Below are 93,847 nucleotides of genomic sequence, written 5' to 3' on the forward strand. Positions count from 1 at the left end.
CATCGCCGTAGGGCACATGTTCGAACCCCTCGACCAGCGGCTCGAACCCGGCCTGGATCTTCGCATTGCCGGTGGCGGACAGGGTCGCCATGGTGCGCCCGTGGAAGCTCCCGTCCATCACGATCACGCGCGGGCGCTCGATGCCCTTCGCCCGTCCGTGCAGCCGCGCCAGCTTGATCGCGGCCTCGTTGGCCTCGGCCCCGGAGTTACAGAAGAACGCGCGCTCCATGCCGGCCAGCGAGCACAGCCGCCGGGCCAGGTTCTCCTGCAGCGGAACCCGGTAGAGGTTGGAGGTGTGCACCAGGGTGGAGGCCTGATCACAGACCGCACTGGCCACCCGCGGATGCGCATGCCCCAGGCCGCAGACCGCAATCCCCGACAGCGCATCCAGATAGCGCCGGCCCTCGGTGTCCCACAACCAGGCACCCTCGCCGCGCTCGAAGGCGACCGGCAGGCGATTGTAGGTCTGCTGCAGGAAATCGTTCATGTTCCGTTCTCCAAACGCGAAAGCCGGCGGTGGTGCCGCCGGCTTCCGGAATGCGGGTCGGACACCCGGCGCGGAACCCTCTTGCGGGAACCCGCCGGGCTCGTCGCCGATCTTACTGCATCTGCCGGGCGACGAAGTCCCAGTTCACCACGCTCCAGAAGTTCTCGAGGTACTTCGGGCGCGCGTTGCGATAATCGATGTAGTAGGCATGCTCCCACACGTCGCAGGTCAGCAGCGGGGTCTGGCCGTCGCGCATCGGGTTGGCGGCGTTCGAGGTATTGACGATCTCCAGCGAGCCGTCGCCGTTCTGCACCAGCCAGGTCCAGCCGGAACCGAAGTTGCCGACCGCCATCTCGTTGAACTTTTCCTTGAAGGCGTCGAACGAACCGAAGGCGCTGTTGATGGCATCCGCCAGCTTGCCGGAGGGCTCGCCACCGGCATTCGGGCCCATGCAGTTGAAGTAGAAGGTGTGGTTCCAGACCTGGGCGCCGTTGTTGAAGATGCCGCCGGCCGGGGCCTTCTTGATGATGTCCTCCAGCGAGGCGTTCTCGAACTCGGAGCCCGGCAGCAGGCCGTTGAGCTTGGTCACGTAGGTCGCGTGGTGCTTGTCGTGATGGTATTCCAGCGTCTCGGCGGAGATGTGGGGCTCCAGTGCGTCCTTCGCGTACGGCAGATCGGGCAGTTCGTAGGTCATGGGACCTCCTTCTTCGCGTTCGTTCGTTATTCGTGGTGATGTCTCGCGGGGACCGCCCCTTCACGGGCGATCCCGAACCCGCTAACGATAGTCACCTTGGGCGGGCGATGCAATTCCCGAGTACAACACTCGACCTTTGGCGGGCCGCGGGTGCGGGCATCGTGATACCTTTTCTTCGTAACGTAACATCGCCGTGCTGGACTGGGCGGATTCCGTGATGTGCCCGTCCCCGATGCAGGATACCGACTTGGAAGCCAACGACCGTTTTCTCAACCGTGAACTCTCGCTGCTGGAATTCAACCGCCGGGTGCTGGAACTCGCGCGGGAACCCGGCTTTCCTCTGCTGGAACGCCTGCGTTATCTCAGCATCTCCTCGACCAATCTCGACGAGTTCTTCGAGGTCCGCGTCGGTTCGCTGCTGCAGCAGGTCGAACTGAACGTCAGCGCGCCCGGACCCGACGGCCTGTCCGCGCAGGAACAGCTGCGCCGCATCAGCCCGGCCGCGCACCAGCTGGTGGACGAGCAGTACGCGATCCTCAACGACGAACTGATCCCGGCGCTGGCCGCCGAGGGCATCCACTTCGTGCGCCGTACCCACTGGACACCGGAGCAGCAGGCATGGGTGCGGGACTACTTCCGCGAGCAGCTGCAGCCGGTGCTCACGCCCATCGGCCTGGACCCGGCCCATCCGTTCCCGCGCATCCTCAACAAGAGCCTCAACTTCATCGTGACCCTGCAGGGCAAGGACGCCTTCGGCCGCGAATCCGGCCGCGCGGTGGTGCAGGCCCCGCGCTCGCTCCCGCGTCTGGTGCGCCTGCCGCCGGAGGTCGCCTCCGGCGACAACGACTTCGTACTGCTCTCCTCCATCCTGCACGCCCATGTCGGCGAGCTGTTCCGCGGCATGCAGGCCACCGGCTGCTACCAGTTCCGGCTCACCCGCAACTCCGACCTGTTCGTGCAGGAAGAAGAGATCGACGACCTGCTCAACGCGCTGGAGGGCGAGCTGCCGCAGCGCAACTACGGCGCCGCGGTGCGCCTGGAGGTCGCGGACAACTGCCCCGAGGAGGTTGCCCGTTTCCTGCTGCAGCAGTTCAACCTGACGGACGAGGCCCTCTACCAGGTCACCGGCCTGGTCAACCTCAATCGCCTGATGGCGGTCCACGATCTGGTCGACCGCCCGGATCTCAAGTTCCCGCCGTTCGTGCCCGCGCTGCCGCGCCCGCACGTGGGCGCCGAACAGATCTTCCACTGCGTGCGCGAACACGACCTGCTGCTGCACCACCCCTACGAGTCGTTCATGCCGGTGGTGGAGTTCCTGCGCCAGGCCGCCAGCGACCCGGACGTGCTGGCGATCAAGCAGACCCTGTACCGCACCGGCACCCGCTCGCCACTGGTCGAGACCCTGATCGAGGCCGCGCGCAACGGCAAGGAAGTCACCGTGGTGATCGAGCTGCGGGCGCGTTTCGACGAGGCCGCCAACATCGAGCTGGCCAACCGCATGCAGGACGAGGGCGTGCACGTGACCTATGGCGTGGTCGGCTACAAGACCCACGCCAAGCTGGCGCTGGTGGTGCGCCGTGACGAGAACGGCATCAACCGCTATGCCCACCTGGGCACCGGCAACTACCACTCCGGCACCGCCAAGGCGTACACCGACTACGGCCTGATGACCGCCGATCCGGTGATCACCGAGGACGTCCACCGGGTGTTCCAGCAGCTGACCGGGCTGGGCCAGGTGTCCCGCCTGCGGCGGCTGATCCAGGCGCCCTTCCGGCTGCACGACGCGATGCTGGAAAAGATCCGCCGCGAGGCCGAACATGCCCGCGCCGGACGCCCGGCACGCATCGTCGCGCGCATGAACTCGCTCAACGAGGCGGCGATCATCGAGGCGCTGTACGAGGCCTCGCAGGCCGGTGTCCGCATCGAGCTGATCGTGCGCGGGATCTGCGCCCTGCGCCCCGGGGTGGAGGGGCTCTCGGAGAACATCGAGGTGCGCTCGGTGCTGGGGCGCTTCCTCGAGCACTCGCGGGTGTTCTGGTTCGGCAACGACGGCGAACCGGAGCTGTACCTGTCCAGCGCCGACTGGATGCCGCGCAACTTCTTCCGCCGCGTCGAGGTCGCGTTCCCGGTGACCGATCCGGCCATGCGCGAGCGGGTGGCGGAGGAGTCGCTGTTCGCCTATCTGCGGGATACCGCCACGGCCTGGCGCCTGCTGCCGGACGGTCGCTACCAGCGCGTGACCCCGGCGGAAGGCGAAGCGCCGTGGTCGGTGCAGCAGTGGCTGCTGGACACGCTCTCGGGGACCCAGACCACCAGCGGGTAACCCCCGGGCGCGCGGCCCGGGCCCGGATCCCGGTCAGGCGAAGGCCAGGCGAACCCCGACCCGTTTGAGTTCCGCCGCCTCGGCCTCCAGATCGGCGCGGGTCAGCGGGTGTGCGTCCAGCCAGCCGTCGGTGAAGGTCAGTTCCAGGCCCGCCGTGCGCGGGCGCACCGTTTCCAGCGGCAGCGGGTCGTCGGTACGCGGGCGGTGCAGCAGCACCGCCAGCCGCAGCAGCACCACGAGATGACGGAAACCTTCGTCGTCCCCGGGACGCGGGTCCTTCAGCAGCGAGGGCTTGAGCTTGCGCCGATGCAGTCGCACCAGGCGCGCCAGTTCCTGTTGTTCCGGCCGCGAGAACCCGGGCAGGTCGGCCCAGTCGAGGATGTATTCCCCGTGCTTGTGGTACTTCGCGTGCGACAGCGCCAGGCCGATCTCGTGCAGCTCCGCCGCCCAGCTGAGGCGATCGCGATCTTCCGCCCCCAGGCCCAGCTCGTCGGCCACCTGCTCTGCCAGCCAGTCGGCGGTGGCCTGCACGCGCCGCGCCTGTTCCGCGTCCACCGCGAAGCGCTCGCGCAGGTGATGGATGGTACGTCCGCGCACGTCCTCGTGGCGGATCCGGCCCAGCAGGTCGTGCACCACGCCCTCGCGCAGCGCACCGTCCGAGGGATGCAGACGCTCGATCCCCAGCGCGCGAAAGGCCCCGATCAGGACCGCCAGCCCGCCGGCAATCACCGGTCGGCGGTCCTCGTTGAGCCCCGGGAGGTCGTCCAGATCCGCGCTGCGCTTCTTGCGGATCATGCGCTCGCGCAGGGCCTCCAGTGAGGCCAGCGTGAGCCCCGGTTCGGGATCCAGCTCCAGTCCCTCGACGATCCGGCTGAGGGCCAGGATGGTCCCGGACGATCCGAGGGCCTGCGCCCAGCCGAGCCGGCGATAGGTCCCGACCAGCGGCTGCAGCTCGCGTCCGGCCTGCAGCTCCGCGGCTTCAAACGCACGCCGGGTCAGGCGCCCGCGCGGGAAAAACCGGCGGGTGAAGCTGACACAGCCCATCTCCAGGCTCTCGGCTCGCTCGGTCTCGAAACGCGCCCCGATGATGAACTCGGTGCTACCGCCGCCGATGTCGATCACCAGACGCCGCTCGCCCTCGTCCGCGAGGGTATGGGCGACCCCGAGGTAGACCAGGCGGGCCTCCTCGCGCCCGCCGATGATCTCCACCGGATGACCCAGCGCCGCCTCGGCGCGCTGCAGGAAACGATCGGCATTGCGCAGCTGGCGCAGGGTATTGGTACCCACCGCACGCACGCTGCCGTGTGGCAGCCCGCGCAGGCGCTGGCCGAAGCGTTCCAGGCAGGCGATCGCCCGTTCCGCCACCGCCGGGTCGAGACCGCCGCGCGAATCCAGTCCGCTGGCCAGCCGCACCATGTCCTTCAGGCGGTCCTGCATCAGGACCTCGCTGCCCTGGCGGCGTGCCACGATCATGTGAAAGCTGTTGGAACCCAGGTCCACCGCCGCGACGGTCTCGACCTCCCCGGGCTGGCCAGCCTGCCCCTCGTTCGTCATGGTCAGGCCCCGCCGAGGCGTTCCAGCACCCCGCGCGGCAGGTGCCACACCAGATGCAGCGGGCCGGGCAGATGGCCGCCCAGGCCGCAGGCATCGCCCTTGCCCATGGCCACCGGTGCCGCGCCGCCGGACAGCCCGAGAAGGCGGCCGGCGAGCCGCGACAGATCCGGCTCGTGCCCGACCAGCACGATGCTGCCGCCATCCTTCTCCGTCTGCAGCCGCTCCTGCAGCTCGGGGCCCACCAGCTGCCCCGGGCGCAGGCAGTCCACGGTTTCCGCCTCGCAGGCCAGGGCCCGCGCCAGCGGCGCGGCTGTCTGCGCCGCGCGGTGCCAGGGGCTGACCCAGACCCGCGCCGGCTCCGCCAGCAGCGGCACCAGTGCACGGGCCATGGCCGCCGCGCTCGCTTCACCCTCACGGGTCAGGGGACGATCGCGGTCGGGGCCGTCGAATGCCGACGGATCCTCGGACTGGGCGTGGCGCAGCAATACCAGATCGGGGCGCTTCACGGGATCAGGCCTCCGGGTCCGGTCGCAGCATCAGCAGCGAATACCAGCCGTCGCCGGCCAGCCACTCGCGATCCCGCAGCAGACCGCTGCCGGCAAGCAGCCGGTCGATCATCGTCGCGTCGAACTTGCGCGAGATCTCGGTGCGGATCACTTCGCCCGCGGTCAGCTCCAGGGTGGTGTCGAACGCGTCCACCCGCACCTGCTGCGGGGCCTGCGCCACCAGATGCATCTCGATGCGCGAGGCCTGATGATTGAACGGCGCGCGGTGCACGAAACCGCGCTCGTCGAAATCGGCCCCCAGCTCGCGGTTGAGCACCGACAGCAGGTTCAGATTGAAGGCCGCGGTGACCCCTGCCGCATCGTCATAGGCCGCCTCCAGCACGTCCACCGGCTTGACCCGGTCCAGGCCCAGCAGCAGGTGATCGTCCGGCCCCATGGTCCGGCGGATCGTCTGCAGCAGCGCGATCGCCTCGGCATCCTCGAAGTTCCCGAGGCTGCTGCCGAGAAAGGTGAACAGCCGGGCCTCGCCGTGACCGCTCTCCGCCTCGTCATCGGTCAGGGCCTCCAGGGCAGCGATGTAATCACCCGCCAGCGCCCGGATGCTCAGCTGCGGGAAGCGCTCCACCAGCCGCGCACCGGCCTCGTCGAGGATCTCCGCACATACGTCGTTGGCGACGTAATGCGCCCGCTCGCCGGCCGCGCGTTCCAGTGGCGCGAGCAGGTATTCGGTCTTGCGCGAGGTGCCGCTGCCCAGCTCCACCAGCGTGGACGCCCCGGCCGCCGCGATGATCGCCTCGGCGTTGCGCTCCAGCAGCGAGGCCTCCAGACGGGTGGGATAGTATTCCGGGGTATCGCAGATGGCGTCGAACAGCGCCGAACCACGGGCATCGTAGAAATACTTGGGCGGCAGGCTGCGCGGGGGGTCCAGCATCCCGGCACGGAAGTCGGCGAGCAGTTCGGCGTGCGCGTCGCGAACCTCGACGGTGCGGCGGGAATAGCGCTCGGGAATGCGCTCGGCGGGAGATGCGGCCATCGGGGGTTCCGTCGTCTTGGGTTTTCCGGCACGCTAGCATGAAAACCGCGACGGCTCCCAGCACCGGAGTGCTTCGCCGGGACTTTCTCCGAACCACCCCGAACCGCCGACTCCCATGTGCCGCCACCTCGCCTATCTCGGTCCTCCCCTGCCCCTGCGGGCCCTGCTTGTGGATCCGCCGCATTCGCTGACCGAGCAGGCGATCGGACCGCAGGAACTGGTCTACGCCCGGGTGAACGCCGACGGCTTCGGCTTCGGCTGGTTCGACGAGCGCGGCGAACCGTTGAACTATCGCCGTGCCGACCCCATCTGGCAGGACCCCAACCTGCAGACCCTCGCCGGACACCTGCACCAGCCCCAGTGGGTGGCGGCCATCCGCAGCGCGACGCCCGGCTTCGGCGGCGACACCGCCAATGCCCAGCCGTTCGCGCGCGACGGACTGCTGTACAGCCATAACGGCCTGATCCGGGGCTTCCTCCCGCGCATCCGCCGCTGTATCCAGCAGCGCCTGGAACCGGCGATCGAGGAGGGCATCCAGGGAACCACGGATTCCGAATACCTGTTCGCGCTGATCCGCCAGCTGCTGGCCGACGACCCGGAAACCACCCTGGAAGGCGCACTGGGCGAGGCCTTCTCGCTGGTGGCCGAATGGCTGGGGGACGAACACGCCCTGCTCAACGTGATCATCGGCGACGGTCGGCGCATCGTGGCCAGTCGCCACGCGGTGAATGCCGACTCGCCCAGCCTTTACTACACCACCGATGACGAGACGTTCCCGGACGGCAGCGTGGTGATCGCCTCGGAACCCCTGACCGACCGCGAGGCCTGGCGGGCGGTGCCGCCGCATCATCTGCTGTGCGTGGAGCCCGAGAGCCCGCCGGAACTTCTCGCCCTGTAACGTGCTCTTGCCGACATGTCCGCGAACCCGCCCCTCAATCTGCGTGACTGCCTGGCCAGCCAGCATGCGCGCCTGAACGACGCCCTCGACGGCACCCCGGCCACGGCGGGCCGCAACCAGTACCATCGCGATCTGAGCCCGGTCGACTGGCACTATGCCCACTGCCATTTCATCGAGGCGGTCTGGCTGGGCGAGCGCCTGCCGCAGCAACCGCCCGAGGCGCAGCGCGACTGGCACGACCTGTACTTCCCCGAACTGAGCCCCAAATGGCGCCGGGGCGGTCGTCTGCCCCCGCGGGGCCGGCTGCGGGCCTGGGGCCACGAGCGCCAGACCCTGCACCGCGAATGGCTGGCGGACCCCGCGATCCAGGACCATCCGCTGATGGTCGGCGACTATCTCGCCGGTTTCCTGGCCCAGCACCATGCGATGCATCTGGAAACCCTGGAACAGGTCCGCTGGTTCGCACGGCTGCATGGCGCCCACCCCGGACGGGCCCCCGCCCCGCCGCGGCCGGGCGCGGACACGGGCACCCGCGTGCCGGACCGCGACTGGATCCCGTTCGACGCCGCCCGCCACACCGTCGGCTACGCCGGCGTCGACGCCTTCGACAACGAACGCGGCGTCCACGAAACCACCACCGGACCCTTCGAGATCGCCGCCCGCCCGGTCAGCAACGCCGATCATGCGGCGTTCATCGAACAGGGCGGCTACCGGCGCCCCGAATTCTGGGATCGCGCCGGCCTGGAGTGGCTCCGGCAATCGGGTACCCGAGGCCCGCTCGGATGGTGGCGGGCGGGAGATGGGCACTGGTGGCAAACCCGTCCGGATGGTGAAGCCCCGCTGGACCCGGATGCCCCGGCGATGGGCCTGTGCTGGTTCGCCGCGCGCGCCCACGCCCGCTGGGCCGGCGCCCGCCTGCCGCACGAACATGAATGGGAACGCGCCGCGCGGGAAGGTGCGTTGCAGGCCACCGGCCAGGTCTGGGAATGGTGCGACAACGCGTTCTTTCCCTATCCGGGATTCCGGGCCTATCCTTATGAAGGGTTCTCGGTGCCGTGGTTCGACGGGGAACACCGGGTCCTGCGCGGCGGCTGCGAATGGAGCGATCCGATCCTGTGCCGGCCCAGCCTGCGCAATTTCTTCACCCCGGAGAAGCGCCACGTGTTCGCCGGACTGCGCCTGGTGCGCGACCGCTAGGGAAACACTGATCAATGTCCGAGAAGGAACCGCCATGCCTGCCCCGACCTCCGTCCCGACCCGTATCACCACCCTGCTCTGCGGCCTGATCCTGGCCGGGGCCGCCGTCACGCCGGCCGCCGCGGGCGGCGACGGGGCCACGGTGTTCAAGCTCTCCGGCACCGCCGAGCGTCAGGTCGAGAACGACCGCATGATCGCCACCCTGGTGGCCGAGGCCCGCGCGCCCGAAGCGCGTGATGCCGCCGCCGAGGTCAATCAGCGAATGGAGGGTGCCCTGGCGCACCTCGAGGCATTCGAACACATCGACACCCGGACCCTCGACTACAGCACCCGCGCGATCCAGGACCGCAATGACCGCAGCCGGATCACCGCCTGGCAGGTGCGCCAGAGTCTGGAACTGCGCGGCGGCGACTTCGACAGCCTCACCGAGCGCGTCGGCGAGCTGCAGCAGGAACACGAGCTCACCGTCAGCGGCATCCGTTTCGGCGTGTCCGCCGAGCGCGAACGGGAGGCACGCCGCGAGATGATCGACGGCGCGGTGGAGGACCTGACGGATCAGGCCCGCGCGATGGCGCGCAGCATCGGCGCCTCGCATCTGCGGCCGCTGGAGATGGAACTCACGCGCCAGCGCGGCCATGGACCGCAGCCGATGATGGCACGCTCCGAAGGAGTTGCCAGCGCCCCCGCGCTGGAAGCCGGCGAGAGCACCCTGACCATCCGTGTGGACGGTCGCATGCAGGCCCTGGGAGCGGACACCCTGCGCGTGACACCCCGATAAGCCGGGCACGACAGCGGAGACCGCATGCGCCAGATGACCGCGCCGGAACTGAACGACTACCTCGCCACGGCGGACCCGCCGCCGCTGCTGCTGGACGTGCGTGAACCCTGGGAGTTCGAGCACTGCCATATCGAGGGCTCACGCCTGCTGCCGATGGGCCAGATCCCGTCGCGCCGGGACGAACTGGATCCGCAGGCCGAGATCGTCGTCATCTGCCACCATGGCGTACGCAGCCAGCAGGTGGCGGGATTTCTCGAACGGGCCGGCTTCCCGCACGTCATCAACCTGCGCGGCGGCGTGGACGCCTGGGCGCGCGAGGTGGACGTGAACATGCCCGTCTACTGATCCCGCCCGACCCGGCCCCGGCCGGTGCGGGGAATACTGGGACGTGCCGGCCTCATTCCGTATACTGACCGGTTTTCCGGCCCACTGCGAGCAAGCGATGAATCCTGACCTCGACCGGCTCCAGCCCTATCCGTTCGAACGCCTGCGGGCGCTGTTCGCCGATCTGGAGCTGCCCGGGGGCGTGGATCCGATCGCGCTGTCCATCGGCGAACCGCGGCACCCGCTGCCCGACTTCGTCGAACCCACGCTGCAGGCAGCGGTCAGCGGCTACAACCACTACCCCACCACGCGTGGTGCGCCCGCCCTGCGCGAGACCATCGCCCTGTGGCTGCAGCAGCGCTTCACCCTGCCCGACGGGGTCGACCCGGAGCGCCAGATCCTGCCGGTCGCGGGCACCCGCGAGGCGCTGTTCGCCATCGCCCAGGCGGTGGTCGATCCGCGCGCCGGGGCCCGCGTGCTGATGCCCAACCCGTTCTACCAGATCTACGAGGGCGCGGCCCTGCTGGCCGGGGCCGAACCGGCGTTCTACGACCTGGATGCCGAGCGCGGCTGCCTTCCGGACTTCTCGCAGGTACCGGAATCGCTATGGAAATCGGTGCAGCTGGTGTATATCTGCAACCCCGGTAATCCCGCAGGCACGGTGATCCCCGAGGACCAGCTGCAGACCCTGATCGAACTCGCCGAGCGCCACGACTTCGTGATCGCCGCCGACGAGTGCTATTCCGAGATCTACCATCCGCGCGGCCATCCGCCGCCGGGGCTGCTGGGCGCCGCCGCGCGCATGGGCAACGACACCTTCCGGCGCTGCATCGCGTTCCACAGCCTGTCCAAGCGCTCCAACCTGCCGGGGCTGCGTTCGGGGTTCGTGGCCGGCGATGCCGGGATCCTCGAACGCTTCGCGCTGTACCGCACCTATCACGGGTGCACCCTGCCGACCCCGACCCAGGCGGTCAGCCGCGCGGCCTGGGCGGACGAGGCCCACGTCGAGGCCAATCGCGACCTCTATGCCGAGAAGTTCGCCCGCGTGGTGCCGAAGCTCCAGGAGGTGATGGAGGTCAGCACGCCGGAAGCCGGGTTCTACCTGTGGCCGCGGGTACCGGACGGCGACGACGAGGCCTTTGCCCGCCGGCTGTACGCGGAGGCCGGGGTCACCGTGCTGCCCGGGCGCTATCTCGGCCGCAGCCACCCCGACAGCGGTTACAACCCGGGCGCCGGCCATGTGCGCATGGCGCTGGTCGCCGAACCCGAGGCCTGTGTCGAGGCCGCCGAGCGCATCGTCGGGCTGTATCGCTGATCAGCTCCGCCGACCCTCCCGCACCCGTTCTTTCGTTTTTTCATCTACGATCGACCACAAGGAAACGTCACCATGTCGGACCTGCAGAACACCATCGAAACCGCCTTCGAGCGCCGCACCGAGATCAGCCCGCGCAACGTCGAGACCAGCGTGCGCGACGCCGTGAACGAGGCGCTGGACATGCTCGACAGCGGCCGCGCCCGCGTCGCCGAGAAGAACGGCGGCGAGTGGGTGGTGAACGAATGGCTGAAGAAGGCCGTGCTGCTGTCCTTCCGTATCTCGGAGAACGAGTTCATCAAGGGCGGCTTCACCAACTACTACGACAAGGTCGCCTCCAAGTACGCCGACACCTCCAGCCGCGACTTCCGTGAAGGCGGCGTACGCGTGGTGCCGCCGGCCACCGCCCGCCACGGCAGCTACATCGGCCCCAACGTGGTGCTGATGCCTTCCTACGTCAACATCGGTGCCTACGTGGACGAAGGCACCATGGTGGACACCTGGGCCACGGTCGGCTCCTGCGCGCAGATCGGCAAGAACGTCCACCTGTCGGGTGGCGTCGGCATCGGCGGCGTGCTGGAGCCACTGCAGGCGAACCCGACCATCATCGAGGACAACTGCTTCATCGGCGCACGCTCCGAGGTAGTCGAAGGCATGATCGTCGAGGAAGGCGCAGTGATCTCCATGGGCGTCTACCTCGGCCAGTCGACCCGCATCTACGACCGCGAGAACGACGAGATCATCCGTGGCCGCGTGCCCGCCGGCGCGGTGGTCGTGCCCGGAACCCTGCCGGCAGAGAACGGGAAGTACTCGCTGTACTGCGCGGTCATCGTCAAGCGCGTCGACGAGCAGACGAAGGCCAAGGTCGGCATCAACGAACTGCTGCGCGATGTCTGAGGTCGTCCTCCACGGCATCGCCAACTGCGACACCGTGCGGCGGGCACGCCGGGCGCTGGAGGCGGCCGGCGTGGACTATCGCTTCGTGGATTTCCGCAAGGACGGCCTGGATCCCGAACGCCTGCGGGAATGGGCCATGGAGCTGGGCTGGGAGGCCCTGATCAACCGCCGCGGCGCGACCTGGCGCCAGCTGCCGAAGGAACAGCGCGAGGCCCTCGACGAGGACAGCGCACTGGCCCTGATGCTGGAGAAACCGACCCTGATACGCCGTCCGGTGATCGAACACGCCGGCCGCGTGAGGCTGGGCTGGGGCCCGGAGAACGCCCGGGCCCTGGGCGCCGAGTAAGCGCCCGGGTTCGCCTCAGTCGCCGGACTTGCGGTAGCCGGCGACCTCCTGCTGCAGCTGTCGGGCGAGGCCCTCCAGGGCCTCCACCGCCTGCTGCATATCGGTCGCGCCGTCGGCACTCTGGGCCGCCAGATCGTTGATATGGTGCACGTTGCGGTTGATCTCCTCGGCGACCTGGCTCTGCTGCTCGGTGGCGCTGGCCACCTGCCGGGTCATGTCGTCGATGGTGCTGACCGACTGGTCGATGGCGTCCAGTGAACTGCGGGCCTCGTCCGCCTTGCCAACGCTGGATTCGGCCTGCTGCTGACTGGCATCCATGGCCTCCACCGCACGGCCGGCCGCGCCCTGCAGCCGCTCGATGATCCCGCGGATCTCCCCGGTGGAGTCGTTGGTGCGCTGCGCCAGGTGCCGGACCTCGTCCGCCACCACCGCAAAGCCGCGTCCGGCCTCCCCGGCACGTGCCGCCTCGATGGCCGCGTTCAGCGCCAGCAGGTTGGTCTTGTCGGCGATCTCCTCGATCACCTGCAGGATCGTACCGATGTTGTCGCTGTCGCCCTTGAGCTCGTCGATCACGTCGCGCGAGCGGTTGATCTCCCCGGCCAGGGCATTGATGGTCTCCTGCGTGGCGGACACCACGTCGCGCCCCCCATGCACCGCCTGAGTCGCCTGATCGGCCTGCTCCGCGGTGCTCTGGGTATTGTTCGCAACCTCCTGCACGGTGGCCGACATCTCGTTCATCGCCGTCACCACCTGCTCCACGTCACTGCGCTGCTCGCCGGTCGCCCGGCTCAGTTCCGCACTGCGCCCTTCCAGCTGACGCGCCGAGGCGGCGATGCCGTCGGCCGCGTCCGCGACCTGGCCTATCAGTCCCGACAGCCGTTCCATCACCTGGTTGAACGCACGGCCGGTGCGGCCGATCTCGTCGCGCGTGGCGATATCCACGCGATACCCCAGATCCGCCGAGCCGCTGCCCACCGCTTCCAGGCCAGTAGCCAGACGCTCCAGCGGCCGGGTCAGAACACCGGCATAGATCCAGCCGATCACAAGCGCGACGAGGAACGCCACGATCCACAGCGCCCACAGAAGCCACCAGAGCATGTTCACCGGCGCGTACAGCTCCGACAGTGTCTGATCCACGATCAGGCCCCAATGGACGTCATACTCCTCCGCCATTTCCGGGAGCATCCGGGTCAGACCCCATTTGCGGTCACCGTCGCCGCTGAGGAATTCGCCGCCCGGGTCCCCTTCGCGATGGCGCAGCGGGGCCTGCATGATGGTGTAGTCGCTCATGTCATAGCCGAAGCGGCCCATGTCGCGGTGCCCGATCAGCCGTCCGTCGCCATTGAACAGCGTGACGCGACCGGTCTCTCCGATCGCCACGCGGTCGGACACCGCCTTGACGGCGTCCATCGGCAGCTGCGCCGCCAGGACCCGGCCGTCATCCAGGGGTTCCAGGTAGGTGATGAAGCGCCCGTCGGCGGAATCCGCCCCGACGTCGACATCCAGCAGGCGGTCACCGGCCTGCGCCGCGCGCACCTTGCCGTCACGGGTGGCGCCCGGGCCCGCCCCGGCGCGTTCGGCCATGCGCCCCGACTCCGCCAGGACTGCCCCGGCGTCGTCCAGCAGGCCGGCCCAGCGGAACCCTTCGTACTCGGCACGCAACCCTTCCAGCGCCGTTTCGGCATCCCGCGGATCGGCGAGATCGGCCCGGGCCACGCTGCGCAGGGCCTGACCGTGTTCCACCACGCGCCGGTCGACCGCGGCCTGCACCTGCTCGCCGACGTTGATCAGCGTCTGTTCCAGGCTCGCGTTCAGCTGGCCCTTCATGCTGTGGAAGGTCACCCCGCCCATGATGGACAGCGGGATGGTGCTGACCGCGATCACCAGCAGGATCAGTTTGAGGCGCAGGCCCTGTATCTTCATCGTCATCCTCCGGTTCCTGATCCCTTTGACGGCCAATCTCCAGCCGCCTTGAGCCCCACGAAAAAACGCACCCCGGGAGGTGCGTTTCGTGTACTGCTTCACATTTCTTCGGGAGCGGATGGAAGACGCTCGCCCCGCATTCCCCGGTGCCGCGCCGCGACACCGGGAAAACCGTGTCAGCGGCGCCCGGAGGCGGCCTGACCGCGGCCCCGGCCTTCGGTGCCGCGGCCCTGCCCCTGACGCGGACCACCGCCGCCGCGTCCGGAACGGTTGCCGGCGCCATTTCCGTTGCCCTTGCCACGGGGAGCACCACTGCCCTTGCCACGGCCGCGGCGGGGGCGGTCATCCGCCACCGGCTGCGGCGCCGCGTAGCCGTCGGTCTCCATCCGCTCGATCGGACGCTGAATCAGCTTCTCGATCCCGGCCAGCAGCTTCAGCTCGTCGCCGCCGACCAGCGACAGCGCCGAACCTTCACAGCCGGCACGACCGGTGCGGCCGATGCGGTGGACGTAGTCCTCCGGCACGTTGGGCAGCTCGAAATTGACCACCTGCGGCAGCTGGTCGATGTCCAGCCCGCGCGCGGCGATGTCGGTGGCCACCAGCACCGGCACGCGGCCGGACTTGAACTGTTCCAGCGCCCGGGTGCGGGCGTTCTGGCTCTTGTTGCCATGGATCGCCGCCGACTGAACGCCGTCCTTGGTGAGCTTGTCCGCCAGGCGGTCGGCGCCGTGCTTGGTGCGGGTAAACACCAGCACCTGTTCCCAGTCGTTGCTGCGGATCAGATGGCTCAGCAGATCCCGCTTCTGATGGCTTTCCACCAGGTGGACCTTCTGCTCCACGCTCTCCGAGGCGGTGTTGCGCGCCGCGACTTCCACGCAGGCCGGGTCGGTCAGCAGGCCATCGGCCAGCTTGCGGATGTCATTGGAGAAGGTGGCCGAGAACATCAGGTTCTGGCGCTTCTTCGGCAGCATCGCGATCAGCTTGCGGATGTCGCGGATGAAGCCCATGTCGAGCATGCGATCCGCCTCGTCCAGCACCAGGATCTCCACCCCGGACAGGTCGATCGTCTTCTGGTTCGCGTGATCCAGCAGGCGCCCGGGCGTGGCCACCACCACGTCCATGCGGCTGCGCAGCGCGCGGATCTGCGGATTCATGCCCACCCCGCCGAAGATGGTCATGGAGCGTTGCTCCAGATGCTGGCCGTAGGTCTTCACCGAATCGTGAACCTGGGAAGCCAGCTCCCGCGTCGGGGTCAGCACCAGGGCGCGCGGACGGCCGTTGCCGGCGCGCGCCGGCGGATTTTCCGCGAGCTTCTGCAGGATCGGCAGGGTGAAGCCGGCGGTCTTGCCGGTGCCGGTCTGGGCTGCGGCCAGCAGGTCGCGACCGGCCAGTACTTCGGGGATCGCCCCGGCCTGGATCGGCGTGGGACGGGTGTAGCCGGCGGCGGAAAGCGCGCGCAGCAGGGGTTCGGCCAGATTCAGGCCGGCAAAAGTCGGTTCGGAAGACATGAGTGCTCCAGCGCAACCCGCCGCTCAACGCTCGGCCAAGGGGCACCCATCGGGGAAGACGACATCGGGGGGATCGAAACGATCAAGTGAACGGACGCTGACGGGCGAGGCGTTCGGTAATCCCCCACCATACGGCCTTCCCGGCCCCATTACAAGCCAGCGCGGGCTGGTTCAGTCACGGCAGGGGCACTGCTCGGCCGGCACCGGAGGGGACCACAGATACCCCTGCCCCTCGCGGCACCCGACCCGCAGCAGGAAATCCCGCTGCGCCTCGGTCTCGATGCCCTCGGCCAGCACCTCCAGATCCAGGGTCCGCGCCAGTGCGATGATGGCGCGGATGATGTCCTCGCTGGAACCGGAACGGCCGATTTCCAGCACCAGCGACTGATCCAGCTTGAGCCGGTCCAGCGGCATCCGGTGGAGCAGCGCCAGGTTGGAATAGCCGGTGCCGAAATCGTCCATCGCCAGCGCCACGCCCAGGGCCTTGAGCCGGCCCAGCTCGGCCATCGCGGCCTCCGGACTGGTCATCAGCATGGTCTCGGTGACCTCCAGCTCCAGCCGATGGGGCTGCAGGCCATGGCGTTCCAGCGCCTCGCGCACCGCCGGCGTCAGCTCGCCGCCCTCCAGCTCCATCACCGACAGGTTGACGGCCATGCGCGGCACGTGGCTTCCCTCGGCATCGCGCGTGGCCAGATGCGCACAGGCCCGGTCCAGTACCCAGCGGTCGATCGCTCCGATCAGCCCGGTCTCTTCGGCCAGAGGGATGAATTCGCCGGGCGAGAGCCTTCCCCGCTCCGGATGTTCCCAGCGCACCAGGGCCTCGACCCCGGTCAGGACGAACGGATCCAGACTGTATTGCGGCTGCAGGAACAGTTCGAACTCCTCGCGCACCAGGGCCTCGCGCAGGTCGTGCTCCAGCAGCGTGCGTCGCGAAGTCCGCTCGCCCAGCCCGGTAGCATAGACCTCCCAGCGATCCCCCCCGCCACGCCGCGCCTCGTCCAGCGCCAGTTCCGCGGCCGTGAACAGCTCCTCGGTGGTCGCGCCATCACGGGGAAATTCGGCGCAGCCCGCGCTGACCGTGATCCGCAGTGCACGCCCGGCCAGCTCGAAGGGCCGGCGCAGCTCGGCCAGCAGACCATTCAGCCATTCTTCCCGCGCCGCGCCCGCGGCCGGGGCTTCCAGCAACAGACCGAATTCGTCGGGCCCGGAGCGCGCCACCGTGTCCTGCGCCGCCACATACTGCGACAGCCGCTGCGCCACGCCGAGCAGCAGCTGATCCCCCAGCGCCGTGCCAAGGGTCTCGTTCAGTCCCTTGAACCGGTCCAGATCCAGCAGCACCAGCAACCGGGTCGCACCGTCCAGGCCCATCGCCAGTTCGATGCTGTGCCCGATACGGTCATGCAGCAGGACCCGGTTGGGCAGACCGGTCCGGGTGTCGTAATGGCTCAGCAGCCGCAACTGCTCGCGCTGCTCGAAGGTCTGGGTCAGATCGGTCCAGCTGCCGATGATCTCCTCACGTGCCTCCCCGCGCCCGTTGTGCACAGGGACCCGCTGCATTTCGTCGCGCACGCGTCGCACCCGCCCCTGTGCATCGAACAAACGGTACTCGACCACTGCATGCCCCTGTTCCCGCGCCTGTTCGCGCGCCCGCCGGGCCAGCGTGCGGTCCTCCGCGTGGACATGCTCGCGCCACCAGTCGGGTTGCAGGGCCTCTTCCGGCGAACACCCGAACAGCGACGCAAGATTGCCGCTGACCCAGGTCAGGTCGCGCGTATCGGGAGGCAGCGAATAGATGACCACCGGGGAGCTGTCCAGCAGGTGCCGGAAACGCCGGCTTGCGCGCTCCAGCTCGCGCGTGCGCCGCTGCACCTGCCAGCGCAGGGTCAGCACCAGCCCCCCGAGGGCCACCGCCACGCCCGCGAAGACACCCAGCACCGGCAGGGCCCAGGCCGGCAACACACCCCGCACCTCGGGGCTCAGCGTTTCCGCCATGGCACGGTGATAGGGCGAATCGGGCGTACCCTTCCAGGTCGCCAGATGGCCGTCCACGGCCTCCAGGACGGCCGGATCCAGCGTGGGCGAGGCGGCGAAATAAAGCCCGGTGTGGTCGAAGGACAGCGGCGTTTCGAACAGACCATGCCGGGCCGCGTGCCGTCCGCCGTGGAAATTGTTGCTCACTGCAAGATCCGCAGCCCCCTCGCCCACCGCTGCCAGCACCCCGTCCAGGGATTCGCGCCGCACCAGACGTGCCCCCTCTGCCGCCGACGACAGCCAGTCCTCGTGCACCGAGTCCTCGAGCACCGCCACCTGCCGCTCCGTCAGATCCTCCAGCGAGCGCACCGACGCCTCGCGCGGGGCGTACACCTGGCTCCATGACTGCGCCACCGGCACCTCGTGGAAACGAAACCGCTGCTCGCGCTCCCCGGTCAGGGCCACATCCGGCATCAGATCCAGTTCGCCCTGCTCCAGCTGCGCCAGGCATTCGGCCCACTGGCAGTCCCGATACTCCAGGCGCCACCCCTCGTGTTCGGCCAGGGCCTCCAGCAGCACCGGGAACAGCCCGGCCGGCTGCCCCCGGGCATCGGTGTAGATCTTGGGCTCGTTCTCGTACAGCCCGACATGCAGCACGGTCCGCTCGTCCTGCGGCACGTCGACGCCGCATCCCGCAAGCACAAAAAGGGCCGCGACCACCCATGCGACCGCGGGCCTTCTCCGGATCCATTCCCTGGCGTCCCCTTCTCTCCCTTCTGTGGGGTGGCTGTCGGCGCGGCCGGTCTCGCGCTCGCGGCGTTCGGCGGCACGCTTTCTGCGGTGCTCGCGCACATGCGTGAACACGTCGATCGCGGTCTTGAGCACCACCAGCAGGGCCAGCGCCGCCATGGGCGACCCCAGATACGTAACCAGTCCGCCGCCGGCGAGGATGGTGACATGCAGGACGACGATCCGCTTGTACGGCGCGACCATCACCTCGTTGGCGGTCACGCTCTCGTACTCGCGCCGGCCGATGAAGTTCAGCACGTAGGACGTGCCGTGGCTCAGCAGCAGCGCCAGAAACGGGATCATCAGGCCGAAGTCGGACGCAGCATGGTCATCGGGCCGGAACATCGTCACCACGAAAATGCCGTGGACCATGGTGAACATGCCGTAATGGAACAGGAAGAACGGCGCCATGAACCATGCGCGGTTCTCGCCCTTGCGGCGTGCGAGGGTCACGAACCGGGTCACGGTGAACAGGCCGATCACCAGGTTCTCTGCCCAGAACAGCAGCAGGACCTCGTAGACCGTCCAGTCAAAGAACACCACGCCGGCCAGTGGAAGGCCGTTCACGGCGACCAGCAGAAGGGAAGTCACCAGTACCCGATCACGCATGCAAGCACTCCGGCAGGAAGTTCGCGGGCCGTCATGGCCCGTCGCCCGGAAGCTTAAACGGTCCCCCGCCCCGGCAACCCCTCCATATGCAGGGGGCCGCGCCGCCACGACCGATCCGGTATCCTGCCCGCATGTTCCGCAGCCTGGTCTACGACAGCCTGATTCTGCGCATGACCGCGCGCTGGTACGCCGCGGTCCTCGAGCGTCTGCCGCCGGGCGCGCACCTGCTGGACGTCGGCATCGGCACCGCCGGCGCGCTGCTGGCCAATACGGACACCGTCAGGCAGAAGAACCTCACCGTGACCGGCATCGACATCGACGCCGACTACATCGACCGTGCCCGCCGGCAGGTCGCGGCAGCGGCACTGTCCGACCGGGTCACGGTGCATTGGCGGTCGGTGTACGACCACAACGGCGAGCCCTGCGACGCGGTGTATTTCTCCGGGAGTTTCATGCTGCTGCCCGACCCGGTCGGGGCCCTGCGCCACTGCATCGGCCTGCTGCGCCCGGGCGGGCGGATCTACTTCACCCAGACCATCCAGCAGCGCCCGTCACCGATGCTGGAGCGGCTCAAGCCCGCCCTGCGCAGGCTTACCAGCATCGACTTCGGCCGCGTCACCTACGAGGAAGACTTTCGCGCCCAGCTGGATGCCGCCGGTCTGTACATCGAGGAATGGACCGTGATCCAACGCCACGGGGCACGCGCCGCCTGCCTGGCCGTCGCATCGCCGAAGTAGTGTTAGCCTGTGTCCATGCTGAACGCACGACTTTTCCGGATCCCGCTTCTGTTGTGCGGGCTGCTGCCCGGTCTGGCCTTCGCCGGGACCCTGCAGTTTGCCCCGCTGCCGATGCAGGATCCGGAAACGGTGATGCGCGAGACGCAGCCGATGCTCGAGTACCTGAGCCAGGAACTGGAGGTCGATTTCGAGATCCGCTACGCCACGGACTACGACGAGATCCTCGAACGTTTCCACAACGGCACGGTGGACCTGGCCTATCTGGGTCCCCTGCCCTATGTCTCGCTGCGCGCCCGCTACCCCGAGGCCACACCGGTGGTGGCCTTCCGCGAACCCGGAGGTGAGGCGCAGTACACCTGCTCGGTGGTGATGTTCGCCGACGAGCGCCGCCCGCTGGACGATCTGACCGACCAGCCGGTGGCACTGACCCAGCCCCTGTCCACCTGCGGCTATCTGGCCACCGCGCACCTGCTGCGCGACGGCGGCACCCGGCTCGCGGCCACCGACTACCGCTACCTCGGCCACCACGACGACGTGGCCCTGGCCGTCGTGCGCGGCGAGGCCCTCGCCGGGGGACTGAAAACACACATCGCGCGCAATTATGCGCACCTGGGCCTGGTGACGGTGGCCGAGAGCGAACCGCTGCCCGGCTTCGCTCTGGTCGCCAATCGCGATACCGTCAGCGACGCACGGCTGCAGGAACTGCGCGAGGCGCTGGTTCGTCTGCGGCCCGCAGAATCGGCCCGGGACGCCGAACGTATGGCCGAATGGGGCGAAAGCCTGCGCTACGGCGCGCAGGCGGTCGACGATGAGGATTACGCGGCGGTACGGCGGCTGCACGGCGAGGTCGCGATTCCCGAGCTCGGACTCCCCGACCTGACGGCCCCCGCACCATGACCCTGGATCGCCGCGTCATCTGGCTGCTGGCCGCGGCGGCCTGGGTGCTCGTCCTGCTGTTTTTGTATCTGAACTGGCAGGACAAGGCAGGCATGCACGAACAGCGCCAGACCGCGACGCTCGACACCGCCTACCAGGCCGCGGTCAACAGTTTTGACCTCGCCGCGCAGGCGTACTTCCGCGAAGCGGTCAATCGCACCGAGGTCGTGGAACTGCTGCGCGCGGGCCAGCAGGCCGAGGACGAGGCGGAGCGCGCCCGCCTGCGCGGGCGGCTGTATCGCACCCTGTGGCCAACCTATGACCGCCTGCGCGAAGGCGAAATGCGGCAACTGCATTTCCACACCGCCGAGGGAATCAGCTTTCTGCGCTTTTTCTCGCCGGAATACCACGGTGATGACCTGTACGCGACGCGACCACTGATCCGCGAAGTTCACCGCACCCGGGAACCGGCGGCCGGGTTCGAGACCGGGCGCTCGCTGTCCGGTTTTCGCTATGTCTATCCGCTGCACGACGGGGACGAATTCGTCGGCAGCGTGGAGTTCAGCATCCCGTTTCGCTACGTCCGCGAGATGATGAACGAGCTGGACGAAACCCGGGAGTTCCAGCTGATCCTGCGGCGCGACGCAGTGGAGGACAAGGTGCCGCCGGGTTTCCTCTCGCTGTACGAGACCTCCTGCCTGCACCCGGATTACGTCATCGAGGACACCAGTCTGGTGTTTCCCGACTCGCCCCGGCCGCCGTCGGAAGAGATCCGTGCGATCAGCCAGCAGCTGGCCGATGACCCGCGCACCGCCGAGGCGATCGATGCGGGGGCGCGAGGGGTGCTCTCCGTCGGGCTGGAGGGCGCGACCTGGGCGGCCAATCTGCTGCCGATCACCGATCCGGCCGGGGACCGCGTGGCCTATGTGGTCGCCTACACCCCGGACCCGTTGACCGGCGTGTTCCGGCGCGAATTCGCCGCCGCCGCGCTGGGCGCCACGCTGCTGATCGGCCTGGCCCTGCTCCTGCTGCTGCGGCTGGTGACTTCCCGTGAACGTCTGCGCAACCAGCGCGCCTACCAGCAGGCCATCACCAACACCATGGCCGAGGGCCTGTACGCCCAGGATGAGGCGGGCCGCATCACCTTCATCAACCCCGCGGCCGGCGAGATCCTGGGCTATCGGCCGGAGGACCTGCTGGGCAAGGACGCCCACACCCGGTTCCATCGTCACGCGGGCAACCTGTACCCCGATGAGCGCGACTGCCCCATCCGCCAGCGCGTGACCACGGGGCAGGTTTTCGAGGGCGAGGAAACCTTCCGCCATCAGGATGGCCGCCTGATCCCGGTGGAGGTCTCCAGCCGGCCGCTGTACCAGGAAGGGGTCCGGACCGGCGCGGTCACCCTGTTCCGCGACATCAGCGAACACAAGCGGGCGCGGGAACGCCAGAAACTCGCCGCCAGCGTGTTCACCAGCGCCAACGAGGCGATCATCATCACCGACCCGCAGTCCCGGATCCTGATGGTCAACGAGGCCTTCACCCGGCTGACCGGGTACACACCGGAAGAGGTCGAGGGTCACAACCCGTCGATCCTCGGTTCCGGACGCCAGGACGCAGCGTTCTATCGCCGGATGTGGCAGGACCTGCGGGAAAACGACTACTGGCACGGCGAACTGTGGAACCGGCGCAAGAACGGCGAGCTCTACCTGCAGCTGGGCACCATCAGCGCGGTACGCGACGAACACGGAGAGCTGCTGCACTACGTGGGCCTGTTCTCCGACATCACCGAACGCCGGGAATACCAGGAGAGGCTCGAATTCCTCGCGCATTACGACCCGCTGACCGAACTCCCGAACCGCGTCCTGCTGCTCGACCGTCTGCGCCAGGCCATGCAGCTCGCCACGCGCCAAAGCCGCCGGGTTTGCGTGGCGTACCTGGACCTGGACGCCTTCAAGGACATCAACGAGCAATGGGGACACGCGACCGGTGACCGGATGCTGCTGGAACTCGCCCGGCGGCTGGAGGCCGGTCGCCGCGAGGGCGACACCGTGGCCCGGCTGGCCGGCGACGAATTCGTCCTGGTCCTGGTCAACCTCGACAGCGACGAGCAGTGTCGCGCCCTGATCGACGAGCTGCTGCGCACGCTGCAGCGGCCGATCCCGATCGACGGGCAGAACCTGAGCTGCAATGCCAGCATCGGCGTGACCACCTATCCGCAGGCCGACGAGGACGTGGACGGCGAACAGTTGCTGCGTCAGGCCGACCAGGCCCTTTACCAGGCCAAGCTGCAGGGCAAGAACCGGCCGTACTTCTTCGACGCCGCCGGGGATCGTCGCCTGCGCGATCGCCACGAGACCCTCGAACGGCTGAAGCTCGCGCTGGAACGCGAGGAGTTCGTGCTGTTCTACCAGCCCAAGGTGAACCTGCGTACCCGCGAGGTCATCGGCGCGGAGGCCCTGATCCGCTGGCAACATCCCGAACGCGGACTGCTGCCCCCGGGCGCCTTCCTCGACGACCTGCTGGAACAGCCGCTGGAAGTGGATGTCAGCCGCTGGGTGATGGAACAGGCCCTCGAGCAGGTCAGTGCCTGGCAGGCAGGCGGCATCCACCTGCCGGTCAGCGTGAACGTCCCCGCGCTGCACCTGCAGGAGCCGGACTTCGCCGAGCAGATCGCCGGGCTGCTCGGAAATTTCCCCGATCTGCCCGCCAACAGCCTGGAACTGGAAATCCTCGAATCCAGCGCCCTCGCCAGCCTCGCCCACGTCTCGCGCGTGATCGAACGCTGCGCCAAGCTGGGCGTGCAGTTCTCGCTGGACGACTTCGGCACCGGCTACTCATCGCTTTCCTACCTCAAGCGCATCCCGGTACAGGTGGTCAAGATCGACCGCAGCTTTGTCGGCGACATGCTTGAGGACCCCGACGACCTCGCCCTGCTGGAAGGCATCATCCAGCTCGCCCAGGTATTCCAGCGCCAGATCATCGCCGAAGGCATGGAAACCCCCGAGCAGGGCGAGCGCCTGCGGGCACTCGGCTGCGAGGTCGTCCAGGGCTACGGCATCGCACGCCCGATGCCCGCCGCAGAGATTCCCCAATGGCTGGCCCAGTGGCAGGCGGGATGAACGCCCTGTTCGCGTTCCTCGCGCCGTTTCGCGGGCTGGCGCGCGTGTTCGACCCGGGCCTGCGCGGCCTGGTCATCGGGCCCTTGCTGATCAACATCGCGGTCATCATCGGGGTCGGTATCGCCGCCGGATTCGGTTTCGAGATCCTGCTGGACACCTGGCTGCCGGCCGGCTGGGACTGGCTCGCCTGGTTGCTCTGGCCGCTGTTCGTGCTGACCCTGCTGGTGGGCTTCGGGGTCTCCGCGGTGGCCCTGGCCGCGATCATCGCCAGTCCTTTCTCCGGACCGCTGGCCTACCGCACCGCCCGGGGCCTCGGCCACGAACCGCGCCAGCCCGCGCGCTCGCTGGCGGGCGAGATGGGCCACGCCACGGCCACCGCCCTGCGCAAGTTCGGCTATTACGCGCTGCTGTTCATCCCGGTGTTGCTGATTACCGTCATTCCCGGCCTCAACCTGCTGGCCTCGCTCGCCTGGTTCGTCTTCGGCAGCTGGGTTCTGGCGGTGGAGTTCCAGGAGCCGCCGCTGGCCAACGACGGCCTGACCTTCGCCGAAATCCGCAAGGGTCTGGGCCGACGGCGTCCGGAGACCCTCGCGTTCGGCGCCGGAACGACCCTCCTGGCGATGGTGCCCGTGGTCAACCTGCTGCTGGTCCCGGCGGCAGTGATCGGCGCCACCCACCTGTGGGTGCGCCAGCAGCCGCGAGGCTGAGGGGACGGGACAGGGTCAGGACGCGTTGCGCGCCGGGGAGGTCTTCCTGCCGTTCACCGTTCCAGCCGTTCGGTCAGACGGCGGAATTCCTCGCGGATCTTGTCGTTGCGGAATTCCGCGGTCTCCGGGACCTGCAGTTCGGACAGGGTCTCGAAGGTGTCCAGGCCATCACGGATCAGATCCGCCACGTTGGCGCTGAGCTGCACGGTCCGGTAGGTATTGACCGCTACCTGCTTCTCGTAACGGCTGATCTCCAGCGCCTCGGCCACCTGTTCGCGCTGGCCGGTCACCACCTCCAGGTACAGGTCGATCGCCTGTCGGGTCAGCTCGTTGGCCGCGATATTGGACTCCAGGCTGTCGCGGTGCCCGCCCTCGCGGATCAGTTCCCGCGACTCGGCGATGATCTCGTCGGCCTCTTCGCGGTAGGCCTCCAGGCGCGGCACGATCTCCTCGTCCACCCGTTCGACAAAGCGCTCCTGCATGGTCACCACCAGCCGATGCAGGATCACCACCATGCCGTAGTAACGACCGGCCACATTGAGGTTTTCTCCGCTCTCGCGGGTGAGCTCCTCGAGACGCTGCGTCAGCGTGCGGATGCTGCGGAACACCACCGCCATGGACACCACGTCGTCGCCGATCGCCGAGCTCATCCACAGTTCCAGCTGGTCCGGCGGCATGGACAGCCCCACGCCTTCCAGCGCCGTGGCCATCTCGCCCTTGAGCGCCTCCAGTTCCTCCTCGTAGGCGGCGATGTTGCGCTCGCGTGCCTCGATCAGGCGGTCGAAGTCACCCCGGGTGCGGGCGGTCATCTCGCGCAGGGTCTCGGTGGGCGTGAACCGAGCGAGCGTGCTGGCATCCGTATCCGGCGCGAACATCCGCTCCTCGCGCAGATCGGCCCGACGTTCCTGCTCGGTCATGATCCGGTCTTCCAGCTCCCGGTACTGGCGGCGCATGGACACGATCTCGGGCACGTCCATGACCTCCAGCGCGTCATCGATCAGGTCGTCGATGTCCTCCCGGGCGCTCTGCTGATCGCGCCTCAGCCAGCGGCTTTCCGGCAGCTCGGTCAGCTCGTCGAAGTGCCGGCTCGCTTCGCCCAGCAGCTCCACCGCCCGACGCTGGTCGAACGACAGCGCGTCCTCCTCGCCGTCATCCTCCTCCACCACCTCCTCGACAGCGACCCCGTCGAGCTCCGCCGGATCCTCGCGGTCCGAGGCCGCCACCGGGGCGCAGACCAGCGCCAGGCCCGCGAACACCGCCAGTACTTTCCACATCATCGCATGCCCTCCAACACTCGGCTGGTTCTGCACTGGAACGAAGACGCCCGGACCGCCCTTCGAGTTCGACGACGACGGGATCGTCGAACACGGACCATACACCCAGCTGGAACTGCCCTAGGTGTTACGCGCCAGCCAGCGGTCCAGGGCATTGCCGAAGGCCTGACGGTCGCGCGGGCCCAGTGCCGCCGGCCCGCCGGTGTCGACCCCGCTGGAGCGCAGGGTGTCCATGAAGTCGCGCATGCTCAGGCGCTCGCGGATATTGTCGCGGGTATAGAGCTCGCCCCGCGGGTTGAGCGCCTCGCCGCCCTTTTCGATCACATCGGACGCCAGCGGGATGTCCGCGGTGATCACCAGATCACCCGCCTCGAGCCGCCGCACGATCTCGTTATCCGCCACGTCGAAGCCACTGCCCACCCGGATCGAGTCGATCAGCTTCGACGGCGGCGTGCGCACCGGCTGATTGGCCACCAGGGTCATCGCCACCCCGGTGCGCTTCGCGGCCCGGAACAGGATCTCCTTGATGACCGCCGGACAGGCGTCCGCGTCCACCCAGATCTTCATGCCGATGCCCTCGCCTGCCCCGACATCCGACGGACGGGCACGCGGGACCCTCGGTCGGTCACTGACCCCTTTATCATGGTTCCCTCGCGGCAGTTCGGACGCCTCAGTCCGGATCGATTCCCAGGTCCGCAGCCACCGCAAGCCAGTAGGGCTCGGCCTCGCAGGAGCAGCAGTCGCACCAGACCTCCACGCCTTCGTGCATGCTCGGACTCCGGGCGGCGGCCGTCGGCGTGCCCTCGGCGCCGGTCTCGCTGTCGCACTCTTCCGGCCGCCCCGTCGGAGTGCCCGGATCCGGGGGAGCACCCGAACCCGACGTTGCGGGAATCCTCTGCATGACCATACCTCCCGTGCCGCCGGCACCCTTCAGTAACTTTTACGTATAGACTATCGCCCCGGCGGGCTGGTGTTCCGGCCCTGCACGTGATATCCGTGCGTTCGACGCGATACACGCCGCTACCGGAGCACCGCATGGGCATTGAAATCACCGGCATTCTGGGCCTTGTCTGGCTGCTGATCATCATCTGGGCGATTGTCCGGACCGCACAGAGTCCCGCCGGCCCGGTGGTGAAGGTCCTGTGGATCCTGATCCTGCTGTTCCTGCCCCTGCTGGGGCTGATCGCCTGGCTGCTGCTCGGACCGAAGTAGGCCTCCGCGCACCGCGGTCCGCTCCGCGGGAGCGTGCTTCAGCCCAGTTCGTGCTCCAGCAGCGAGGCCAGGGCGTGCAGCATGGCCTGGCGACGCACCTCATGACGCTCGCCGTCGAAGTGCCGCGTCTCGGTGCGCACGGCTCCGTGGCGCGCCTGCCAGCCGAAGCACACCATGCCCACCGGCTTGTCCGGTGAACCGCCGGCCGGCCCGGCGACGCCGGTGACCGACAGGGACAGGTCGGCGCCACTGTGCGTCAGGCCGCCCGTGGCCATCGCGGCCGCCACCTCTTCGCTCACGGCGCCATGGGCCTCCAGCAACGCCGGGTCCACGCCCACCAGACGGGTCTTGGCCGCGTTGCTGTAGGTCACCCAGCCACACTCGAACCAGGCGGAACTGCCGGGCACATCGGTCAGTGCCTGGGCAATCCCGCCCCCGGTGCAGGATTCCACCGTGGCCATGACCAGCCCGCGCGCAGTCATCCGCTCGCCCAGGTCATAGACCAGGGCCGACAGACCGGTGACATCCGCCTTGCGCAATTCGGTCATGGTGTCGCGTCTCCCGTGGGTTCTTCTTCAAAGGCCACCGCGAGGCGCCATCGGCGCCGGCCCTCACGGTCGGGATCCGCGCTGTCACAGCGCAGCACCCGACCCCGCCGCTGCAGGTTCTCGATGCGCGGATCGGGGCTCGGCACCGTCACCATCACCCCCACCCCGGCATCCACCTCGAAGCCGGTCATCAGCGCACAGCCGCCGGCGGCCAGGTCATGGATTTCCACCCGCGTGGTCTGCCCCGAACCGGTCCAGTACGCCTCCCCGGTCACGCCCACGGGGATGCGACGATCCCGTCGCCGGTCCTCCTCGCCAAACATGTCTCCATCCTTGCCCCTGGGGATTCGGACTCCGAGTCTGACACATTCCGGTGCGCTTGCAGCAGGGGCTGCCGCGACGGGACGGAATGGCATACCATGGATCAACCACCTCCAGAAACGCGCCCGCCATGCTTGCACGCCTGTTCCAGCCCGATCCGGTCCTTGATGTCGACACCCGCGAGTGGATCCGCGCGGTGTTTGCGTGGGTGGACCGTCAGCCCGCCGCCGACCGGCCCTTCGACCCGCCGACCCTGGTGCAGCCCATCCGTGAACACTTCCCGGGCGAGGCGGACAGCCCGCACGGCATGGCCGAGCAGGTGTTCGCCAGCGTCCGCCGGCATGCGGGCCTGGAGCAGCGCGCGGCCCGCCTGGCCGAACCCGGAGGACTGGCACCGCAGCCGGTCATCGCGCTGGGCGCGGCCAGCACCGGCGGCGAGCGCATCTTCCATTACGACCCGCAGCTGATCGGGAATCGCCAGGCCCTGGTCGGCACCTTCGCGCAGGAACTGGCGGCCTGGTGGGTGGAGGGCATCCGCGAACCCGCCCCGGCCGCCGAGGGCAATGCCGACGCCATTGCCGAGCTGGTGGCCACGCGCATGGGCTTCGGCATCTTTCTGGCCAACACCGCGTTCCGCGTGCGGGTCAACGGCTGCGGGGCGTGCAAGGGCCCGTCGGCCGATCGCGACGCCGACCTCGGCCGCGACGAACTCGCCTGGGCCCTGGCCCTGTTCTGCCGCGACCACGGCATCGCCCCGGCACGCGCCCGCGCGCATCTCGAATCGCCCCTGCGCACCACCTTCCGCAAGGCCTGGCGGTAAACCGGGTCGCGCGAGGGCCGCGAAGAACGCCCCGCCGCCACCGCCTGACCGGACAAAAAAAGGCGGCGCCCGGGAACCCCCGGACACCGCCCGTCAGGCACCGATCGGGCGGCGCGATCACGCCTGCTGCGAGGCGCCCTCGGTCGCCGGTTCCGCCCGCAGCAGCTTGCGGTTCAGCCGGAACAGCGTGGCGATCGTCACCACCTGCAGGTAGACCACCGGCGCCAGCAGGGCGAAATACGCCACGCTGAACGGCTCGACGACCCCGTTGGACACCAGTCCCAGATTGATGAAGAACCAGGAGAAGACCACCAGGGCCACCCCCGGGCAGATCAGCGCGTAGCTGACCGGGCTCTTCTTCTCGCCGTGGATGTAGTCACGGAAGTAGCCCAGCTTCTTCATCACCACATAGCCGATCAGGCCGAACACCAGCTGAGCGCCCAGCACCAGCGAGGTGAACACGAACAGCATCGCCTCGTTCAGTGGCGCCCCAAAGCCGTGGTGCAGCCCCATCTGATGACGGATGAAGGCAATGCCCAGCAGGGTCAGGATCGGGATCGCGATCCACAGGCTCGGGCTGGCCGCCTCCGCGATGCCGTAGCGCAGCGTCGACTTGAAGCCCAGCACGAACATCACCAGCCCCAGCACCAGGGCCAGCGCGGCAAACGTCAGCGAGAAGAAGATCCCCGCGGCGTTGATCGCCAGGTTCTCGCTCATCGCGCCCGGCGCCGCCAGCCCCACGGCGATCATCGCGAACGCGAACACCGCCAGCAGCTGGCTCAGGTTGTTGTTGCCGGTGAAATCGAAATCCCCCTCGGTGAACAGCCGTGCCAGGAAGCGCGAATAGATCACCAGCGCGAAGGCGCCAACCGCCAGGAAGGCCAGCATGGCCAGCGGGAACAGGTACTCGACCACGTTCCACAGCCCCGGCACGAACACCGCGCCGACGATGAAGCCGGCGTTGATGGTCATGGCCAGGGTCAGCGGGATCGCCATCAGGGCCACTTCCTGGTTGGAACGGCGCAGCCGGGTGAAGGCCTCGGTCCGGCGAAACTGCCGGTATTCGCGGATGTTCCACACCAGCAGGCGCAGATGCAGCGCCACGAAGAACAGGATGCCGGCCATGGCCGCACCCACCAGCACGGCGATCAGCGGGCCCTCGCCCGCCATCAGCGCCATCATGGCCTCGTATGTGGGGATCGGGGTGTCATAGGGCGTCATGAACATCAGGAACATGAAAAACGTAACGGCCGTGCCACCGGCCCCCAGTGCGCCCAGGAAATACATCGGGCTGTATTCTTCCCCGAGGTTCTTCCGAATCATGCGGGCTCTCCTTTCCTGTTATTTAGTGTTTCCTAATATAAGAACTCTCTAATTCTTGAGCAAGGGAAGTCCCGCGGCCCCCGGACATTCCGGCGATTGCGTCACATAACCCCCCGCACCCCCCGCCGGACCCGTTACAATCCGGCCACCGACGCCCCGAACAGCAGGAACGGCCAGTGAGCGACGCGGACGCCCTGTCAAAACATACCCCCATGATGCAGCAATACCTGCGGATCAAGGCGGAGTACCCGCAGACCCTGCTGCTCTACCGCATGGGGGACTTCTACGAGCTGTTCTACGACGACGCCGAGCGCGCCGCCGGGCTGCTGGACATCACCCTCACCCGCCGCGGCGAGTCGGCCGGCGAGCCGATCCCCATGGCCGGGATCCCGGTGCACACCCTGGAGAGCTACCTCGCGCGGCTGCTGAAGCTGGGCGAGAGCGCGGCGATCTGCGAGCAGACCGGACAGGTGGGCGAGAACAAGGGCCCGGTACAGCGCGAGGTCGTGCGCATCGTGACCCCGGGCACGGTCACCGAGGACGCCCTGCTGGAGGCCCGCCAGGTCAATCGCATGGTCGCCGTGTGTCCGGCCGCCAGCGCCGCCGTGCGTGGCCGCAACGAAGGCTACGGCATCGCCAGCCTGGAGTTCGCCAGCGGCCGTTTCCGGGTGCTGGAGGTCGCCGACGCGACCGAACTGGAGGCCGAACTGGCGCGTCTCGACCCGGTGGAATGCCTGGTCCCCGACCCGGCCCCGGCGATCCCCGGGATCGAGGCCTGGGCCCCGCGGCATCATGCCGACTGGCATTTCGACGCGATCTCCGCGCAGCGCACCCTGACCCGCCATTTCGGCACCACCGACCTGGCCGGCTTCGGCTGCGACGACCTGGTGCTGGGCCTGGCCGCCGCGGGCGCGCTGCTGGCCTACGTGCAGGCACAGCATCGCGGCAACCTTGCCCATATCACCGGGCTCGGGCGCGAACACCGCGGCCAGATGCTGATGCTGGACCCGGCGACCCGGCGCAACCTGGAGCTGACCCGCACCCTGAGCGGGGAACGCCGCGGCTCGCTGTTCGACCTGCTGGACACCAGCCGCACCCCCATGGGCGCCCGGCTGCTGTCGCAGTGGCTGCACCAGCCGCTGGCCGACCGGGCCCTGCTGCGGGAACGCCAGCAGGGCATCGCCACGCTGCTGGACCACGCGGCCGAACAAGGCCTGCGCGAGGCCCTGACCGGCATGGCCGACGTCGAACGCATCGTCTCGCGTATCAGCCTGGGCTCCGCACGGCCGCGCGATCTGGTCGCGCTGCAGGCGGCGCTGGAACGCCTGCCCGGCCTGCACGCGGCCCTGGAGCCCGCCGCAGACGAGGCCGACACCCTCGCCGCCCTGCGCGACGAACTCGCGCCGGAGACGGAACTGAGCGAAACCCTGGCCCGCGCGCTGGTCGACGAGCCGCCGATCCGGGTCACCGACGGCGGCCTGATCCGTCCCGGCTTCGACCCCGAACTCGACCGCCTGCGCGATCTGGAACACAACGCCGACGGCTTCCTGCGAGACCTGGAGGCGCGCGAACGCGAGGCCACCGGCATCGCCACGCTCAAGGTCGCCTACAACCGGGTGCACGGCTACTACATCGAGGTGGGCCGCTCGCGATCGGAGGAGCTGCCCGGGCGCTTCATGCGCCGCCAGACCCTGAAGAACGCCGAGCGCTACACCACCGAGGAACTCAAGCGCTTCGAGGACGAGATCCTGTCCGCACGGGAACAGGCCCTGGCGCGCGAACGCCAGCTGTTCGACGACCTGCTCGCCGGCCTGCAGGGGCACGCCGACCGCCTGCGGGCGATCGCCGACGCGGTGGCCCGGCTGGACGTGCTGGCCACCCTCGCCGAACGCGCCCGACGGCTCGACTGGAGCCGCCCCGAACTGGTGCCCGAGACCGGCGTCCACATCGAGCAGGGTCGCCACCCGGTGGTGGAGGCCAGCCTGGACACCCCGTTCGTGGCCAACGACACCCGACTGGATCCCGAGAGCCGCCGGCTGCTGGTCATCACCGGGCCCAATATGGGGGGCAAGTCCACCTACATGCGCCAGACCGCGCTGATCGTGCTGCTGGCCTGCATGGGCAGTTTCGTGCCCGCGGACGTGGCCCGCATCGGGCCGGTGGACCGCATCTTCACCCGCATCGGCGCCTCCGACGACCTGACCTCCGGGCGCTCGACCTTCATGGTGGAGATGACCGAGGCCGCCAGCATCCTGCACAACGCCGGCGAGCGCAGCCTGGTGCTGATGGACGAGATCGGGCGCGGCACCTCCACCTTCGACGGCCTGGCGCTGGCGCTGGCCTGTGCCGAACGCCTGGCGCGGGAGAACCGCGCGCTGACCCTGTTCGCCACGCACTACTTCGAGCTGACCGCGCTGGCCGAACGCGAACCGGCGGTGGCCAACATCCACACCGACGCGGTGGAACACGGCCACGACATCGTGTTCCTGCATCAGGTCCGCGAGGGGCCGGCCAACCAGAGCTACGGGCTGCAGGTGGCCTCGCTGGCGGGAGTACCCGCCGACGTGCTGCAGCGCGCCCGCACCCATCTGGCCGATCTGGAAAGCCGTGCCCGGGACAGCGACTCGCCCCAGCTGGGGCTGTTCCCGCCGGAGCCGCCCGCACCCGCGGCGCCGGAAGAACCCGCCCCGCGGGCACCCGAAGTACCCGAGCCGGCGCGGGACGTCGCGCGGGCCCTGGCGGAACTCGATCCGGACGGCCTGACCCCGCGCGAGGCGCTGGACGCGCTCTACCGGCTCAAGGACACGCTGGAACGGGGGGTGGCGGAATAACAGCCGCAGCAGCCGGGATTCCCGGCCGCTCGGGAGGAGCGGTTACAATACGCCGAACGGACCGAGCGGCGGCACACAGGAGCCGTGGCGTCGCAACACGACCAATGGAGAAGCGCAATGGCTTTCATCGTTCTGGAGAACTGCATCCGGTGCAAGTACACCGATTGCGTCGAAGTCTGCCCGGTGGACTGCTTCCACGAGGGGCCCAACTTCCTCACCATCGACCCCGACGAATGCATCGACTGCACCCTGTGCGAGCCGGAGTGCCCGGCCGAGGCGATCGTCCCCGAGGATGACGTGCCCGAGGATCAGGTGCACATGATCGAGCTCAATGCCGAACTGGCGCGCACCTGGCCGGTGATCACCGCGCGCAAGGACCCGCCGGAAGACGCGGAAGAGTGGGACGGCGTCGAGGGCAAGCTGCAGTACCTGGAGCGCTGAGACCCCGCCCGGAGCCCCGCACTACGGGGCTTACCAGAGCCAGGTGGCCGGGTCCTCGATGGCCCGGTCGTCGCTGTTGCGGATCACGCCCTTGATGCACCGCACCAGCACCCACACCAGGAACAGCAGCCCGATGATCAGGCCGATCCCGATCGCCGCGGTCAGGGTCGCCAGCACGGCCATCAGCAGACCGATCCAGAAAGTCCGGATCTGATACTGCAGGTGGGTCTCGCTGATCGCATCCGCATCGCTGCGCTTCACGTGCGCCATGATCACCCCGACCAGGGCCGTGATGGCGATGAAGAAGCCGACGAAATACAGCACGTAGATGATCGTCACGAACGTGCGGTCGGTGCGGGGTTCATTCGCCAGTTCCGTTTCCATGCCTCTCTCCTTCTACGATTGCTGCATTCGCGCGCGAGCGCGCTCCTACGGGTCATGGTCCTCCCGGCTCACCCGGCCCCGCCCAGCACGATCAGCACGATCCCGACCAGCGCAAAGCCGAACCCGGCCAGCTGCAGGCGGCTCATGCGCTCGGCCTGAAAGAACCGCGCCAGCAGTGCGGTGGGCGCCGGCGACAGGGCCCCGGCCACCGCGATCACCGACAACAGCCCGATGCGCACGGCCACCACGAAGGCCAGGGTAGCGAGCCCCTGCAGCAGGCCCGCCAGCGCGACCAGCACCAGCGTGCTGCGGGCCATGTGTCGCTCGGGGCGATGCAGCAGCATCACGCCCAGCAGCACCAGCCCGCCCACGCCGCCGGCCATGACCACCGGCCACAGGGCCGACCCTTCGCTGGCCTCGTCAAGGAACACGAACACCAGGCCGAAGGCGACCCCGGCAAGCACGCCGTCGAACACCCCCAGCAGCGGATGCGGCCCGCGGTGACCGTGGCCATCCGCCCCCCGCACCGGCGCGTCCGGGTCACGCGGACTGGCCTCCCGGGCCCCGCCCGACACCAGCGCGATCGCCACCACGATGGCCACGATCCCGGCCAGCGACAACCATCCCGGGCGTTCGCCAAGAGCCAGCCCCGCCGCCAGCGGCACCAGCGCCGAGAGTACCCCGGTCACCGCCGCGACCAGCCCCATGTAGCCTTCGGCCAGTCCGCGGTAATAGGCCAGCAGGCCCAGCGCCATCGCCACGCCGGAGCCGCCGCCCCACAACAGGGCCGCTTCCCCGGGCAACCCCGCCACCAGCAATGCCAGCACCAGCAACGGCGCGGTGACCAGCAGCTGCGAATAGCAGGCCACCACCAGCGCCGAAACCCGCCGCGAGGCCAGGCCGCCGAGAAAATCCCCCGCGCCGTACCCCAGCGCGGTCAGCAGGCCCAGCAGGAAGGCCATGTCAGTCGCCGGCGCCCTCCAGCATCTGCCGCAGGGCGGCCTCGCTGGCGGCCGCGCCGGTGCCGGTCACCGTTCCCTCGCCATCCAGGAACACCACGCTCACGTGATCGCGCTGATGCGGCATGAAGCCCATGTCATCGGGTCCCTCGGTCACACCGGTGCGATAGGGACGCTCCTGCATACGCGGCATGACCACGTTCTCGAGCACGAACGGCGGCATGCCGTGGGTATCGGCCACGTAGCGGATGCCGGCCTCCTCGATCGCCTCGGGCCCCATGTCCCCGAGGACATCATTGGTGATGTCGGCCGGGGCCATCTCCACGGTCATCAGCACCACGCGCGCATCGCCGGGCAGCTCCAGCGGCTCCCCGTGCTGGTCGTTGAGGGTGACGTCGGGGAAGGCGTCGCCCTCGGACAGGTCGGCGGCCGCCGGCGCGGCGGCCAGCAGCAGGCCCAGGCCGGCGGACAGGACGACGGTTTTCTTCAGGACGGACAGTGCTTGCATGACAGACTCCCGGTGACAGCGGATTGATCGAAGAAACGTCCCGGATGGTAACCGATCGCACCCGCGCACACTGCGAAACCGGGCACGTGCCCATCTTCGCGGGTGCACCGGCCGGCGCATTTGCCTACACTGCCAGCCCGTTCCGCCGGCCTTTCCGCACGCACCGATGCTCCAGCCGATTTTCAAACTGCTGCGCCCGCACCAGTACATCAAGAACGGGTTCGTGTTCCTCGGGCCGGTGTTCGCGCATGCCTGGGAAGGCGAGACCCTGCTGGCGGCCACGCTCGCGTTCCTCGCCTTCTGTGCGATGGCGAGCGCGGTGTACGTGCTCAACGACATCCTCGACGTCGAAGCCGACCGCCGGCACCCGACCAAATGCCGCCGCCCGCTGGCCAGCGGGGCCATCGGCATCCCGGCCGCGCGGATCATCCTGAGCGTGCTGGTGGTGCTGGCGCTGGCTCTGGGCCTGCTGGTCAGCGCCTGGGTCACCGGGCTGCTGGCGGGCTATCTGGTGCTGAACATCGCCTATTCGCTGGCGCTCAAGCATGTCGTGATCCTGGATGTGTTCAGCATCGCCGGCGGCTTCATGCTGCGCATCCTGGCCGGAACCCTGGGGCTGGGCATCGAACCTTCGCAGTGGCTGCTGCTGTGCGGCCTGATGCTGACCCTGTTCCTGGGCTTCGCCAAGCGCCGCTCGGAACTGGCGGAAACCGCCGTGACCGCCGGCCCGGCGCCCGCGGACCCCGCCCCCGAATCCCGGGACGACAGCCGGGGCGACACTCGGGGCGACACCCGGCGCGTGCTGGACGACTATTCCACCGCGCTGCTGGACCAGTTCATCGCGATCAGCGCGGCCTGCACGGTGATCGCCTACGGGCTCTACACCGTCAGCCCGGAGGTCATCGCCCTGCACGGCACCGATGAGCTGATCTACACCCTGCCGTTCGTGATCTACGGGATCTTCCGCTACCTGTACCTGCTGCATTTTCGCGGGCGCGGCGGCGACACCTCGCGCGACCTGTTCACCGATGCCCATCTGCTGGTGACGGTGGTGGCCTGGCTGGGTGTGACCCTCGCGGTGCTGTCGTGAGCGGGAACCCGGTCCTGACCGGCTGGCGCCTCCGCGGGCTGATCCTGTCGGTGATCGTTGCCGCCGCGGCGTATCTGGGCATCGCCATCTGGGCCGGTGCGGAAGAGGTCTGGCACGCGCTGGTGCAGGTCGGCCCGTTCGGCCTGCTGCTGGCCCTGTCGCTGTCGCTGGTCAACTACAGCCTGCGGTTCGCCCGCTGGCAGCTGTATCTGCGGGCGCTGGCCCATCGTGTCGCCGCACCCGCCAGCCTGCATATCTACCTGGCCGGCTTTGCCCTGACCACCACCCCGGGCAAGGCCGGCGAGGCCCTGCGCGGCGTACTGCTCAAGCGCCGGGGTGTCCCCTATCCGGACAGCTTCGCTGCGTTCGTCAGCGAACGGCTGTCGGATCTGGTGGCGGTCGTGCTGCTGTCGCTGCTGGGGCTCACGCTGGTGACTCAAGGGACCTCGCTGATCCTGGCCGGCGTGGCGGCCGTCGCCGCGGGCCTGCTGGTGCTGTCGCAACGGCGACCGCTGGAGGCCCTGCAACGCCATGCGGACCGCCCCGGCCGGCGGCTGTGGCGCGGCCTGCATCACGCCGCCACCATCCTGCTGCAGGCGCGGCGCTGCCACACCCCAAACCTGCTCGCCGGCGCCACCGTCCTGAGCGTGGTGGCCTGGAGCGCCGAGGCGCTGGCATTCTGGTGGATCCTCAACGCGATGGGCTTCGAGGCCGGATTCGCGTTTGCCGCCTTCGTGTTCGCCCTCGCCATGCTGGCCGGCGCCCTGAGCTTCCTGCCCGGCGGGCTGGGCGGCACCGAGGCGGTGATGATCGGCCTGCTCCTGCTGCACGACATGCCGGCGGCGGATGCGGTGGCCGCGACCACGCTGATCCGCCTGACCACCCTGTGGTTCGCGGTGCTGCTGGGCCTGATCGCGCTGAGCACCAATCCCGAAGCCCGTGGCCGCGAACTCCCGGACGAGCACCATGCGTAGGCGTTCCATGCCCGACCCGCACAACAACACGTCACCTGTCACCCCGTCATTGCGAGCGCAGCGAAGCAATCTCGCGACCCAGCCGCACGCTCCGAACCCCGGGCGGCCCTCGGCGATTGCCACGGCCCCTGCGGGGCCTCGCAATGACCAGGACGGAAAGGGCACCGGGGGTCCGGGATGACGACCAGCGGCTGGAACCGCATCCCGCGGGTGGAACACGCCGCGCACAGCGCGCCGGCGTTCCGCCCGGACCGGCTGCCGGACGGGCCGCTGCTGGCCCACGGCATGGGACGTTCCTACGGCGACTGCTGCCTCAACGCCGGCGGCCATCTGCTGCACACCCGCGGGCTGGACCGCTTCGTCGAGTTCGACACCGACACTGGAGTAATCACCGCCGAGGCCGGGGTCACCCTGGACGAACTGCTGGAACTGAGCGTGCCGCGCGGCTGGTTCCCGCCGGTGGTCCCGGGGACCCGCTTCGTGACCCTGGGCGGCGCGGTGGCCAACGACGTGCACGGCAAGAACCATCACGTCGCCGGCAGCTTCGGTGCGCACGTAAAGCGCCTGACCCTGCACCGCAGCGATGCCGGCCGCGTCGAGGTCAGCCCCGAGCACAATCCGCGCTGGTTCGCCGCCACCATCGGCGGGCTGGGTCTGACCGGGTTGATCGAGACCGTGACCCTGCAGCTCGTGCCGGTGTCCTCGGCCTGGATGTCGGTGTGGTCGGCACGCTTCCACAGTCTGGACGATTTCTGGGCCCTGGATGCCCGCGCGCGCCGCGAATGGCCCTACACCGTCGCCTGGATCGACTGCCTGGCGGACGGGAACCGCCAGCCCGCCGGACGCGGGATCTATTCCGCCGGGCGCCACGCGATCGCCCCGCCCCCGCGCGCCCGCTTCCGCGAACCCCGGCGGCGGGTGCCGGTGGACCCGCCGTTCTCGCTGGTCAACGGCCCCGGCCTGCGCGCGTTCAACGAGCTGTATTTCCGCCAGCCGCTGCGCCGCAGCCCGCATACGGCGCATCATCGCGGCTGGCTGTTCCCGCTGGACGGGATCCGCGACTGGAACCGCATCTACGGCCGCCGGGGCTTCTACCAGTACCAGTGCGTGCTCCCCGAACGCACCGCGCGCGACGCCGTCGCCGAGCTGCTGCGCCAGATCGCACGCAGCGGCCAGGGCTCGTTCCTCGCCGTGCTCAAGACCTTCGGCCGCCAGCCGCCGGCCGGGATGCTGTCGTTCCCGCGCCCGGGCACCACCCTGGCGCTGGATTTCCCCGATCGCGGGGCGGCGACCCATGCGCTGTTCGAGCGCCTCGACCGTGTGGTGCGCGAGGCGCACGGGGCGCTCTACCCGGCCAAGGACGCGCGCATGTCCGGCGCGATGTTCCGCGCCGGGTTTCCCGAATGGATCGAGTTCGCTAAGTTGACCGACCCTCAATTCTCCTCCAGCTTCTGGCGCCGGGTGACCGCATGAATCCGCTCAACCACGTCGTGATCTTCGGCGCGACCTCCGCCATCGCCACCGCCGTCGCCCGTCGCCTGGCCGCCGATGGCGCGCACCTGTTCTGCGTGGCGCGCAATGCCGAACGGCTGGAAAGCCTGCTGGCCGACCTGCGGGTGCGCGGCGACGACCCGGCGGGCGAGCGCATCCGCGGCCTGGCCGCCGATCCCGCCGACCCGGCCACCCACGATAACGCCTGGACCGCCGCCCGCGAGCACCTGGGCACGGTGGATGCCGCACTGCTGGCCTGGGGCAGCCTGCCCGATCCCGCCACCTGCCACGACTCGGTGGAGGCCACCCAGGAGGCACTGCGGATCAACGGCACCAGCGCCGTCGCCCTGCTCACCCGCATCGCCCCCGACTTCGAGGCGCAGGGCCATGGCGTGATCGGCGCCATCGGCTCGGTCGCCGGCGACCGCGGCCGCCAGAGCAACTACGTCTACGGCACCGCCAAGGGCATGCTGGCCACCTTTCTTCAGGGCCTGCGCCACCGCCTCGCGCCGGCCGGCGTCGATGTGGTCACCCTCAAGCCGGGCTTCGTGACCACCCCGATGACCGAGGGCTTCGACCGCTCGGGACCGCTGTGGGTCTCGCCCGACACCGTGGCCCGCGGCATCCTGCGCGCGCTGCGCCGGGGCCGCGCGGTGGCCTATCTGCCGTGGTTCTGGCGGGTGATCATGACCATCATCCGCGCCATCCCCGACCCGCTGTTCCGGCATCTGCGGCTGTGAGCCTGCCCGCCGACGCCCCCTGGCCCGCCCGCCACTACCCGGCGGTACTGCTCGCGGTGATCGCGCTGAAGGCGCTGATCGCCACGCTGCTGCCGATCACCGGCGACGAGGCCTATTTCCTGATCTGGGCCGCCCACCCGGATCTCGGCTACTACGACCACCCGCCGATGATCGGCTGGTGGCTGAGCGCGGTCACCGCAGTGTCCGAACACCCGCTGGTGATCCGCATCCCCGGCATCCTGGTGTCCGTGGCCCCGGCGCTGCTGATCCTCGCCCTGTGGCACCGGCACGACCCGGTGCGGGCGCGCCTGGTCTCGCTGCTGGCACTGTTCATGCCGCTGCTGTTCATCGCCGTGCTGGTGGCCACCGACACCCCGCTGATCCTGTTCGGCCTGCTGGCCACCGGCCTGGTGTGGTACGCGCTGCGGGAACCGCGCCCGGGCGTGGCGGCGCTGGCCTTCTTCCTCGGCGGGGTCGCGCTGGGGCTGGCGTTCCTGTCGAAATACTTCGCCGTGCTGCTGGGCGTGGCCATCGGCCTGCACATCGTGCTGTTCGCCCGCGAGCACTGGCGCGGCCTGCTGCTGATCATCCTCGGCGTGCTGCCGGCGGTGGCCCTCAACCTGTACTGGAACTGGGACAACTGCTGGTACAACGTGATGTTCAACGTGGTGAACCGCCACGGCGGGGACGGCTTCGACCCCGGCGGCACCCTGACCTATGCCGCCCTGCTGGTGTACCTGTTCACGCCCTGGCTGCTGTGGTTCCTCGCACGCCAGCGCCGGGCCGTGGTGCAGGGGGTGCGCGAACACCGCCTGGGGGTGTTCGTCTCCGCCGGGCTGATCCCGCTGGGCCTGTTCGCCCTGCTCTCGCCGTTCGCCGGGATCGGGCTGCACTGGCTGGCAGTGTTCGCCCCGCTGCTGCTGGTGCCCGCGCTGTTCCTCACCACCCGCGCCCTGCGGATCTCGGTCTGGCTCTCCGGCCTGCTGGCCCTGCTGCACGCGCTGTTGCTGCTGGCCATCGCCACCCTGCCGGTGGACTGGCTGCGCGGCCACGGCGACCACGCCAGTGCGGTGTTCTACCTCGCGCCCGAGGAGGTCGCCGCGCTGACCGAGCCCTACGCCGACGCGGACCGGTCCGAGGAAGACTGGCATTTCTTCACCCGCAGCTACTCGCGCTCGGCCTTGCTGAGCCATTACTCCGGGCATTACTTCGGGGTCTTCGGCGAAGGCTCGCACTACGGCCGCCAGGACGACCTGATCACCGATTTCCGTGCCCTCGACGGCGAGAACTTCGTGTTCATCCCGCGCCGTGGCGAGATCGACCGCGAAGAACTGGCACCGTTCTTCGACCGCGTCGAGATCCGCACCGGCGAGGCCAGCGGCATCCCCTGGCAGGTCGCCGAAGGCCACGGCTTCGACTACGCCGCCTACCACGAGGACGTCCTGCGCCCGGTCCGCGAACGCTACTACGACATCCCCGCCTGGCTCCCCGAAGGCCGCTGCGCCTTCCGCGAGCGCTACGCAACTTCCGCGAACCACTAGCTCCCCACCCGGCCATCCTTTTTTGGCTTCCCCGTCTATTTGGAGGGGGCATCCTGCGATTGCCAATGGCATCTTCAAGCCCGGCATCCCCTCCAGGGGGTCACTGGAACCATTACCCAAGCCCTGGCTTTCTCGAGGAGTAACCGTATGACCGCCTTTCGCCGTAACCCCATTTACCTGGCCCTTCGTCACGTTCGACGCAATGCGGGACCGCTATCACGACGGTGGCTAGCAGGCGGCATGCTCGCACCAGCCATCCTGCTGGTCGGCGCACATGGTGTTGGTGCCAATGACTCGACTACCTGGACGGGTTTTCCAAACAGTGACTGGTTTGACGCAGACAACTGGGACGAAGGCCTTCCAGAAGCCAATACGGAAGTGGTCATTCGCCGTCAGAATTCTGGAGCTGCAAACGCCGTTGTAGACGAGGGATCAGCTGTAACCGGCAATCTGACGATTAACGACTCCAACAGCTTCTTCAGCGAATTATTGGTTGAAGGGGATGGGAGCCTCACCTCCAACGGCCGAGTGCGAATCGCCGACGGCACCAACGGAGGGCGCCTCCAGGTTTCTGGCGGGAATGCAAGCTGGAACCATACCGGTGCTCTCGGAGTGACTGTCGGGACCTTCAATGCCGGCGAACTCATCATTGAGGATGGAGGCACAGCAGAGATCGGTGGATCTACCGGATTGCGTGTTGCAGGTGTTGCAACGGAATCTGGGGAAGGAACGGTAAATGTGACCGGTGAGGACAGCAGCCTGAATGTGACCTCCGGCGACGCGGTCATCGGTCAACAAAGTGAGGGAACTCTGACGGTCAGTGACGGCGGAACCTTTGTGACAAATAACCTGCTCGTTGGTGGCAATGACGGATTTCTGACAGGACGCGCAGATGGTTTTGTTGAAGTCTCAGGATCAGACTCTGAGATCGATGTTGACGGAGATATGACCGTTGGTGGCGACAATGGCGATGGCCTCATGCAGATCGAAGACGGCGCCTCGGTCATGGTCGGCGGGGACGGAGTAATCGGCGAGCTGGGTGAATCAGGGGGAGAGCCAGCATCGGATGGCGAAGTCACGGTGGCGGGGTCCGACTCAACTCTGGACATTGAGGGCGAACTCGAGGTTGGGGGAGAAGGCTCCGGTGAACTGACTATTCAAGATGGAGGACTCGCGACCAGTGGCGACTCCTACCTCGGTCGTGAACAGTTCGGTGCCGGAATCGTCACGGTCACCGGCGACGAGTCCTCCTGGGAGTCCGAGACCTTGCGCATTGGCAACCGGGGGGACGCGGAACTCAACATTCTGGAAGGCGCCCGGGTAGAGAGTGACGGACTTGCATTCGCCGCCGTGCAAGAGGGCTCCAAAGTCTCGATCACCGTTGACGGCAATGACTCCCGCCTGATCAGCGGCAGCCTGCGTATCGGCAACTCCGGGGAGGCCGACCTGGAGATCACGGACGGCGGATCGGTCAGCAGTACCGATGGCTGGATCGGTTTCAACGACCTTGGAGACGGCGCCGTACGCGTTTCGGGCCCAGAGAGTCGTTGGGACTCTAACAACCTCACGGTGGGCTGGAACGGCGATGGTGACCTCATCGTGGATTCCGGCGGCGAGGCTTCGATGGATAACGACCTGGAGGTTGCCGGTAACCCAGGCGCATCGGGTGTGATTCGCATCGAGGGTGAGGATTCCGAAGTCGACGTTGGCGGCAGCGCCGAAATTGGTGTGGCCGGTGATGGCGAGCTTCACGTCCTTGACGGTGCCACAATGAACATCGAATCGGTACTCGGCCTCACGGACCTGGAAGAGGAAGGATCCTCAGCCAGGGTCGTAGTCTCCGGTGAAGATTCCCGGTTGGAAACATCCTTCGGCGCGAACCTGCGCGGTCGAGCCGACCTGGAGATACTCGATGGCGGGGAAGTCCGCAGTGGCGTCACCACCATCAGCAACCGACTGGACACCCCGGACAAGGAAGCGGCCAGGATTCTAGTAGAAGGGAACGACTCCGAGCTCCAAAATTCGCTGGGAATTACTATTGGACTTAATGAGGAAGGCATTGGGAAGCTCGAGATCCGGGATGGCGGATTCGTCAATAGCACAACATCAGCAGAAACTGGCGCTCGTATCGGCGCAGGGGATTCAAGCTCCCAAGGCACTGTTATAGTGACCGGTGACAACAGCCGCTGGAGGATTGTTAGAGACGCGGTCGTGGGGGAAGAGGGACAAGCCACGCTCAGGATCGAAGACGGCGGGCGCGTTTTTGACGGCAGCATAAACGGCAACCGAACACTTACCATAGCTGAAGAACACTCCTCATCGGCCTCCGTGGTCTTGGAAGGCAACGAGTCCAGTCTGGATAGCTTTGGTGGTATTACGGTCGGCAAACGCGGCACTGGCGAGTTGCTCATCGGTGACGGTGCAACCGTCGACGACGTCGGACGCTTGAACGTAGGCGGGGGACGGTCGAGCGCAATTGGAGGCGGGCAAGGCTCTGGCCTGCTGCATATTGACAAAGGCGGCAAAGTCGATGTGAGTGGAACCACCTCCATCGCGGAAAATGATGGTTCGTCAGGCACCGTGGTGGTCAATGGTGAGTTGCGCAGCGGTGGTGGCGTCGAAGTGGGTTCGGGAGGCGTTCTTGCCGGTGATGGCGTGGTACGAGGGGACGTTTCCGTGCAGGGAACACTCGCCCCGGGGAACTCGATCGGCAGCCTTGCGATAGAAGATGACGGCGATCTCAGCGATCTCACTCTGGAAGATGGCTCTATCTACCGCGTCGAGGTTAATGACGGTGGCGACGAGGCCGGGGTAAATAACGATCACGTCTCGGTTGGGGGCAACATCGACATTGAGGAGCAAGCCTCCCTCCACGTAACCTCGGAACACGACACCGATGACGGGTCAACCTTTGCGCCAGAAACCACTTACACCATCCTCAGCGCAGAAAACGGTGGGGTGGAAGGCGAGTTCGGCGAAGTGACCGACGATTTCGCCTTCCTGTCCACCTCCCTGGATTACGGCGAGGACGCTGTATTCCTGACCCTCACACAGGTCGCCGACCTTGCCAATGTCGCCCAAACCTCCAACCAGCGGGCGGTGGCCAGCACGCTGGACGAGCAGGTGGACGGTGAGGCCCTGAGTGATATCACCGGCGCGGTCGTGATGATGGACGAGGACAACGCCCGGGCAGCGCTGGACGATCTTTCGGGTGTGGACCATACCCATACCCAGCAGATCGGGCTGCGCGGCGCCCAGCGTTTCCGCGCCGGCCTCACCGGCCGGATGCCCGGGCCCGGGGGCGCACAGGCGCCGCGCGAAACCGCCAGCCTGGAACAGCTCGCCGGTCTCCAGCTCGCCTCCGCCGGGCAACCTCGCGGACTGCTCGACGAGGCCGCGGACGCCTCCCGCGGTTGGTGGGTCAACGCCGAGGGCGGTCGTGGTGACATCGACGACACCACCAACGCCACCGGCGCCGACTATCGCTTCACCGGGCTGACGATCGGCTTTGATGCCCCGGTTTCGAACGAGTTCCATCTCGGCGCGGCCGTGGGTTACACCCGCAACCGCGGCGACTCCGCCAGCGGAGACATCGACGTAGATTCCTACCATCTGGCTGCTTACGGCGGTTGGCAGCGCGATGCACTCTACGCCCGCGGCAGCGTCGGCTTGGCCTATCACAGCATCGATACCGAACGCTTCGTCGACACGGTCGAGCGCAATGCCGAGGCCGATTACTCCGCACGCGGCGTGGGCATGCGGGCCGAGGGTGGGTACGCCTTCGAGGTCGGGGACACGGCACGACTGACCCCGTTCGGCGGGCTGGACTACGAACACCTGCGCCGCAGCGGGTTCTCGGAATCCGGAGCCGGGGCCGCCAACCTGGATGTGAACCGCGAAAGCGAGTACTCGCTGCGAAGCCAGGCCGGCGTGCGCTTCGATCAGGCGTTCGAGACCACCGGCGGCTGGGTCGCCCCCTACGCCGAAGCCGCCTGGGTGCACGAGCACGGCGACCGCTCCAGCCGCATGGACACCGCCTTCGCGGCCGATACGTCCACGCGCTTCACCATCGAGGGCCCGCGCCTCAGCCGGGATCGCGTGCGGGTCGCCGCCGGTCTGGACGCCCGCCTCAACGAGGATTCCTTCCTCAACGTCGGCTACCAGGGCGAAATCGCCTCGTCCGACGACCTCCACGCCATCGGCCTGACCTTCCGGCGCAACTGGTAAGGTCCCCGCAGGCCGCACCCCCTCCATCCGGAGGGGGTGTCCCGGGCCACGTTCCGGCACACTGTTTCCAGCGCGCGATTTCCCCCTTCTTCCATGGGGCAGGATTTCGCGCGACACTGCCTTCGAACTGGTGGTTACCATCCGTCCGGAGGTTTGTCATGTCCGTCGTCCGAATTCATCCGCCCGGCGCGCATGCGCCCGGCCTTCTTGCCGCCCTAGTGGCCATGCTGATGACCCTGCCCTTCAGTGCGACTGCTGCGGATCGCGGGGACTCCGCTCCGGGGTTCGATCCGGGAGCCGAACCCGAGGGTGAGGTGATTCTGCGGGTCGAGGGGGCCATCGAGCATGCGAACGACGGAGACCGGGCCCTGCTGGACCGGGCAATGCTGGACCGCCTCCCGGAGCGTGAACTGGAGACCTCCACGGTGGTCACCGACGGGGTCAACCACTTCGAGGGCTTTTTGATGCGCGACCTGCTGGAGGCTCTCGGTGCGGAGGGTGACGAGGTGGTGGCCACGGCCCTGAACGACTACATCGTCGACATCCCCATGGAAGACTTCCACGATTATGACGTGATCGTCGCCCATACCCGGGACGGCGAGGCCCTGACCCCGCGCGACAAGGGTCCGCTGTGGATCGTCTACCCGCGGGACGATCACGCGGAGCTGGACGACATCCGCTACGACTACCGCTGGGTCTGGCAGCTGGAGCACCTGGAGGTGCGATGATCGCGCGCCCGACCCGCGAGTCCGCACCCGAGCGTGGCCATGCCCCGGATCCCTCGGCCGTCCCCAGCCTGCGCCGTGTCTCGACGTATGTGCTGCCGGTGCTCGCGGTCCTTACCTTCGCGATCTTCCTGACGGTGTCGCTGATGCGCCTGCACGACGTGGAGCAGGACATGCGCAGCAATGTGGACGAGAACATGCTGTGGGTCACCGCCCAGGCGCAGGTCGCCAGTCACCGTCTGGACGAGGAAGTCCACCGACGGACCCTGGGGGACGCGGATGCCCGACCCGGCCTGCGTTACGACGTCCTAACCAGCCGCCTGGTCCTGCTGGATGCCGGGCCACAGCGGCGCTACGTCAAGGACATCGGGCTGGAAGAGACACTGGACGGTACCTTCGAGCGGCTGGAGCGCATCGAGCCGATGATCGACGACGTCGCCCCCGACAACGTCGAGGCGGCCCACGCGATCCATGCCGAACTCAAGCCCCTGATGTCGGCACTCAACCGCATCGCCAACGCGGTGATGATCGAGGAATGGGAGAGCACGGGGGAACGCCTGGATCAACACCGCGCCAGCCTGATCCAGGCGATCGTGATGATGATCGGCATCCTGGTCACCGGGATCCTGCTGACCGCCCTCCTGATGAATGCCCTGCGGCAGCGGCGCCATGCACAGGAGGCACTGGCCGCACACCGTGACCGGCTGGAGATCGAGGTCCGCAACCGCACCCGCGACCTGGAAGCCGAACGCCGGCGCGTGGTGGACGCCATCGACACCGCACCCGACGGCTTTGCCGCGTTCGATTCCGATGACCGCCTGATCCTGGTCAACCCGCAGTTCGCCGGCCTGCTGCCGCTGCCGGACGGGGCCCTGGACGAGGGGCAGACGCTGGACACCCTGCTCGAGAGCATCCGCGCCGTCACCCGGCCGGACACCGAACACGGCGACCCGGAGGAGATCACCGCGGACGACGGTGCGCAGTACGACCTGGAAGTCCCCGGTCGCGGCTGGGTCCAGATGACCCTGCGCCGCACCGATGACGGTGGCCAGGTGCTGCGTCTGGCCGACATCACCAGCTACAAGGACGCCGCGCGCAGTCTCGAGCATTCGCTGGAGCGCGAACGCGGCGTCAGCGAGTTCTACCGCAGCTTTGCGGCGATGGCCTCGCACCAGTTCCGCACCCCGCTGGCGATCATCGACTCGGGGCTGCAGCGCCTGCTGCGGCGCGGTGAGTCCATGGACCGCGAAACCCGCGAGGGGCGCTACCGTCAGCTGCGCGACACCGTCGCCCACATGACCCGGCTGATCGAGAACGCGCTGACCTCGGCACGCCTGGAGGGCGGCCACGTATCGGCATCCACCCGCCCCTGCGACCTGCGCCCGCTGGTGGAACAGGCGATCGAAACCCAGCGGCAGATCACCCCGGACAATCCGGTACATCTGAGCGTTACCCCGGATGGACCGGTCATGGCGCGCTGCGACCGCGCGCTGGTCGAGCAGATCCTCGCCAACCTGCTGTCGAATGCGGGAAAATACTCGCCCGAGACCGCGTCCATCGAGGTTGAGCTGCGCGCCGAACCGGAGAAGATCACCTGCCACGTCACGGACCACGGGATCGGCATCCCCGAGGAAGACCAGGCGCGGCTGTTCGACCGCTTCTTCCGTGCCCGCAATGCCGCCCGCCATACCGGCATCGGTCTGGGCCTGGGCATCGCCCGCCAGCTCGCGCGCACCCAGGGCGGCGACCTGACCGTCCGTTCCCGCGAAGGGGAAGGGTCTACATTCACGCTGGAACTCCCGCGAGGACAGGATCCGGATGAACCACAGTACACCGAATGATGCCGCCGTCCCGGCCGCACGCATCCTCTGCGCCGAGGATGAAGCCCTGCTGCGCCGGGACATCTGCGAGGAACTGAGCGAGGCGGGTCATGTCGCCATCGAGGCGGCGCACGGCGACGAGGCCCTGGATCAGATCGACGCCGTACACCCCGATCTGATCCTGTGCGACATCAACATGCCGGGCATGAACGGCTACGAACTGCTGGCCGCGGTGCGCGAACGCGGCCCGGAACTGGCGGACACCCCGTTCGTGTTCCTCACCGCGCTGTCCGACCCGCGCGAGGTGGTCGATGGCAAGCGCGCGGGCGCCGACGACTATCTGGTCAAGCCGGTGGACTTCGACCTGCTGCTGGCGACCGTGGAGGCCCGCCTGCGCCAGGTGCGGCGCATGCGCCAGAAGAAAGAGGACGAGTTCGCCGAACTGCGCCGTACCCTCGGTGGACTCGGCCAGAGCCGGGATCAGGGACGCCGCAGCCTGGAGTTCGCGGCGCGCGCCCTGGATCCGGTCGCTCCCGGGGTCGTCCTGCTCGACCACGGCAACCGCGTGCTGCTGGCCAACCGCGCGGCGCGGCGCATGGCCGGCGACGCACTGACCTTGCAGGAAGGACGCCCGCCGGAGCCGGTACACACCGAGGATGACCGGCGCCTGCGCGAGGCCCTGCGCCGGGTCCTTGCCGAGGAACCGGCCGCCGATGACGCCATTGAATGCATGCGCCTGCCGCGCGATGGCCACCGGCGCGAACTCCTGGCGATGATCTATCCCCTGCCCGGGGGCAGCGATCCGGCCGGGCGGGAGGCCGGGGAGGAGGAACCCGCGGCCGTAATCCTCCTGTCCGACCCCGAGCGGCGCGCCCGCCTGCCGGAAGACGTCCTGGCCCGCCTGTTCGACCTGACCCCCACCGAGGCCCGTATCGCCCTGGCCCTGGCGGACGGCTGGCGCACCGCCGACATCGCCCGGCGCATGGACGTGTCGAATACCACCGTCACCTTCCACCTGCGCAACCTGTTCCAGAAGACCGACACCCACCGCCAGGCGGAACTGGTCGCCCTGGTGCTGGCCGGCTCCATGACCCTCGCCGTGGAATGAGCCCGGGCCGCCCCTTACTGGATGACGTAAAATCCTCTTAATCAATCAGGAGCCGTTGCATGTTATCGACCTCGCATCCTTCGTTGTTCTTTTCCTTTGTTCGCCCCGCGGTGCTGCTGTGCGCCCTTGCGCTGGCGCCGGCGATGGCCACGGGGCAGCAGGCCCAGCAGCCGGCCCCGGCGCAGGGCCAGGCGCCGCAGCCGGTACAGCAGGAACCGGAGGTGACCACCCACCAGGACTGGGAAAGCCTTTGCTGGGAACTGGATGACGGCGGCGAGTTCTGCCAGATGCAGCAGACCCTGCAGGTGGAGGACCAGGGCCAGCAGGGGCCGTATCTGCAGACCACGGTGCGGCGCGAGGGCGACCGACACGTGATGGAACTGCTGCTGCCGCTGGGCGTGGATCTGCGTCCGGGCATCGTCATGCAGGTCGACGAGGGCGAAGAACGCAATGCCGGCTTCGTGACCTGCATCCAGCAGGGCTGCGTCGCGGCCACCGAGCTGACCGACGAGATGCTGGCCGAACTGCGCGGGGGCCGCGAGCTCAACGTGGGCTTCCGTCCGCTGCAGTCGGAACAGGTACTGGTCTTTGACGTCTCCCTGATGGGCTTCACTGCGGCCAGTAATCGGCTCTGAGACGACCTTCTGGCGGTGCCGCCCTGCGCCGTTACAATGACGGCGTGAACGACACGCGCCAGTCCAGTTCGAACCCGCCCGTACGGCGCGCCCGCCGGCCCGGGTGGCTGCGTGCGCTGCTGGCGATGCTTGCCGCGGCCGCGCTGTGGGCGGTGCTGGCCGGGGGCGCAGCGCTGGCGCACCCGTTCGCCTGGCTCGCCATCGCGCTGACCGGGGGGGCCGTGCTCGCGCTGCCCGCGGGGCGCGCCCTGCGCCTGAACCCGACCGCCCTGCCCGGCCTGCTCGGGTTCTTCCTGCGCACTTCCGTGCTCGGCGGGATCGATGTGGCCTGGCGGGCCGTGCATCCGCGCCTGCCGCTGGCCCCCGCGTTCGAGCCATATTATGTGCGCCTGCCGCACGGACCGCCGCTGACCCTGTTCATGTCCATGCTCAGCCTGCTGCCGGGCACCCTGGCGGTCCGCCTGGAGGGCCGCCGCATGACCCTGCACGTGCTGGACGGCCGCAGCGACAATGCAGCCACGCTGATGGAACTCGAGCGGCGCATCGCACGGCTCTACGGGCTCGACCCTGACCCTCCGGGGAGCGCCCGATGAACCTGCTGCTGGTCACCGCCGCCGGGTTCCTGCTGCTGACCATCCTGTTCGGGCTGATCCGCGTGCTGCGTGGCCCGGGCTCAGGTGATCGGATGCTCACTGCCCAGCTGTTCGGCACCTCGGGGGTCGGCATCCTGCTACTGCTCGGCTTTGCCCTGGACCAGCCGGCGCTGGTGGACGTGGCGCTGGTGTTCGCCCTGCTGGCGGTGGTGGCGGCCGTCGCGTTCGTGCGCCAGCACGGGCTGCCGGAGCCGGCGGGCACGCCGATGCACGAAAACCCGGTAGAAGAAGACCCGCACGACCCGGGGCATAACCCGGGGTATAACCCGACGGAGAAGACGCATGATCGCTGATCTGCTGACCGCCGGGCTGGTGCTCGCGGGGCTGGTGTTCTTCGGCGCCGGCACCCTGGGGCTGCTGCGATTTCCCGATGTCTATACCCGCCTGCATGCGCTGACCAAGGCCGACAACCTCGGCCTGGGCCTGGTGGTGCTGGGGCTGATGCTGCAGGCCGACGGGCCGGCAATGATCCTCAAGCTGGCGCTGATCTGGGTGCTGGTGCTCGCAGCCGGGGCCACGGCCGCGCACATGGTCGCCCAGCGGACCTGGACCCACGGCGAGTTCGAGCGGCGCGAATGAACGCAGCGCTGCTGGCCTTCGACGTCGTCCTGCTGGCCGGACTGCTGGGGGTGGCCTGGCGCTGTCTGGCCAGCACCGATCTGTTCCGCGCGGTGGTTCTGTTCATCACCTTCGGCCTGCTGCTGGCCATCGCCTGGGTCCGGCTCGAGGCCCCGGACATCGCGCTGGCCGAAGCGGCCATCGGGGCCGGCATCACCGGGGCGCTGCTGCTGGTCACGCTGGAACGCCTGAAGCACATCATGAACCCGCACCGCGGGGACGCGGGCCCGAGCCCGCCCCCGGATCCGGTGGCATCCGACACGGACAACGCGGATGCGGAGACCCCCGACGCCCGCGACCCGGGTGCCGGCAGTGTGGCGCTGAGCTGTGCCCCGACCCCGGCGCGCGGGCGCTGGAGCGCGGTCGCGGTGAGTGGCGGACTAGCCCTGCTGCTGATGGCAACGCTGGCCACGCAGGAACACGGCCCGGGCCTGCAACCCACGGTGGCCGATCGCATGGAGGTCTCCGGGGTGGACCACGGCATCACTGCGGTGCTGCTGAATTTCCGCGCCTGGGACACCCTGCTGGAACTGGCCATGGTCCTGCTGGCCGGGCTGGGGGCCTGGTCGCTGGGGCGCCATGACGCGCTGCCCGCCCGCCCGGCGCCGGGCCCGGTCCTGCCGGGGGCGGTACGCCTGCTGCTGCCGGTGGCCATCGTCACGGGGGTATATCTGCTGTGGGCCGGGAGCCATGCCCCGGGCGGCGCCTTTCAGGCCGGCGCAGTGCTGGGCGCGGCGGGGATACTGATGAGCCTCGCGCGTCCGCACTCGCTGCCCGACCCGGACCCACGGCTGCTGCGTATCGGCGTGACGGCCGGGGCGCTGCTGTTCCTCGCCATCGGGCTTTGGGGGCTGTTCGCCGGCCCTGCGCTGCTGAGCTGGCCGCGCGAACTGGCCTATCCCCTGATCCTGATCATCGAGACCGGCGCGACCCTGTCCATCGCGCTGACCCTGGTCGCCCTGTTCATCGGCGGACGCTCCCCGCGGGAGGATGCATGATCGAATCCCTGGATCCCGGAACCCTGTATCCCTTCGGCGGCGCCGCGCTGTTCGCGCTGGGCCTGCACGGACTGATCCGCCGGCGTCACCTGATCCTGCGCATCCTGGCAGTGAACATAATGGGCTCCGGGGTGTTCATGGTGTTCCTGGGCATCGCCGCGCGTAGCGATGCCCCGCCGGATCCGGTGGCCCAGGCGCTGACGCTCACCGGGATCGTGGTGGCGGTGAGCGCGACCGCGTTCGCCCTCGCGCTGACGGTGCATCTGGCACGCCTGACCGGCCATGCAGTGCTGCTGCCCGGGCCGCTGAGAACCCACCGCGGCGACCGCCCCGAAGACCCGTGAGCGCCACCATCCCCGAGTCCCTGGTGTTCGCGACCGGGGCCCTGGCCGCGGTGTCCCTGGGGCTGCCGCTGCTGGCTTCCGCCTGGCCGTGGCAGGCCCGGCGCATCGGCCTGCTGGGCCTGTCGCTGTCGATCCTCGGGCTGCTGGCGACCATCGGGCTGTTCCTCGATGCCGCACCGGGGATGGACGCACCCGCGGTGCGGGTGGGGCTGGGTGGCTGGGAGGCACCGCTGGGAGTCACCCTGCATCTCGACGGCCTGACACTGGCGATGCTGCTGCTCAATGCGCTGGTGGCGCTGGCGGGCAGCCTGTACGCCCGCGGCTATATCCGCGGGAGCGCCGAACAGCGACAGTTCTGGCCGCTGTGGCTGTGGCTGTGGGGCGGGCTCAACCTGCTGGTGCTATCGGGCGATGCCTTCAACCTGTACATCACCCTGGAGATCGCCAGCCTGTCCGCGGTGGCGCTGGTGGCCTTTACCGGCGATACCGACGCGGTGACCGGGGCGATGCGCTACCTGCTGATCAACCTGCTCGGCTCGCTGTCGTTCCTGCTGGGGGCCGCGCTGCTGTACGGGGAGTTCGGCGTGCTGGACCTGACCCTGCTGGGCGCGCTGGCCGGAGACGGCCCCACCGAACGCATGGCCGCCGCGCTGATGCTGGGCGGGCTGCTGATGAAGGCCGCGGTTTTCCCGCTGCACGTGTGGCTGGCCACCGCGCATGCCAGCGCGCCGGCGCCGGTCAGCGGCATGCTCTCGGGCATGGTGGTGGCCGCGATGTTCTACCTGATCCTGCGCCTGTGGCTGCTGATCTTCGCGCCGCTGGGCACCCCGGCGCTGGCCGTGCTGCTGGGACTGCTGGGCAGCGCGGCCCTCCTCTGGGGCTCGCTGCAGGCACTGCGCGCGCCCCGACTCAAGATCGTGGCGGCCTACTCCACGGTGGCGCAAATGGGCTACATCGCGCTGGCCTTCCCCATCCTGATCCTGCAGCCAGCGGCGTGGCCCGTGGTGGTGTTCTTCGCCTTCGCCCATGGTCTGGCCAAGGCCGCGGTGCTGATGGGCGCCGGAACGCTCCAGAAGGCTGCAGGACACGACCGGATGAATGCCCTGGGACCGGTTCTGCGGGCGCGCGGACGCACGGTCTTCGCCCTGGGCCTGGGCGGCATCTCGCTGATGGGGCTGCCGCTGACCGGCGGCTTCCTGGCCAAGTATCTGCTGCTGGAAGCAGGGCTGCACGGCGCGGCGGAGACCACCGCCATCATGCAGATGTGGACCGCGCTGTGGGTGGTGATGGTCGCGCTGGGGTCCCTGCTGGCCACTGCGTACATACTGCGCATGGTGGCACCGGCTTTCGCCCGCGGTGAGCGTGATCCGGGCGTCCCGGTCTCCGCCGGCATGGAATGGATGCCGCTGGCACTGGCCGTGGGCGCGGCGGCCATGGGCCTGGCCGGGGCACCGCTGTTGCATCTGCTCGGCCACACGGCGGGGGTGTCATGAACGCCGACGGCGGCCTGCTCCTGCTCGCGATCCTTGCCAGCTCGCTGGTACCGGGACTGGTGATCTTCTTCCTGCCGGAAGAGCGCCACGGGCTGCGTACGCTGCTGAACCTGAGCGCGGCCGGGATCAAGCTCGTGCTGGTTGGGGTGCTGCTCCTCGGGGTGCAGCAGGGCGAGACCTTCGAGTTCGGGCTGACATTGCTGCCGGGCGTGGATTTCGTACTCGCGGCCGACGCCCTGTCACTGCTGTTCGCGACCCTGTCCTCGATCCTGTGGTTCGTGACCACCCTGTATGCGATCGGCTATCTGGAGGGGTCGCCGCGGCGCAGCCGCTTCTTCGGCTTCTTCTCGCTGTGCGTGAGCGCGACGGTCGGCATCGCTCTGTCGGGCAACCTGATCACCTTCGTGATCTTCTACGAAATCCTGACCCTGGCCACCTGGCCGCTGGTGGTCCACCGCGGAACCCCGGAGGCGCTGCGCGCGGGACGGCTGTATCTCGCCTACACCGTCACCAGCGGGCTGGTGCTGCTGGTCGCGGTGATCGCGCTGGGGCTGCTGGCCGGTTCACAGCCGTTCGCGGCCGGGGGCTACCTCCGGCATCTGTCGCCGGACACGCATGGCCTCCTGCAGATCATCGGACTGGCGCTGATCGCCGGCTTCGCGGTGAAGGCGGCGCTGATCCCGCTGCATTCCTGGCTGCCGCGGGCGATGGTGGCGCCGGCCCCGGTCAGCGCGCTGCTGCACGCGGTGGCGGTGGTCAAGGCGGGGGCGTTCGGCATCGTGCGCACCCTGAACGACGTGTTCGGCCTGGAACTGGCCGCAACCCTGCACCTGACCGACGTGCTGCTGGTGCTGGCCGCGCTGACCATCCTCTACGGTTCCATCCAGGCCCTGCGCGCCCACGACATCAAGCAGCGGCTGGCGTTCTCCACGGTCAGCCAGGTGTCCTACATCGCCCTGGGCGTGGCGCTCGCCGGGCCGCTGGGCGTGATCGGCGGACTGGTGCATCTGGTGCATCAGGGCCTGACCAAGATCACGCTGTTCTTCTGTGCCGGCAACTTCGCCGAGACCCTGGGCATCCACGAGATCCGCGAGATGCGCGGGGTCGGCCGGCGCATGCCGCTGACCATGGTCGCGTTTACGGTCGGCGGACTGGGCATGATCGGGCTGCCGCCGCTGGCCGGGTTTATCTCCAAGTGGTATCTGGGGCTGGGCGCGCTGGAGGGCGATGCGGCGTGGATCCTGGGCGTGCTGGCGCTGAGCAGCCTGCTCAACGCGGCCTACTTCCTGCCGCCCATCATCGCCGGCTGGATGGCCGAGCCGGAGGTGACCCGACCGCCGGCGCACAAGACCCGCTTCGAGGCCCACTGGATGCTGCTGTTCCCGACCCTGTTCGTGGCGGTGCTGGCGCTGCTGCCGGGGCTGCTGGCCGGGCTGGAACTGAGCCCGCTGGGCTGGGTGGAGCTGATCGTGGAACGCGGCTACGTGCTGGTGCCAGCCGGTGACATGGACAACGGCACGGGGGTGACGCCATGAACGCGTTCATTCTGCTCGGGGTGCCGCTGCTTCCGCTGCTGCTGGCCGCGGCGCTGTCGCTGCGGCCGGGCCGCGCGCCACTGCGTCTGGTGCCCTGGGCCGCGCTGCCCGCCCTGCTGCTGGCCGCGCTGGGCCCGGAGGGCAAGCAGGCCTCGCTACCGTGGCTGCTGACCGGGGTGGAGCTCGGGCTGGACCCGATCGGCCGGGTTTTCCTCGCGCTGACTGCCGGGCTGTGGCTGGCGGCCGGACTGCACGCGCTGCACGAACGCGGCGAGGATCCCGCGCGGCAGCGCATCTTCGTGTTCTTCCTGCTGTCGATGGCGGGCAACCTGGGCCTGATCCTCGCGCAGGACGCCGCGTCGTTCTACCTGTTCTTCTCGCTGATGAGCCTGTCGGCCTGGGGTCTGGTGGTGCACAAGCGCAGCACCGAGGCGTGGATGGCCGCACGGCTGTATCTGGTGCTGTCGGTGTTCGGCGAGGTCGCACTGTTCGCTGGTCTTATGCTCGCCATCCACCAGGCGGGCGGCGAGACCGCACTGGCGGCCATCGCCGCGGCACGGCCCGAGGGCGCGGCGATGGTGCTGCTGGTGCTGGGACTGGGCATCAAGGCCGGCATGCTCGGGGTGCACTTCTGGCTGCCACTGGCCCATCCGGCCGCACCGATACCCGCCAGCGCGGTGCTTTCAGGAGCCATGATCAAGGCCGGGCTGCTGGGCTGGATGCGCCTGCTGCCGCTGGATGCCACGGGCCACGCCGTGCTCGGCGAGGTGCTGGTCGCCCTGGGGCTGGCGGCGGCGTTCCTGGGCGCACTGGCGGGGCTCTTCCAGGCGCGGCCCAAGACCATCCTGGCCTACTCCTCCATCAGCCAGATGGGCCTGATGACCACCGGGGTCGGCCTCGCGCTGCTACTTCCGGCGATGCGCGAACCGCTGCTGTTCGCGGTGGCGATGTACGCCCTGCACCACGGCCTGGCCAAGGGTTCGCTGTTCCTCGCGGTGGATGTCGCCGGACAGCTCCCCCGCTCGAGGCGGTACCGCTACGCGGTGCTCGGCCTGATCGCCCTGCCGGGCTTCTCCCTGGCCGGGCTGCCGTTCACCAGCGGGGCACTGGCCAAGGACCTGCTGAAAGCGCCGCTGGCCGCAAACGGCACGGGGCTGGTCTACACCCTGCTGACCCTGGCGGCCATCGGGACTACCCTGCTGGTGCTGCGTTTCCTGTGGCGCCTGCGCCAGGATCTGGCGCTGACGACACGCCCGCTGCCAACGGGGCGCTGGCTGCCCTGGGCGCTGCTTGCGGCAATGTCCCTGATCCTGCCCGCAGTGGCCGCATTGACGGCCCTGGCCTCGCCCGAGGTACCGCTCCCCGAGCTCGCGACTGTTTCCCTGCTCTGGCCCGTCCTGGCCGGGCTGGCCCTGGGCGCACTGGGGGGCATGGTTCTGCGCGAATGGATGGCCCGTCACGTCCCGGAAGGGGACGTGGCGATCCTGGCGAATGTGCTGATCCATGCAGCGCAGGGCCTGCATGCCCGGGTCAGTCCGCTGCGCGAGATTCGCCTGCACCCGCGCCTGCGGGCCCGGTTGCGCCGGGCGCAAAGGATCGCCCGGCATGAGCTGGAATGGGCCGAACGACGCATGACCCGCTGGGGACGTCTGGCGTTTCTGTTCGCTCTGTCGTTACTCGGGCTGTACACGGCCATGGCGTTCCCGCCCTGACCGGTGCCGCACGGGGCTGCGCCCCGGTCAGCGGCGCACGAACTCCGCGATCAGGTCGGCGGCATCGTCGGCGAAGAAATCGCGGAAGAAGTGCCCGGCACCGGGCACCGTATCCACGCGGATTTGACCATCATCCTCCAGCGCCGCCATGCGTTCGGGCAGATCCGGCACCACGTCGTCTTCCTCGCCGATGATCACCTGGGTCTCGGTCGCGATGCCGTCGATCACGCTCGGCGTGTCGTGCTGCGGGCCGGGCTCGTAGTAGCCGATGAATGCCCGCGGTGCGACCTCCAGCGCCTCGCACTGCAGGAAGCGGTGATCCTCCAGCATGCCCCCGTTCGCTCCGGCCTTCTCGCGCGCGGCGTTCAGGGCCTCGTCCAGCGAGGTGCCGGTCTGCTCGAGGAACTGTTCGGCGTTTTCATCGGCGTCGAAGGTGGCCGGCGCCAGCAGGGTCAGCCCGGCGATGTTTTCCGGTTCACGCTCGGTTAGATAACGCGCGATCTGATTGCCGCCGCGGGAGTGCCCCATCAGGGTGACCGGTCCGTAGCCCTGGCCGGCCAGCCAGTCCTGCCACGCCCCCAGTTCGTCCATGTGTTCCTCGGGACCATGGGTCACCGGGGCGTCGCACCCGAACATCCCCTCGCGCTCGTCGATGCCGAAGCTGAGATTGATCGACAGGGTGTTGAGTCCGTGCTGCTCGGCCAGCAGGTCCTGCACCGCGGTCATCACCTCCATGCGCCCGTGGGCCAGGGTGCCGTGCAGCATCAGCACCACGCCGTCCTCCGGCGCGGCGCCGCTGCCCTCGGCGAGATGCCCCACCAGGTTCAGGCCGTCGTGTTCCAGGGTCACGCGTTCGGCGGCGGCAGCCGGGAGGGAAAGACCGATGGCAACGGCCAGTGCGGTCAGGGTCGAAGGTACATTCTTGCGCATGCGTACGGCCTCCATGGGTCGAACGGGATGGTCGGGAAACACGGGGCGCAGGGCCTTTGCAGGAAGACCGCGTGAACCATGCAAATATTCCGTGCAATGTTGGCCACGAAGTATTGACCCCGGGGGTAAAGCGCGGATACTGGAATCCAGGGTTCCCTGCGGGGAATTGCAGTAACCTAGGCGGGCGGATGCAGGGCTGTTGGACATCCACCGCGGTTGGGCGGACGACCAGGGTGGCCGTTCGCGGGCAACAATCGCGCACTTCCGACAGCATTGAGGCACGTCATGCCGCGTTCCCGCGAATTCGAACCGCTGACTTTCCCGCAGCGGGGTCTGATTCTTTTCTACCTGGCGGTTGCCGCCTTCTACCTGATCTGGCGTTTCACCACGCTCAACCCCGAAGCCCTGACCTTCTCCTGGCTGGTCTACGGCGCCGAGATCTACGGTGTGCTGACCATGGTCATGCACGTGATCATGAACTGGCGTCTGACCGTGCGAACGCCACCCCCCGCGCCGGAAGGGCTCAAGGTGGACGTGTTCGTCCCGACCTACAACGAGCCCGAGGCCGTTGTCCGGCGCACCCTGCTGGCCTGCGTGCACATGGATTACCCGCACGAGACCTGGTTGCTGGACGACGGCAACCGACCGGAGATGAAGACCCTGGCAGAGCGCCTTGGCTGTCGCTATCTCGTGCGCGAAAGCCGCGAAGATGCCAAGGCCGGCAACCTGAACAATGCCCTGGCCCACGCGCAGGGCGACTTCGTCGCGATCTTCGACGCCGACCATGCACCGCACCGTCACTTCCTCACCAACACCCTGGGGTACTTCACCGACGAGGGCGTGGCCTTCGTCCAGACCCCGCAGGACTTCTACAATCTGGATTCGTACCAGCATCGCCTGGACCCCGACCGCAAGCAGCTGTGGACGGAGCAGTCCCTGTTTTTCCGCGTCATCCTGCGCGGGAAGGACTACTGGAATGCAGCGTTTTTCTGTGGCAGCTGCGCCATCGCCCGCCGTCGCTGCCTGGACGAGATCGGCGGCTTTGCCACCGGCACGGTCACCGAGGACCTGCACACCTCGATCCGGCTGCACGAACGGGGCTACCGCTCGATCTATCACGCGGAGCCGCTGGCCTTCGGCATCGCGGCCATCGACCCGGAAGGCTTCCTCAAACAGCGCCTGCGCTGGGGCCAGGGCGCCATGCAGGTGTGGCGTCAGGAGCGGGTGCTGACCAACCCGGGCCTGACCTGGCCGCAGCGCATGAACTACTTCGCCAGCATGCTCACCTATTTTGACGGCTGGCAGCGCCTGATCTTCTACACCATCCCGGCGATCGTTCTGGTCACCGGCGTGCTGCCCATCAGCGTGACCGTGACGCAGTTCCTGATGGTGTTCATCCCGTACATGCTGCTGAGTTTCTGGGCCTTCGAGGAACTGACCCGCGGGTACGGTCGCACGACCATCATCGAGCAGTACAACTTCGCCCGCTTCGCGATCTTCGCCCGTGCGACACTCGGGCTGTTCCGCCGGCACCTTGCCTTCCGCGTGACGCCCAAGAGCCGGCATACGGGGAACGATCGCCCGCAGCCGCTGCGGGCGCAATGGTTCATCCTGGCCTTCAACGCGCTCGCGATCCCGACCGGCATCGCGCTGTACCTGGCGTACGGGCACCTGCCGGGTGACGCCCTGATCGCCAACGTGCTGTGGGCCGGCGTGCTGATTCTGATCGCCGTGGCATTGTTCCGCTACACCGCGCGCAACGAGCGTTTCCGTCGTGCCGACTACCGCTTTCCGATCCCGGTGGCGATGTCGGTCTCCGCCCCGGACCGGGCCCCGCGTCTGCTGACCGTGGACGACCTGTCACCCGGCGGCTGCCGCGCCTACGGGGCACTGCCCCCCGGCACCGACGAGGACACCCCGCTCGAGGTCAACCTGCACCTGCCGGGCGGCCCGCTGGCGCTGACCGCACGAGTACGGTTCTCCCGCACCGAGACCGCCCCCGACGGCGAACACTACAGCCGGGTCCACGGCCTGCATTTCGAGGCACCGGACGAGACCGCACACCAGCGCCTGGAAGCCTTCCTGCACGGCAACGATCTGCAGTGGCACGTACAGGGCTACAGCGAGCAGGCCCGTACCCCGCTGATGCGCCTGGCCGAGCGCCGCGACCCGGCACGAACCCCGGTGGCCGAGTTCGCCCGCCACCTGGCTGCGGTGCATTACTGGACGGCCTGTACCTGTCGGTTCCCGGTGCAGTACGACACGGAGGCCTTCTACGGCGTGGTCACCGTGAATCCCGCGCCGGGGGCCGACCACTATCTGCTGGTCAACCGCCCCCTGATCGCGGGCGGTGCCATCGAGATCCATACTCGCCCGTACCAGACCGGAGCCGCCATACTGCGGGCCACCATCGGGCCTTCGCGCCTGCTGGCCACCGCCGACGGCCCGGTTCACCTCTATCAGCTCCAGACCGAAAAGGAAGCCATTCCATGCCCGCAACCCGCCGAAACCAGCGCCGTCTCGGCCTGACCGGGGCCGCTGCCCTGGTCCTCCCGCTGGCCATGCTCGCCCTGCCCGTACGGGCCGACTGGCTGGGTCTGGCCGGCGTGGAGGGCCTGTTCGACGGCGGCTATGCCTATACCGCGGCAATCATTCCCAACGACGGCGAGCTCGGCAACGGCTGGGCGCAGCGCTATCGCGTGGACTATTCGCAGTACGAGTACCCCGACAACGACACCACCGTGAAAGGCCGGGCCACCGGAGCCTCCGCCGCGCTGGGCTACCAGTTCCCGGTACAGGATGGCTGGCTCAGTACCTATGTCGGGGCGGCCTGGTACCACACCCGACTGGATCCCGAGCCCGATGACAGCGACGTGGTCGGCGGACGGCTGCGCGCGGTCCTGGACATGGATGCCGGGCGCATCATCGACGAACGCTGGATCCTGACCGGCGGGGTCAGCGTCACCCCGGCCGACCGCGCCTACTGGACCCGGGGCCGGGCGATGCGGCGGCTGGGCGACAGCCGTTACTACCTCGGGCCGGAGGTGCTGTTCCACGGGGACCGCGACTACGACGCCGTCCATCGCGGGCTGGCCCTGCAGATGCGCGAGGTCCGCCCCGGCCTCGACATGGTCGTGAAGACCGGACACAAGCAGATCCGCGACGGTGGCGATTCCGGGGGTTACCTCGGGCTTGAACTGGTGCGTCACTTCCGCTGACCCGGCCGGCCCGGCACGGGTGACATCCCGCCCGCGTCGCGGCAGGATGAGAGCCGGGTCAGATACGGGCCATACAGGGGAAGTGCATTGGAAGACCAGCCGGAGCAGTCGCCCTCGAACTGGCATGCCCGCGAAGCGCGGGAAGTCGCGGATGAGCTGAAGAGCCACACGGACCACGGGCTGTCGCAGGATCAGGCCGGTGAGCGGCTGCAGCAACACGGCCCCAATCGTCTGCCCGAAGCGGAGCAGGCCGGACCGCTCAAGCGCTTCCTGCTCCAGTTCCACAACGTCCTGATCTATATCCTGATCGCGGCGGCGGTGGGTACCGCGCTGCTGGATCACTGGCTGGACACCTGGGTGATCCTCGGGGTGGTCCTGATCAACGCCATCATTGGCTTCGTGCAGGAGGGCAAGGCGGAAAAGGCGCTGGATGCCATCCGCGACATGCTCTCGCCTCAGGCGGTGGTGCTGCGCGACGGCCAGCGGCGCACCATCCCCGCCGAGGAGCTGGTCCCGGGCGATATCGTGCTGCTCAACGCGGGTGACCGCGTGCCGGCGGACCTCCGCCTGTTCTCCGTGCACAACCTGCGTGTCGACGAAGCCGTGCTGACCGGCGAGTCCCTGCCGGTGGACAAGGAGACCGAGCCCGGCCCGGAAAAGTCGGACCTCGGGGATCGCCGCAACATGGCCTTCTCCGGAACCATGGTCGCCTACGGGCAGGGCCGCGGCGTGGTGGTGGCCACCGGCGAACGCACCGAGATCGGCCACATCACCACCATGCTGGGCGAGGTCGAAAAGCTGACGACCCCGCTGCTGGCTCAGATCGCGCAGTTCGGGCGGTGGCTGTCGGTCGGCATCGTGGGCCTCGCGGCGCTGACCTTCGCCTTCGGCTACTGGGTACGGGACTACGCCCTGGTGGAGACCTTCCTGGCGGCGGTCAGCCTGGCGGTGGCCGCGATCCCCGAGGGCCTGCCGGCGATCATGACCATCACCCTGGCGATCGGCGTGCAGCGCATGGCCATGCGCAACGCCATCATCCGCCGCCTGCCCGCGGTGGAGACCCTGGGATCGGTCACCACCATCTGCTCGGACAAGACCGGGACCCTCACGCGCAACGAGATGACGGTGCGCACCATCGTGACCACCACCAGCGTGACCTCGGTCTCGGGCACCGGCTATGCCCCGGACGGCGGTTTCTCGCGCGACGAAGCCGAGATCGACCCGCAGGAGGACGCGGTGCTGTCGCGGGCGATCCATGCGGGGCTTTTGTGTAACGACGCCGAACTCCATCATCGCGACGGCCAGTGGTTCATGGAGGGAGCGCCCACCGAAGGCGCGCTCGTGACCCTGGCGGCCAAGGCCGGACTGGACCCGGCGTCGCATCGCGCCGAACACCCGCGTGCCGACGTCATCCCCTTCGACTCCGCCTACAAATACATGGCCAGCCTGCACCATGACCATCACGGCAACGGCTGCATCTTCGTCAAGGGGGCCCCGGAAAAGCTGTTGACCATGTGCGGCAAGGAGCTGGGGCCGGAGGGTGAACGCCCGCTGGACGAACGTGCCTGGCGCGAACGGATCGACGCCATCGCGCGCGGCGGGCAGCGCCTGCTGGCGGTGGCGATCCGTTCCACTGACGCCAGCCAGACCGCACTGCAGGACTCGGATCTGGAAGACCAGCGACTGATCCTGGTGGGGATCTTCGGCATCATCGATCCGCCCCGCGACGAGGCGATCGAGGCGGTGCGCAAGTGCCGTGAAGCCGGCATCCGGGTCAAGATGATCACCGGCGACCACGCGGTGACGGCGAAGGCCATCGCCGCCGAGCTGGGCATCCGCGCCCGTGGCGGCGCGATGGACGGGCAACAGATCGAGGCCGCCTCCGACGAGGAACTGCGCCGGCAGGTGCGCGACGTGGACGTGTTCTCGCGCGCCACGCCCGAACACAAGCTGCGTCTGGTCACCGCCATCCAGGCCAACGGTCAGGTGGTCGCGATGACCGGCGACGGCGTGAACGACGCCCCGGCGCTCAAGCGCGCCGATGTCGGCGTGGCCATGGGGATCAAGGGCACCGAGGCCTCGCGCGAGGCCTCCGAGATGGTGCTGGCGGACGACAACTTCGCCTCCATCGCCAACGCGGTGGAGGAAGGCCGCACGGTCTACGACAACCTGAAGAAGGCCATCCTGTTCCTGCTGCCCACCAACGGCGGCCAGGCCTTCACCATCGTCGCCGCCATCCTGCTCGGACTGACCCTCCCGCTGACTCCGGTGCAGGTGCTGTGGGTCAACATGGTGACCGCAGTGACCCTCGCCCTGGCACTGGCCTTCGAGCCCACCGAGCCGGGGGTCATGCAGCGCCGGCCTCGACCGCCGGGTACGCCATTGCTGTCCGGGTTCCTGCTGTGGCGGGTGGCCTTCGTCTCCGTGCTGCTGGTCGCCGGTACCTTCGGCCACTTCCTGTGGCTGGAGCATCAGGGTGTCCCCGACGACTTCGCCCGCACGGTGGCGATCAACACCCTGGTCATGGGGCAGCTGTTCTTCCTGTTCAACAGCCGCTACATCCTGGAACCGGTATTCAACCGCGCCGGGCTGCTGGGCAGCCGCGCGGTGCTGATCGCGGTGGCCGTGCTGATCCTGTTGCAGGGCCTGTTCACCTATGCCCCGCCGCTGCAGTTCCTGTTCGGCACCGCGGCCATCGGCCTCGAGGAATGGCTGCGCATCCTCGCCTTCGGCGTGATCCTGTTCGTGCTGGTCGAGACCGAGAAAACCATCCTGCGCCGCCGCGGGTTCGACCCGCACGGTCAGGGCAAGGACGCCACGCGGTCGAACCAGGGAGACGCGGTCTCGAGCTGACCGGCAAGGCTGAACAGACTGGCCTCGCCGGTCACCGGTGCGACGAACTGCACGCCCACGGGCAGGTTGTGCGGGGTCCAGTGCAGGGGCACGGACATCGCCGGGGCACCGGTCAGATTGGCCAGCTGGGTGAACGGGACCCGTCCCAGCTCGTCACGAACCAGGCGCTCGATCAGCCCGGAGGCCCGCAGCAGCGGGAGCGTCCTCGACCGCAGTACGAACTCCAGGGCCGTTCGCTGCCACCCGGGCAGTGCGGTCTCCCCGATGCGGGGCGGCGGCCGTGCGACCGTGGGCGTCAGGTACAGGTCGTATTGCCGGTGAAAGTCGTGCATCGCGTGGCGGTAACGGTTCCAGCGCTCGTGCGCGGCAACGTAATCCGCCGCGGACAGCGACCGCCCCAGCGCTGCCATCACCCGGGTCTCGAGCTCGAAACCCGCGGCACCCGCACCGGTACGCTGGCGCACCCGCTCCACCATCGCGGCCACCTGGCCGAACCACAGGGTCAGCCAGTCGCGCGCCAGCTGCTGACCGTCGATCGCCGGTTCCGCCTCCTCGACATGGTGACCCAGCCCCTCCAGCAGGCGGGCCGCCCCCTCCACGGCCGCACGGCATTCGGGATGCACCTGCGTCCCGATCGGTGAGCGGGTCGAATACCCGATGTGCAAGGCACCGGGTACGGCCGCCACCGCCGCGGAAAACGGCCTTGCGGGCGGGCCCCGAGCGCGGCATCCAGCAGTGCCGCGCTGTCGCGCACGCTGCGGGAGATCACATGATGCACCGCGGCGCCGTGCATCCATTCGGAAAACGCCGGACCCGCCGGGGTACGCCCCCGCCCCGGCTTGAACCCGAACAGCCCGCAATGCGAGGCGGGGATGCGGATCGAACCACCGCCATCGTCGGCCCCGGCCACGGGAACGATTCCGGCCGCCACGGCCGCGGCCGCGCCTCCGCTGGAACCGCCCGGCGAAAGCGCCGGATCCCACGGGTTGCGGGCCGGGCCGTGGATCACGGGCTCCGTCACCGACCGCGCGCCGAACTCCGGGGTGTTGGTCCGGCCGAACACCACCAGCCCCGCCGCCCGCCAGCGGCGGGTAATTTCGGCTTCGACCTCCGCACTCGCGCCGGCATCCCGCAGCGCTCGGCAGCCCCGGTCGCTGCCTTCGCCGGCCAGCTCCTGAAACAGGTCCTTCACCAGGAACGGAACGCCGGCGAACGGCCCGGCCGGCGGACCGGCCGCCTCCTCGCGAGCTCTGGCATCGCGGCGGGCCACCACCGCATTGAGCTGCGGGTTCACGGCGTCCGTGCGCGCCAGGGCGCACTTCAGCAGTTCCCGCGCCGTGGTCTGCCCGTCAGCGACGGCCGCCGCCATGGCCATCGCATCCATTCGCCGATACTCTTCGAAATCCATCCGCGGCTCCCGGCACGCACCCGGCCCCGATGTTACGGGTATCCGCCGCTGGAGTTGACCCGCTTATGAATCGTGATCGGCGATTTCACTCCGGAGCGCTGCGGTAGACCCCGCGACCGGCGCGCTTGGCGGCATACATCGCCTTGTCGGCGGCCCCTACCAGACGGTCGCTGGTCTCACCGTGATCGGGAAAGAGGCTGATGCCGACGCTGGCCCCCGGGTGACACTGGTAGTCACCGAGATCCACCGGTCGATGCAACTCCTCGATAACCTTGGCGGCAATATCCTCGGCCGCTTCGATGCCATCGACCTCCTGCAACAGCACCATGAACTCGTCGCCACCGAAACGCGCCACCGTGTCGGAGTTGCGTACCAGTCCCTCCAGTCGCCGTGCAATGCACTGGAGCAGTTCATCCCCGGCGTGGTGGCCAAGCTCGTCATTAACCGGCTTGAAGCCGTCGAGATCGATGAACAGCAGCGCAACCGACCGATCATTCCGCCGGGCGAGGCTCATGGCCTGATGCAGACGCTCCTCGAACAGCCGTCGGTTGGCGAGCCCGGTGAGATTGTCGTGCATCGCCAGGTACTGGATCCGTTCCTCCTGCGCCTTGTAGTCGGTGATATCGACCATGGTGCCAATGATGGTGGTGTCGTCCGGGCCTTCACCGGGGATGCGCTCGGCGCTGACCTGCATCCAACGCAGCGAGCCGTCCTGACAGGGCACACGGTACTCCTCCAGAAAATGATCACGCTCGCCGCCAATGAATGTGTCGCAGGCCTGCTGCCCCTTGGGACGATCCTGCGGCAGCAGCAGGTCGACCCAGTCGCGGCCGACTGCATCATCCTGTGACCAACCGGTGATCCGGCTCCAGGCCGGATTGATGTAGGTGATCCGGCGCTGGCTGTCGGTCTGGAAAACCACCTCGCGCAGTGACTCGGTCAGGGTGCGGTAGCGGGTCTCACTGGCAAGGATCGCGGCCTGGGCCTGCTGCAGTTCCAGCTCGGCCTCGCGCCGTCGGGTATGGTCGTGGCCGACGCTCAGGATCTCCCGCACCTGACCATGATCGTCACGCAACGGCTGGTTGCTCCAGAGCATCCATAGCCGTTTCCCGTCGCGGGTCATGACCTCGTTTTCATTGACAATGTACTTCTCGGTCTCGCGCTGGATAGCGTCGATCATCGCCTCCAGGTCGCGCCCGGTGCTTTCCTGAACCGGGACGATGGTCCCGATGACGGGCTGACCCAGGAGTTCGCCGGGTGCATAGCCGAACAGCCGGCTGCCGAACTCGTTGATGAACCGCACCTGGCCGTCAGCGCCCCAGCGCAGCACCACACCGTTGATCCCCTGGACCAGTTCCCGGTATTGGGATTCCGAATCCCGCAGCCGTACCGCCTGACGGGTAAGCTGCCAGGCGATACCCCCCATCAGCAGCATCAACACCGGCAGCGCCAGCCAGCCGAGTGGCGGGAGGGCGGTGGCGGCGCTCCAGCCTTCCCGGGGCGCGGCAGCGATCTGCCACTTGTTGTGGCTGAAATGAATGTCGTGGATTACCGACCGCGGGTCGTCAAACAGGTGCTCGTCGCCGAAGAAGGTGTCACCGTCTGCGCCGACGCCGTCCCGCCCGCGCAGGGCGATGGTCAGCTCTCCGATATCGTCAAGGCCGAGGCGCTGGTACATGGTGTCGAGATCGATGGGCACACTGGCCATGCCCCAGTACTCACTGCCATCGTTGGTCAGCACCGGCGTGCGGATGATCAGCGCCTCGCCGCCCTGGACCAACTCCACGGGCCCGGCGACCACAGTTCGTTGCTCGTCGACCATCCGGTCAACCGAAAAGCTCTGGTCCGGCACCTCGCCAATGTCGACGCCGATGGCGGCCTCGTTGCCTTCCAGCGGATAGGCATGCTCGATCACGTTGTCCGGGGCCAGGGTGATATGCCGAATCGGGGCGTCGGCCAGCATCATCTGGCGTGCGAAGCGATTGAAATCGTCGTTGTCGAGCTCGGGATGGGCGCTAACATAGTTGGCAAGCCCGTCGACCAGAAAAACCGCGGCGTTGAGCTCACCCTCGATCCGAGTCCGCAGGGTCATCACCTGACGTTCCACCGCCGCCTGCACCTGCTCCATGTTGCGCTCGACCACGAGGGTATTGAGGCCGAGGCCGGCCATCAGCAGGGCGACCGCTACGAGAGCTGCGGCCAGCCACGGGGCGTAGGTCTTGAGTGGTCCCAAAACGGAGGCATCCTGTGCGGGGAATACTCACAAATATTATACGCGAATCCCCTGGCCGGAGGAGCACTCACTCAACTCTCCCCGCTTTCCGGGGCGGAAACTGGAACCGGTCAGGGGATCACTGGATCGAGCAGCACTGGCCGGTATTGGTGCGAGCGGCAAACCAGCGGTACGGACACGGACGCGACGGGACGGACACCGCGCGGCAGACCGCCCGCCCGCTGCCCCTGTCGAATCCGCCTCCCCGCCACCCCCTCCGATCTCCTCGACGACCGTCCCGATCGGTCCGGAAAAATGGGAAACATCAGGAACGTGCACATTGATCGGCATTCTCCTAGATTAGTCGAATCCAGAACAACGGTCACCGGAGGTCACATGCTGCACGCCCGATACCGACAGACCCTAGGGACGCTTTGCGTACTGGCCCTGTGGGGGCTGCCCGCTCCGGCGGACGATGGCGCGGCGGCGGTAGTCTGGGAGGAACCGGTCGAGGTGGCGCGCGGTGAGGCCTGGCGTGGCCCCTGGCGGATGAACGATTCGGACTTCCGCTATGTCGATGACGCCTCGGTGGCCATCAACGACCACGGCGAGGTGGTGGTCGTCTGGGCCGACCAGGCGGAACAGGCCCTGTTCCTGCAGCGTTACGACCGCGAGGGCCATGCGGTCTTCGACCGTCCCACGCGCATCGGCGGGGAGCCGGACACCTTCTCCTGGCTCCCGCGGGTCGCGATCGAGCCGGACCCGGAGGACCCCGACGGCTTTACCGTGCATCTGCTGTGGCAGGAGATCCTGTTTACCGGGGGCGACCACGGCGGCGAGATCCTGTACGCCCGATCGCACGATGGCGGCCGCAGCTTCGAGGACCACCGGAATCTTTCCCGCTCGCGTGACGGGGCCGGCAAGGGCCGCATCACCGCGCACCGCTGGGACAACGGCAGCTTGGATCTGCTGCTCGGGGCCGACGACGAGGTGATCGCCGCCTGGACCGAGTACCGGGGGCCGCTGCGCGTCGCCCGCTCCACGGACGCGGGCGCCTCGTTCACCGATCCGATCACCATCAACCCGGATGGCGAAGCGCCGGCACGCGCCCCGGCCCTTGCGCAGGCGCCGTCCGGTCGCGTGCTGCTGACCTGGTCGGAGGGCGACCGCCCGCAGGCGGACATCCGCATCGCCTTCTCGGACAATCCGGACGACGGCTTTTCCGCGCCGGCCACCGCGCTGGAACACCCCGGCCATGCGGACGCCCCGTCGCTGGTGGTGGACACGGACGGCGTGGTTCACCTGGCCTTCGGGGCGATCCCGGCCAACGACCTGGAGGATTATCGCCAGCCCCACCATCGCCGGCTGCATGTCAGCCGGGCGGAGGCCGACACGCTGGAGTTCGCGCCGCCGACCCCGCTGGATGCCGACGACTGGCCCGGCAGCTTTCCCACACTGGCGCAGGACGACCGGCGCCTGTATCTGGTGTGGCAGCGCTACCCCCATCCGACGGATCGCCCCCGGGGCCTGGCGTTCACCCACGCGCCCCGGGAATCCGCGGCCTTCGGCCCCGTCGAACCGGTCCCCGGCACGCAGGGCAAGACCTACAGCGGCGGCCTGCAGGGCCAGCTGAAGCGACGCCTGGCGGTCAACCGCCACGGCGAGATCGCGGTGGCCCGGAGCCGCTTCATGCCCGACCAGCACAGCGACATCCTGCTGATTCGCGGCCAGATCGAGGAGGAACAATGACATCCGGGGCCTACTCACTGATGATCCACGGCGGCGCCGGGGAGCTGCGCGAGGCGCAGGACGCGGCGGCCGCCGAGGCGTATCACGCCGCGCTGCACGCGATCCTGGAGGCCGGCCGCGAGCGCCTGGCGCGGGGAGAACGCGCCCTGGATACCGTGGAGTACTGCGCGGCGCGGCTCGAGGACGACCCCCTGTTCAACGCCGGCACCGGCGCCGCCCTGACCCGCGACGCCACGGTGGAACTGGACGCCGCAATCATGGATGGCGCGGCTCTCGCTGCGGGGGCCGTCGCGGCGGTCCGGGGCATCGCCAACCCGGTCCGCCTGGCGCGGGCGATCCTTGAAGACGGGGAACACGTGCTGCTGGTCGCGGACGGCGCCGCCGCCTTCGCCCGCGAGATCGGGATGCCGCAGGTGGACGAAGACACCCTGATCACCCCGCAGCGGCGGGAACAGCTGGAACGCGCCCTGCGCCGGGGCCAGGTCACGCTGGATCATGACGAGCCCGCGCCCGGAACCATCGGCGCCGTCGCGCGCGATCGCTACGGCCATCTGGCCGCGGCCACCTCCACCGGCGGGATGACCGGCCAGCGCCCGGGCCGGGTCGGCGACTCGCCCATCCCCGGCGCGGGCGTGTACGCGGACGATGCCACCGCCGCCATCTCCGCCACCGGGCACGGCGAGGATTTCCTGCGCAGCGTCTTCGCCAGGGACCTGGCCGACCGCATCCGCTACCTCGGTCTGGACGCCCGCGAGGCCCTGAGCACAAGCCTGCAGCACCTGCACGAACGGATCGGCGGCTACGGCGGGGCCATCGCGATCGACCATGCCGGGCGCTGCGCGGCCGGCACCACCACCCCGCGCATGCTCCACGGCTGGATCGAACACGGAGGCCCGAGCCGTACCGGCATCGAGCCCCCGCCCCTCCCGCCTGCCCGTTGACCGGGCCACGCCGCGGGCCCCGGAACGGGGTTGCCCGCCGAACGGGCCTCACCCACCGGGGCTCAGCGTTCCCGCCGTTCCGCGGCCGCGTTCCAGTGCCGCCCCATGCGGCTGCCCAGCCAGCCCCCCGCGATCCACAGCACCAGCGACACGGCCACGTACAGCGCGGCACGACCCGGATTGCCCGACTGCATCAACCACAGGCTTTCCAGACTGAACACCGAGAAGGTGGTGAACCCGCCACAGAACCCGGCCAGCACGAACTGCCGCGTCACCGGGTCGGCCGGGCGACAGCCCTCCGGCGCACTGATCACCGCATACAGCCCGATCAACCAGGACCCGGCGATGTTCACCGCGAGCGTATCCCAGGGGAACCCGGTGCCCACCAGGTGCAGCCCGGTCCACGACAGGCCGTAACGCGCCATGCTGCCCAGCGCGGCCCCCAGCGCGACGAACGCGGACAGCCGGACGTCATACCCCGTCATGCCGCCCCGCCCGCCGCACGAGCCAGACCATGGCCCAGAACATGACCCAGGGAAACCAGCATCAGCCCGCCGGCCAGCGTCAGCAGGATGTAGAGCACCGCCGGGCGCAGGCCGTCACGCTCCGCCACGCCCACCACCTGCAGGCTGAACGACGAGACCGTGGTGAAGCTCCCGAGCACCCCCACCACCAGCAGCAGCCAGAGCCAGGAGGTCAGCGCCGGCCCGGACACCCGGCCCAGCGCCAGGCCGATCAGCAGCGCACCGGAGACGTTCACCGCCAGCGTCCCCCAGGGGAACCGACCGCCGCCGGTACGGTTGTCGATCCACTGCACGAGCCAGAAGCGCGCCAGCCCGCCCAGTGCACCCCCCGCCCCCACCAGCAACAGGCCCTGCCACCACGTGATCATCGGGTCATTTTCGGGTCCGGTCATTGCGCTGTCGAGCCACCGCCCCTCCCGCAGGCAGACCACCAAGCTTCCCGCCGGCCGGAATGGTAAAGTGCACGCCCTGATTACCCCGACAAACGCTTCGCAGGAGCATCATGGCGCAGTACATCTACACGATGAACGGCGTGGGCAAGATCGTCCCGCCGAAGAAGTACATCCTCAAGGACATCAACCTGAACTTCTTCCCCGGCGCCAAGATCGGCGTGCTGGGCTATAACGGGGCCGGCAAGTCCACCCTGCTGCGCATCATGGCCGGCGTGGACACCGAAATCGTCGGCGAGGCGCGGCCGCAGCCGGGCATCGAGATCGGCTACCTGCCGCAGGAACCGCACCTCGATCCGGAAAAGGACGTGCGCGGCAACGTGGAAGACGGGGTTGCCTCGGTAAAGGAGGCCCTGACCGAACTGGATCAGGTGTACGCGGCCTATGCCGAGCCGGATGCCGACTTCGACGCCCTGGCCGCCAAGCAGGCCGAGCTCGAAGCGAAGATCGAGGCCGCCGACGGTCACAATCTGGACCGCAAGCTGGAGGTCGCGGCCGACGCCCTGCGCCTGCCGCCGTGGGACGCCGACGTGAACAACCTTTCCGGCGGCGAGCGCCGCCGCGTGGCGCTGTGCCGGCTGCTGCTGTCCAGCCCGGACATGCTGATCCTCGACGAGCCGACCAACCACCTGGATGCCGAGTCCGTGGCCTGGCTGGAGCGCTTTTTGCAGGAGTTCCAGGGCACCGTGGTCGCGGTCACCCATGATCGCTACTTCCTCGACAACGTGGCGGGCTGGATCCTCGAGCTGGACCGTGGCCAGGGCATCCCGTTCCAGGGCAACTACTCGCAGTGGCTGGAGCAGAAGGAAAAGCGCCTGAAGCAGGAAGAAAAAGCCGAGGCCGCGCGGCAGAAGGCGATGGAAGCCGAGCTCGAGTGGGTGCGTTCCAATCCCAAGGGCCGCGGCGCCAAGAGCAAGGCCCGCCTGAAGCGCTTCGAGGAGATCGCCTCCAGCGACTACCAGAAGCGTTCCGAGACCAAGGAGATCTACATCCCGCCGGGCCCGCGCCTGGGCGACAAGGTGCTGGAGGTGGACAACCTGTCCAAGCACTACGGCGATCGCGTGCTCTACCAGGGCCTGTCGTTCAACGTGCCGCGCGGTGCGCTGATCGGCGTGATCGGCCCGAACGGCGTGGGCAAGACCACCCTGTTCCGCATGATCTCCGGACAGGAAGAACCGGACGAAGGCACGATCGACGTCGGTGAGACCGTCCAGCTGGCCTACGTGGACCAGAACCGCGATGCGCTGGAGGACGAGAAGACCGTGTGGGAAGAGATCTCCGGCGGTCAGGACGTCATCCGGGTCGGCAACTTCGAAATGCCGTCACGCGCCTATTGCGGCCGCTTCAACTTCAAGGGCCAGGACCAGCAGAAACGCATGAAGGAGCTCTCCGGCGGGGAGCGCAACCGCGTGCACCTCGCCAAGCTGCTGCAGAGCGGCGGCAACTTCCTGCTGCTGGACGAACCGACCAACGATCTGGACGTCGAGACCCTGCGCGCGCTGGAAGAGGCCCTGCTGGACTTCCCCGGCTCCGCCATCGTGATCTCGCATGACCGCTGGTTCCTCGACCGCATCGCCACGCACATCCTCGCGTTCGAGGAAGACGGCAACGTGGTGTTCTTCGAAGGCAACTACCAGGAGTACGAGGAAGACCGCCACAAGCGGCTCGGCCCGGAGGCCGACCAGCCGCACCGGGTCAAGTACAAGCGCCTGGCGGACTGACCCCGCCCCGAAGGCCCGGCCATGCCGGGCCTTTTTTGTGTCTTCCGGGGCGGGCGATGGCATCGAACGCAGTGGAAAACGGAGGGTCACCATGTTCCGGTATTTCGGTTTCGGCTCCAACCTGGATCTGATCTCGCTGCGGGCCAAGGGGGTGGAGCCGGTGCGCTCGCGGCCCGCCGTGCTCCACGGCTGGCAGCTGCGATTCAATGTCCGGCATTTCTTCCGCCACGAGGGGGGCGTGGGCAACATCGAGCCCTCGGCAACGCCCGGCGAACGCGTGGTGGGCATCCTGCACGAGTGTCCGGATGACAGCCTGCCGGCCCTGGACGAGGTCGAGGCGAAAGGGGTCGGGTATGACCGCATCGTGGTCGAAGTGGAGACCCCGGAGGGTAGCGAAAGCGCCTATGCCTATCGCGGGCGGCCGGATTTTCTGGATGATCGCTGCCAGCCCAGCCAGCGCTACCTCAACATCCTGATCCGCGGTGCCGAACGCGCCGGGCTCGATCGGGAACACATCGCCCGGCTGCGCGCCCAGCCAACCCTCGCCGTCGAAGACGCCCCGCCGTTCGAGCACCCCCCTGGCAGCCACCCGCGCTTCGATGCCCGATCGCTGCCCGAATATCCGCATTTCACCGCCCTCTACGGGGCCGTGTTCGACATGAGTGACGCCCGGCCCGCACACGCCTGGCTCAGGGACTTCTTTGGCGGACAGGACATGACCCTGTTTCACCTGCGTCGCATGGACACCAGCGACGGCTCGGAAACCCTCGAGGATCTGCGCGTTGATCGACTCGGACCGGCCCAGCGCCAGTACCTGTACAACTATCTGCGGGAATACGACCGCGAATATCGCTATGTCGGGCACTTCGACTACCATTGAGACCACAGCCCCGGCCTGCAAGGAACCCGCATGAGCACACTCCCCGCAGCCCTGCCACACGGCACGCTCGAAGAAGTCCATGACGGCGTCTTTTTCGTCACCGGCGCCATGGAAACCCGTCTGCTGGATGCCGACTGGAAATTCAGCCGCAACATGACCGTGATCCGCGACGAAGACCGCCTGATCGTGGTCAACAGCGTGCGTCTGGACAGCGAGGGACTGGCGGCACTGGAGAAGCTCGGGCGGGTCACCGACGTGGTCCGCCTGGGGGCATTGCACGGTCGGGACGACCCGTTCTACGTGCAGCAGTACGGCGCACGTTACTGGGCCCTGCCGGAAATGACCCACGAAACCGGCCTGGCGGCCGACCACCCTCTGGACCCGGGCGGGGCCCTGCCGGTGTCCGATGCCGACCTGTTCGCCTTCCGGACTACCCGGATCCCCGAAGCCATCCTGCACCTCCACCGCGACGGGGGCATCCTGGTGGCCTGCGATGCACTGCAGAACTGGACGGCTCCCGACACGTTCTTCTCCGACGATTCCCGCGAGCGCATGCGTGAAATGGGATTCTTCACCCCGGCCAACATCGGACCACTCTGGCTGCAGAACGCCGAACCCGGTGCCGAGGATTTCGATCGCCTGATCGAACGGGACTTCCGGCATGCACTTTGCGGACACGGCGAGCCCCTGCGCGACACGGCCCGCGAGGATTATGCGGCGACGTTCGAACGCATCTTCGGGCCCGCATCGTCACGCGAATGAGCGTCCCGCACGCGGTCATCGTCCCCGCCGCATGCCCCGACACCCGTTAGCCGCATGGTCACCGAGGCCCCGCGGCTGACCGGATACCGGGTCGGGCCCGTCCTGCGCCGCGACCGCGAACGCGTGCTTTACCACGCACGCGAGGAATGCTCCGGGGAAGAACGGGTCATCGAGACCCTGGCCTCGGATTATCCGTCGCGGCGGCAGCTGGCGGAGATCCGCCGGGACGGACGCATCGCCCGCGCACTGGCGGACGTCGACGGGGTCCTGCAGGTCCATGCCGTGGAGACCTGTGGCCGCGGACGCACGGCGCTGGTGACCGAGCCGGTGACGGAGACCCTGAGCGACCGGCTCGCGCGGGCACCCGACGGCCGGGTGCCGCTCGCGCAGGGGCTGACCATGGGCGGTCGCATCGCGGAGATCCTGGACGGGCTCCATGCCCGGGGCATGGTGCACAAGGCCGTCACCCCCGACCACATCCGCCTGCCCGCCGACGAGGATTCGCCGCGGCTCACCGGGTTCGGTCTGGCCTCGGAGCTCGGGCGCGAACGCCAGGGTTCGCTGGAGGCCGGCAGTCGGGCGCCCCTGCCCTATCTCTCGCCCGAACAGACCGGGCGCATGAACCGCGAACTGGATTACCGCAGTGACTTCTATTCCCTGGGCGTCACGCTGTTCGAGGCCCTTGCCGGACAACGCCCGTTCACCGCCGAGGGCGTCCTCGAATGGGTTCATGCCCACATCAGCCAGACGCCTCCGGACCCCGGCGACCTGGCCCCCGATCTCCCGCCCGCGGTTGCGCGGATCCTGCTGCGGCTGCTTACCAAGGATCCCGAGCATCGCTACCAGACCGGCGCGGGTCTGGCGCGCGACCTGGCCGAGTGCGCCGAGGCCGTGGCGTCCGGCACTGGGCTCGAGGACTTCGAGCCGGCGCGGCATGACCGGCCTTCCCGCTTCCTCCTGCCGCAGCGGCTGTACGGCCGGGAACGGGAGCTGGACGAACTCGCGGAGCTGTTCGAATCGGCCGCGGCGGGCGGCACCGAACTGTGCCTGGTGCATGGCTACTCCGGCGTCGGCAAATCCGCCCTGGTCAACGAGATCGACCGCCCGCTGGTACGGGAACGGGGCTTTTTCGCACGGGGCAAGTTCGACCAGTTCCATCAGGGCGCCTACTCCGCAATGGCCGCCGCCTTCCGCACCCTGGTACAGCAGCTGCTGGCCGAACCGGAGGCGCGGCTTGCACGCTGGAAGCAACGGCTGAACGAGGCGCTGTCTCCCAACGCGCAGCTGGTGCTGGATCTGGTCCCGGAACTGGAACTGATCATCGGCCCCCAGCCACCGGTCGCCGAGCTGCCTCCCGACGAGGCACGCAACCGCAACCGCATCGTGCTGGCCGACTTCGTCCGGGTTTTTGCCGGCCGCGGGCACCCGCTGGTCCTGTTCATCGACGACCTGCAGTGGAGTGACGGTCCGACCCGGGACCTGATCAGGCAGCTCGCCCTGTCACGCGATACCGACCACCTCCTGATCATCGGCGCCTATCGCAGCAACGAGGTGCCCCCGGGTCACCCCCTGCACCAGGCCTTCGAGGCCGTGCGCGCGGGGCGCCCGGTCCACGACCTGCCGGTCGCTCCGCTGGACCGCGACTCCATACGCCGTATGGTGGCGGATACCCTGCAGGACGACGAGGCGCGGGTTCGCCCGCTGGGCGACCTGGTCCACGACAAGGCCCGGGGCAACCCGTTCTTTACCGGCGAGCTGCTGCAGACACTGCATGACGAAGGCGTCATCCGTCCCGGTCCCGACGGCGGCTGGACCTGGGACACGGAAGCGGCCCTGTGGGCGGGACTGAGCGGCGACATCGTCGAGTTCATGATCGACAACCTGCGCAAGCTGCCGGAAGCCACCGGCCGCGTCCTGCAGCTCGCCGCCTGCATCGGCAACACCTTCGAACTCGAGACCCTGGCGGTGATCAGCGAATGCCCGGCCACGGAGGTGGCCGAGACCCTGATGCCCGCCCTGCGCCAGCACACCATCGTGCCGCTGCACGCCGACTATCGCCTGGTGGGACACGCCCCGGACGACGGTGCACCGGAAGAGAACCGGTGGAACCCGGTCTACCGCTTTGCACACGACCGCGTCCAGCAGGCCGCCTACCGCCTGTCGGATGCGCGCGCGATGACCGGCGTGCATCTGTCCATCGGCCGCCTGATGCGTCGGCATTCCGGTGACGCGATCGAGGGCGACCGTCTGATGGAGATGGTCCGCCATCTCAATGCGGGACGCTCGCTGATCGAGGACCCCGAAGAACGTCTTGCGCTGGCCCGTTTCAACCTGCGCGCGGGGATACGCGCGCGCAACGTGGCGGCCTACGAGACCGCCTACGAACTGCTGCACGTCGGCCATGCCCTGCTGCCCGAACCGACAGACGCCGCGCACCCGGAACTGGCGTTCGAACTGGCCCGGGAGCTGCAGCAATGCGCCTATCTGACCGGCCGGCAGGACGAGGCCGAGGAATGGGCCGGGTTCCTGTTCGACCACGCCCCCGGTACCTACGAAAAGGTGGAACTCCTGTCCACCCGCACCCGCCAGTACGCAACGCTTGGCCGCATGGAGGCCTCCATGCACACGGCCATCGAGGGCCTGCGCCTGCTGGGCGTGGAGATCCACGAGGATCCCGGCGACCGCGAGGTGGCCGAGGAGCGCGCACGCATCACGGAGCATCTGGGGGATCGGGCGATCGCCGACCTGCTGGACGCCCCGAACGTCGAGGACCGTTCCGTGCTCCTCGCCATGCGCCTGCTGATGGAGATCTTCCCGGCATCGTTCCTGTCGGGCAGCGGCAACCTGTTTCCCTACCTGGTCTTCAAGGGCGTGAATCTGTCCCTGCGCCATGGCAACTGTCCCGAAGCCGCCTTCATCCACGCCGCCTACGGGATGCTGCTGTGTGGCGAGCTGGATGACCCTGCGCTGGGGCTCGAGTACGGGCGCCTGGGTCTGGCCATCAACGAACGGTTCGACGACCTCGCCCTGCGGGCACGGGTGATCTACGTCTACGCGATGTTCATCCACCACTGGAGCCATCACTGGTCCAGCCTGACCCCGTGGTTCCGGCGCGGCATCGAGGCCGGCCACCAGTCCGGCGATCTCCTCTATCTGGCCTACAGTGCCCAGGACTGCGTGATCTGGGATCCGGCTCTGGACCTGCCGGAGGCCACGCGCCAGCACGAGGAAAACATCGCGATCGTCCGCGAATGCAACTATCGCGACTCGCTGGATTCGGCCACCCTCTTCCTGCAGATGCAGTACGCCTTTCAGGGCCTCACGCGGGACCCGCTGTCGCTGAGCGACGAGCGGTTCGACGAACACGCCTGCCTCGACGGCATGCACCAGCGCCAGTTCATGACCGGAGTGGCCAACTACCATATCTACAAGGCCGAGGTCGCGGTCCTGCACGACGCCCCCGAGCACGCCCTGGAGCACCTGGCCCGCCGGCAGCGTCTGATCCGTTCGGCCATGTCGCTGCCGCAGCTGGCGCGCTTCTACCTGCTGGATTTCCTGGCCTGCGTCCGGGTCCATCCCGACCGCGTCACGACGCCCGACGACCCGATGCGGCACCAGCTATTGGAAGACCTGGACCGGATCCGGCGCTGGGCCGACCACTGTCCGGACAACTTCCTGCACCTGCAGTATCTGATGGAAGCCGAGCTGGAACGCCTGTCCGGCAGCGACGAACCGACCATGGAGCGATACGAGGCCGCCATCGAAGCGGCCGCGGCCAGCGGCTTCATGCGCGACGAGGCGATGGCCAGCGAACGGGCCGCATCGCACCTGTTGGACCGGGGTCGCCGCCGTGCGGCCGAGGGCTACCTGCGGGCCGCCCACCGGCTTTACGCGCGCTGGGGAGCGCGGCGCAAGGTGCGCCTGCTGGAGGAACGGCATCCGGTCCTGGAGGAGATCGGCGGCCCCGGTAGCGATCACGGCGATGACGCCCTGGACCATAAGGATCTTGATCTGGCTTCGATCATGAAGGCTTCGCGCGCCATCTCCGGAGAGATCGAGACCGAGAAGCTGCTGCGCACCAGTCTGGAGATCCTGCTCGAAAACGCCGGCGGCCAGTGGGCCTGTCTGATCCGACGGGACCGGGGCCTGCCCGGCGTGGAAGCCATGGCCGGCGAACTGCCGCAGGCACCGCCCGGCCCCGAACTCGAACTCGAACCCGGACCCTGCCCCGGCGCCATCACCCCCGACGGCAGCGGCATCGCCTTGCCGATCTCCCTGGTCAGTCACGTCCTGGGCAGCGGCGAGCCCGTGGTCCTGGACAACGCCAGCCAGGAGGGGGCCTTCACCGACGACCCCGCCATCGCCGCGCGCCAGGTGGTTTCCGTGCTCTGCGTACCCCTGGGACGGGAACGCTTCGTCGGGGCGCTGTACATGGAAAACAACCTGACCGCCGGCGCCTTTCCCCCGGACCGCGCCGAGGTCGTCCGTCTGCTGGCCGCCCAGGCCGCCGTCGCGCTTGAAAACGCCCGCCTCTACGAACAGGTTCGGGAGTATTCCCGCACCCTTGAGGACCGCGTGGCCGAACGCACCCGCCAGCTCGAGGAAGTGAATCGCGAGCTGCAGAACCTCGCCGAGCGCGACGGCCTGACCGGTCTTGCGAACCGCCGGCGCGGCGACGACTACCTCCAGGAACAGTGGGACCGCCTGGGGCACGAACAGCGGCCCCTGTCACTGATCATGTTCGACGTCGACCATTTCAAGCCCTACAACGACCACTACGGGCACCCCGCCGGCGACCACTGCCTGATCACCATCGGCAGCATCATCCGCGAGACCCTCGACGACCCGGAACAGCTGGCGGTGCGCTATGGCGGCGAGGAGTTCATGGTGATCCTGCCCGGCATCGACACCGATGCCGCGCATGCGACGGCCGAGCGGCTGCGCGGGGCCATCCTCGAGCAGCAGCTGCCGCACGAATATTCCACGACCGCGGACGTGGTCACGGTGAGCATCGGGACCGCCACCCGGACCCCTTCGGGCCTCGGGGGACGTCAGGATCTGATCAACGAAGCCGACGAAGCCCTCTACCGCGCCAAGAAGGCCGGCCGCAACCGGGTCGTTGGCCCCGCCGACACCCGGTCACCGGACCCCGCCCGCGAATCCGGCCCGTCATGAACCAGGGGCCTGTTGGCCCGCAGACAGAGAGGGACTTCATCCATGCCAGCACCCCGTACCTGCATCCACAACCGCCCGGTGCTTTTGACGGTAGTCATGATCGCCATGGGCCTGGGCAGCGGCATTCCCGCCATGGCCGACAACCCCGGAGCCGTCGAATATGACCTGGGACCGGAGCCGCATATCCGCGAGCTCTACCCCGACGCATCCTGGCTCCCGGAGGCGTACGCCAGCGACTACGAGGACCTGACCGCAACCATCGAACATTTCACGACCCAGTCGCTCGAGAGAGACGGCGTCCCCGACCCCGAGGTGTCGGTCAGTCTGGTTGAAGGTGAAACGGACGAACGAGTCAGAGTCCGCATCCAGCCCGAGAACGCGACGACCCGTAGCTATGCGACCGTGCATCCAGCCTTTCTTGATTCGGAGCACGCCACTCAGGCCCGCCGCGGGGTCGAGGCCTGCAAGGCCCGGGAAGGCTGCTGGGACCCGCATCCACAGGCCGGTGAACCCTGGACCCTGTTTCTGCCACTGGGCCTGCCTCTGGCGAGCCAGCGCACCGTACTTTTCCTCGATTACCCCCCGATCCCGACCCTCACCGGACAGGACTATCTGGAAAACTACACGATGTGCCGATGGGGACGGATCATGGGGGCCGCGGGCGCAGAGAATCCGGATGCCTTCCAGACCATCGTGGACGCCCGTCCGATTGCAGCACCGGGCACCGGCCAGACCGGTTACCTGCCGGATCCAGTGGAATGGTTCGATGACCGCACCGGTCCGGGCGGAGACTTCCTTCGGCCGATGCTGCGACTCCTCGCAACGCAGCCCGATGAATCACGGCCAGTAGCGGTATTCGGCGCCGATGCCCGCCGCACCTGGGCCCGCATGATCGGGCGAGACACGGTCCGTGTGCTCGACACCGGCTCGACCTCCCTGGCCCCCGACGCTCCGGCAACCCCCTGGATTGCCACCAACCATCCGGATGTCACCTCCTACAACTGCTGTCCGGACAACCCGAGCGAAAAATGTGGCCGCGGATCGCTCAACCTGATTGAGGACGAGGAGAAGGATTTCGTGTCCGCATGCTGGCTGATCGCCATGGCGGAAGACCCCGGGGCTTCACCCGAGGCCGTCCGGAAACAGTGCGAGGATCGCTGGTCCGGAAAACCGTCCGCCGAGGACCGTCAGTCACTGTGCATCCAGGTCAAGCTTGATACCAACGACCCGGAAGCCGCCTGTGATTCATTCACCGAGGCCTGGAATTACTGCTCGGCCCATGAGGCCAACGCCTGTGCCAGCCATGATTGCCGGTACGACCCCGACGACATCCGGGATCCCGTGCCCCCGCCCGCCCGGCGGCCCGCCGGGTGGGACGAGACCTGCAATCACTACCGGTGGGGTGACCGCGGGTTCGACTGATCATACGGCGGCGTAAAGCTCGGACCGTCCTGGCGTGGCTCATCCGCCTGCAACACGGATTCAAAGGAAGGGGCATGAACCATGCGATCTCCCAGGCACCATGAACATCGCGGGACCCCAAACCACTGGAGCAGGGTTGCGCCGAAGGAGGTCGAGTCAAACGGCACCGTTCCGCCGGATCGGATCACGCTCCGCTCCCGGATCCACGGCGACACCATAATGGCAGGCACCCGGGGGCCCATCAGGTCGTACCGGAAACCATCCACTCCGTCATTCGGCCAGGGCTTGCATGCATAGGGCGGAGATACGTGATCGTAGGTACCTCCGTTCTTGTCGAACGTAATCACCAGCAGCGTGTTTTCCCAGGCGGGCCCGTCGCGTAGCGCCTCATAGATTTCGTTCAGGGTCCGTTCCGCGGGCACCAGGTCACTCCCGGGATGGTACGAGGTAGAACCGGACGGGGCGATCCAGGCCGGCTCAAGGTAACTGAAAGCCGGGAGTTCGCCGCGACGGGCATCCGTCTTGAATTGCTCGATATCCGCCAGGTACCGCGACGGCTCCGCATCCAGTGACGGAACCTGACCACGCAGGAAGAGCTGCCGGGTAAAGACCGCGTCCTGCCAGAGCACCGCGTTGTAAATCTTCCAGTCGGTGATGCCATGACTCCAGAGCAGCTTCCAGATCGACTGGCGGCGCGGATAACACGGCCAGTACTGATAAGCATTGCCGCCCTCCCAGGTCCCCAGCCGATTGAATGCCGAGCCGGTGAGCGAAAAGGCTCGATTGACATCGGTTCCTCCCGGAATCGACGAAAACCATTCATCCGAGACGGCGAAATGACGTGCCAGTCCATTGAGCACCGGGAGCTGTTCCGGGCTCAGTGTCTGCATCACCTGATCGTCTGCCGTATTGAGGATGAATCCCTGCATATCCGGCGGCTCGCCTCGCCAGTAACCGGATATGTCCGAAAACATCTGCTGCAGACTGTCGCTGGTGTGATGAAACGGGTCCTGCCCGGGGGTGTCGAGATCCCATTCCTCGCTCAAGACACCGTCGTGAAACTGACTGACGTGCACCTTGCGGTCACCATGCCAGTTGAAATCCTCGGTGGTCGCACCGTCAAAAGGATCCGTACGACCAATGAAGTGGCAATCCCGTCCACCATTCTCGTACAACCAGCCACACACGTTGTCGAAAGACCGGCTTTCGAGCATGTAGTACACAACATGCCGAATCCTGGAACGCATGAAATCCATCGTCCCGGGAATCACCGCCTTGCCACTATCAATGCGGGGCGAGGCCTCGAATGCCACAAGCTCCGAGTCGGGGCCCATCGCCGCGGGGAGTCGACCTTCCCGCACGGGCCCCGCGAGGAGCTCCTCAAGATTCGGATCCAGGGTCCAGAGCCGGTAACGACCATGACCGGGGCACCAGTCCAGGAGCTGGTTACCGACCACCGTCAGCTCGTGGCCGTCATCGATCTCGTTCCAGGAACCCTCCCGGATCACCGGAAGGGACAGCGGGTTGTCGAGCTGCGGGTCAAAGCTCCACAGATGGAAACGCCGCCCTCCGGGGAGACGCTCCAGGACATAATCGCCCATCGGAAGCAACGTGTGACCCTTGCGGATCAGCGGGAACGCTCCTTGCCCGCGAGTAAACTCCCCCTGTGCGGAATAGGGCTCCGGGATCGGATCTTCGCTCCCGGGGGCATCGGGCCGGGGATCGAAATTCCATAACTCGAAGGTGCCCCGACCACGGGTGGGGATCAGACACAGCACGAAACTGCCAACCGGCACCAGATCCAGTTGCTGCCCTTCGTCGGGATCATCACCGTAATGCGTGCGATGTCCAAGGAACTTGTTCTGTTCCCAGAACCCGCCCTGCACCAGAGGCCCCAGCAGTGGATTGGCCAGTGAAGGATCGAACTCCCTCAGCGCGTAGGGATAGCCGGATACACCATCGCGTTCGCCCAGCGGGCCCCATTGCAGCAGATAGCCTCCGACGCGGGCCATGCGCCAGTGACGATCGAAGCTTGCCCCTCCGGTCTCGTGCAAGGGAATGAACGGGTCGTCCGCGTGCGGGTCCAGCCGGTAGAAGAGACATCGGTCATCGTGGCGGTTGCGACAAACCAAAACCACTTCACCCGAATCGTAACGAACATCCATGATCCCCCCTCGTTTCCTTGCGCTTCGGCCGTCACTCTCTCACGCCCGGTCGCGCGCCCCCAAACCGGCGGTACACCCACCGCACCAGGCGGTGGGTGAGCCACCACATCACGGTGCAGAACAGCACCACGAACGCCAGCCACAGCTCGGGTGCGACCCATTCCTGCGGCTGGCCGTGCGGGCCCAGTACCCAGTTCAGGTTGCCCCCCTCCTCCGCGACCGCGTAGCTGGCCAGCAGGACGCCCCAGCCAATCGGCAGCCACCACTTCCAGGCCTGCGCGTCGTAACCCAGGCGCCAGACCATCCACAGCAGCGCGAACGGCAACGGCAGGTGATAGAGGGAAAGCAGGCGCACGTGCAGCGGGATGTCGGTGTTGTACATGTAGTGCACGGCACCGATGACCGGATTGCCTAGCAGCAGCAGGCTGAGCACCAGGTCGAGGACCCAGACGAGCTCCGGCAGCAGGACCGCGACCAGCAGCATGGAGGCGAGACGCCGGTTTTCCAGCCAGGCGGCCGCGCAGCCGGCCACCAGCGCGATGGAGGACAGCCAGAGGAAATTCAGCGGCCCGTATTCCTGCAGGTACACGGGCACCAGCACGGCGAGGAAGGCGAGCCAGCTCAGCTTGAACCACAGCGGGATCATCGCGCGGCGGTCTCCGTTCGACCAGTCCCCATCATGGAGGGTCACCCGGTGCCTGTCATCGCGCGCCGGCAAGGCACCCTCCTGCGGAGGTGCCGTAGGAGGCCAGCCCCCTGGCCGATCCGGCGCCGGAGACAGCCCGAACGCACAATCGGCCGGAGGGCCGGCCTCCTACCGGGGGCAGGGTTCGCCCCGTAGGAGGCCAGCCCCCTGGCCGATCCGGCGCAGGAGACAGCCCGAACGCACAATCGGCCGGAGGGCCGGCCTCCCACCGGGTGCAGGGTTCGACCCGCAGGAGGCCAGCCTCTGGCCGATCCGGCGCAGGAGACAGCCCGAACGCACAATCGGCAGGAGGGCCGGCCTCCCACCGGGCGGCAAGGTTCGCCCCGCAGGAGGCCAGCCTCTGGCCGATCCGGCGCAGGAGACAGCCCGAACGCACAATCGGCAGGAGGGCCGGCCTCCCACCGGGCGGCAAGGTTCGCCCCGCAGGAGGCCAGCCTCTGGCCGATCCGGCGCCGGAGACAGCCCGAACGCACAATCGGCAGGAGGGCCGGCCTCCCACCGGGCGGCAAGGTTCGCCCCGCAGGAGGCCAGCCTCTGGCCGATCCGGCGCAGGAGACAGCCCGAACGCACAATCGGCCGGAGGGCCGGCCTCCTACCGGCCGGGGCAACCGTAGGAGGCCAGCCGATCCGGCGCGCCTCAGGCCGGCCCCGGATCCAGCCGCCGTACGACTTCCAGGGCAACCCGCTGGCTGTAGTCATGGATCTTCCAGTGATCCGGGCTCCAGCCGACCAGGAAGCGGTAGAAATCGGCCTGCGCCAGCGGGAACAGATCCCGCCATTCGGCCTCCAGCGCGGCCGCCTCCACTTCCGGGTGGTGATCGTGCAGCGCACCACGCAGGGCGTCGAAATAGGCGTCCAGCAGTTCCGCCTCGCGATGTTCCTGTTCGTGTTCGTCGAGGCAGGAGCCGATGAAATAGGCGACATCCTTCATCCCGCAGCCGCCGCCGACGTACTGGAAGTCCACCGCCGCCACGGCGCCCCCGGCAGCGGCAAAACAGAAGTTCGCGACCTTGGCGTCGCCGTGGATGAGGGTGTGAAAGCGGGCCGCGTTCAGCCGGCGATCGATCTCCGCGGCCGTGCGGCGGATGGCCGGGTCCTCGATGGCGGACCATTCTTCCTGGCGGGTCGCCAGGTGCCAGTAGCTTCCGACCGGCCACAGGCCGTCGGGTGCGGTGCCGACAAACGCGGCATGCAGCTCGGCCAGCCAGCGCAGGCAGAGGACCGCGCCGTCGAAGTCCAGGCGCTCGCGGCGGTCCGGGAAACCGGCCGCATCCAGGTCCTCCAGGATCATCCAGCCACCGTGATCGTCACCGTCCGCGGCGAAACAGCGCGGGACCCGACAGCGCGACGGATCGAGCCGCGGGGCGAAATCCGAGTACCAGGCACGCTCCACCTCGTAGGACCGCCGCTTGCGCCGGTCGGAAACCCCGCCGCCCCAGCCGCGCGGGTGGCTGACGGCTGCCGGGTAGCGCACGTCCTTCACCATCACCGAGGGGACCGGTGCATTCTCCAGGCGGTAGCGCCGGATCTCGCCGTAACCGCTCCACAGCCCCTGCACCCGCTCCTGCGGGTATGCCGCGCGGGCGCCGGTCGCGTCGCGCACGCGTGCGGCCAGTTCTGCGTCCTCCCGCGCGCCCATGGCCGCAGCCGCCTCAGTTGTGCAGCAGCGCGTCGGTGGTGTAGATCAGCAGCCCGTAGTCCTTCTGGTAGGTGTCGCGCATGTGCGCGGCAATGCGGGTGCAGAGCTCCTCGGACCCCAGCACCTCGATGCGGATATTGCCGCCCTGGCGCCAGTTGCCGCGACGCTTGCCGTGTTCGCCCCAGCCGCGGGCGTCGATCACGGTGTAGCCGCTGGCACCCAGCTTGCGGATCTCGTCGACCAGCATGTCTTCCAGGATCGCCTCGGTGACGATCACCATCAGGCGCATCGGTTCGCCTTCCATGCCCTATCCTCCGACTGCGTAGAGTTGTTCGGCCAACCAGAAGTAAAGGGGTACGCCGACGAAGATGTTGAACGGGAACGTCACCCCCAGCGAGGCCCCGATCGACAGTGCCGGGTTGGCCTCCGGCACCGCGATGCGCATGGCCGCCGGCGCCGCGATGTACGAGGCACTGGCGTACAGCGTGGCCAGCAGCAGCGTGCCGCCCAGCGACATGCCCAGCCCCCAGCCCAGCACAATGCCGAGCAGCGCGGCCACCACCGGCATCACGATCGCGAACGCCACCAGAAAGACCCCGTAACTGCGCACCTCGGCGATGCGGCTGGAGGCCACCAGCCCCATCTCCAGCAGGAACAGCGCCAGCACGCCCTTGAACAGATCCCAGAACATCGGCTCCAGCGGCTCGATGTTCTCGGGACCTGCCAGATAGCCGATCAGCAGCCCGCCGATCAGCAGGAACACGCTCTTGCCGAAGAACACCTCGTGCAGGGTCTTGCCCCAGCGGGTGCCGCCACCGGTGCCGGCCTTGGCCAGCAGGATGCCGATCACGATCGCCGGGATCTCCAGCAGCACCAGGAACACGATCATGTGCCCCTCGTAATCCAGCCCGCGCTGGGCCAGGTAGGCCACCGCCACCGAGAAGGTCACCACGCTGACGGAGCCGTAGTGGCCGGCGATGGAGGCCGAGTCGGCGCGGGTCATGCGGCCGACCCAGCGCAGGACCGGGAAGGCGATCAGCGGGATGAACGCCGCCACCGCCAGCACGGCCAGTCCGGGCAGGAGCAGGGGCACCAGATCGGATTCGGCCAGCTTGACCCCGCCGTGCAGGCCGATGGCCAGCAGCAGAAAGATGGACAGTGCCTCGTACACCGCCATCGGGATCTTCAGATCGGATTTGGCCAGCCCGGCGATCGCGCCGAGCAGGAAAAACAGAACGACCGGTTCGGAAACCATGGTCCTTGCCTCCAGTCAGAAACGTCGCCCCGCGCCGGCTCTCGCGGGGCACGGGACTGTCGGTTCGGTTCAGTCGTTGCCGGGCATCATCGAGGAGTGGTGATGCACGATCTTCCACTCGCCGTCACGGTTCTCGTAGACGAAGGTGTAGCGCGCCGGGACTTCCCTGACTTCGCCGCCGTCGCGCACGCGGAATGTATAGGTCCCGGCGTCCGTCAGCTTGTTGCAGCCGAACTTCACGTTGCGCTGGTTGATCGTGCCCTCGGGCCGTTTCTCCAGGAAATGGCGGAAATAGTCGCGGATCTCGTCGCGCGTGGTGCGCGGAACGTTCGACACCGTCGGCAGCAGCACCGCGTCCTCGGCGTAGCAGTCGGTGACCCGGTCGGCGTCGCCGGTCTTCAGCGCATCGTTCCAGCGCTCGAACAGCTCTTCCGCCAGACGCCGCGTTGCCGGGGCGCAAACCACGCAGCTCTCGTCCACCGGGGTATCGATGGCGCCAAAGTTCGGGTCACCACCGGTGCCGGTCACCGGGTGGTGCTGGTCCCGGTACGAGGCACTCAGGCTGAAGCGGGCACGCGGCTCGCTGTCGGCATCAATGAACCGGGTGCCGCTGATACGCGGCCGGTCGTCGGAAGGATTCTTCACCGGTGTTCTCCGCGGGCGCCGTGGCGGCCCTGATCAAACGTTGGATTTTGCGGGCGATTGTAAACCGCCCCCCATAGCCTGTCAGCCGGGCCTGTCAGCCGGCGCCGTTCATCCGGCGGACGGCCCCTGTCCGGCATCGGCCTGCGCCTTGAAGGCGGCCAGCATGTCCTCGATCTGATTGCGCAGGCGCGCCTCGTCCTGGATGGCGAAGTCGAGAAAGGTCTGCGCCACCACCGACAGGACCTTCTGCCGCGGATGCACGATGTGCCACTGACGGTGGATCGGGAAATGCTCCACGTCCAGCAGCGCCACCGGCCCTTCCGCACCCTCCGCGCTCAGGGTGTGCAGCGACAGCACCGAGATCCCCAGACCGCCGATGACCGCCTGCTTGATCGCCTCGTTGGAGCCCAGCTCCATGCGCACCCGCGGGTTGATGCCGTGTTCCTGGAACAGCTTGAGGGTCGACTCGCGGATCCCCGAGCCCGGCTCGCGCATCAGGAAGTTTTCCTGCTCCAGCTCCTGCAGCGGGATGTTGCGGCGCCCTGCCAGCGGATGATCGCGACTGGCCATCACCACCAGCGGGTTGGGCGCAAAGGGATACACCGCCACGTCGGTCAGGCGCTCGGGCACATGGCCGATGATGTACAGGTCGTCGTCGTTATTGGCCAGGCGATCCAGTACCCGGTCGAAGTTGGAGACCTCCAGCGACAGCTCCACATCGGGATAGCGCCGCGCGAACTGGCCCAGGATGCTGGGGGCGAAGTACTGCGCCGTGGTGATCACCGCCAGGCGCAGCCGGCCGCGCTTGAGGCCGTGCATCTCGGCGAGCTTCATCTCCAGGTTGGTCAGCGCCCCCAGCATCTCGCGGCAGGTGTCGTACAGCAGCAGCCCGACCTCGGTGGGCGACGCCCGGCGCCCGACGTATTCGAACAGCGGCAGCCCCAGCGCGGAGGACAGCTTCTTGATCTGGATGGACACCGTCGGCTGCGTCAGGTGCAGCTCCTCCGCGGCGCGGGTGAAGCTGCCCAGGCGCACGATCGCCTCGAAGACCTGCAGCTGGCGCAGGGTCGCATGCCGGATCAGATGCGCCGGCAGCTCCGACTTGAGCATCACCTGCGGAAGGCCGGAATCCCGCGTCGAATCACTCTGACTCACGCCGCCCCCCGTTAACGGGTCGTCAGGCCGGCATACAGCATCGGCAGCTTCTCCGGCAGCCGTTCGACCCGGTCCAGCACCATGTAGTAGTTGCCGAAGATGCGCTCCACGTAATCATCGGCGTTGGGGTCCAGGCTCATGCAGAAACTGTGGACGCCATTGCGTCCGGCCTCCTCCACCGCGCGGCGCGCGTCGAAGCGCAGGTACTGCGGGTCGCGCACGTCGGTGTCCGAGGGCTCGCCGTCGGTAATCACCAGCATCAGCTTCTTCTGCGAGCCGCGGGCACGCAGCTGCTCCGTGGCATGCCGGATGGCCGCCCCCATGCGCGTGGAAAGCGCCCCCTTCATCCCCGCCAGACGCGCCCGCGCAGTGTCGTCCCATGGCGCATCGAAATCCTTGAAGCGGAAGTACTCGACGTCGTGCCGCCCGTCCGAGTTGAAGCCGTGGATCGCGAACGGATCGCCGATGCGCGAAATTGCACCCGAGAGCAGCGTGGTCGCCTCACGCGCCAGCTGCACCACCGAGGTGTCGGTCCCGCGCACCGTCTCGTTGGTCGACTCCGACAGGTCCAGCAGGACCAGCACGGACAGATCCCGCTCCTGGCGCAGATTGCGGGTGTAGATGCGCTCATCGGGCTGACGGTTCATGCGCAGGTCAATCTGTGCCTCCACCAGCGCGTTCACGTCCAGCTCGTCGCCGTCGGGCTGGCGGCGCAGGCGTTGCATCCCCTGTGGCTGAATCGCCTCGATCAGGTATTTCAGACGGGCAATCAGCGGCTTGTGTTTCTCATTGATCGCGTCGATCTCGTCCAGATCGCCCTTTGGAGGGCGGCGCTCCAGCAGGGTCACCCAGTGCGGGCGCTCCAGCTGCATCTGGTAGTCCCACTCGTGATAGTGGAACGGCAGCGAGATCGGCTCCTTGCCCTCCTGCGCGTTGATGCTGGTGTCCTCGCCATCACGGAAGAACTCCGTCGCCAGGACCATGATCTGCTGGGCATCGTCCCCGGCACTGGGCACGTCCAGGGTGTTGATCATCTCCATCGGCGTGACGTAGATCCGTTCCTGGCCGGAGCCGTGTGCGGCCAGCACCTCCGCCTCTTCTTCGTCCTCGCGGCCCACCGCCCAGATATAGCGGTTGTCGTCGCGGTAGACGACCTCGGGCGCGATCTGCTTCGGGTTCACGTAGCCCTTCTCCGGGAACGCCGGCGCCAGCGCTTCCGCCAGTTCCGCCGCCAGTCCCGCACGCTCCAGATGGGACTCGCGGGCGAAGGCTGCCCGCGCCTCGTTCACGAACGGGTGCGGGTCCGTGTAATCGGCGTCGATCAGGGCGCGCGCGGTCCGTGCCAGCAGTGGCTGCGGCGCATCGCCGTCTTCCGGGGTGGCCGTGTGCAGGGGTTTCCAGATCTGACCCAGCCCCGGGAACGCGGCCAGTGTCAGCCCCTCGACCCGGGCATCCTCGAACAGCTCCACCAGCGCGCCCCGGATCCCCCGCGGCGCCTCCTCTTCCTGACGCTCGCGGGTATGCACCATGTGCGCGGCGGCATGCGCGGCCGCCGCGCGATACAGGTCCAGACCGGAAAGCTCGTCGGTATCGTCGAAGGCATCCGGCAGGAACAGGGTGAAGCCCTGGATGTACGGCCGGTAGCCCTCGCGCGACTCGAAATCGCCACTGGTCGGACGCATGAAGAAATCGCGCCCCCACAGCGAGCGCAGATACAGGTTGATGCGCCGCTGCACGTCCACGAACAGCGTGCCGCGGCGCTCTTTCTGGAACACCGAACGCGACTCCGGCGACTGCAGACCGAAGTATTCGATCTGCGCCTCGAGATCCGTGCGATGGGCCTGCGCGCCCCAGGTGGCCCAGCGTCGCAGCCCGCCCAGGGTCAGATGGCTCAGCAGCTCGTCGAGATGCTCCAGCATCGGGCGCACGCCACGCGGGGCCTGCCCGAGCAACGAATCCAGCAGGCGCAGATAACCTTCGAACAGCGAATGGTCCCCCAGGCGACGGGCGGCAATGGGCGCCGTCGAGATCACCAGCGTGATCACCGCCGAGCTGGTCTTGGAATACATCCGGATGGACGAACTCAGAAGTTCCGCGACGGCATCCTCGCCCAGCTCCTGGGCCAGCCCCGGGGCCTCCTGGATGAACGCGATCACCAGCTCGGTACCGCGTCCGAGCGAATGCAGGCTGCGCGCGCCCTCGAGGTAATAGCGCTCCAGACCGCCCGGACTGAACGCGCGCGTCGCCTCGTGCCACGCGGACTCCAGCACCTGCGCGGCGTGTTCCCCGAGATCATCGAGGAGGTCCGGATAGTCTTCCAGATGGATGCTCATCGCGCGCCCGCGCCGCCTCGAAGGCGGTCTAGAAGAACGTGGTTACCGCCGAATCCAGCGCATCGCGCATGTCCGGATCGTCGGTAATGGGCCGGACCAGGGCCATGCGACAGGCGGCCAACGGCTGCACGTTTTTCCCGATCAGCGTGGCCGCATACACCAGCATGCGGGTGGAGATGCCCTCGTCGAGGCCGTGCCCCTTCAGATTGCGTGCACGCTCGGCCACGCTGACCAGCTTGTCCGCGACATCCTCGCTCACGCCACCCTCGTGCGCGACGATCCGTGTCTCGGTCGCATGATCCGGATAGTCGAAATCCAGCGCACCGAAGCGCTGCTTGGTCGATTGCTTCAGGTCCTTCATCAGGCTCTGATAACCCGGGTTGTAGGAAATCACCACCTGGAAGTCGGGATGCGCCTCGACCATCTCCCCCTTTTTCTCCAGCGGGAGCACCCGCCGGTTGTCGGTCAGGGGATGGATCACCACCGTGGTGTCCTGCCGCGCCTCCACGATCTCGTCTAGATAACAGATCGCCCCGAGCCGGGCCGCCATGGTCAGCGGTCCGTCCTGCCAGCGCGTCCCCTCCGCATCCAGCAGATACCGCCCCAGCAGATCCGAGGCGGTCATGTCCTCGTTGCAGGCCACCGTTACCAGCGGCTTGCCCAGCTTCCAGGCCATGTGCTCCACGAAGCGCGTCTTGCCGCAGCCCGTCGGACCCTTGAGCATCATGGGCATGCGCGCCGCATACGCCGCCTCGTACAGCTCCACCTCGTCGGCGACCGGCTGATAATAGGGCTCTGCAGTCACCCGGTATTCGCGCAGTTCGTCCTGCATGGCAATGCTCCTTCACAAAAAGGCCGGGCAGCGCCCGGCCATGCTCGCGTTTCCGTTTCGGCTCAGTCCGGCCAGACCCGATCCGGATGCAGATTCTCCCAGGGCGCATCACCGGTGGCGCGATCGTCGTTCCCCGGTGAGTCCTTGCGACTCCCGCGGCTGCCGCCGGAGGCCGGCTTCTTCGCCGTCGTTCCACTGCTCTTGCGCGTGCCGCCGGACCCGCCAGACCCGCCGGAACTGCCCGCGGTTTTCTTTGCAGCGGGCTTCTTCGCCGTGCTGCCGCGCGTCCCGGTCGTCGCCTTGCCGGCCGACGACTGGCCCGAGGCGGGCTTCTGCGCCGGCTTGTTCTCCGCCGTTTTCTGCTCCGTGCCGGACTCCGACCTGGCGCTCGACTTGTCCTCCGTCGAAGTGCCCGATGCCTCGCCCTTGTTGTCCTGGTTTTCGCGCGCCGCGCGCACGCCGGCCGCCAGCTTGTTCTGCAGGTCACTCATTGTGAAACCTCCTCGATGATGGCTTCGATCTCGGCCGCCGCCGCCTGTCCGGGTTTCCCCAGATCATAGACGGAGCTGCCTTCCAGCGCCGAACGCCGGTAGATGGCCCGCCGCCGCAGCGTCTGCTCCAGTGCGGGAATGTCGATCTCCATGAGGGCGTGCTTCATTGCGCGCGAGAGCGCGCTCCGCACCTCAAGCTGGTTGACCACGATACGCGCCTGCAGATCCCGGTTCGCCCGTTGCGCGTCCTCCAGGCCCGTCCCCATGCGGACACTGCCCCACAGGTCTACCGGCGAAGGAAGCACCGGGATCAGTGCCAGGTCCGCCGCTGCCAGGGCCCCGTTCACCGCACCGCCTTCCAGGGTCGGCGGACAGTCGATGACCACGAAATCATAATCCCGACGCAGGTTTGCCACCTCCCGGTCCAGCGGCCCGGCCACCGCGAACACGGATGCCGGGAACGGCTTGCGCTCCGAACTCATGCGCGCCCATTGCCCGGCCGACCCCTGAGGATCGGCGTCGACAACCAGGGTCCGGCCGCGCCGGGCCAGCCCGGCCGCGAGATTCATCGTCAGGGTGGTCTTGCCGGTCCCGCCCTTCTGATTGACGACCGCGATCACCCGCGAGCTCATTACGCCCCCCGGGTCATGAAGTCACCTCGCCGGCGAGCCGGTCGACCTCGAGCGCGAAGGCGCGATCCGCCTCGCCGATGGCTTCGCCGTCCCGGGCATCGATGGTGATGTTCACGTAGGTCGTCCCGAAGCTGATGTTGGGGTGATAACCGTCGGCCTCGGACAGATCCGCGACCCGGTCGAGGAAATCCCGCGTCACCCCGTAACGATCAAAGGTGTACTGCTTGCTGATCGACACCAGCGAACCCTTGCCAGGCTCCCAGCCTGCGGGAACCACGTCACCGTTCTCGGCCATCGGAATCTCCGCTGCCGTTTGCATTCATTTGAGCATCGATCTCGCGCACGTGTTCCCACTCTTCGTCGAGCAGGGCCGCAAACAGCGCGGCATCCTCACGCGCACCGGTCCGGCGACAGTACGCCACCGCTTCTTCGTACATCCGCACCGCATCCAGCTCGAGCGCGCGGTTGTACTCCATCAGCTGGCGGACCGAACGCCCCAGACGCACCGGTGCCAGCTGGCTGCCGGGAGGCGCCAGCCCGTAGTGCATCAGGCGGGTCATCAGGCGATCCGCATGCTCCAGTTCTTCCTGCGCTTCCCGCCGCAGCGAGTCGCTCAGTTCCGCCATGCCCCAGAGCGCGGTCAGCCGCGCCTGGGCCATGTACTGCTGGACCGCCGACATTTCATGCGCGACGGCCCGGTTCAGATAGCCCACGATCCGTGGATCGGCCATCGGCGTATCCTCAGCTGGCGGAGCCGCTGGCGCTAGGCGCGCTCGGCAGGATGCTTTCCACTTCGGAATGCACGCGGGCAATGATGTGCGCAGCCACCAGGCCGTC

The 93,847-nt window shown here is 68.2% G+C and carries 77 protein-coding genes and 2 pseudogenes (1 of these 79 running past the window's edge); 44 read left to right on the forward strand and 35 right to left on the reverse strand.

Annotated elements, in window-relative coordinates; translation table 11 throughout:
* Together F788_RS0105210 and F788_RS0105215 are read right to left on the reverse strand one after the other, a co-directional pair.
* Positions 1-487: the beginning of an acetylornithine transaminase gene (locus F788_RS0105210; protein WP_019589489.1), read on the reverse strand. 710 nt of this gene lie to the left of the window's left edge; only the first 487 of its 1,197 coding nucleotides appear in the window; it begins with the start codon at positions 485-487; its stop codon lies beyond the left edge, outside the window.
* 112 nt (positions 488-599) lie between these two features.
* Positions 600-1,181: a superoxide dismutase gene (locus F788_RS0105215; protein ID WP_018870440.1), complete on the reverse strand. Its 582-nt coding sequence runs from the start codon at positions 1,179-1,181 to the stop codon at positions 600-602.
* Positions 1,182-1,413: 232 nt separating this feature from the next.
* On the opposite strand from F788_RS0105215, the gene ppk1 reads away from it, so the two are divergent.
* Positions 1,414-3,504 carry a polyphosphate kinase 1 gene (ppk1, locus tag F788_RS0105220; protein ID WP_019569934.1) on the forward strand — a complete coding sequence of 697 codons (2,091 nt, stop codon included), beginning with the start codon at positions 1,414-1,416 and terminating at the stop codon, positions 3,502-3,504.
* Positions 3,505-3,537: 33 nt separating this feature from the next.
* Here the strand turns inward: ppk1 and F788_RS0105225 are convergent, their stop codons facing one another.
* The 3 genes from F788_RS0105225 to egtD are packed head-to-tail and all read right to left on the reverse strand — an operon-like array spanning position 3,538 to position 6,597.
* Positions 3,538-5,058 carry a Ppx/GppA phosphatase family protein gene (locus F788_RS0105225; RefSeq protein WP_019569933.1) on the reverse strand — a complete coding sequence of 507 codons (1,521 nt, stop codon included), beginning with the start codon at positions 5,056-5,058 and terminating at the stop codon, positions 3,538-3,540.
* Between the two features lie 2 nt (positions 5,059-5,060).
* Positions 5,061-5,564, reverse strand: coding sequence for a histidine phosphatase family protein (locus F788_RS0105230; RefSeq protein ID WP_018870443.1), 504 nt, complete (start codon positions 5,562-5,564; stop codon positions 5,061-5,063).
* A 4-nt stretch (positions 5,565-5,568) separates the two neighbouring features.
* Positions 5,569-6,597 carry an L-histidine N(alpha)-methyltransferase gene (gene egtD / locus F788_RS0105235; protein WP_019589490.1) on the reverse strand — a complete coding sequence of 343 codons (1,029 nt, stop codon included), beginning with the start codon at positions 6,595-6,597 and terminating at the stop codon, positions 5,569-5,571.
* A gap of 115 nt (positions 6,598-6,712) precedes the next feature.
* Here egtD and egtC point away from each other — a divergent pair, with 115 nt between their 5' ends.
* From egtC to F788_RS0105270, 7 genes are all read left to right on the forward strand, one after another.
* The gene (gene egtC, locus F788_RS0105240; protein WP_019589491.1) at positions 6,713-7,495 is read left to right on the forward strand and encodes an ergothioneine biosynthesis protein EgtC; all 783 of its coding nucleotides are present in this window, start codon (positions 6,713-6,715) and stop codon (positions 7,493-7,495) included.
* Between the two features lie 15 nt (positions 7,496-7,510).
* Positions 7,511-8,692: an SUMF1/EgtB/PvdO family nonheme iron enzyme gene (locus F788_RS0105245; protein WP_019589492.1), complete on the forward strand. Its 1,182-nt coding sequence runs from the start codon at positions 7,511-7,513 to the stop codon at positions 8,690-8,692.
* A 34-nt stretch (positions 8,693-8,726) separates the two neighbouring features.
* On the forward strand, positions 8,727-9,470 hold the full coding sequence (locus F788_RS0105250) for an SIMPL domain-containing protein (RefSeq protein WP_019589493.1): 744 nt from the start codon (positions 8,727-8,729) through the stop codon (positions 9,468-9,470).
* Between the two features lie 24 nt (positions 9,471-9,494).
* A complete protein-coding gene (locus tag F788_RS0105255) occupies positions 9,495-9,815 on the forward strand; it encodes a rhodanese-like domain-containing protein (RefSeq protein ID WP_019022443.1) in 321 nt (106 codons plus the stop codon).
* Between the two features lie 97 nt (positions 9,816-9,912).
* Positions 9,913-11,109 carry a succinyldiaminopimelate transaminase gene (gene dapC / locus F788_RS0105260; protein ID WP_019589494.1) on the forward strand — a complete coding sequence of 399 codons (1,197 nt, stop codon included), beginning with the start codon at positions 9,913-9,915 and terminating at the stop codon, positions 11,107-11,109.
* A gap of 72 nt (positions 11,110-11,181) precedes the next feature.
* Complete coding sequence (gene dapD / locus F788_RS0105265) at positions 11,182-12,003, forward strand: 2,3,4,5-tetrahydropyridine-2,6-dicarboxylate N-succinyltransferase (protein WP_018945604.1); 822 nt, start codon at positions 11,182-11,184, stop codon at positions 12,001-12,003.
* Positions 11,996-12,349 (forward strand): ArsC family reductase, encoded by a 354-nt coding sequence (locus tag F788_RS0105270; RefSeq protein ID WP_018870451.1) that lies wholly within the window; start codon positions 11,996-11,998, stop codon positions 12,347-12,349. Before dapD ends, F788_RS0105270 begins: the two co-directional genes overlap by 8 nt.
* Before the next feature lie 15 nt (positions 12,350-12,364).
* On the opposite strand, the gene F788_RS14270 is transcribed toward F788_RS0105270, so the two are convergent.
* The 3 genes from F788_RS14270 to F788_RS0105285 form a co-directional block, all read right to left on the reverse strand.
* A complete protein-coding gene (locus F788_RS14270; protein ID WP_019589495.1) occupies positions 12,365-14,278 on the reverse strand; it encodes a methyl-accepting chemotaxis protein in 1,914 nt (637 codons plus the stop codon).
* A gap of 170 nt (positions 14,279-14,448) precedes the next feature.
* Complete coding sequence (locus F788_RS0105280) at positions 14,449-15,780, reverse strand: DEAD/DEAH box helicase (RefSeq protein WP_019589496.1); 1,332 nt, start codon at positions 15,778-15,780, stop codon at positions 14,449-14,451.
* A gap of 171 nt (positions 15,781-15,951) precedes the next feature.
* Entirely contained in the window at positions 15,952-19,149 is a 3,198-nt protein-coding gene (locus F788_RS0105285) for an EAL domain-containing protein (protein ID WP_019589497.1), read from the reverse strand.
* Between the two features lie 131 nt (positions 19,150-19,280).
* Here F788_RS0105285 and F788_RS0105290 point away from each other — a divergent pair, with 131 nt between their 5' ends.
* The 4 genes from F788_RS0105290 to cysZ are packed head-to-tail and all read left to right on the forward strand — an operon-like array spanning position 19,281 to position 24,588.
* Positions 19,281-19,886 carry a bifunctional 2-polyprenyl-6-hydroxyphenol methylase/3-demethylubiquinol 3-O-methyltransferase UbiG gene (locus tag F788_RS0105290; protein ID WP_019589498.1) on the forward strand — a complete coding sequence of 202 codons (606 nt, stop codon included), beginning with the start codon at positions 19,281-19,283 and terminating at the stop codon, positions 19,884-19,886.
* 15 nt (positions 19,887-19,901) lie between these two features.
* Positions 19,902-20,783, forward strand: coding sequence for a PhnD/SsuA/transferrin family substrate-binding protein (locus tag F788_RS0105295; protein WP_019569921.1), 882 nt, complete (start codon positions 19,902-19,904; stop codon positions 20,781-20,783).
* Entirely contained in the window at positions 20,780-23,881 is a 3,102-nt protein-coding gene (locus F788_RS0105300; protein WP_019589499.1) for an EAL domain-containing protein, read from the forward strand. Before F788_RS0105295 ends, F788_RS0105300 begins: the two co-directional genes overlap by 4 nt.
* The gene (cysZ, locus tag F788_RS0105305) at positions 23,878-24,588 is read left to right on the forward strand and encodes a sulfate transporter CysZ (RefSeq protein ID WP_019589500.1); all 711 of its coding nucleotides are present in this window, start codon (positions 23,878-23,880) and stop codon (positions 24,586-24,588) included. The genes F788_RS0105300 and cysZ overlap by 4 nt, the downstream gene beginning before the upstream one ends.
* A 53-nt stretch (positions 24,589-24,641) precedes the next feature.
* Here cysZ and F788_RS0105310 read toward each other — a convergent pair whose 3' ends face one another.
* Together F788_RS0105310 and F788_RS0105315 are read right to left on the reverse strand one after the other, a co-directional pair.
* Complete coding sequence (locus tag F788_RS0105310) at positions 24,642-25,865, reverse strand: hypothetical protein (RefSeq protein WP_019022431.1); 1,224 nt, start codon at positions 25,863-25,865, stop codon at positions 24,642-24,644.
* Between the two features lie 117 nt (positions 25,866-25,982).
* Positions 25,983-26,429, reverse strand: a complete 447-nt coding sequence (locus tag F788_RS0105315) for a YaiI/YqxD family protein (RefSeq protein ID WP_019022430.1) — start codon at positions 26,427-26,429, stop codon at positions 25,983-25,985.
* A gap of 468 nt (positions 26,430-26,897) precedes the next feature.
* Here F788_RS0105315 and F788_RS13615 point away from each other — a divergent pair, with 468 nt between their 5' ends.
* Positions 26,898-27,074 (forward strand): PLDc N-terminal domain-containing protein, encoded by a 177-nt coding sequence (locus F788_RS13615; RefSeq protein ID WP_018870463.1) that lies wholly within the window; start codon positions 26,898-26,900, stop codon positions 27,072-27,074.
* A gap of 38 nt (positions 27,075-27,112) precedes the next feature.
* Here the strand turns inward: F788_RS13615 and F788_RS0105330 are convergent, their stop codons facing one another.
* A complete protein-coding gene (locus F788_RS0105330) occupies positions 27,113-27,622 on the reverse strand; it encodes a CinA family protein (RefSeq protein ID WP_019589501.1) in 510 nt (169 codons plus the stop codon).
* Positions 27,619-27,945, reverse strand: coding sequence for a PilZ domain-containing protein (locus tag F788_RS0105335; RefSeq protein WP_019022428.1), 327 nt, complete (start codon positions 27,943-27,945; stop codon positions 27,619-27,621). The genes F788_RS0105330 and F788_RS0105335 overlap by 4 nt, the downstream gene beginning before the upstream one ends.
* A gap of 128 nt (positions 27,946-28,073) precedes the next feature.
* Here F788_RS0105335 and F788_RS0105340 point away from each other — a divergent pair, with 128 nt between their 5' ends.
* Positions 28,074-28,763 (forward strand): hypothetical protein, encoded by a 690-nt coding sequence (locus tag F788_RS0105340; RefSeq protein WP_019589502.1) that lies wholly within the window; start codon positions 28,074-28,076, stop codon positions 28,761-28,763.
* 117 nt (positions 28,764-28,880) lie between these two features.
* Here the strand turns inward: F788_RS0105340 and F788_RS0105345 are convergent, their stop codons facing one another.
* Complete coding sequence (locus tag F788_RS0105345) at positions 28,881-30,086, reverse strand: hypothetical protein (RefSeq protein WP_019589503.1); 1,206 nt, start codon at positions 30,084-30,086, stop codon at positions 28,881-28,883.
* Positions 30,087-30,262: 176 nt separating this feature from the next.
* Between F788_RS0105345 and mutS the strand changes: the two genes are divergently transcribed.
* Both mutS and fdxA read left to right on the forward strand, forming a co-directional pair.
* Positions 30,263-32,917, forward strand: a complete 2,655-nt coding sequence (gene mutS / locus F788_RS0105350; protein WP_019589504.1) for a DNA mismatch repair protein MutS — start codon at positions 30,263-30,265, stop codon at positions 32,915-32,917.
* Positions 32,918-33,034: 117 nt separating this feature from the next.
* Positions 33,035-33,358: a ferredoxin FdxA gene (gene fdxA, locus F788_RS0105355; protein ID WP_018870469.1), complete on the forward strand. Its 324-nt coding sequence runs from the start codon at positions 33,035-33,037 to the stop codon at positions 33,356-33,358.
* A 30-nt stretch (positions 33,359-33,388) separates the two neighbouring features.
* On the opposite strand, the gene F788_RS0105360 is transcribed toward fdxA, so the two are convergent.
* The 3 genes from F788_RS0105360 to F788_RS0105370 all read right to left on the reverse strand — a co-directional run bounded on the left by F788_RS0105360 (position 33,389) and on the right by F788_RS0105370 (position 35,209).
* Positions 33,389-33,742, reverse strand: coding sequence for a DUF4870 domain-containing protein (locus F788_RS0105360; protein WP_019569908.1), 354 nt, complete (start codon positions 33,740-33,742; stop codon positions 33,389-33,391).
* A gap of 68 nt (positions 33,743-33,810) precedes the next feature.
* Complete coding sequence (locus F788_RS0105365; protein ID WP_019589505.1) at positions 33,811-34,704, reverse strand: DMT family transporter; 894 nt, start codon at positions 34,702-34,704, stop codon at positions 33,811-33,813.
* 1 nt (position 34,705) lies between these two features.
* Positions 34,706-35,209 (reverse strand): hypothetical protein, encoded by a 504-nt coding sequence (locus tag F788_RS0105370; RefSeq protein WP_018870472.1) that lies wholly within the window; start codon positions 35,207-35,209, stop codon positions 34,706-34,708.
* Positions 35,210-35,375: 166 nt separating this feature from the next.
* Here F788_RS0105370 and F788_RS0105375 point away from each other — a divergent pair, with 166 nt between their 5' ends.
* The 18 genes from F788_RS0105375 (at position 35,376) to F788_RS0105470 (ending at position 56,913) form a co-directional block, all read left to right on the forward strand.
* On the forward strand, positions 35,376-36,299 hold the full coding sequence (locus F788_RS0105375; RefSeq protein WP_019589506.1) for a UbiA prenyltransferase family protein: 924 nt from the start codon (positions 35,376-35,378) through the stop codon (positions 36,297-36,299).
* Entirely contained in the window at positions 36,296-37,273 is a 978-nt protein-coding gene (locus F788_RS0105380) for a lysylphosphatidylglycerol synthase transmembrane domain-containing protein (protein WP_019589507.1), read from the forward strand. Before F788_RS0105375 ends, F788_RS0105380 begins: the two co-directional genes overlap by 4 nt.
* A 177-nt stretch (positions 37,274-37,450) precedes the next feature.
* Positions 37,451-38,746 (forward strand): FAD-binding oxidoreductase, encoded by a 1,296-nt coding sequence (locus F788_RS0105385; RefSeq protein ID WP_019589508.1) that lies wholly within the window; start codon positions 37,451-37,453, stop codon positions 38,744-38,746.
* The gene (locus F788_RS0105390) at positions 38,743-39,504 is read left to right on the forward strand and encodes an SDR family oxidoreductase (RefSeq protein WP_019589509.1); all 762 of its coding nucleotides are present in this window, start codon (positions 38,743-38,745) and stop codon (positions 39,502-39,504) included. The genes F788_RS0105385 and F788_RS0105390 overlap by 4 nt, the downstream gene beginning before the upstream one ends.
* Positions 39,501-41,045: a glycosyltransferase family 39 protein gene (locus F788_RS0105395; RefSeq protein ID WP_019589510.1), complete on the forward strand. Its 1,545-nt coding sequence runs from the start codon at positions 39,501-39,503 to the stop codon at positions 41,043-41,045. The genes F788_RS0105390 and F788_RS0105395 overlap by 4 nt, the downstream gene beginning before the upstream one ends.
* A gap of 240 nt (positions 41,046-41,285) precedes the next feature.
* A complete protein-coding gene (locus tag F788_RS13620; RefSeq protein WP_196800560.1) occupies positions 41,286-45,272 on the forward strand; it encodes an autotransporter domain-containing protein in 3,987 nt (1,328 codons plus the stop codon).
* A 158-nt stretch (positions 45,273-45,430) separates the two neighbouring features.
* Positions 45,431-46,000, forward strand: a complete 570-nt coding sequence (locus F788_RS0105415) for a molybdopterin-dependent oxidoreductase (RefSeq protein WP_026332715.1) — start codon at positions 45,431-45,433, stop codon at positions 45,998-46,000.
* Positions 45,997-47,838, forward strand: a complete 1,842-nt coding sequence (locus F788_RS0105420) for a PAS domain-containing sensor histidine kinase (RefSeq protein WP_019589513.1) — start codon at positions 45,997-45,999, stop codon at positions 47,836-47,838. The genes F788_RS0105415 and F788_RS0105420 overlap by 4 nt, the downstream gene beginning before the upstream one ends.
* Entirely contained in the window at positions 47,816-48,925 is a 1,110-nt protein-coding gene (locus F788_RS0105425) for a response regulator (RefSeq protein ID WP_019589514.1), read from the forward strand. The genes F788_RS0105420 and F788_RS0105425 overlap by 23 nt, the downstream gene beginning before the upstream one ends.
* A gap of 59 nt (positions 48,926-48,984) precedes the next feature.
* On the forward strand, positions 48,985-49,560 hold the full coding sequence (locus F788_RS0105430; protein WP_231364971.1) for an invasion associated locus B family protein: 576 nt from the start codon (positions 48,985-48,987) through the stop codon (positions 49,558-49,560).
* A gap of 44 nt (positions 49,561-49,604) precedes the next feature.
* A complete protein-coding gene (locus tag F788_RS0105435) occupies positions 49,605-50,153 on the forward strand; it encodes a Na+/H+ antiporter subunit E (RefSeq protein ID WP_019589515.1) in 549 nt (182 codons plus the stop codon).
* A complete protein-coding gene (locus tag F788_RS0105440; RefSeq protein WP_019589516.1) occupies positions 50,150-50,506 on the forward strand; it encodes a monovalent cation/H+ antiporter complex subunit F in 357 nt (118 codons plus the stop codon). Before F788_RS0105435 ends, F788_RS0105440 begins: the two co-directional genes overlap by 4 nt.
* Complete coding sequence (locus F788_RS0105445) at positions 50,496-50,792, forward strand: monovalent cation/H(+) antiporter subunit G (protein ID WP_019589517.1); 297 nt, start codon at positions 50,496-50,498, stop codon at positions 50,790-50,792. The genes F788_RS0105440 and F788_RS0105445 overlap by 11 nt, the downstream gene beginning before the upstream one ends.
* Positions 50,789-51,829, forward strand: a complete 1,041-nt coding sequence (locus tag F788_RS0105450) for a hydrogenase subunit MbhD domain-containing protein (RefSeq protein ID WP_019589518.1) — start codon at positions 50,789-50,791, stop codon at positions 51,827-51,829. Before F788_RS0105445 ends, F788_RS0105450 begins: the two co-directional genes overlap by 4 nt.
* A complete protein-coding gene (locus F788_RS0105455) occupies positions 51,826-52,173 on the forward strand; it encodes an NADH-quinone oxidoreductase subunit K (protein ID WP_019589519.1) in 348 nt (115 codons plus the stop codon). The genes F788_RS0105450 and F788_RS0105455 overlap by 4 nt, the downstream gene beginning before the upstream one ends.
* Positions 52,170-53,666, forward strand: a complete 1,497-nt coding sequence (locus F788_RS0105460) for a complex I subunit 5 family protein (RefSeq protein WP_019589520.1) — start codon at positions 52,170-52,172, stop codon at positions 53,664-53,666. Before F788_RS0105455 ends, F788_RS0105460 begins: the two co-directional genes overlap by 4 nt.
* The gene (locus F788_RS0105465) at positions 53,663-55,201 is read left to right on the forward strand and encodes a complex I subunit 5 family protein (RefSeq protein ID WP_019589521.1); all 1,539 of its coding nucleotides are present in this window, start codon (positions 53,663-53,665) and stop codon (positions 55,199-55,201) included. The genes F788_RS0105460 and F788_RS0105465 overlap by 4 nt, the downstream gene beginning before the upstream one ends.
* Positions 55,198-56,913 (forward strand): complex I subunit 5 family protein, encoded by a 1,716-nt coding sequence (locus tag F788_RS0105470; RefSeq protein WP_019589522.1) that lies wholly within the window; start codon positions 55,198-55,200, stop codon positions 56,911-56,913. Before F788_RS0105465 ends, F788_RS0105470 begins: the two co-directional genes overlap by 4 nt.
* A gap of 27 nt (positions 56,914-56,940) precedes the next feature.
* Here F788_RS0105470 and F788_RS0105475 read toward each other — a convergent pair whose 3' ends face one another.
* Positions 56,941-57,843, reverse strand: a complete 903-nt coding sequence (locus tag F788_RS0105475) for an alpha/beta hydrolase (protein ID WP_019589523.1) — start codon at positions 57,841-57,843, stop codon at positions 56,941-56,943.
* Between the two features lie 285 nt (positions 57,844-58,128).
* Between F788_RS0105475 and F788_RS0105480 the strand changes: the two genes are divergently transcribed.
* The 3 genes from F788_RS0105480 to F788_RS0105490 all read left to right on the forward strand — a co-directional run bounded on the left by F788_RS0105480 (position 58,129) and on the right by F788_RS0105490 (position 63,914).
* Positions 58,129-60,372, forward strand: a complete 2,244-nt coding sequence (locus F788_RS0105480; RefSeq protein WP_019589524.1) for a glycosyltransferase — start codon at positions 58,129-58,131, stop codon at positions 60,370-60,372.
* A complete protein-coding gene (gene bcsS, locus F788_RS0105485; RefSeq protein ID WP_019589525.1) occupies positions 60,333-61,061 on the forward strand; it encodes a cellulose biosynthesis protein BcsS in 729 nt (242 codons plus the stop codon). The genes F788_RS0105480 and bcsS overlap by 40 nt, the downstream gene beginning before the upstream one ends.
* Positions 61,062-61,148: 87 nt before the next feature.
* Entirely contained in the window at positions 61,149-63,914 is a 2,766-nt protein-coding gene (locus tag F788_RS0105490; RefSeq protein ID WP_019589526.1) for a cation-transporting P-type ATPase, read from the forward strand.
* Here the strand turns inward: F788_RS0105490 and F788_RS13340 are convergent.
* Together F788_RS13340 and F788_RS0105500 are read right to left on the reverse strand one after the other, a co-directional pair.
* Positions 63,863-65,322 (reverse strand): annotated as a pseudogene (locus tag F788_RS13340) (amidase). The gene F788_RS0105490 and the pseudogene F788_RS13340 sit on opposite strands and share 52 nt — an antisense overlap.
* An 85-nt stretch (positions 65,323-65,407) precedes the next feature.
* A complete protein-coding gene (locus tag F788_RS0105500; RefSeq protein WP_019589527.1) occupies positions 65,408-67,555 on the reverse strand; it encodes a diguanylate cyclase domain-containing protein in 2,148 nt (715 codons plus the stop codon).
* A gap of 375 nt (positions 67,556-67,930) precedes the next feature.
* Here F788_RS0105500 and F788_RS0105505 point away from each other — a divergent pair, with 375 nt between their 5' ends.
* The gene (locus F788_RS0105505) at positions 67,931-69,283 is read left to right on the forward strand and encodes a sialidase family protein (protein ID WP_019592862.1); all 1,353 of its coding nucleotides are present in this window, start codon (positions 67,931-67,933) and stop codon (positions 69,281-69,283) included.
* Positions 69,280-70,224 (forward strand): isoaspartyl peptidase/L-asparaginase family protein, encoded by a 945-nt coding sequence (locus tag F788_RS0105510; RefSeq protein WP_019589529.1) that lies wholly within the window; start codon positions 69,280-69,282, stop codon positions 70,222-70,224. The genes F788_RS0105505 and F788_RS0105510 overlap by 4 nt, the downstream gene beginning before the upstream one ends.
* A gap of 62 nt (positions 70,225-70,286) precedes the next feature.
* On the opposite strand, the gene F788_RS0105515 is transcribed toward F788_RS0105510, so the two are convergent.
* Together F788_RS0105515 and crcB are read right to left on the reverse strand one after the other, a co-directional pair.
* Positions 70,287-70,709: a CrcB family protein gene (locus tag F788_RS0105515; protein ID WP_018870497.1), complete on the reverse strand. Its 423-nt coding sequence runs from the start codon at positions 70,707-70,709 to the stop codon at positions 70,287-70,289.
* Positions 70,706-71,140: a fluoride efflux transporter CrcB gene (gene crcB, locus F788_RS0105520; protein ID WP_019589530.1), complete on the reverse strand. Its 435-nt coding sequence runs from the start codon at positions 71,138-71,140 to the stop codon at positions 70,706-70,708. The genes F788_RS0105515 and crcB overlap by 4 nt, the downstream gene beginning before the upstream one ends.
* 110 nt (positions 71,141-71,250) lie before the next feature.
* Here crcB and ettA point away from each other — a divergent pair, with 110 nt between their 5' ends.
* The 5 genes from ettA to F788_RS0105545 all read left to right on the forward strand — a co-directional run bounded on the left by ettA (position 71,251) and on the right by F788_RS0105545 (position 81,157).
* The gene (ettA, locus tag F788_RS0105525; RefSeq protein ID WP_018870499.1) at positions 71,251-72,918 is read left to right on the forward strand and encodes an energy-dependent translational throttle protein EttA; all 1,668 of its coding nucleotides are present in this window, start codon (positions 71,251-71,253) and stop codon (positions 72,916-72,918) included.
* A gap of 91 nt (positions 72,919-73,009) precedes the next feature.
* Complete coding sequence (locus tag F788_RS0105530; RefSeq protein WP_019589531.1) at positions 73,010-73,798, forward strand: gamma-glutamylcyclotransferase family protein; 789 nt, start codon at positions 73,010-73,012, stop codon at positions 73,796-73,798.
* Between the two features lie 30 nt (positions 73,799-73,828).
* Positions 73,829-74,560, forward strand: coding sequence for a hypothetical protein (locus F788_RS0105535; RefSeq protein ID WP_018870503.1), 732 nt, complete (start codon positions 73,829-73,831; stop codon positions 74,558-74,560).
* A 54-nt stretch (positions 74,561-74,614) separates the two neighbouring features.
* A complete protein-coding gene (locus tag F788_RS0105540) occupies positions 74,615-79,735 on the forward strand; it encodes a diguanylate cyclase (RefSeq protein WP_019589532.1) in 5,121 nt (1,706 codons plus the stop codon).
* Positions 79,736-79,777: 42 nt separating this feature from the next.
* On the forward strand, positions 79,778-81,157 hold the full coding sequence (locus F788_RS0105545; RefSeq protein ID WP_231372027.1) for a hypothetical protein: 1,380 nt from the start codon (positions 79,778-79,780) through the stop codon (positions 81,155-81,157).
* Here F788_RS0105545 and F788_RS0105550 read toward each other — a convergent pair.
* The 14 genes and pseudogenes from F788_RS0105550 to F788_RS13625 all read right to left on the reverse strand — a co-directional run.
* Positions 81,127-83,322 carry an alkaline phosphatase family protein gene (locus F788_RS0105550; protein WP_019589534.1) on the reverse strand — a complete coding sequence of 732 codons (2,196 nt, stop codon included), beginning with the start codon at positions 83,320-83,322 and terminating at the stop codon, positions 81,127-81,129. The genes F788_RS0105545 and F788_RS0105550 overlap by 31 nt on opposite strands.
* A 31-nt stretch (positions 83,323-83,353) precedes the next feature.
* Positions 83,354-83,968 (reverse strand): hypothetical protein, encoded by a 615-nt coding sequence (locus F788_RS0105555; RefSeq protein ID WP_018870507.1) that lies wholly within the window; start codon positions 83,966-83,968, stop codon positions 83,354-83,356.
* Positions 83,969-84,665: 697 nt separating this feature from the next.
* The gene (locus F788_RS0105560) at positions 84,666-85,667 is read right to left on the reverse strand and encodes a phosphotransferase (protein ID WP_019589535.1); all 1,002 of its coding nucleotides are present in this window, start codon (positions 85,665-85,667) and stop codon (positions 84,666-84,668) included.
* Between the two features lie 13 nt (positions 85,668-85,680).
* Complete coding sequence (locus tag F788_RS0105565) at positions 85,681-85,971, reverse strand: hypothetical protein (RefSeq protein ID WP_018871374.1); 291 nt, start codon at positions 85,969-85,971, stop codon at positions 85,681-85,683.
* Between the two features lie 3 nt (positions 85,972-85,974).
* Positions 85,975-86,922, reverse strand: coding sequence for a sodium-dependent bicarbonate transport family permease (locus F788_RS0105570; protein WP_019589536.1), 948 nt, complete (start codon positions 86,920-86,922; stop codon positions 85,975-85,977).
* 69 nt (positions 86,923-86,991) lie between these two features.
* Positions 86,992-87,567, reverse strand: a complete 576-nt coding sequence (locus F788_RS0105575) for an SgcJ/EcaC family oxidoreductase (protein WP_019589537.1) — start codon at positions 87,565-87,567, stop codon at positions 86,992-86,994.
* A gap of 108 nt (positions 87,568-87,675) precedes the next feature.
* On the reverse strand, positions 87,676-88,677 hold the full coding sequence (locus F788_RS0105580; RefSeq protein WP_018871377.1) for a LysR family transcriptional regulator: 1,002 nt from the start codon (positions 88,675-88,677) through the stop codon (positions 87,676-87,678).
* 56 nt (positions 88,678-88,733) lie between these two features.
* Positions 88,734-91,055 carry a nitric oxide reductase activation protein NorD gene (locus F788_RS0105585; RefSeq protein ID WP_019589538.1) on the reverse strand — a complete coding sequence of 774 codons (2,322 nt, stop codon included), beginning with the start codon at positions 91,053-91,055 and terminating at the stop codon, positions 88,734-88,736.
* Between the two features lie 28 nt (positions 91,056-91,083).
* Positions 91,084-91,887: a CbbQ/NirQ/NorQ/GpvN family protein gene (locus F788_RS0105590; RefSeq protein WP_018871379.1), complete on the reverse strand. Its 804-nt coding sequence runs from the start codon at positions 91,885-91,887 to the stop codon at positions 91,084-91,086.
* A gap of 62 nt (positions 91,888-91,949) precedes the next feature.
* Positions 91,950-92,378 carry a hypothetical protein gene (locus tag F788_RS0105595; protein WP_019589539.1) on the reverse strand — a complete coding sequence of 143 codons (429 nt, stop codon included), beginning with the start codon at positions 92,376-92,378 and terminating at the stop codon, positions 91,950-91,952.
* Entirely contained in the window at positions 92,375-93,010 is a 636-nt protein-coding gene (gene parA, locus F788_RS0105600; RefSeq protein ID WP_019589540.1) for a ParA family partition ATPase, read from the reverse strand. Before parA ends, F788_RS0105595 begins: the two co-directional genes overlap by 4 nt.
* 13 nt (positions 93,011-93,023) lie before the next feature.
* A complete protein-coding gene (locus F788_RS0105605; protein ID WP_018871382.1) occupies positions 93,024-93,305 on the reverse strand; it encodes a 4a-hydroxytetrahydrobiopterin dehydratase in 282 nt (93 codons plus the stop codon).
* Positions 93,289-93,741 (reverse strand): bacterioferritin, encoded by a 453-nt coding sequence (locus F788_RS0105610; protein WP_019569872.1) that lies wholly within the window; start codon positions 93,739-93,741, stop codon positions 93,289-93,291. The genes F788_RS0105605 and F788_RS0105610 overlap by 17 nt, the downstream gene beginning before the upstream one ends.
* 10 nt (positions 93,742-93,751) lie before the next feature.
* Positions 93,752-93,847 (reverse strand): annotated as a pseudogene (locus tag F788_RS13625) (carbon dioxide-concentrating protein CcmK); the annotation flags it as partial.

This window comes from Thioalkalivibrio sp. ALE10, assembly GCF_000381385.1.
In the GTDB taxonomy this organism is placed as follows: Bacteria; Pseudomonadota; Gammaproteobacteria; order Ectothiorhodospirales; family Ectothiorhodospiraceae; genus Thioalkalivibrio.

Coding starts and splice junctions, on each gene's coding strand:
- F788_RS0105215 (WP_018870440.1), bottom strand. CDS start 1,181: ATGACCTACGAACTGCCCGATCTGCCGTACGCGAAGGACGCACTGGAG.
- ppk1 (WP_019569934.1), top strand. CDS start 1,414: ATGCAGGATACCGACTTGGAAGCCAACGACCGTTTTCTCAACCGTGAA.
- F788_RS0105225 (WP_019569933.1), bottom strand. CDS start 5,058: ATGACGAACGAGGGGCAGGCTGGCCAGCCCGGGGAGGTCGAGACCGTC.
- egtD (WP_019589490.1), bottom strand. CDS start 6,597: ATGGCCGCATCTCCCGCCGAGCGCATTCCCGAGCGCTATTCCCGCCGC.
- egtC (WP_019589491.1), top strand. CDS start 6,713: ATGTGCCGCCACCTCGCCTATCTCGGTCCTCCCCTGCCCCTGCGGGCC.
- F788_RS0105245 (WP_019589492.1), top strand. CDS start 7,511: ATGTCCGCGAACCCGCCCCTCAATCTGCGTGACTGCCTGGCCAGCCAG.
- F788_RS0105250 (WP_019589493.1), top strand. CDS start 8,727: ATGCCTGCCCCGACCTCCGTCCCGACCCGTATCACCACCCTGCTCTGC.
- F788_RS0105255 (WP_019022443.1), top strand. CDS start 9,495: ATGCGCCAGATGACCGCGCCGGAACTGAACGACTACCTCGCCACGGCG.
- dapC (WP_019589494.1), top strand. CDS start 9,913: ATGAATCCTGACCTCGACCGGCTCCAGCCCTATCCGTTCGAACGCCTG.
- dapD (WP_018945604.1), top strand. CDS start 11,182: ATGTCGGACCTGCAGAACACCATCGAAACCGCCTTCGAGCGCCGCACC.
- F788_RS0105270 (WP_018870451.1), top strand. CDS start 11,996: ATGTCTGAGGTCGTCCTCCACGGCATCGCCAACTGCGACACCGTGCGG.
- F788_RS14270 (WP_019589495.1), bottom strand. CDS start 14,278: ATGACGATGAAGATACAGGGCCTGCGCCTCAAACTGATCCTGCTGGTG.
- F788_RS0105280 (WP_019589496.1), bottom strand. CDS start 15,780: ATGTCTTCCGAACCGACTTTTGCCGGCCTGAATCTGGCCGAACCCCTG.
- F788_RS0105285 (WP_019589497.1), bottom strand. CDS start 19,149: ATGCGTGATCGGGTACTGGTGACTTCCCTTCTGCTGGTCGCCGTGAAC.
- F788_RS0105290 (WP_019589498.1), top strand. CDS start 19,281: ATGTTCCGCAGCCTGGTCTACGACAGCCTGATTCTGCGCATGACCGCG.
- F788_RS0105295 (WP_019569921.1), top strand. CDS start 19,902: ATGCTGAACGCACGACTTTTCCGGATCCCGCTTCTGTTGTGCGGGCTG.
- F788_RS0105300 (WP_019589499.1), top strand. CDS start 20,780: ATGACCCTGGATCGCCGCGTCATCTGGCTGCTGGCCGCGGCGGCCTGG.
- cysZ (WP_019589500.1), top strand. CDS start 23,878: ATGAACGCCCTGTTCGCGTTCCTCGCGCCGTTTCGCGGGCTGGCGCGC.
- F788_RS0105310 (WP_019022431.1), bottom strand. CDS start 25,865: ATGATGTGGAAAGTACTGGCGGTGTTCGCGGGCCTGGCGCTGGTCTGC.
- F788_RS0105315 (WP_019022430.1), bottom strand. CDS start 26,429: ATGAAGATCTGGGTGGACGCGGACGCCTGTCCGGCGGTCATCAAGGAG.
- F788_RS13615 (WP_018870463.1), top strand. CDS start 26,898: ATGGGCATTGAAATCACCGGCATTCTGGGCCTTGTCTGGCTGCTGATC.
- F788_RS0105330 (WP_019589501.1), bottom strand. CDS start 27,622: ATGACCGAATTGCGCAAGGCGGATGTCACCGGTCTGTCGGCCCTGGTC.
- F788_RS0105335 (WP_019022428.1), bottom strand. CDS start 27,945: ATGTTTGGCGAGGAGGACCGGCGACGGGATCGTCGCATCCCCGTGGGC.
- F788_RS0105340 (WP_019589502.1), top strand. CDS start 28,074: ATGCTTGCACGCCTGTTCCAGCCCGATCCGGTCCTTGATGTCGACACC.
- F788_RS0105345 (WP_019589503.1), bottom strand. CDS start 30,086: ATGATTCGGAAGAACCTCGGGGAAGAATACAGCCCGATGTATTTCCTG.
- fdxA (WP_018870469.1), top strand. CDS start 33,035: ATGGCTTTCATCGTTCTGGAGAACTGCATCCGGTGCAAGTACACCGAT.
- F788_RS0105360 (WP_019569908.1), bottom strand. CDS start 33,742: ATGGAAACGGAACTGGCGAATGAACCCCGCACCGACCGCACGTTCGTG.
- F788_RS0105365 (WP_019589505.1), bottom strand. CDS start 34,704: ATGGCCTTCCTGCTGGGCCTGCTGACCGCGCTGGGGTACGGCGCGGGG.
- F788_RS0105370 (WP_018870472.1), bottom strand. CDS start 35,209: ATGCAAGCACTGTCCGTCCTGAAGAAAACCGTCGTCCTGTCCGCCGGC.
- F788_RS0105375 (WP_019589506.1), top strand. CDS start 35,376: ATGCTCCAGCCGATTTTCAAACTGCTGCGCCCGCACCAGTACATCAAG.
- F788_RS0105385 (WP_019589508.1), top strand. CDS start 37,451: ATGACGACCAGCGGCTGGAACCGCATCCCGCGGGTGGAACACGCCGCG.
- F788_RS0105390 (WP_019589509.1), top strand. CDS start 38,743: ATGAATCCGCTCAACCACGTCGTGATCTTCGGCGCGACCTCCGCCATC.
- F788_RS13620 (WP_196800560.1), top strand. CDS start 41,286: ATGCTCGCACCAGCCATCCTGCTGGTCGGCGCACATGGTGTTGGTGCC.
- F788_RS0105415 (WP_026332715.1), top strand. CDS start 45,431: ATGTCCGTCGTCCGAATTCATCCGCCCGGCGCGCATGCGCCCGGCCTT.
- F788_RS0105420 (WP_019589513.1), top strand. CDS start 45,997: ATGATCGCGCGCCCGACCCGCGAGTCCGCACCCGAGCGTGGCCATGCC.
- F788_RS0105425 (WP_019589514.1), top strand. CDS start 47,816: ATGAACCACAGTACACCGAATGATGCCGCCGTCCCGGCCGCACGCATC.
- F788_RS0105430 (WP_231364971.1), top strand. CDS start 48,985: ATGTTATCGACCTCGCATCCTTCGTTGTTCTTTTCCTTTGTTCGCCCC.
- F788_RS0105440 (WP_019589516.1), top strand. CDS start 50,150: ATGAACCTGCTGCTGGTCACCGCCGCCGGGTTCCTGCTGCTGACCATC.
- F788_RS0105445 (WP_019589517.1), top strand. CDS start 50,496: ATGATCGCTGATCTGCTGACCGCCGGGCTGGTGCTCGCGGGGCTGGTG.
- F788_RS0105450 (WP_019589518.1), top strand. CDS start 50,789: ATGAACGCAGCGCTGCTGGCCTTCGACGTCGTCCTGCTGGCCGGACTG.
- F788_RS0105455 (WP_019589519.1), top strand. CDS start 51,826: ATGATCGAATCCCTGGATCCCGGAACCCTGTATCCCTTCGGCGGCGCC.
- F788_RS0105465 (WP_019589521.1), top strand. CDS start 53,663: ATGAACGCCGACGGCGGCCTGCTCCTGCTCGCGATCCTTGCCAGCTCG.
- F788_RS0105470 (WP_019589522.1), top strand. CDS start 55,198: ATGAACGCGTTCATTCTGCTCGGGGTGCCGCTGCTTCCGCTGCTGCTG.
- F788_RS0105475 (WP_019589523.1), bottom strand. CDS start 57,843: ATGCGCAAGAATGTACCTTCGACCCTGACCGCACTGGCCGTTGCCATC.
- F788_RS0105480 (WP_019589524.1), top strand. CDS start 58,129: ATGCCGCGTTCCCGCGAATTCGAACCGCTGACTTTCCCGCAGCGGGGT.
- bcsS (WP_019589525.1), top strand. CDS start 60,333: ATGCCCGCAACCCGCCGAAACCAGCGCCGTCTCGGCCTGACCGGGGCC.
- F788_RS0105505 (WP_019592862.1), top strand. CDS start 67,931: ATGCTGCACGCCCGATACCGACAGACCCTAGGGACGCTTTGCGTACTG.
- F788_RS0105510 (WP_019589529.1), top strand. CDS start 69,280: ATGACATCCGGGGCCTACTCACTGATGATCCACGGCGGCGCCGGGGAG.
- F788_RS0105515 (WP_018870497.1), bottom strand. CDS start 70,709: ATGACGGGGTATGACGTCCGGCTGTCCGCGTTCGTCGCGCTGGGGGCC.
- crcB (WP_019589530.1), bottom strand. CDS start 71,140: ATGACCGGACCCGAAAATGACCCGATGATCACGTGGTGGCAGGGCCTG.
- ettA (WP_018870499.1), top strand. CDS start 71,251: ATGGCGCAGTACATCTACACGATGAACGGCGTGGGCAAGATCGTCCCG.
- F788_RS0105530 (WP_019589531.1), top strand. CDS start 73,010: ATGTTCCGGTATTTCGGTTTCGGCTCCAACCTGGATCTGATCTCGCTG.
- F788_RS0105535 (WP_018870503.1), top strand. CDS start 73,829: ATGAGCACACTCCCCGCAGCCCTGCCACACGGCACGCTCGAAGAAGTC.
- F788_RS0105540 (WP_019589532.1), top strand. CDS start 74,615: ATGGTCACCGAGGCCCCGCGGCTGACCGGATACCGGGTCGGGCCCGTC.
- F788_RS0105545 (WP_231372027.1), top strand. CDS start 79,778: ATGCCAGCACCCCGTACCTGCATCCACAACCGCCCGGTGCTTTTGACG.
- F788_RS0105550 (WP_019589534.1), bottom strand. CDS start 83,322: ATGGATGTTCGTTACGATTCGGGTGAAGTGGTTTTGGTTTGTCGCAAC.
- F788_RS0105555 (WP_018870507.1), bottom strand. CDS start 83,968: ATGATCCCGCTGTGGTTCAAGCTGAGCTGGCTCGCCTTCCTCGCCGTG.
- F788_RS0105560 (WP_019589535.1), bottom strand. CDS start 85,667: ATGGGCGCGCGGGAGGACGCAGAACTGGCCGCACGCGTGCGCGACGCG.
- F788_RS0105565 (WP_018871374.1), bottom strand. CDS start 85,971: ATGGAAGGCGAACCGATGCGCCTGATGGTGATCGTCACCGAGGCGATC.
- F788_RS0105570 (WP_019589536.1), bottom strand. CDS start 86,922: ATGGTTTCCGAACCGGTCGTTCTGTTTTTCCTGCTCGGCGCGATCGCC.
- F788_RS0105580 (WP_018871377.1), bottom strand. CDS start 88,677: ATGCTCAAGTCGGAGCTGCCGGCGCATCTGATCCGGCATGCGACCCTG.
- F788_RS0105585 (WP_019589538.1), bottom strand. CDS start 91,055: ATGAGCATCCATCTGGAAGACTATCCGGACCTCCTCGATGATCTCGGG.
- F788_RS0105590 (WP_018871379.1), bottom strand. CDS start 91,887: ATGCAGGACGAACTGCGCGAATACCGGGTGACTGCAGAGCCCTATTAT.
- F788_RS0105595 (WP_019589539.1), bottom strand. CDS start 92,378: ATGAGTGACCTGCAGAACAAGCTGGCGGCCGGCGTGCGCGCGGCGCGC.
- parA (WP_019589540.1), bottom strand. CDS start 93,010: ATGAGCTCGCGGGTGATCGCGGTCGTCAATCAGAAGGGCGGGACCGGC.
- F788_RS0105605 (WP_018871382.1), bottom strand. CDS start 93,305: ATGGCCGAGAACGGTGACGTGGTTCCCGCAGGCTGGGAGCCTGGCAAG.
- F788_RS0105610 (WP_019569872.1), bottom strand. CDS start 93,741: ATGGCCGATCCACGGATCGTGGGCTATCTGAACCGGGCCGTCGCGCAT.